General features: G+C 67.2%; 73 protein-coding genes and 3 pseudogenes. 35 read left to right on the top strand and 41 right to left on the bottom strand.

The genetic code is table 11. The features are described 5' to 3' along the window. Positions 1-145: 145 nt before the first annotated feature. The gene (locus tag IU459_RS29090; protein ID WP_195132786.1) at positions 146-349 is read right to left on the bottom strand and encodes a hypothetical protein; all 204 of its coding nucleotides are present in this window, start codon (positions 347-349) and stop codon (positions 146-148) included. Between the two features lie 214 nt (positions 350-563). Between IU459_RS29090 and IU459_RS29085 the strand changes: the two genes are divergently transcribed. Then, the gene (locus IU459_RS29085) at positions 564-1,943 is read left to right on the top strand and encodes a hypothetical protein (RefSeq protein ID WP_195132777.1); all 1,380 of its coding nucleotides are present in this window, start codon (positions 564-566) and stop codon (positions 1,941-1,943) included. 272 nt (positions 1,944-2,215) lie between these two features. Next, on the top strand, positions 2,216-2,551 hold the full coding sequence (locus IU459_RS29080) for a hypothetical protein (RefSeq protein WP_195132776.1): 336 nt from the start codon (positions 2,216-2,218) through the stop codon (positions 2,549-2,551). A gap of 190 nt (positions 2,552-2,741) precedes the next feature. On the opposite strand, the gene IU459_RS29075 is transcribed toward IU459_RS29080, so the two are convergent. The 3 genes from IU459_RS29075 to IU459_RS29065 form a co-directional block, all read right to left on the bottom strand. Continuing rightward, positions 2,742-5,057: a heavy metal translocating P-type ATPase gene (locus IU459_RS29075; RefSeq protein WP_195132775.1), complete on the bottom strand. Its 2,316-nt coding sequence runs from the start codon at positions 5,055-5,057 to the stop codon at positions 2,742-2,744. Continuing rightward, complete coding sequence (locus IU459_RS29070; RefSeq protein WP_195132774.1) at positions 5,054-7,672, bottom strand: cation-translocating P-type ATPase; 2,619 nt, start codon at positions 7,670-7,672, stop codon at positions 5,054-5,056. The genes IU459_RS29075 and IU459_RS29070 overlap by 4 nt, the downstream gene beginning before the upstream one ends. 86 nt (positions 7,673-7,758) lie before the next feature. Continuing rightward, positions 7,759-7,908, bottom strand: a complete 150-nt coding sequence (locus IU459_RS29065; RefSeq protein WP_195132773.1) for a hypothetical protein — start codon at positions 7,906-7,908, stop codon at positions 7,759-7,761. 778 nt (positions 7,909-8,686) lie between these two features. Here IU459_RS29065 and IU459_RS29060 point away from each other — a divergent pair. Together IU459_RS29060 and IU459_RS29055 are read left to right on the top strand one after the other, a co-directional pair. Then, positions 8,687-9,343 carry a DUF2267 domain-containing protein gene (locus tag IU459_RS29060; protein ID WP_195132772.1) on the top strand — a complete coding sequence of 219 codons (657 nt, stop codon included), beginning with the start codon at positions 8,687-8,689 and terminating at the stop codon, positions 9,341-9,343. Between the two features lie 60 nt (positions 9,344-9,403). Beyond that, positions 9,404-10,930 (top strand): AAA family ATPase, encoded by a 1,527-nt coding sequence (locus IU459_RS29055; protein WP_195132771.1) that lies wholly within the window; start codon positions 9,404-9,406, stop codon positions 10,928-10,930. On the opposite strand, the gene IU459_RS29050 is transcribed toward IU459_RS29055, so the two are convergent. The 3 genes and pseudogenes from IU459_RS29050 to IU459_RS29040 form a co-directional block, all read right to left on the bottom strand. Further along, positions 10,917-11,846 (bottom strand): ribose-phosphate diphosphokinase, encoded by a 930-nt coding sequence (locus IU459_RS29050; protein ID WP_195132770.1) that lies wholly within the window; start codon positions 11,844-11,846, stop codon positions 10,917-10,919. The two genes, IU459_RS29055 and IU459_RS29050, sit on opposite strands and share 14 nt — an antisense overlap. A gap of 17 nt (positions 11,847-11,863) precedes the next feature. Beyond that, a pseudogene (locus tag IU459_RS29045) lies at positions 11,864-12,493 on the bottom strand (phosphoribosyltransferase); the annotation flags it as partial. Between the two features lie 176 nt (positions 12,494-12,669). Further along, complete coding sequence (locus tag IU459_RS29040; RefSeq protein ID WP_195132768.1) at positions 12,670-15,240, bottom strand: heavy metal translocating P-type ATPase; 2,571 nt, start codon at positions 15,238-15,240, stop codon at positions 12,670-12,672. A gap of 356 nt (positions 15,241-15,596) precedes the next feature. Between IU459_RS29040 and IU459_RS29035 the strand changes: the two genes are divergently transcribed. Continuing rightward, on the top strand, positions 15,597-15,854 hold the full coding sequence (locus IU459_RS29035) for an SHOCT domain-containing protein (RefSeq protein WP_228838686.1): 258 nt from the start codon (positions 15,597-15,599) through the stop codon (positions 15,852-15,854). A 47-nt stretch (positions 15,855-15,901) separates the two neighbouring features. After that, the gene (locus IU459_RS29030; RefSeq protein ID WP_195132766.1) at positions 15,902-17,305 is read left to right on the top strand and encodes a wax ester/triacylglycerol synthase domain-containing protein; all 1,404 of its coding nucleotides are present in this window, start codon (positions 15,902-15,904) and stop codon (positions 17,303-17,305) included. A 585-nt stretch (positions 17,306-17,890) separates the two neighbouring features. Here IU459_RS29030 and IU459_RS29025 read toward each other — a convergent pair. Further along, positions 17,891-18,925: a hypothetical protein gene (locus IU459_RS29025; protein ID WP_195132765.1), complete on the bottom strand. Its 1,035-nt coding sequence runs from the start codon at positions 18,923-18,925 to the stop codon at positions 17,891-17,893. A gap of 257 nt (positions 18,926-19,182) precedes the next feature. On the opposite strand from IU459_RS29025, the gene IU459_RS29020 reads away from it, so the two are divergent. Continuing rightward, a complete protein-coding gene (locus tag IU459_RS29020; RefSeq protein WP_195132764.1) occupies positions 19,183-19,761 on the top strand; it encodes a CBS domain-containing protein in 579 nt (192 codons plus the stop codon). A 367-nt stretch (positions 19,762-20,128) separates the two neighbouring features. On the opposite strand, the gene IU459_RS29015 is transcribed toward IU459_RS29020, so the two are convergent. Further along, positions 20,129-20,413, bottom strand: a complete 285-nt coding sequence (locus IU459_RS29015; protein WP_195132763.1) for a hypothetical protein — start codon at positions 20,411-20,413, stop codon at positions 20,129-20,131. A 270-nt stretch (positions 20,414-20,683) separates the two neighbouring features. Between IU459_RS29015 and IU459_RS29010 the strand changes: the two genes are divergently transcribed. The 3 genes from IU459_RS29010 to IU459_RS29000 all read left to right on the top strand — a co-directional run bounded on the left by IU459_RS29010 (position 20,684) and on the right by IU459_RS29000 (position 23,268). Further along, the gene (locus IU459_RS29010; RefSeq protein WP_195132762.1) at positions 20,684-21,238 is read left to right on the top strand and encodes a flavodoxin domain-containing protein; all 555 of its coding nucleotides are present in this window, start codon (positions 20,684-20,686) and stop codon (positions 21,236-21,238) included. A 10-nt stretch (positions 21,239-21,248) separates the two neighbouring features. Then, positions 21,249-21,932, top strand: a complete 684-nt coding sequence (locus IU459_RS29005) for a DUF2267 domain-containing protein (RefSeq protein ID WP_195132761.1) — start codon at positions 21,249-21,251, stop codon at positions 21,930-21,932. Between the two features lie 154 nt (positions 21,933-22,086). Then, on the top strand, positions 22,087-23,268 hold the full coding sequence (locus tag IU459_RS29000) for a site-2 protease family protein (RefSeq protein WP_195132760.1): 1,182 nt from the start codon (positions 22,087-22,089) through the stop codon (positions 23,266-23,268). 122 nt (positions 23,269-23,390) lie between these two features. Here IU459_RS29000 and IU459_RS28995 read toward each other — a convergent pair whose 3' ends face one another. The 5 genes from IU459_RS28995 to IU459_RS28975 form a co-directional block, all read right to left on the bottom strand. After that, positions 23,391-23,606 carry a hypothetical protein gene (locus IU459_RS28995; protein WP_195132759.1) on the bottom strand — a complete coding sequence of 72 codons (216 nt, stop codon included), beginning with the start codon at positions 23,604-23,606 and terminating at the stop codon, positions 23,391-23,393. Positions 23,607-23,697: 91 nt separating this feature from the next. Further along, a complete protein-coding gene (locus tag IU459_RS28990) occupies positions 23,698-24,111 on the bottom strand; it encodes a DUF302 domain-containing protein (RefSeq protein WP_195132758.1) in 414 nt (137 codons plus the stop codon). Positions 24,112-24,149: 38 nt separating this feature from the next. Continuing rightward, positions 24,150-24,395, bottom strand: coding sequence for a YgaP family membrane protein (locus IU459_RS28985; protein WP_195132757.1), 246 nt, complete (start codon positions 24,393-24,395; stop codon positions 24,150-24,152). 47 nt (positions 24,396-24,442) lie between these two features. Continuing rightward, positions 24,443-24,712: a metal-sensitive transcriptional regulator gene (locus tag IU459_RS28980; protein WP_195132756.1), complete on the bottom strand. Its 270-nt coding sequence runs from the start codon at positions 24,710-24,712 to the stop codon at positions 24,443-24,445. Between the two features lie 72 nt (positions 24,713-24,784). Beyond that, positions 24,785-26,932 (bottom strand): MMPL family transporter, encoded by a 2,148-nt coding sequence (locus IU459_RS28975; RefSeq protein WP_195132755.1) that lies wholly within the window; start codon positions 26,930-26,932, stop codon positions 24,785-24,787. A 191-nt stretch (positions 26,933-27,123) separates the two neighbouring features. On the opposite strand from IU459_RS28975, the gene IU459_RS28970 reads away from it, so the two are divergent. Continuing rightward, positions 27,124-27,741 (top strand): mycothiol-dependent nitroreductase Rv2466c family protein, encoded by a 618-nt coding sequence (locus IU459_RS28970; protein ID WP_195132754.1) that lies wholly within the window; start codon positions 27,124-27,126, stop codon positions 27,739-27,741. A 251-nt stretch (positions 27,742-27,992) separates the two neighbouring features. Here the strand turns inward: IU459_RS28970 and IU459_RS28965 are convergent, their stop codons facing one another. Continuing rightward, positions 27,993-29,387 (bottom strand): wax ester/triacylglycerol synthase family O-acyltransferase, encoded by a 1,395-nt coding sequence (locus IU459_RS28965; RefSeq protein WP_324199071.1) that lies wholly within the window; start codon positions 29,385-29,387, stop codon positions 27,993-27,995. A 301-nt stretch (positions 29,388-29,688) separates the two neighbouring features. On the opposite strand from IU459_RS28965, the gene ppsA reads away from it, so the two are divergent. Beyond that, positions 29,689-31,995: a phosphoenolpyruvate synthase gene (gene ppsA, locus IU459_RS28960; protein WP_195132752.1), complete on the top strand. Its 2,307-nt coding sequence runs from the start codon at positions 29,689-29,691 to the stop codon at positions 31,993-31,995. Positions 31,996-32,123: 128 nt separating this feature from the next. On the opposite strand, the gene IU459_RS28955 is transcribed toward ppsA, so the two are convergent. The 6 genes and pseudogenes from IU459_RS28955 to IU459_RS28930 form a co-directional block, all read right to left on the bottom strand. Next, positions 32,124-33,023 carry a universal stress protein gene (locus IU459_RS28955; RefSeq protein WP_195132751.1) on the bottom strand — a complete coding sequence of 300 codons (900 nt, stop codon included), beginning with the start codon at positions 33,021-33,023 and terminating at the stop codon, positions 32,124-32,126. A 141-nt stretch (positions 33,024-33,164) separates the two neighbouring features. Further along, positions 33,165-33,917: an SDR family NAD(P)-dependent oxidoreductase gene (locus IU459_RS28950; RefSeq protein ID WP_195132750.1), complete on the bottom strand. Its 753-nt coding sequence runs from the start codon at positions 33,915-33,917 to the stop codon at positions 33,165-33,167. Between the two features lie 194 nt (positions 33,918-34,111). After that, positions 34,112-35,020: a universal stress protein gene (locus tag IU459_RS28945; RefSeq protein WP_195132749.1), complete on the bottom strand. Its 909-nt coding sequence runs from the start codon at positions 35,018-35,020 to the stop codon at positions 34,112-34,114. Between the two features lie 245 nt (positions 35,021-35,265). Continuing rightward, a complete protein-coding gene (locus IU459_RS28940; protein ID WP_195132748.1) occupies positions 35,266-35,913 on the bottom strand; it encodes a response regulator transcription factor in 648 nt (215 codons plus the stop codon). 496 nt (positions 35,914-36,409) lie between these two features. Further along, positions 36,410-37,219: a hypothetical protein gene (locus IU459_RS28935; RefSeq protein WP_228838677.1), complete on the bottom strand. Its 810-nt coding sequence runs from the start codon at positions 37,217-37,219 to the stop codon at positions 36,410-36,412. Then, positions 37,216-37,881: pseudogene (locus IU459_RS28930) on the bottom strand (DUF4389 domain-containing protein); the annotation flags it as partial. The pseudogene IU459_RS28930 and the gene IU459_RS28935, both read right to left, overlap by 4 nt. A gap of 545 nt (positions 37,882-38,426) precedes the next feature. On the opposite strand from IU459_RS28930, the gene IU459_RS28925 reads away from it, so the two are divergent. Then, positions 38,427-38,909 carry a phosphatase PAP2 family protein gene (locus IU459_RS28925; RefSeq protein ID WP_228838676.1) on the top strand — a complete coding sequence of 161 codons (483 nt, stop codon included), beginning with the start codon at positions 38,427-38,429 and terminating at the stop codon, positions 38,907-38,909. 136 nt (positions 38,910-39,045) lie between these two features. Then, positions 39,046-41,448: a lysylphosphatidylglycerol synthase domain-containing protein gene (locus IU459_RS28920; protein WP_195132745.1), complete on the top strand. Its 2,403-nt coding sequence runs from the start codon at positions 39,046-39,048 to the stop codon at positions 41,446-41,448. 1,146 nt (positions 41,449-42,594) lie between these two features. Here IU459_RS28920 and IU459_RS39825 read toward each other — a convergent pair. Both IU459_RS39825 and IU459_RS28915 read right to left on the bottom strand, forming a co-directional pair. Then, entirely contained in the window at positions 42,595-42,774 is a 180-nt protein-coding gene (locus IU459_RS39825) for a hypothetical protein (RefSeq protein WP_324199072.1), read from the bottom strand. A 395-nt stretch (positions 42,775-43,169) separates the two neighbouring features. Further along, positions 43,170-43,772 carry an Rv1733c family protein gene (locus IU459_RS28915; RefSeq protein ID WP_195132744.1) on the bottom strand — a complete coding sequence of 201 codons (603 nt, stop codon included), beginning with the start codon at positions 43,770-43,772 and terminating at the stop codon, positions 43,170-43,172. A 237-nt stretch (positions 43,773-44,009) separates the two neighbouring features. On the opposite strand from IU459_RS28915, the pseudogene IU459_RS39820 reads away from it, so the two are divergent. The 6 genes and pseudogenes from IU459_RS39820 to IU459_RS28890 all read left to right on the top strand — a co-directional run. Further along, positions 44,010-44,093, top strand: a pseudogene (locus tag IU459_RS39820) (hypothetical protein); the annotation flags it as partial. A 340-nt stretch (positions 44,094-44,433) separates the two neighbouring features. After that, positions 44,434-45,258 carry a ribosome hibernation promotion factor gene (locus tag IU459_RS28910; protein ID WP_228838675.1) on the top strand — a complete coding sequence of 275 codons (825 nt, stop codon included), beginning with the start codon at positions 44,434-44,436 and terminating at the stop codon, positions 45,256-45,258. A gap of 24 nt (positions 45,259-45,282) precedes the next feature. Then, complete coding sequence (locus IU459_RS28905; protein ID WP_195132743.1) at positions 45,283-45,486, top strand: hypothetical protein; 204 nt, start codon at positions 45,283-45,285, stop codon at positions 45,484-45,486. A 369-nt stretch (positions 45,487-45,855) separates the two neighbouring features. Beyond that, on the top strand, positions 45,856-46,785 hold the full coding sequence (locus IU459_RS28900) for a universal stress protein (RefSeq protein WP_195132742.1): 930 nt from the start codon (positions 45,856-45,858) through the stop codon (positions 46,783-46,785). Positions 46,786-46,990: 205 nt separating this feature from the next. Continuing rightward, positions 46,991-47,962, top strand: a complete 972-nt coding sequence (locus IU459_RS28895; RefSeq protein ID WP_195132741.1) for an Acg family FMN-binding oxidoreductase — start codon at positions 46,991-46,993, stop codon at positions 47,960-47,962. Positions 47,963-48,021: 59 nt separating this feature from the next. Beyond that, positions 48,022-48,291: a hypothetical protein gene (locus IU459_RS28890; RefSeq protein WP_195132740.1), complete on the top strand. Its 270-nt coding sequence runs from the start codon at positions 48,022-48,024 to the stop codon at positions 48,289-48,291. 255 nt (positions 48,292-48,546) lie between these two features. On the opposite strand, the gene IU459_RS28885 is transcribed toward IU459_RS28890, so the two are convergent. Continuing rightward, complete coding sequence (locus tag IU459_RS28885) at positions 48,547-49,023, bottom strand: nitroreductase/quinone reductase family protein (protein ID WP_195132739.1); 477 nt, start codon at positions 49,021-49,023, stop codon at positions 48,547-48,549. Positions 49,024-49,397: 374 nt separating this feature from the next. Here IU459_RS28885 and IU459_RS28880 point away from each other — a divergent pair, with 374 nt between their 5' ends. The 3 genes from IU459_RS28880 to IU459_RS28870 all read left to right on the top strand — a co-directional run bounded on the left by IU459_RS28880 (position 49,398) and on the right by IU459_RS28870 (position 53,307). Beyond that, positions 49,398-49,730, top strand: a complete 333-nt coding sequence (locus IU459_RS28880; protein WP_195132738.1) for an ArsR/SmtB family transcription factor — start codon at positions 49,398-49,400, stop codon at positions 49,728-49,730. 122 nt (positions 49,731-49,852) lie between these two features. Then, a complete protein-coding gene (locus IU459_RS28875) occupies positions 49,853-51,655 on the top strand; it encodes a phosphoenolpyruvate carboxykinase (GTP) (RefSeq protein ID WP_440446539.1) in 1,803 nt (600 codons plus the stop codon). After that, positions 51,652-53,307: a SulP family inorganic anion transporter gene (locus IU459_RS28870; RefSeq protein WP_324199070.1), complete on the top strand. Its 1,656-nt coding sequence runs from the start codon at positions 51,652-51,654 to the stop codon at positions 53,305-53,307. The genes IU459_RS28875 and IU459_RS28870 overlap by 4 nt, the downstream gene beginning before the upstream one ends. 161 nt (positions 53,308-53,468) lie before the next feature. On the opposite strand, the gene IU459_RS28865 is transcribed toward IU459_RS28870, so the two are convergent. Beyond that, positions 53,469-55,238 (bottom strand): GAF domain-containing protein, encoded by a 1,770-nt coding sequence (locus IU459_RS28865; protein ID WP_440446537.1) that lies wholly within the window; start codon positions 55,236-55,238, stop codon positions 53,469-53,471. Positions 55,239-55,589: 351 nt separating this feature from the next. Here IU459_RS28865 and IU459_RS28855 point away from each other — a divergent pair, with 351 nt between their 5' ends. After that, positions 55,590-56,936 (top strand): Acg family FMN-binding oxidoreductase, encoded by a 1,347-nt coding sequence (locus tag IU459_RS28855; RefSeq protein WP_324199069.1) that lies wholly within the window; start codon positions 55,590-55,592, stop codon positions 56,934-56,936. Positions 56,937-57,342: 406 nt separating this feature from the next. Continuing rightward, positions 57,343-58,386, top strand: coding sequence for a nitroreductase/quinone reductase family protein (locus IU459_RS28850; protein ID WP_195132734.1), 1,044 nt, complete (start codon positions 57,343-57,345; stop codon positions 58,384-58,386). Between the two features lie 328 nt (positions 58,387-58,714). On the opposite strand, the gene IU459_RS28845 is transcribed toward IU459_RS28850, so the two are convergent. From IU459_RS28845 to IU459_RS28835, 3 genes are all read right to left on the bottom strand, one after another. Next, entirely contained in the window at positions 58,715-59,743 is a 1,029-nt protein-coding gene (locus tag IU459_RS28845) for an Acg family FMN-binding oxidoreductase (RefSeq protein ID WP_195132733.1), read from the bottom strand. Between the two features lie 130 nt (positions 59,744-59,873). Next, complete coding sequence (locus IU459_RS28840) at positions 59,874-60,122, bottom strand: hypothetical protein (protein ID WP_195132732.1); 249 nt, start codon at positions 60,120-60,122, stop codon at positions 59,874-59,876. A gap of 116 nt (positions 60,123-60,238) precedes the next feature. Beyond that, the gene (locus IU459_RS28835) at positions 60,239-60,682 is read right to left on the bottom strand and encodes a pyridoxamine 5'-phosphate oxidase family protein (RefSeq protein WP_324199068.1); all 444 of its coding nucleotides are present in this window, start codon (positions 60,680-60,682) and stop codon (positions 60,239-60,241) included. Positions 60,683-61,097: 415 nt separating this feature from the next. On the opposite strand from IU459_RS28835, the gene IU459_RS28830 reads away from it, so the two are divergent. Beyond that, a complete protein-coding gene (locus tag IU459_RS28830) occupies positions 61,098-61,379 on the top strand; it encodes a hypothetical protein (protein WP_228838680.1) in 282 nt (93 codons plus the stop codon). A gap of 593 nt (positions 61,380-61,972) precedes the next feature. Here the strand turns inward: IU459_RS28830 and IU459_RS28825 are convergent. After that, entirely contained in the window at positions 61,973-62,656 is a 684-nt protein-coding gene (locus tag IU459_RS28825) for a hypothetical protein (RefSeq protein WP_228838674.1), read from the bottom strand. Between the two features lie 144 nt (positions 62,657-62,800). Then, positions 62,801-63,136, bottom strand: a complete 336-nt coding sequence (locus IU459_RS28820) for a spore germination protein GerW family protein (protein ID WP_195132730.1) — start codon at positions 63,134-63,136, stop codon at positions 62,801-62,803. 278 nt (positions 63,137-63,414) lie between these two features. Between IU459_RS28820 and IU459_RS28815 the strand changes: the two genes are divergently transcribed. The 3 genes from IU459_RS28815 (at position 63,415) to IU459_RS28805 (ending at position 65,773) form a co-directional block, all read left to right on the top strand. Then, entirely contained in the window at positions 63,415-63,966 is a 552-nt protein-coding gene (locus IU459_RS28815; RefSeq protein WP_195132729.1) for a dihydrofolate reductase family protein, read from the top strand. 283 nt (positions 63,967-64,249) lie between these two features. Beyond that, positions 64,250-64,981, top strand: a complete 732-nt coding sequence (locus IU459_RS28810) for an alpha/beta hydrolase (RefSeq protein ID WP_195132728.1) — start codon at positions 64,250-64,252, stop codon at positions 64,979-64,981. 366 nt (positions 64,982-65,347) lie between these two features. Further along, on the top strand, positions 65,348-65,773 hold the full coding sequence (locus IU459_RS28805; protein ID WP_195132727.1) for a DoxX family protein: 426 nt from the start codon (positions 65,348-65,350) through the stop codon (positions 65,771-65,773). A 373-nt stretch (positions 65,774-66,146) separates the two neighbouring features. On the opposite strand, the gene IU459_RS28800 is transcribed toward IU459_RS28805, so the two are convergent. Together IU459_RS28800 and IU459_RS28795 are read right to left on the bottom strand one after the other, a co-directional pair. Beyond that, complete coding sequence (locus tag IU459_RS28800) at positions 66,147-66,977, bottom strand: alpha/beta hydrolase (RefSeq protein ID WP_195132726.1); 831 nt, start codon at positions 66,975-66,977, stop codon at positions 66,147-66,149. A gap of 342 nt (positions 66,978-67,319) precedes the next feature. Continuing rightward, positions 67,320-67,901: an HYD1 signature containing ADP-ribosyltransferase family protein gene (locus IU459_RS28795; RefSeq protein ID WP_195132725.1), complete on the bottom strand. Its 582-nt coding sequence runs from the start codon at positions 67,899-67,901 to the stop codon at positions 67,320-67,322. Between the two features lie 425 nt (positions 67,902-68,326). On the opposite strand from IU459_RS28795, the gene IU459_RS28790 reads away from it, so the two are divergent. Beyond that, positions 68,327-69,442, top strand: coding sequence for a hypothetical protein (locus tag IU459_RS28790; RefSeq protein ID WP_195132724.1), 1,116 nt, complete (start codon positions 68,327-68,329; stop codon positions 69,440-69,442). Positions 69,443-69,839: 397 nt separating this feature from the next. Here the strand turns inward: IU459_RS28790 and IU459_RS28785 are convergent, their stop codons facing one another. Together IU459_RS28785 and IU459_RS28780 are read right to left on the bottom strand one after the other, a co-directional pair. Next, positions 69,840-70,517, bottom strand: a complete 678-nt coding sequence (locus IU459_RS28785; protein ID WP_195132723.1) for a hypothetical protein — start codon at positions 70,515-70,517, stop codon at positions 69,840-69,842. Continuing rightward, positions 70,514-71,074: a hypothetical protein gene (locus IU459_RS28780; RefSeq protein ID WP_195132722.1), complete on the bottom strand. Its 561-nt coding sequence runs from the start codon at positions 71,072-71,074 to the stop codon at positions 70,514-70,516. The genes IU459_RS28785 and IU459_RS28780 overlap by 4 nt, the downstream gene beginning before the upstream one ends. Before the next feature lie 396 nt (positions 71,075-71,470). Between IU459_RS28780 and IU459_RS28775 the strand changes: the two genes are divergently transcribed. Next, the gene (locus tag IU459_RS28775; RefSeq protein WP_195132721.1) at positions 71,471-72,097 is read left to right on the top strand and encodes a hypothetical protein; all 627 of its coding nucleotides are present in this window, start codon (positions 71,471-71,473) and stop codon (positions 72,095-72,097) included. Between the two features lie 1,108 nt (positions 72,098-73,205). Continuing rightward, positions 73,206-74,102, top strand: a complete 897-nt coding sequence (locus tag IU459_RS28770; protein WP_195132720.1) for a TetR family transcriptional regulator — start codon at positions 73,206-73,208, stop codon at positions 74,100-74,102. Positions 74,103-74,446: 344 nt separating this feature from the next. Here the strand turns inward: IU459_RS28770 and IU459_RS28765 are convergent, their stop codons facing one another. The 4 genes from IU459_RS28765 to IU459_RS28750 all read right to left on the bottom strand — a co-directional run bounded on the left by IU459_RS28765 (position 74,447) and on the right by IU459_RS28750 (position 76,218). Next, on the bottom strand, positions 74,447-74,845 hold the full coding sequence (locus IU459_RS28765) for a hypothetical protein (protein ID WP_195132719.1): 399 nt from the start codon (positions 74,843-74,845) through the stop codon (positions 74,447-74,449). Between the two features lie 236 nt (positions 74,846-75,081). Beyond that, positions 75,082-75,285, bottom strand: a complete 204-nt coding sequence (locus tag IU459_RS28760; protein WP_195132785.1) for a hypothetical protein — start codon at positions 75,283-75,285, stop codon at positions 75,082-75,084. A gap of 75 nt (positions 75,286-75,360) precedes the next feature. Then, on the bottom strand, positions 75,361-75,723 hold the full coding sequence (locus tag IU459_RS28755) for a hypothetical protein (RefSeq protein WP_228838673.1): 363 nt from the start codon (positions 75,721-75,723) through the stop codon (positions 75,361-75,363). Between the two features lie 195 nt (positions 75,724-75,918). Then, positions 75,919-76,218, bottom strand: coding sequence for a hypothetical protein (locus IU459_RS28750; RefSeq protein ID WP_195132718.1), 300 nt, complete (start codon positions 76,216-76,218; stop codon positions 75,919-75,921). Positions 76,219-76,514: 296 nt separating this feature from the next. On the opposite strand from IU459_RS28750, the gene IU459_RS28745 reads away from it, so the two are divergent. Together IU459_RS28745 and IU459_RS28740 are read left to right on the top strand one after the other, a co-directional pair. Next, positions 76,515-77,375 (top strand): PaaX family transcriptional regulator C-terminal domain-containing protein, encoded by an 861-nt coding sequence (locus IU459_RS28745; protein ID WP_440446538.1) that lies wholly within the window; start codon positions 76,515-76,517, stop codon positions 77,373-77,375. Positions 77,376-77,438: 63 nt separating this feature from the next. Beyond that, positions 77,439-78,662 carry a saccharopine dehydrogenase family protein gene (locus IU459_RS28740; protein WP_440446536.1) on the top strand — a complete coding sequence of 408 codons (1,224 nt, stop codon included), beginning with the start codon at positions 77,439-77,441 and terminating at the stop codon, positions 78,660-78,662. Positions 78,663-78,688: 26 nt separating this feature from the next. Here the strand turns inward: IU459_RS28740 and IU459_RS39435 are convergent, their stop codons facing one another. From IU459_RS39435 to IU459_RS28730, 3 genes are all read right to left on the bottom strand, one after another. Continuing rightward, complete coding sequence (locus tag IU459_RS39435; protein WP_267469905.1) at positions 78,689-78,811, bottom strand: hypothetical protein; 123 nt, start codon at positions 78,809-78,811, stop codon at positions 78,689-78,691. 161 nt (positions 78,812-78,972) lie between these two features. Beyond that, on the bottom strand, positions 78,973-79,587 hold the full coding sequence (locus IU459_RS28735; protein WP_195132716.1) for a hypothetical protein: 615 nt from the start codon (positions 79,585-79,587) through the stop codon (positions 78,973-78,975). After that, on the bottom strand, positions 79,580-80,146 hold the full coding sequence (locus tag IU459_RS28730) for a TetR/AcrR family transcriptional regulator (RefSeq protein ID WP_228838672.1): 567 nt from the start codon (positions 80,144-80,146) through the stop codon (positions 79,580-79,582). The genes IU459_RS28735 and IU459_RS28730 overlap by 8 nt, the downstream gene beginning before the upstream one ends. 172 nt (positions 80,147-80,318) lie before the next feature. On the opposite strand from IU459_RS28730, the gene IU459_RS28725 reads away from it, so the two are divergent. Continuing rightward, on the top strand, positions 80,319-81,029 hold the full coding sequence (locus tag IU459_RS28725) for a maleylpyruvate isomerase N-terminal domain-containing protein (RefSeq protein WP_195132714.1): 711 nt from the start codon (positions 80,319-80,321) through the stop codon (positions 81,027-81,029). Positions 81,030-81,200: the final 171 nt, after the last annotated feature.

Below are 81,200 nucleotides of genomic sequence, written 5' to 3'. Positions count from 1 at the left end.
GTTCCACAAGGGCAAGCTGCTCGAACGACCCCGCGAGATCACCCCCGCATCCTCACCCGACCCGGCCGACACCACCCGAACGGAGGTCGCCTGAAACAGACCGAACCACAGGTTTTGACAATTCCTCCACACTAACCATGCCGAATCACTGCCCGAGTGAGTCCAGGTAGTGCTCCTGTTGGCCGAAGCTATAGGCCATGGCAGCGATATATTGCAGACATCGCGCACCGTGTCCGGCGTGCGTGGCGAGAATGAACCGGGCCTGCTCGATCGAGGTGATGTACGGCTCGGCAACGCCGCAGTCTGCGTGCTGGATCGCCCATCGATTCCGATCGGCCACCGTATCCATCGCGGCACCCCCTGTTTGAAGTCGACAATGTGGGTGAGCTCGGATCGCGCTCCAGAACCGCGGTCCGCCGATGACGAGCACACCGTGAAAGCCCTGGTAGCGGCAGTGGTGCGCTTGGTGCGTTCCGGTGAATCCCGGTGCGACGCAGCACCAATGCGGTCTACAGTCGCCGCATCGACGGCACTGATGACGGTGACAGGGTAGGCGAACTGACGTGAGCGGGTCACCGCTGGTCAAGCTGCTGGCCGAACTGGGATGGCGGCCGGAAACCCTGGCGCGCAAGCTCACCGAACAGGCGGCGCTGCACGGCCGCCGCGAACAGGTCCATCCAAAGACGCCCTACAAGTGGCTGGCCGGCGCCCGCCCCCGTGCGCCGTGGCCGGAACTTGCCGCGGCACTGCTCACTGCCGAGCTGGCCCGCCCTATCACTCCCGACATCCTCGGCTGGCAAGCTACGACCACACGTGGAGCCGAGCACGTGCTGCCCGCCGACAGCGGGCTCACCGGGCCATGGACGGCGGCAGGGGCCTTGCGCGCAATCCACGCCGTCACGGAGGCTGATCCCATGCAGCGACGGCTCTTTCTGACCCTGATGGGTACCGCGATGACCGGCCCCGCCCATCAGTGGTTGCTTGCCGCCCCCGTTGCCGACCTGACCGGCTCGACCGGGACCCGGGTCAAATTCGGCACCGTCGAGGAGATCGACACGATGTCCGCCAGCCTTCGCCGCATGGACGATCAAGTCGGCGGCGGCACGCTGCTGAAAATGGTCCGCGCCCACCTGCGGCATGTGCTGTACCTGCTCCAACACGGCAGCTACGACGACACGATCGGCCGACGGCTATACGCCAGCGCTGCTGAACTGCTGCGGCTTGCAGGCTGGCTGTGTTTCGACAACAGCCAGCACGCCCGCGCCCAACGTTACTGGGTGGCCGCACTGCGCACCGCGCACAGCGCTGGGGACCGCGCCTTGGCCGCCAACATTCTCGGATTCATGTCCTGCCAGGCCAAAGATCTCGGTCAACCCCGCGAGGCCGCGGTCCTGGCCGAATCCGCCCGCGTCGGCTACCCCGGCGCCAGCCCCCGAGTTTCAGCCATCCTGCATCTGCGGGCCGCCGAAGCCTACGCCACCCAAGGCGCCCCGACCGAGTGCAGCCGAGCACTCGACGCCGCGTTCACCGACCTCGACTCCACCGCGACGGCACCCGACTGGAGCTACTGGCTCGACCCAGCCCAAGCGCAGGCCCAAGCCGGGTACTGCTACCTGCGCCTGGGACAACATGGCTCCGCTCGCCATCACCTGCGCACCGCGCTGCGGCTGCAGGACTCGAACAACTCCCGCGAAGGCGCGTTGCGTTACACCCTGCTCGCCACCACCTACCTTCGACAACAGGACCCCGACCTCGAGCACGCCCTTACGCTCGCGGGCCGCGCTGTCGACATACTCGCCGAGCAAGTCACCTCCACGCGCTGTGTCGGCCACCTGAACTCCCTCGCCGGCGACCTTGTCGCCTACAGCCGCCGCCCCGCAGTCCGCGAACTCACCGACCGCATCCGCGCCCTCCAATCGCAGACCACCGCCAGAAGCACCTGACCCGACGTAGCGGCCACAACGCGGCTGGGCCGAGATCATAGACACCTGTCTTGCGCAACTTGCGCAGTTCTCATACCAAAGGCGCCCGCCGAGTGTCTACGCGGCGGGCGTGATCAGCCCGTAGTACCCAGCGGTAGGGCCGAAATCGCCCATTGTTCCGCGAGGACGGGCCATTGAGCCTCCGCCGGCCCGGACAGGGGACCAAAGAGTCTTCATCGGCGGGCGCGGGTCGCGATTGACTCGAATTCTCGAAGGGTTTCTAGAGGTATGCCATGGCCGAGAACAGGCTGCACATCCATGCGGGCAACAAACAGAAGGCCGCGGCTGGAACACCGTTCCCCGAATCGTGCGTCGTCCAAGTCACCGATTCGTCCGGCGCCGGAGTGGAAGGCGTCGAAGTGTGTTTCACTCTTCGGGGGTCGGCGGCGCCGGTCTTTCCGTCACCGCCCAGCCCCGACGGCATTCGTTGGCACGCCGTCACCAGCTCCGCTGGTCTCGCGGCCACGATCCCGGTCACGCCCTACTTCGCCGGGACCGTCGAGGTCCATGTGACCGCGGAAATGTTCCCGGGCCCGGACACCGTCGACTTCCACCTCGCTGCGATCTGATCCGAACCGCCCCGTTCTGTGGCCTACGGCGCCACACGCGCACCTCTTCGGCCAGGGCTGGCCTTCCCTGCTGACAATTCGGCGACGGGCAGCCGTCACGGGCGACCAGCTCGGTAGGGCGCATCGGACAGGCCAGGTCGGTAGCAACGCCTGGCCGAGGGAAAGGATGCTCATAGCGTGACTCCCGCCGTCATGGGGAACTCATCGCCGTCGTGTCGACCTGGTTGTGTGCCAAGGTGAACAGCGCTTCGTCCTCTTGGGCGAAGTGCAGGGTGAGGACCGCGTCAAGCCCGTAGAGGGTCGCGCGGAGATCGTCGATCTGGTCGGCACGGATTCCGTGTGCGGAGTCGTCGAGGTGGCGGCGGATCCGGTCTGTGAGTCGATCGATCTCGGTGTGCTCACGGCTCATCGTCACCATCGCTTCCGGGTCGCGCAGGTAATCGGCCAGAGCCGGATACAGCTGCGAGTCCTCGGCATGTTCGTGCGGCAGTATGTGCTGGACGAGAAGATCGAATGCGCGGCGGACCGCCGCATCCGCGCTCAGGCTTGGGCCACGGGACAGCGCGTCGGCCGCTTGCCGAACCGAGGCGCGCGCCGCCTGCAGCCGGTCGTGCTCCCGCACGAAGCGAGCGATCAAAGGGTCGATCGCGGCGGTGCGGCGTCCACGATCAATCCGTAGGGCCCGCAACGCATTGAGGATCACCACGACGTCGATACCCTCCTGCACCAGCGCGCCGGCAGCGGGAGCGAGCAGCCCGAAGGCGGCGGCGATCATCGCCGCCAGCGACAGGGTCATGCCCGCGATCGCGCTCTGCACGGCCAGCCGATGCGATCGTTGGGCGACCTCGACGGCGTCGGCGAGCCGATCGATGCGGTCGTCCACGATCACCGCGTCGGCGGCCTGAACCGCGGCCGTGGACCCGCGGGAACCGAGGGCGACGCCCACATCCGCTGCCGCGAGCGCTGGAGCGTCGTTCACACCATCACCGACCATGACGGTCACCCCGTCGTCGCGTGCCGCGCGGATGGCCGCGATCTTGTCGGCGGGGTCGGCGTCGGCGACGACTTCGCTGAGTCCCAGCAACTGAGCAACCTCGGCGGCGTTGTCGACCCGGTCGCCGGTGAGCAGCAGCAGCCGCCGCAGGCCTGCCGATCGCAGGCGGCGCATAGTGCGTGCCGCGTCGGCGCGGATGCGATCCCGCACCAGCAGGGCCGCCATGGGTGCATCATCGACACACACCCAGACGAGAACAGCCAGGTCCAGCCGGGCCCGCCGCTGGGCGGCTCGAGCCCAGGGCGCGGGCTCGGTCCGTGACGGCAGCCGCCCGACCCGAACGCTATGACCGGCTACGGTCCCCGTCGCACCCTGGCCGGGCTGCTCCGAAACATCCTGCGCGCCCTCGGGTTCCAGCCCACGAGCCGCGGCCGCCGCGGTGACGGCGTTGGCGAGCACATGCGGTGAGAACCGTTCGACCGCGGCGGCCTGTCGCAGCACCTGGTCGGCGTCGGCACCCGGAGCGGTGACGATGTCGATCACCGCCGGTCGGCCGACGGTGACGGTACCGGTCTTGTCCATCGCCAGACATCGTGCCCGTCCCAGAGTTTCGAGCGCGGCGCCGTCCTTCACCACCACACCCGCTCGCGCAGCCCGCGACATCCCGGCCGTGATCGCGACCGGTACCGCCAGCAGCAGCGGACAGGGCGTGGCGGTGACCACGACAGCGACTGCTCGCACCGGATCGCGCGTGAGGATCCAGGCCACACCGGCGATCACGAGCGCGAGCGGCAGGAACCATACCGCGACTCGATCGGCCAGCCGCGCCGTCGGGGCGGCCGTGGCGGCGGCCTGTCGCGCAAGCGTGACGATTCCGGCATAGGTGCTCTCCTCCACCGTTGCCGAGGCCCGGATATCCACGGCGGCACCGGCATTCACCACGCCGCTGCGTATCTCGGTGCTCGCGCGGCGCACCACTGGGACCGGCTCTCCCGTCAGTGCCGATTCGTCGAAGACTCCCGCCATGGTGAGCACTCCGTCGACGGGCACCGTCTCACCGGGCAGCACGACTACGGCATCGCCCGGTGAAATCTCGGTGGCCGCAACGGTTTCGATGCCGCCGGCACGCCGCCGGTGCGCCCGCACCGGCGCCCGGCCCAATAACGCGGATAGGTCGCGCCCGGCGCGGCGGCTCGCGTACGCCTCCAGTACGCGGCCGGTGGCCACCATCAACGCGATCAGCGCGCCCGCGAAGTACTCGCCGACCGCAGCGGCACCCACCAGTGCCACCAACGCGAGCAGATCGGCGCCATAGCGTCCGCGCCGGAGATCCTGGAAGACCCAGACTGCCGCGGGCCCGAGCGCGACCGCTATGGCCGCGAGCCACAGCATATCGGCGACCGCCCCGCTGAACGGACGTGCGATCAGCCCGGCCGCACCGCACACACCGATCACGGCGACGAGGATTGCCTCACGAAACACTCGCCGCGCCGGTGCCTCTGCTGTGGTCATGCAGCCTCCTCGATCTCGAATCGCGGCGCCGGAGCACCGACCCGGGCATCGCCCGGCCGCGAGAAGTGCTTCTGTAGAGCGTCGGCCGCCAGAACGGCGGGTATAGCGGACAGCGCGACCAGCGCGCCGGTTCCGGTCGGGCCGGCCTGGTCGAGCAGGTGGGCCAGCGGTGGGAAGTACAGGAATGCGGCGAGCATGCCGATCTCGGCGAGGACGGCCCACAGCAGCAGTCGATTGGTGCTCAGCGGCATCCGCCACACCGGGCGGATCGTGCTGCGGCAGGCGAAGGCGTTCGCCACCTGCCCGAAGACGATCGCGGTGAAGGCAGCGCCGGAGCTCGCCGCCAACACGGGCCCGGTGGGGAACGACTCGCCCGGTCGCCAGCCGACGGCAAGAAACGAGGCGACGAACACCGCCAGACTGATCGCCGCCTCCACCGGGCCCAGGACGCCGAACGCCCGGGCGAACAGCTTGCGGTCGAGCAGATGGCCGCGCGCCGGCGGCCGTTCGAGCACGTGCGGTGCCGGCGGTTCGGCGCCGAGCGCCAGTGCGGGCAGCACATCGGTGCCGATGTCGAGGGCCAGCACCTGCAGCACGCCGATGGCGAGCGGGAATGTCCCACCGGACAATGCCCAGACCACGAACGGGGCCAGTTCGGCGACGTTGTCGGTGAGATGGTAGGTGAGGAACCGGCGGATGTTGGCGAACGTGGCTCTTCCCTGTTCGACGGCGGCCACGATGGTGCCGAAATCGTCGTCGAGCAACACCAGATCCGACGCCTCACGCGCCACATCGGTTCCCGACTTGCCCATGGCGACGCCGATCGCGGCCTCGCGCAGCGCGGGTGCGTCGTTGACGCCGTCACCGGTCATCGCGACGACGTGACCGCGCGCCTGCAGGGCTCGCGCGATGCGGAGTTTGTCCTCCGGTGTCACCCGTGCGACGACGGCAGCGTCCCGGTCCAGCAACTCCCCCAACTCCTCTGGTGCACTGGGCAGCTCGTGACCGGTGAGCACCGGGGTTTCAGGACCACCCAGACCTACCTCACGGGCGATCGCCCGGGCGGTCTCCGGATGGTCGCCGGTGATCATGACGACCTGGATACCGGCGCGGCGGCATGCGGCCAACGCGGCGGCCGCTTCCCGGCGCGGCGGATCCTCCAGTGCGACCAGTCCCAGCAGAGTCAGTTCGGCTTCCGCCTCGTCCGCCGTCGTGGGCAGGGCGCTGGTGAGCTGCCGGGCCGCGACCGCGATCACCCGCAACCCGCGACCGGCCAGCCGGTGCAGGGCGTCGCTCGCCTGCGGTTGCGGCAGGCAGCGGGAAAAAATCGCATCGGGTGCGCCTTTGACCAGTACGCGGTCGTCGACGACGACCGACATTCGGCGCCGCCGCGCGTCGAACGGGAATCGGGCGCGTTCGGGATGCCTACCGGCGTCTTCCTCGACACCGGCTCGACGGGCGAGGACGTCCAACGCCGCCTCCATCGGATCGCCCTGCGCGACCCACTCCCCATTTCGGTGCGCCACTCGCCCCGAGGAGCAGCGGCGGGCCGCCCGAGCCAGCTCCCGGAGCGAAGCCAGACCCTCCGGCGGCGTGCAGGTCACCTCGCCGGTCGGTTGGTAGCCGTCGCCGGAGATCGTCGCCGCCCCGCCCGGCATCCAGACCTCGACCACCGACATCTCGTTCTGGGTGAGGGTTCCGGTCTTGTCGGTGCAGATGAGTGTGGTCGAGCCGAGTGTCTCCACGGCCTCGAGATGGCGCACCAGTGCATGCCGTTCGGCCATCCGCTGCGCGCCCATGGCCAGCGACAGCGTGACGGTCGGCAGCAGCCCGCAAGGCACAACGGCCACGGTGACGCCGACGGCGAACAGGAACCCGTCGGAGGCGGGGGTGCCGACCAGCAGCGCCAGCGAGAAGAACACGACACCCACGACGATCGCGACGGCGGCGATGATCCGCGAGATCCGATCCAGCTCGCGCCGCAGCGGGGTGAGTGCCGGTCGCTGCGCCTGGGTGAGTTTCGCGATACCGGCCAGCCGGGTCCGCTCCCCGGTCGCTACCACTGTTGCCTGGGCCTCGCCTTCGACGATGAAACAGCCCGCATGCACCCGGTCTGCCGTACTCGGATGTTCCGGCACACTTTCCCCGGTGAGCGCCGAGGTGTCCACGGCCAGCGCATGTACCCGATCCAGACGCAGGTCCGCCGAGACACGGTCGCCCTCGGCGAGTAAGACCACGTCGTCGGTGACGAGTTGATCGGCGGGCACTTCGACGACGGTCGCGTCGCGCACCACGGTGACTTTGCGAGGCAGCAGGTTATGTAACCGCTCGGCGGCGTGCTCGGCCCGCTGCTCCTGCACGAATGCGAAAAGCCCGTTCAGCACCACCACGACGAACACCGCGATGCCCAGCTGCGGCATCCCGGCCACGAACGCCAGCGCGCCGGCCACCCAGAACAGCAGAGCGAAGAAGTGCACCAGCTCGCCCGCGAACCGCCGCCACGCAGGAGTCGCGCGCCGCACGGGCAGTGCATTGAGACCCTCCAGCTCCTGCCGGCGGGCCACTTCGGCGGCGGTCAGGCCGTGCCGTCCGGTAACCAGATCGACGGCGCTCATGCCCGTGCCTTGCCGGCGCGCGGCTCCGACAAGGCCGCGATGGCGGCCGCGCCTGCCGTTCGCTCGCTCATGAGCCGGGCGATCATCTAGGCACCGATCCTGCGATGGGTCTTCCGGTGACGGTGATCGGGATGGCGGCGCGTCCACCAGACCGCGATCAGGAGAACCAACACACACAACGCCGCGGCGACAACGATGCCGACGACGACGACCGCGATCACTTCACCGGCAGCCATACCTGTCACATCCTTCGTGCCGCGACAGCGTCGACCACCAGCGCGGTGGTCCTCCGCCGAGTCTGCCCCGCCCCGCGTGCCGTCGCGCGGGGCAAAAGCAGGAGAACACCAGGACCTTTGCCCCTTTCTGCGGCTGGCGGAAGACAGCGTCTCGGCAGCGTCGAATCCGGCGCTCATGGTGCCGTCTTCGCATTTCCGCCCAGCCGACGACGTTCGCTCGCGCCCAGAATCCGCTGCTCTAACGATCGACCGTCCCGGCCAAGCGGCGGGCGGCAGCCTGGACCTCGGTGGTGAGCTGCCGCAGTCGCGGGGAGACCGCGCCATCGGAGCGACAGGAGAGCCCAGGTCACGGGCTTCGCGGGGCAGTTGGGCGAGGTCGGCTTCGAACCGGGCGCGCCCAGCCGTGACGGTGTCCACAGGACTGACGCGCCGTCCGGCCAGCATGACCGGTTCGAGCAGTGGATGGGTGGAAATCCCCGATTGACGGGCAGATTGCGGACGAACAAGCTGAAGGTTGCGGGCGCGATCATGCGCCTGCGCAGGTAGCTGGCCGCCATGTTCAGCTCATAGAGGTCGGTGAGCAATGCGCCGGGCATGTGTCGAGCATGTTCGGTCAGCAGTGCCGGTTGCAGAGGTGAAGGTCCTCACCCCTCGGCCGAGGCCGGAGGCGGCGGATGGCCAGGGCCGAAGATCCCCACCGAAAAGGGCCGATCGGCCGATCCGGTCCGAGGACGTCGGGCTCTAGGCATGGGGTGGCCACCAGGACGATGCTGATGGTATGTCCCCCAAGAGCGATCCTCTGGCAGCATCCGTGTACAACGCGCACGAATGGCTGAATGCGGTGGCCGAAAGAATCGGCACCGAGGACCCCGACTTCGTGCACCGGGTGGTGCGCGCCTGGCTGCATGGCGTACGAGACCGCATCGGTGTCGTCGGCTCAGCCCATCTGACCGCACAGCTGCCCGAAATTCTGCGCGGCATCTACTACGAAGGCTGGGTGCCGAGCCACACACCCGTAGGGCATCGTGTCGCACCGTTCCTGGACCAGTTCGCCAACGAAGCCGGGGTCACCCGCGACGACGTACCCCGCCTCGCCGGCGCGGTCACCGACACGCTGACCGACCGGTTCTCCCCCGGGCAGCTCGACGGTGTCTTCGCCGTACTGCCAGAGCGCCTGCGGGCGGTGTTGCACGGCGAGACCGGCGGCGAGACCGCTGATCGGATCGCCGTTGCCGAGACCGTCACCGACCGGATCGACGAGCTGGAGCATCGACTGCTGTTGCTCGGCGACGCCATCGCGGTGCTCACTCGCGGCCTCGAACAACTGCCGATCGGTGACACCGGCGACGACCGCCGGACCACGGCCGCGCAGCAGGCCCACCGCATCCTCATGGCCGAGCATCTCACCACGACATCCTCCGAGCAGCCGCAGTAGTCCCACGGTATCGGCGCCTCAGCCCGGAACCTCGCTACCTCGCCCCGAGAGGGTGTCATCATGCTCCATGCCTCGGCCACGCGAAACGACCACGGGATAACCGCCGCGCACGAACCGTTCGCGCAGCTGCGCGAGACCCATACCGGCCTGGTGCTGCTCTGCGGCGACCGCGCCTATAAGGCGAAGAAACCGGTCGTCACCGACTTCCTCGACTTCGGCACGCCGCAGAACCGCGAGCTGGCGTGCGCCCGGGAACTCGAGTTGAATCAGCGCCTCGCGCCCGACGTCTACCTCGGTCTCGCTCATCTCACAGATCCCGAAGGCGGCGCCGACGAACCGATCATCGTGATGCGCCGGATGCCGGACTCGCTGCGCCTGTCCACCATGCTCGCGGACCCGTCCCTGGAAACGGCCGAATTGTCCGCGCTGGCGGCAACTCTCGCGCGATTTCACGCCACAGCCCGGCGCGGCGCCGAGATCGACCGCGCCGGCGCACCGGCGCAGCTGCGGCGGCGCTGGCACGCTCTGCTGCGGCCATTGCGCGAACACCCGCACGAATCGATCGATCCGTGCGGCTTGGCGCACGCCGAAGCCCTCGCCATGCGCTATATCGACGGTCGCACACCGCTGCTGACGGAACGGATCGCGGATGGCCGCATCGTCGACGGACACGGGGATCTGCTCGCGGAGGACATCTTCGTGCTGCCCGACGGCTTCCGGATCCTGGACTGTCTCGACTTCGACGACGAATTGCGCTATGTCGACGGCCTCGATGACGCCGCATTCCTGGCAATGGACCTCGAATTCCTCGGTCACCCAGAGGAATCCGATTCATTCCTGAAGGACTACCTGCGCGCGGCGGGCGATTCACCACCGCCATCGCTACGCCACCACTACATCGCCTATCGCGCAATGGTCCGCGCGAAGACCGATCGTGTTCGCGCGGGACAGGGCGACCCGGATGCGCCACGGCATGCCGAGCAGCACCTCGAGCTCGCGATACGCCATCTGGGACAGGGCGCCGTCCGTCTCGTGCTCGTCGGTGGTCTTCCCGGCACGGGAAAATCGACGGTCGCCGCCCGGTTGGCGGCCGCGACGGGAGCCGAGGTGATGTCCAGCGACAGCGTGCGCGCCGCGCTGCGTGCCACCGGAGCAATTGCCGGAGCGGCGGGCACCTTCGGCGGAGGAGCCTATCGACCCGCCGCGAAGGCCCTGGTGTATTCGCATCTGCTGGACCTGGCTCGGGACCGGCTCGAACACGGTGTTTCGGTGATTCTCGACGCCAGCTGGACCGACGCGGACGAACGCGCCCTGGCCACCACCCTGGCGGATCGGACGCGCACCGAGCTCGTGTCGTTGCGGTGTGTCTGTTCCCGGCCCCTCGCGGCGGAGCGGATAGGGGCCAGGCCCCAGGGCGATTCGGAGGCGACGCCTGCGATCGCGGATTCCTTGGCGGCCGCGGCATCGCCATGGCCAGAGGCCACCGTGCTCGACACCACACGTCCGATCGACGACTCGGTCGCCACGGCGCTGCGTGCCTGGCATGACCGCGTTGGCCGGCCTCCTGCCGCTGTCAGGTGTGGGTGAGCGGCTCGCGCAGCGGCTGATCGCTATGGAGGCGGGCGATGGCATCCGCCAGCAGCGGAGCGATCGAGCAGACCTCGATCGGCGCGGCCGGGTCGTGATGTGCGACGGTATCGGTCACCACGACGCGACGTACGCCGATGTCACGCAGGCGCGTTGTCGCGTCGAGCGTGAGGGGCCCGTGCGTGGCGGCCACGACGATGTCGCTGGCGTGGTGGTGCAGCAGCCGGACCGCGGCCTCGATGGTGGCGCCGGTGGAGATCATGTCGTCGACGACCACCGCCTGGCGACCGTCGATGTCACCGAGGACCTCCACGGCGGTGACGGCCGTGCCACTCTCGCGGAACTTGCGCACCAGCGCAACCGAATCCGGTATAGCGGCCGCGTATTGCTCGGCTAGTTTCGCCGCACCGAGGTCGGGCGCGACGACAACGGTGAACTCGGACCGCGCTGGGGAGATCCTGCTCGACAACAGCGGAACCGCGGTCAGCGTCTCCACAGGCATCGAACAGACCGCTTCCATGGTGGGCGTGTGTGGATCGACTACCACAAGGCGCTCGGCGCCCGCGTTCGCGATCGCATCGGCGGCTACCCGCACCCCCAAAGCCTGCCCGGAGCGTGTGCGGCGATCCTGGCGGGCATACCCGAAATACGGCACGACCGCAGTGACCCGGGCGGCCCGGGCTCGCCGGCACGCATCGAGCAACAGCAACAACTCGACGAGATGGTCGCCGACCGGCGGCGGGGTCGGCTGCACCACATACACGTCGTTCCCGCAGACATGATCGACGATCGGCCGCACTTCACCGTCGGGAAAACGATCGATCAGGCAGTCGGCGGGTCCGACGTCGAGCAGCTCCGCGACGGTGGAGGCGAGCAGCGGATTCGCGCTGCCGGACAGAACGCGCATCGATGTCATGACCGCACCTCACCGGCGGCCCGGTGCAGCAGTTCGGTGATCTCAGCGTCGGAGACCTGGCCGAAACGGTGATACCAGGAACCGACAGCGCCGAACCAGGTCGGCACTTCCAGGCAGACCACTTCATCGGCCTGGTCCTTCAGGATCGCCAGCGTGTCACGGGGCGCCACCGGAACAGCCAGCACGACGCGCTGCGCGCCATGCGCCCACGCCACCTGACAGGCTGCGCGGGCGGTCGCGCCGGTGGCGATGCCGTCGTCGACGACGACAACCGTGCGACCCGCCAGTGGCACACGCGAGTGCGCGCGCCGCAGCCGCTCGACCCTGCACGCGAGTTCGTCACGTTCACGCCGTTCCACACCCGCCATGTCCTCGCGGGAAAGTTGCGTGTAGGCGACGACGACGTCGTTGGTCACCTTCACGTCGTTCTCGCCGATCGCGCCGAAAGCGAGCTCCGGCTGATACGGCACACCGAGTTTGCGTACCACGATCACGTCCAGCGGCGCGTCCAGTGCTCGCGCGACCTCGTAGGCGACGGGAACACCGCCGCGCGGCAGGCCGACCACGACGACATCCTCGTCCCGGAGATACTCCAGCCGCTCCGCCAACCGACGTCCGGCGTCACGGCGATCATCGAACAGCATCACGAACCTCCTCACGGATTTCTCCATCGTGGGCTGCGATACGGCGTGGCGGCAGGTCCGATCGTCGCCGAGTCGGGTGCCGTTGGTCCCGGATGCGCTGTCACGCCCCGGCAGGCCGCAGCGGCGGACGAGTCAGCTGACCGACGCTCTCAACGCACGGCTGGTGGTCTGACCGCAGTTCAGTGCCCAGCTGCTCTCGTTCGCGCGGTGACTGCGGGTTTGCTGCGGGTGTTTCGGTTCTGTCCGCCGGTTTCGACGAGGGGTTCGATGTCGGTCGCCGGTGCGTTGGGCAGCGGCGTGGGGTGGTACCGGCGAAGGCGATTGGCATTGCCGACGACGGAGAGTGAGCTCAGGGCCATCGCGGCGGCGGCAAGGATGGGGCTGAGGCGAATGCCGAGTAGTGGATAGAGCGCTCCGGCAGCGATGGGGACACCAATGGCGTTGTAGACGAGGGCGAAGAACAAGTTCTGCCGAATATTCCGCATTGTGGCGCGGGAGAGCCGGATCGCGGTGACGACGCCGCTCAGCGAGCCGGAGATCAGGGTGATATCGGCGGCTTCGATGGCGATGTCGGTCCCGGTCCCGATAGCAAGGCCGGTGTCAGCCCGGGCGAGGGCGGGGGCGTCGTTGATGCCGTCGCCGACCATGCCGACCCGGCATCCTTCTGTTTGCAGCCGGTTGATTTCGTCGGCCTTGTGTTCAGGTAGTACTTCGGCGAGCACGCGGTGGATGCCGACCTGGCGCGCGATGGCGGCGGCGGTTCGCGCGTTGTCGCCGGTGATCATGACGACGTCCAGGCCGATCTGCCGCAGGGCGGCTATAGCGTCGACGGAATCGTCTTTGACCGTATCGGCGACGGCGAGGACACCGGCAGGTGTGTTGTCCACAGCAGCCAGGATCGGTGTCTTTCCCTGACCTGAGAACTCGGCGGCGACGGGATCGAGTGTGCTGGTATCTATTCCGGCGTCCCTCAGCAGTCGGCGGGTGCCGACGAGCACGGCGTGGTCGTCGACGGTGGCTCGCACGCCTTTGCCGGTGATCGAGTCGAAATCGGCAGCGGTGCGAGCCGGGAGATCTCGGGAGCGAGCCGCTGCGACGATCGCGGCGGCGAGTGGGTGTTCGCTGTCGGCTTCGGCGGCGGCCACGAGGGCGAGCAAATCCTCGTCGGACAGTCGCGTGGCGGTGTGGATGTCGGTGAGGGTCGGTTTTCCCGCGGTGATGGTGCCGGTCTTGTCGAGCACGATGGTGTCGAGTTTGTGCGCGATCTCGAGGGCTTCGGCCGAGCGGATCAGGATCCCGGCTCGAGCGCCTTTGCCGGTGCCGACCATGATGGACAGTGGGGTGGCCAGGCCGAGGGCGCAGGGGCAGGCGATGATCAGCACAGCGACGGCGGAAACCAGGCCGAGCGTGAATGCCGGTGGTGGCCCCGCGATGTACCAGACCGCGAAAGCGGTGACGGCGATCGCGATGACGGCGGGGACGAAGTATCCGGAGATGCCGTCGGCCAACCGCTGGATGGGAGCCTTGGACGCTTGGGCCTGCTGCACCATGCGAATGATCTGGGCGAGCATCGTGTCGGCGCCGACCTTGGCGGCACGCACACGCAAGGAGCCGGTGCCATTGATGGTGGCGCCGATGACAGCGTCGCCGGTGTGCTTGGTGACCGGAATGGACTCGCCGGTGACCATCGACTCGTCGACTGCGGATGATCCGGTGAGGACGGTGGCATCGACGGGGATCTTTTCGCCGGGCCGGATGATCAGCTCGTCACCGACAACGACCTCATCGACCGGGATCTCGGCTTCGGTGCCATCCCGGATGACGCGGGCGGTGCGGGCTCGGAGGCCGAGTAAGGCGCGGATGGCCTCACCGGTGCCTGCCTTCGCGCGTGCTTCGAGCAGCCGACCGAGCATGATCAGGGTGAGGATGACGCCGACAGCTTCGTAGTAGACCTCACGGACGTCCTCGGGTAGTAGCCCCGGGGCGAGGGTCACAAGCAGGCTGTAGCCGTAGGCGGCCAGGGTCCCGAGGGTGATGAGGCTGTTCATGTCGGCCCCGCGATGGGCCAAGGTCAGCCAACCTGTGCGGTGGATCGGCCAGCCGGTGTAAAGCATCACCGGGGTGATCAGTGCGAACTGGAACCAGTGATTCAGCAGCACAGTCGGCACCCACTCGGCACGAAAAACCTCATGCGCCATGACGGCGACCAAGACGGGCGAAGTGAGAATCGCGCCCACGCTCACTCGGCGAGTCAGGTCGCTGATCTCGGCGCGCCGCTCCTGCGCCTGCGCGGCTTCCTCGTCCGCGGCGGTGTGCCCAGCGAATTCGCTGGGTGCGGCCGCCATAGTGGTGGCTGGTGTGGTGTCCGTGTCGTCGGCGGGTTCGACGACCAGGGTGCCGTGGATCATGTTCATGCCGCAGGCGAACCCGAACCTGCCTGATCGTGTCGGCTGAATCCGGACCGTTGTGCGGGAGAAGGCAGGAAGCGCGGCGCTCACACCGATATCGGGGAACACCACGCGTGCGGTGCAGTCACCGGTTTCCCGGCGGTTGAAGACCAGTTCGAGGGGAACGTTCTGGCGTACCCGGATGACCTCGGGCTGATAGCCGCCGCGCACGGTCACCTCGATCCGCTGCACACCGTCGGCCACCTGCGCCGTTCGGGCGTGGCGGGGACCGAAGAAGTACCAGGCCAGTCCAACGACGAGCGCGACCGCGGCCGCCAGCACCACTATGTCGTCGGCCTTCACGACGGACTCCCTTCACCAGCTTGTGCGAACTATGTCCGATTCTGCTCACGGTGTACCCGGTGGGGGTAGGGCCGTATGCCTGTGGAACTCGGGTCTTTCGGAAGCCCGATGCGGTGACGGGCTCCGCTTCAGCGAGATGGACGGCATTTTCGTCACCTTCCATGCGTTCGATGCGTCAGGGCCGCGGCTCGCGCCGCTGCGCGGCATGTCGGCTCGACCAGGTCGCGCTCTCGGCCACGACTGGTGACAGATGACTCTCGTCCCGCCCACTAGTGCTGTTCGGCCGTATCCCGATCGGTGTACGGCGCGGACAGTGAAAGAACCGAACACTCCGAACTGAAGGAGAGACTGCGGTGATGTTCTGGTACAGCAACGGAATGACCGGATGGGGATACGGTCTGATGACCATCAGCATGGTGATCTTCTGGGCGCTGGTCATCGCCGGCATCGTGGCACTGGTCCGCTACACCGCGGCCCTCTCGCAGGGGCAGCGCACGGTGCCACATGGGCCCACTCCGCAGCAGGTGCTGGCCGACCGTTACGCCCGTGGCGAGATCGACGACGAGGAATACGCCCGTCGCTCGAAAATCCTCGGCAGCGCCACATCCACCTGAGGCATAACGGCATGGTTCGAAGGTCGATGGCCACTCGCGAATCCCACATGTCCCAATCGGACCTGTTCTCCTGGAACATGGAACGTGATCCGGCGCTGCGCTCGACGATCGTCTCGGTCCTGATTCTCGATACCGATCCGGACTGGGATCGTTTGGTGGAGACGATCGATCGCGGCACCCGCATCGTGCCGAGGTTGCGGCATCGGCTGGTCACCGTGCCGTTCGGTCTCGCCCCGCCGCGGTGGGTGCTCGATTCGGATTTCGACCTGTCCTGGCACCTGCGCCGTTCCGCGCTGCCGGCACCGGCGGACCTCTCCGCGGTGCTCGAGTTCGCCCGAACCGAAGCGATGACCGCGTTCGATCCGGCCCGGCCACTCTGGCGCTCGACCTTGCTCAGCGGCTTGAACGGCGCGGGATGCGCGCTGGTGATGACGGTGCATCACAGCCTCACCGATGGCATCGGCGGTATTCAGATCGCCACAGCGCTGCTCGATTTCGATCGGGCGGGCACCGATCGCGGCCATCCGCCCGAGCCGCCGCAGGACCGTGACGGCGCGTTCCGCGACATCGTGGCGTGGAACTGGTCGGTCGGCTCGGATCTTCTTCGCGGCGGTGTGCGGGTCACGCCGCGGACCGCGTGGCGGGCTGTCACTCATCCCGCCCGGGCGGCGCGCGATGGTGCCGCGCTGGCGACCTCGTTGGTTCGCTTGGCCCAGCCCGTCACCGCGACGCTGTCGCCGGTGATGACCGAGCGCAGTCTCCGTCGCCGGCTGGCAGTACTGGACGCTCCCGTCGAGCAGCTACGCTGTGCCGCGCGGGGGGTTGGCTGCACCATGAACGATGCGTTCCTGACCGCGTTGGTCATCGGGCTACGCATGTATCACGATCGGCACGGGGCGAGAGTCGACCAGCTGCGGGTGACCATGCCGATCAGCCTTCGCACGGCCGACGATCCGCTCGGCGGCAATCGGATCACTCTCGCTCGTTTCGCGTTGCCGGCCGACATCCCAGACACCGCAAACTTGATGCGCGCCGTGGACGCCGCGGTCGCCGGTTGGCGGCGCGAGCCGGCGATACCGCTGTCCGGCGCCGTCGCCGCGGCGTTCAACCGGCTGCCTGCCGGACTGCTCACCGAGATGCTCAAACATATCGACTTCCTCGCGTCCAACGTCCCGGGTTCCCCGGTGCCGCTCTATATCGCCGGGGCGCGGATCGACCGGATGTACGCTTTCGGTCCCACCATCGGCACGGCCGTCAACGTCACCCTGACCTCGCATGCCGGAACCTGCTACGTCGCGATCAACGCCGATACCGCCGCGATCCCCGACATCGCGATCTTGACCGACTGCCTCGCCGCCGGTTTCGCCACCGTGCTTCGTCTCGGCGCCGAGGGCGCATCAGAGGGCGGCGCCGACCTCCCCGCCGAAGCACCTCGCTCGACACCCGTGTGATCGGTTCCCCAGCGAGTGCGTCGGAGCCAGGGCGGCGAGCATCCGAGGTGCCGACGAAAGGCCTTGGCAGCGGCGGCAATCCGAAGCGGACATTGGAGCAATGAGAGAGTTCCTTGCCGACGGCGCAGCCGCGCTCACCGGGCTGTGGGGGGTATCGCCCATACGGTGCCGACCCGCCAGGTCGTCGCAGGGTTCGAACCGATCACCCTCGACAACCGTCGGGTGATCCTCCAGGAATGAGTCGCCGAGTGGGTCGCATTGTGGGGCATCGCCCCCACCGTGGTCGCGGCCACCGTCGCGGGAAACGGCAGCGATGTCACCGAGTGGGTGTACCGGATCGCGGCGGTCACACTCCACTGCCTGCCGTAATGACCAGTGTGACCGGGGCTGGGACCGGAGTGATCTGGTTCAAATCTGTCCGGTGCTGCTGGACTCCGTCCGCGGCCCTGTTGCTCGCCGCGAGCCTGACATGAGAGCAGACCCCATACGCCCGCGAATGGCGGCTCGACCAGACACATGACCGGCACCACGCGATGCCACGAGGCGGCCCCGCCGTATCCGCCGAGGTGAGTGTCCCGGACGCGGTCACGCGGAAACCCGTAGATGCCCGGGCACAAGGATGCGCACGAGGAACAGCCCGGTCGTCACCGCAACTACGGCGGCCATCACAAGGCCGCCCAGCGCCCCGATCACCGCCGTGGCCATCGTCGACTGCCCTGCCCGCCACAACGGGGTCGTGACCGTGGTGAAGGCGGCCAGCCCCGCGATCCAGCCGACCGCGTTGCCCCAGATCCACAGCACCGCACGATCCGACCAGCGCCGTAACACATACCACTGCGCGACGCCGATCGCGAACACCATCACAAGCGCCCCCGCGGCGACCGCCGGCACCTGGACAGCGGCGGGCCAATTGCCCAATCGGTCTCCGTAGAGTACCGGCACCAGCCCCACGGTCCACGCGACGAGCGCACCGGCCGCCGTGGCCATGATCCAGTCGCGGGTTGAGAATTCGTGCAACCACCAGCGCAGTACGCGACTCTGGAAAAAGGCGAGCACGCCGCCTTCGATCGCGGCCGCGATCAGCAGTGCGGCCGCGATCACGCCAGGCGCCGAGTCGACGGTCAGCGCACCCGCCGCGGCCGGTGCGGCGAAGCCGAGAGTTTCACCAGCGGTGACCGCGACGAACCAGCGACGACTCAGCTCCCGGCGCGACGGCGTCGTCTTCTCCGCACCTACATCGATCACCACGTACGGATCATCCACGTCGATCCGCTGCCGTGGATGCGCGTTCTGGTACACCGCGTCCGCCTTTTCGTGTTCCAGCGATCCCGGCGCCACAACGTGCCCTATACCTGTCAACCAGACACCGTTGATCCGGATCGACGCCGGATGCGGTGACCGGAAGTTCCGCCACCATGTCTTCGTGGCGGCGTTCGCCACTCGGACGACTACGCTGTCGCCCACCCGCACATACGACACCGGCAGGGCGATATGCCGCCCGGATGCTCGCCCTCGGTACCGCAACTCGCCGATCGTCTGCTGTAACCCGACCGGCAGCCGCAATGCCATCAACAGCGCCGATGCGCCCAGTCCTGGTCTCTCGTACCTGGTGGTCGTCACGAATACCTCCCCGGCGCACCGGATTCCAAATTCCCTACCTCGATTCTTTGCGCCGTACGCGCGCTCCCACAGAAGCGAAAGTCACCATCCGGCGGCCGTTTCGTGATCTCCGCAAGACCCTGGAAGAGGACGTTGGTCCCGCGTGCCGAAGGCAGGACGCCTCTCCCGGATCCGCGCGCACCCCGTCAGGCTGGGCACATGTCCTCGGGAAAGTCCGGTTCGCCGTCCAACATCCCCGCATCCGTGAGGTGATACCGATGTACGCACGCGACGTACTCAGCAGGCCCGTGGTGACGGTGCGGCCGGAGACACCGCTGCGCGAGGCGACCGCGCTGCTGACCGCACATGGTTTCGCCGCGCTGCCGGTCGTCGACGAGCAGGGCAGGGTGGTCGGCATGCTCTCCGAATCCGACGCGCTGGGAGTCGGCCCCAGCATGGCGAGCGCCACCGTCGAAGCGGTGATGTCGGTCCCGGTCGAGGTGATCACGCCCGGCACCGATACCTCGACGATCGCTTCCCGCCTGCTCGCGGGACATCTGCGGTCGATGCCGGTCGTCGAGGCCGGCCTGCTCGTCGGGATCGTGTCCCGTCGCGACCTGCTGCGCGCTCTGATCAGTGACGACGCCACCCTCGAGGCGAAGATCCGAGTGCTGCTGGACGAATACGCCGGCAGCCGTCGGCAGTGGTCCATCGACGTGGCTGAGGGAGCAGTCACCATTCGCGGCATCTTCGCCGACCCGAGCGAACAACACGTCATCGCCGCCCTCGCCGACACCGTCGACGGTGTACACGACGTCGAGGTGATAGACGACGCCAGGATCGCGCCCGACCGCTGAACGGCCGCCCTACCGCCAGGTCTTCCGGAAGGCGCGGCCCCGCCTCCGCTCATCCCCGCAGCGAGGTGGCCGACTGACAGAGAGGATGTGGGCGAGCACCTTCACCTTGCCCGGCGCCAGGGCTGCGGACAGACTTCGGCCAGCTGCTTCCTCAGGCGCTCAGCGCGACTCGATGAGGAAATCGACGCAAGATCGGATTGTGGCGAGCCGAGGGTATTCGCTCTCCTCGATCCGGCGGCTTGCGGTCGAGAGGCGATCCACGTGCCGAGCGCGGCGATCTACAGCTCGGGCGTCCGGCCCAGCAGAACGCACACTCGTTCGCCCGGACGCACACCCAGTCCATGCAGTACCCCTGCGAATCGGTTGCTCAGAACGGGAGATCGGCGTAGGTCACGGTGGAGCGCTCACCCAAAATGTGCAGCGCCCGCAGGGCGGTGGCGTCGGCCAGCGGGGTGCCGAGGTGACGATCGACCGCCTCATGGGCGATATTCACTCCCCCGCCGGGCAGCCCCGACAAGTCGGATCGTGCCGCTGTCCAGTCGAACACCTGGCAAGACATCCGATAGTCGGTCAGATTGGCACCGGCACGCTCGGACGCGGACTTCTCGATCGGTTCCCAGCGCGTCGGCACGTCATGGCTCACACTTCTCATTTCTGCCTCCGCAGTCCAGTCAACGACGGATACCCCGGCACCCGGGAGGGTGCAAAGACCATCCCCCAATAGTGACCTCCGTCGTCTCCCTCGCTATGACGGTCGGAAGTGCCCAGCATGGCGGAACCCGTCGCCCTGTGCAGCGCCACCTGCCCCCCACGACCAGTCCTACGCGTAACCGAGGCAGCGGAGCCGACGGTGACCATGGTCCCGTCAGCCCGGGCATGAGGCCTCTCACCGAGCGGGATGCGTGCGAGGAGGCTTCTCGATATGAACCAGGAAAAACCCCGCATCGCGATTGTCTACGCGACCGAACAGGGATCGACGCGCGATATCGCCGAGTTCATCAGCGACGAACTGACGGGACGCGACGCGACTGTCGAGCTCGCCGATATCGACCATGCCCCCGACTTGTCCCGATTCGACACACTCGTACTGGGCAGCGCCGTGCACAATATGGATTTCCTACCCGTCGCCACCGACTACGTGCGCACCCACCGTGACGAGCTCTCCAGCCGCGACATCTGGCTGTTCAGCGTGGGACTCGGCCCGGCCCTGCGCGGGCCGATCGGCCGCCGTGCCGGCCGGATCGTACCGAAGAAGATCGCCACACTGCGCGATTCCATCGCGGCACACGACTACCGCGCGTTCGCAGGACGTTACGAACGCACGGGCATCTCCCTGCGCACCCGTATCCTCTACCGGCTTCTGGGCGGCGGCCACTACGGGGACCTGCGCGACTGGGCGGCGATCCGCGCGTGGACGGACACCATCGCCCAGAGTCTGCGGCTGCCGCAGCCCCGCTCCACAACGATCCACCCGTGAAGGCTCACCCATGAGCTATCACCGCGACCCCCTCGCACCAGCGGTTCACACCGCACACGAGTGGCTGCGCGCAATCGCCGAAGGACTCGCCACCGAGGACCGGGCATTCGCACACCGCGCGCTGCGCGCCTGGCTGCACACGGTGCGTGACCGCATCAATGTCAACGCGGCCGCCCATCTGAGCGCCCAGCTTCCCGAACTGCTGCGCGGCATCTTCTTCGAGGGGTGGGTTCCCGCCCATGTCCCTGCCCCGCACGATGTGCCTTCGTTCCTCGCGCAATTCGCCCAGGAGGCGGGCGTTTCGCGTGACGAGGCGGCCGCGCTCGCCGGTGCGGTCACCGACACGCTCGCAGGCTTGTTCTCCGCCGGACAGCTCGACCATGTATTCGCGCTGCTGCCGGAGGATCTGCGGCGCATCCTGCTCGGCAGCGAACTCGCCGGCACGTTGCAGGCGAACCTTGTCACCCAGCAGGAACCGTCTCGCTTCGACGAATTCGACAACCGGCTGCGTGCACTGTCCGACGCTGTCGGGATACTCGTGCGGGGGCTGGAGAAGCAAGCCGGCGGCCAATCGCATGACGAGGCGCGGGTATCCGCCGCCCAGCAGGCACATCGGATCCTCCTCGCCGAAGGACTGACCGATTCAGGGCCACCAACCGCTGATCGGCCCGGTCACCGGAAAGGTGTCTCGTGACGATCCGAAACGCAGCGCGGTTCGTACCCGCCCTCGCTGTCACCACCAATGGGCTCGAGCCGGCGACGACGCGCATAAACGGCTCGACCCGGCCCACCCAGCAACATGGACCATCGAGAAGACCGGACGGCCTGGCCACGCGGAAGGGCATGGGATGATGCGCCAAACATTTTCGCTCGGCCGGCTCTCCGGAATCCACATCGGCGCCCACTGGTCGGCGCTGGTCACGGTCGGATTGTTCACCTGGATCCTCGGCTCTTACCTGACCGGCACGGCCGCCACGGCCGTCGTGTGGGCCACGGCGGTCATCGGGGCCATCGCGCTGTGTGCGGCGTTACTCGCGCACGAGCTCGCGCATTCGATCGTCGCCCGGCGCAATGGGATTCGGGTCGAACGGATCGTGCTGTGGCTGCTCGGTGGTGTTTCCGAATTGACCGACGAGCCGCGCGACGCGCGGGCCGATCTGCGCATCGCCGTGGCCGGACCGGTCACCAGCCTCGCGATCGCGGTCGTCGCGTTCGTCGGGGCCGCTGCCATCGCGGCGGCGGACCCGGACGGGCCGATCACCGCTGTGCTGGTATGGCTGGCCGTCATGAATGCGGTGCTGGGGTTGTTCAACCTGCTCCCCGGCGCCCCGCTCGACGGTGGCCGTGTATTGCGTGCCGCGATCTGGTCGCGCACCGGCGACCGGTTGCGGGCGGCGACCTGGGCCGCGCGCAGCGGACAGTTCCTCGGCACCTTCCTGCTCATGCTCGGTCTCGCCGAATTGATCCTGTTCGGACATCTCGGCGGGGTGTGGCTGATGTTGCTCGGCTGGTTCCTGCAGTCCGCGGCATATGCCGAACTCACCGTGGCCGGACTTCGACATCGGCTGGGCGACAGCACAGTTCGCGACGTGATGACTGCCCGTCCGATGGCGATCCCGGCAGCCTGGTCGATCACCGAACTGCTGCACTCGAACGCGGTGGCCAGTGGCCATCGGGTCTTCCCGGTCGTCGACGACGCTGGTCATCCGATCGCTGTCGTGGCCTGGTCCGATCTCGCCGCAGTCGCCGAACCCGCACGCACTACCAGCACGGTGGGCGGCGCCGCCCGCACGCTACCCGCCGGCGCGATCGCCCGGGAAGACGAGCCGCTGGGCGATGTCGCGTCACGGGTGGTGCTGCGGCCCAACTTGGATGCGATCGCCGTCATCGATGCCGATGGCAAGCTGACGGGGTTGATCACGTCGACCGACCTGGTCCTCGCCTGTGATCGCTCAGCCCTCGGCCTGCCGCTCCGAATCGGTGAGGGCCCGCGGCTTTCGTCGGCCACCGACGAGGGGTATACGCGATGACGTCGGCATCGGTCTTCCAGGACGAACCAGCCGGTGTCAGCCAGTGGATCTCCGGAGCCACGCCGGAAACCTCGCCCACGGGGCTGTGAAGGCCCGTGTCCGCCATCGGCGGGCGCGGACCTTCAGCTCAACCGGAACGCCTCGAACCGGGGTTCCGCCACGATCGAGCGGACCAGTTCCTCGGAGCCGCCGACGTAGGTCCAGTCCAGGTCGATGTCGGTCGCCACGCACCAGGCTCGGTCGTCCGGCCAGAAGATGTTCGGCGATTGCGGGAAGAAGAAGTACTCCTCACTTGCTCCGCCGAGATCCTGCGCCCCTTCCAGCGGACCGGTGAGCAAGAGGTACTCCCGGACATGTCCGGTCGTTTGTGTCCCAAGGGCACTTCCACTGGTGCCGCGCCACACCGCAGGGGTGCGGAGCGCCACTGGATCAGTGCGGCGTGGGGGCGTGGTCGAGCGAGTCGATGGCGGCTTGGAGTTTGACACCGGCTTGGGCGGCGATGGGTTGCAGCGCCGGGTCGTCGGTGACCTGAACCATGAGTTGGGGGTTCATCGCCTCGACGATGATGCTGGTGTCGGAGGTGGGGTCGCGGCGCACGATGACATTGCACGGCAACAGCAGCCCGATCTGGCGGTCGATGCTGACGGCTTGGTGGGCCAGGGGTGGGTTGCAGGCGCCGAGGATGAGGTAATCCTCCATGTCCTCGCCGAGTTTGGCTTTGAGGGTGGCGCGCATGTCGATTTCGGTGAGGACGCCGAAGCCCTGCTGCGCCAGCGCGTTTCGGGTGCGGGCGACGGCTTCGTCGAAGCTGGTGTGCAGTGTGGTGGACAAGCCCAGGTTCATGAAATTCGTGCCTTTCTGTGCGCGGGGTGGGTCGTCGGTCAGGACTGCGGATTGGCGCAGGCGATGGTGCCCGCCGGGATGCCCAGCCGTGCCATCAGCAGGCTCGCCGGGCACCAGCCGACTGCGCTGTAGAGCAGCAGGTTGGCGCCGACCAGCACGGCGAGGATCGACCACCACGGCGACAGGGTCACTGCGAGTGTGGTGCTGAGCAGCACCAGCGTCCCGGCCAGCAGTGGCACCAGTCGAGCGATGGTCCATGCGCGGTTTCGCACGTGGTGGGTCATTGGAGTCTCCGTTCGTGGGATGGCTCCCGCCGGCCGGGCGAAGTCGTTCAGGCCAGGGCGAGGAACAGTTTTTCCAGCTCGTCCACGGTCATCGGGCTCGTGCCGTCGGCGGTGTCGCCGGTGAGGCATTCGCGCAGTCCGGTGGCGACGATCTTGAATCCGGCGCGGTCGAGCGCGCGCGAGACCGCGGCCAGCTGGGTGACGACGTCTTTGCAGTCGCGTCCTTGTTCGATCATGGCGATGACGCCGGCGAGCTGGCCGTGAGCGCGGCGCAGCCTGTTGAGTACTTCGGTGATCGCGGTGTCGTCGCCGACCATGGTGTGCCTCCTCGTGTCGTGAACCCCTTCCCAAGATACCCCACGGGGTATATCGGGAAGGGGTGGGTTAGGTCAGTGGTGGGCGAAATTGATCGTCGGCAGGATCTTGCGCAGCCATGCCGGCGACCACCAGGCATAGTGCCCGGTCAGGCGCAGGGTGACCGGGAGCAGGACCAGTCGAACCACAGTCGCGTCGAGCAGGACTGCGACGCCGAGGATGACGCCCATCTCCTTCGGCGGTAGTGGCTGGGCCAGGGCGAAGGTGAAGAACACCGCGACCATGACCGCGGCGGCGGCGAAGATCACCCGTCCGGAGTGGGCCAGACCGTCGACGTGGGCGACCTTGGGGTCGCCGGAGTGTTCGTAGTGTTCCTTGGCGGTGGCCAGTAGGAACACCGTGTAGTCCATCGCGATGGCGAAGATCATCGCGAAGAAGAACACCGGGCCCCACCCGTCGAGGAAGCCCTGCGGGGTGAATCCGAGCAGGCCCGCGCCGTGGCCGTCCTGGAAGATCAGCTTCGCCATGCCGAACGCCGCCGCCGTCGACAGCAGACTGACCAGGGTGCCCAGCGCGGCGATGAGCGGTGCTTGCAGCGCGAGGAGCAGTAGCAGGAACCCCAGCACCAGGATGATGCCGACGATGAGCGGGAAGTAGTCGTCGAGAGCCTGCTGCAGATCGAGGTTCTCCGCGGGCGCGCCACCGACGAGAGCCTGTGCGGGCAGGCGATCGCGCAGCCGGTCCAGGATCGCCCCCATGCGTTCGTCGGAGGGATCGACCTGCGGCAGCGCCTGCATCATCACCAGGTCCGACCCGTCGCCCGCGGGCTGGGCGGGAGTGACCATCGCGATCCCGTCCGTGGCCGCGGCCAGGCGCGCCGCATCCTGCGCCACGGCGTCCGGGGCGATGATCTGCAGGGCCCCCGGGGCGCCCGGACCCAATTGCCGCTGGACGAGTTCGTAGCCGTGGCGGACCGGCGCGTCGGCCGGGACGACTTGGATCGAGGGCATCGCGACCTTCAATCCCAGCACCGGGATCGCCAGCGCGATCAGCAACGCCAGTCCGACGAGAGCGAAGGGCCAGGGATGTGTGTGCAGCAGTTCGCCCCACCGCGCGAACCGCGGGGACCGATGCTGCTGACGCTTGGCGTATGGCAGCGACCCGGCGTTGACTTTGGCGCCGAGCGCGCCGAGCGCCGCCGGGAGCAGTGTCAGTGTGGCGGTCAGCACGAAACCCACCGCGAGCATGATGCCGACGGTCATCGTGCGTACCGCCGGTGCGGGAACCAACAGCACCGCCGATAGGCTGACCAGCACCGTCAATCCCGACAGCACTACCGCCTTGCCCGCGGTGTCCATGGTCTCGGCCACCGCCGCGCGGGTATCGGCGGTCTTGGTCAGCGCGTCGCGAAACCTGGCGACCAGGAACAGCGCGTAGTCGATGCCGAGCGCGAGGGCGAACATCATCGCGAAGTTCATCGCCCACACCGAGATCGGGGTGATCTGGTTCAGCAACACCAGTCCGCCGGCCGAGGCCACCAGCCCGGCGACGGTCAGCAGTAGCGGCAGCCCGGCCGCGACCAGGGATCCGAACGCCAGCACCATGATCGCCAAAGTCACCGGCCAGGAGAACAACTCGGCTTTGATCATCGCGTCGTGGTTGGCGGCGTTGAAGTCGCTCCACAGTGCCGACGCGCCGGTCGGATAGACCTCGATCCCGTCGCCCGACAACGCGGTCAAGGCGTCCTTGTAGTCGTCGACGGCCTTGACCATGTCGTCGGTCGACGCGTTCGCACCGGCGATCACGATGCCGGTGTGTCCGTCGGGGCTGATCGTCATCCCCGGCTGCGGTGCGACGACCGCGCCGAACCGGTCGTCACCGGCGAATACCGCGTCGACTTTCCCGATCGCCGCCTGCATCGCGGGGCTGTCCACGGTCGCGGTATCGGAATGCACCACGACTTGGACTGCGGCCGAAGAGTTCCCGCCGAAGTGCTGCTGGGCAAGTTCCCGCGTCCGCACAGACTCCGACCCGTTGGCCTGCCACCCGGCCCCGGCCAGCGAGGTGAACACACTCGGCGCGGCCGCGCCGAGCGCGACCAGCACCACCAGCCACACGCCGAACACCCAGCGGGTGTGCCCGGCCATCGCCGCTCCCAGCCGCGCCAGCGGGCCACCCGCCACCGTCTCTGTGCTCTTTTGCCTGGTCATCGTCTCCGTCATTGCCGCACCTCCGCGTCCGCCAGGCTTGTCGTCGACTCCACGCCATCTCCTTCCATACCCCAGGGGGTATCATTTGTTGGTGACGATACCCCCTGGGGTATATGCAGCGCACGGTGGTGCGCCACACATACCCCCTTCCCCGAGCCCGGCGGATAGGCGCTGCGGACGAACGCTATGAAGGAGGAACACCGGTGGCCGAGATTGATCTGTACGTGGATCCGATATGTCCGTTCGCGTGGGTGAGCGCGCGATGGCTGCTCGACAGCGCGGGCGAACAACACACCGTCACTCTCAGGCAGATGAGCCTGGCAGTACTCAACGACGGCCAGACCGTCGACGCCGACCACCAACCGATGATCACGCGCTCACGACGCATCGGGCGTGTGTTCGCCGCCACTGGCAAGCGCCACGGGCGCGACGCGTTCACGCCGCTCTACCTGGCGCTGGGGACCCGACTGCACCCACGCGGGCCGCACACCGACGACGACGCGGCCGTCGCGGCCGCGCTCTCCGCGACCGGCCTCGACCCAGCCCTCACTGCCGCGCTCGACGACGCAGACTACGACGCCGCGGTCGCTATCGCCCACCGCGCCAGTCAGACCGCGCTCGGCGGGCGCGGAGGCAGCCCGATCATCGCCGTCGACGGCCGCGGCTTCTCCGGTCCCGTGCTCACCGCACCCCCACACCCGAGTCGCGCGGCCGACCTGCTGCACGCGCTGCTCACCGCCGCGGCCACCCCTGGATTCGCCGCCCTGCACCGCCCCTACCAGGGCCCACCCGCCTTCACGGCTCCCGAGGACGATCGCTGATGTGCTATCCCGTACCGTGCCGCGGCTGCGGCAAAACCACCTGGGCCGGCTGTGGCGCCCACATCGACGCCGTCCGCGCCGTTACCGCGCCACACCAATGGTGCCCCGGACACGACACCACCCGTACCGACCCGGCCAGCACAACGTCCCCCCGCCGGCGATGGCGAGCGTGATTCTGGGAGACGGCCACAGCCGGGCGCCGCTGGATCTCTGGAGCCACGCCGGAGATGTACCCCACGCGGCTGTAGGGCTTATTGTCCGGCGACATCCGGCCGCGGCAAGCGCCGAATCCTGGCGTGCTCCTGCAGGCGTTGGATCTCCTGCCTTATGCCGTCGGCGATCACGCCGATATCCGGTGCGGTGTCGTAGTCGCCGGTGATGCCGAACGTCAGGTGGTCGGTGTAGCTGAGGATCGCGATCGCGGTTCGCAACCGCATGGCGATCGGGACGGCCGGCAGCAGCTCGACGACCTTGCGGCCGCACACCCTCAATTCGTGGCGCGGTCCGGGCACGTTCGTGGCGAGTGCGCTGATGCTGCGCTGGGGAAATCGTGCGGCGAGCCGAAGGGTCCACGCCACGGGTGCGAAAGGCAGCCGTCCTGCCAGCGCGAGCACCGAGCTCTCCGCCCGCGCTTCACCTCTGGACTTGTGTTTCGTCATACGCTCGTGAATTGCGCTCAGCCGCTCGACCGGATCGGCCACGTCGATCGGCAGGAACGGCAGCATCGCCGAAACACGATTGTCGAGAGTGTATTTCGCCTCCGTGGTCCGCATCGAAACCGGAACGAGAATCCGCAGCTTGTCGGCGGTCAGCCGCTCCTGCCGACCGACCAGCAGGTCCCGGTAGGCGGCGGCGACAGCGCTCAGCACGACATCATTGACGGTGACCCCGAATGCCGCACAGATCTCACGGACATCCGACAGCGGGGCCCGAGCGACGACGTAGCGGCGCTGCTGTCCGATCGGGCCGTTGAGCGAGGAGCCCGCGGCCGGCATGATCGCGGCGACGGCTACCGGAGCCAGACCGCGCACCGCGCCGATCACGGACCGCGGCACAACGACGGGCATCCGCACTGCCCCGCGAGCCAACCTGAGGAACCGTGCCGGGGTCCAGCCTTCTGGCTCGGGTGTGGCACGGTGCTCCGCCTCACCCGGAACCGGATCACAGAGATGCTCGAACAGCGAGATCCCCGACACGCCGTCGACCAGGCTGTGATGCGCTTTGACGATCAGCGCCCAGCGGTCGCCTGCAAGATGTTCGACGACGATGCACTGCCACAGCGGGTGGTCGCGGTCGAGCCGCTCCCCCAGCTCGGTCGCGACCAGCTCGCACAAAGCCTGCTCATCGCCCGGCTCCGGTAGCGCGGTCCACCGTATGTGGTGGGCAAGGTCGAAATGCGGGTCGTTCTCCCAGACCGGCGTGGCCAGGTCGAGCGGTGCCCGCCGCACCTTCTGGCGGAGCCTTGCGTTGCGTAGCAATCCCCTGGTCAGCGCGTGGGCGATCTCATCTCGGCTCGGAGGCACACCGGAAAGGAGCGCCACCGCGGCGATACCGAGACTGATATGCCGATCGGCGTCCTCCAGTTCGATGAAGCCCGAATCAAGGGGCCGTAATTCCTCTGTCGGCTGGGGAGCTGACACTGCCACGGATCCCATCGTGCCCATCGCGGCCCGGCACCGTGAGATGCGAAGGTAATCGCTTCGCATGACTGTCGTCACACCGCGGTCGCCGAGACTGCCGCAGTGCTCGGCGACATGTCGGGCGGATTCCGCGCGAAGTCGCCGACATGGCGCCGCCGCTGGTGCGGTGGGGTCGGCCAGCTCGACCGCGAGCACTGCCAGGGGCCCTACGCGGCCAACGTTGGGACCTTCGGCCGTGGTGGACGCCATCCTCGCTGCGCGAGGCTGACAGCACGCGATGTTCGATGTGCGACGGATCGGAGCCGTTATGGGTGACTACGTGGCCGACCTCGGTGACCTGCGCTTGGCCGATTCCGACCGGGCCGGGGGTAAGGGAGCGAATCTCGGTGAATTGGTGGCGGCTCGCCTGCCGGTGCCGCCCGGGTACGTGATCCTCAAATCCTCCTATGAGGACGTGGTCATCCATGGCCCGCACGGCGCGGAACTCGACGCGCTGCACAGCGAGGCACTGAAGGTCGCCTCTGGCGGCGCTCGCTCGGACGAGCAGCGACTGGACGAACTGTGCGCACATATGCGCAAGCTCGTGCACCAGTCCCCGATCGCGGCAGGGGTGCGCGACGCTGCGGTGGCCGCTTATCACCGGCTGGGCGATATGGTTCCGGTCGCGGTCCGCTCCTCCGCGGTCGGCGAAGACAGCGCGACCGCCTCCTTTGCGGGAATGAACCTGACACGCACCAATATCCGTGGCGACGAGCGGCTGATCGACGCCGTCGTCGATTGCTGGGCGTCCCTGTTCACGCCCCGAGTACTCACCTACCGCGCCCGCCGCGGAATGCATGACCGGCCGGACATCGCGGTGGTCGTGCAGCGCATGGTGGCCGCCCGGAGATCAGGCGTGGCGTTCACCGCCGATCCGGCGAGCGGCCGCCGGGACCGGGTGGTGATCGAGGCGGCTCGCGGCCAGGGGGAGGTCGTGGTGTCCGGTGCCACCGAACCCGACACCTACATGCTCGACACCAAAGGCCCCGCACTGATCGCCGTCCGGCCCGGACAGCAGAGTTTCGCCATCGTGGCCGGGCCCGATGGCGATCAGCGGGTGGAGCTCACCGACGACGCGGCCGCCACAGAGGTGCTCAGCGAAGACGAAGCCGTGGCGGTAGCGCAGACGGCTCTGCAGGTTCAGCAGTTGCATGGCGGTCGGCCGCAGGATATCGAGTGGGCGTTCGACGACGAGCGCCTGTGGCTGGTGCAGGCCCGGCCGATCACCACGCTCGCCGGTCAGGCCGACGCGAAACATCCTGCGCCGGAGCCGGTTGCAGCGCAGGTGCTGCTGCGCGGGCTGGCGGCCGCCCCTGGCCAGGCCAGCGGCGCGGTGCGTATCCTGCACGCACCGGCAGAGGGCTCCGCATTGCGGGTCGGTGAGGTGCTGGTCGCCGCGATGACCAATCCCGACTGGCTGCCCACCCTCTCACGCGCGGCGGCCGTGGTCACCGACAGCGGCGGAATGACCTGTCATGCCGCGATCGTTGCCAGGGAACTCGGCATCCCCTGCGTGGTCGGCACGCGTACCGCGACCACCACGCTCACCGAGGGGGCGGTGGTCACCGTCGACGGCTCGGCCGGCCAGATCCGCGCAGGGCGATCGGAATCGGTGCAGGCCGCGCCACGGCCGGTGGCCTCGGTCGCCGCTCCGGAAACAACGGCGACACGCATCTACGTCAACCTGGCGTTGCCCGAGGTGGCCGAACGAGTCGCGGCCACCGATGTGGACGGAGTCGGATTGCTGCGGGCGGAGACACTGATCACGCAGGCGCTCGACGGCCGCCACCCCCGGGATCTGATCGCCCGCGGTGAACAAGACTTCTTCGTCGAGCGGATGACCAAGTCACTGCACCGGATCACTACCGCGTTCGCGCCGCGGCCGGTCGTCTACCGGGCAACCGACCTGCGCAGCAACGAATTCCGCGACCTCGTCGGCGGGACGCGCTACGAACCGGACGAACGAAACCCGATGATCGGTTACCGCGGCTGCTACCGCTACATCCGCGAACCCGAGGTGTTCGATTTGGAGCTCACCGCGCTGGCGCTCGTGCGGGAGCGAACCCCGAACCTGCACTTGATGATTCCGTTCGTGCGCACCCGGTGGGAACTGGAAACCTGCCTGGAGTTCGTCGACATGAGCCCGCTGGGCTCCCAGCGCGGACTGCATCGCTGGGTAATGGCCGAGGTGCCTTCGGTGGTGCACTGGCTACCCGAATATGTGGGATTGGGCATCGACGGTGTCTCCATCGGCAGCAACGACCTGACCCAGCTGATGCTCGGCGTCGATCGCGACTCCGAGAGCTGCGCGGAACTCTTCGACGAATCCGATGCCGCCGTACTGGATGCCATCGGACAGATCGTCGCGACAGCGCGCCGGCTCCGGATCACGTCGTCACTCTGCGGACAGGCACCCTCCACACGGCCTGAATTCGCCGAACACCTGGTGCGGATGGGGATCACATCGATATCCGTGACACCCGACGCCGTACCCGCCGCGCGCCGTGCGATAGCCGCGGCCGAGCGGCGAGTGCTGCTCGAGCAGGCGCTCGGCTCCGGAACCCGCGCCCCCTGAACCCGAAGCACCCACGCCGAGACGTGAGGGGCGGAGTCGGACGGGCAGCACGGTGCGGGAGCCGTGATCGGCGACACCGGCCGCCCGCGCGACGCCACTCCGGCCGGGTCGCGGCGCGCCGACAGCGCTCAACGCTCCCGCACGACGATCATCGGGCACTCCACCGCATGCAACAGCGCGGCGCTGGTGGAACCGAGCAGCATGCCGGTGAACCCGCCGCGCCCGTGGCTGCCCACCACGAGCATCTGGGCATCATCGGATTCATCGAGCAGCGAGCGAACGGGCCTGTCGCGCATCAGGACACGCCGTACCCGCACGTCGGGATATCGTTCTCCGAAGCCGGCCAGCCGCTCCGCGAGCAACTCGTCTTCCTGCTCCCGCACGGCATCCCAGTCGAGCCGAAGGTCGACACTGCTGGTATCGCTCCACGCATGCAGCGCGGTCAGTCCGACTTTGCGCCGCGAAGCCTCCTCGTAGGCGAGTTCGATGGCGGGCACACTGTTTGCCGTACCGTCGACCCCGACCAGGACCGGCTTGCCCGAAGAAAAGGCGTCGGTCGCCGAAGTCGAGTGCACGACCGCGACCGGGCAGTGCGCGTGCCGGGTGACCGCCGTGCTCACCGAGCCGAGCAGCTCGCGGCGAAACGCTCCGAGCCCCCGGCTGCCGACGACCAGCATCCTGGCCTGCCGTGAGCGGTCGATCAGATACGGAATGACCGGCTCGACGATCAATTCGGTGCTGATGGCCAACGCCTCGCCGGCCGCCGCCGTCCGGGCCACTCGGGCGGCCTCGGTGAGCACCCGCTCCCCTTCCGTGCGCATCCACGCCACATCGCGCTCAGTCAGCGCGGGACCGGGACCGACGCCGGTCGGGATCGCGACAGAGGTGACGATGTGCAGCCGGCAACGATGTACAGCCGCGTCCACGGCGGCCCACGCCACCGCGTGGTACGAGGTGGCCGAACCGTCGGCGGCGGCCAAGATGGGCGCATCCGCCTGCCCGCCCGATGCGGTCGTGTTCTCGGTCATAGTGCTCTCCTCGGTTCCAGATCCGTCACTCCGTGCCTTGCCGATCGGCCTGCTCATCCGCCGCCACTCGAGCTCCAGCCAGCGCTGCGAATCCAGCCGAGCACCCAGTCGGTGGGCAGCCCCAGAGACATCGCTCGCCTGTTATCGGGTTTCGCCCGGCAGGCCGACAACCTGACCGGCGGTGGCGCCGCCGTCGAGCACGAATTCCGAGCCTGTCGAGTAGGTCGCCTCGGTGACCAGGAACCGCACCATCGCCGCGACCTCTTCGGGTTCACCGAATCGGGCCAGCGGTTGGGCTGCGGCGACGGATTCGTCCATCTGCTCGGTCATTGGGGTGTGGATAGGGCCCGGATGTATCGAGCACACCCGCACGTTCGCGGGTCCGAGTTCCAGGGCGGCGGCCTTCGTCAAACCCCGCAGACCCCATTTGCTCGCCACGTAGCCACCGACACCCGCGTAGCCGATCAGTCCGGCGGTAGAGGAGATGTTGACGATCACCCCGCCGCCCGCGGCCCGCAACCGCGGCGCCGCCAGATGCATGCCGAGCCAGGCGCCGTAGAGGTTGACGTCGACGACATGCCGGAACATCGCCGGCGATTCTGACTCGATGCCACCGAAATCGACTATGCCCGCGTTGTTGATCAACACCGCCAGCGGCCCGAACTCCGCCTCGGCGTCGTCGAGTACCGCGCGCCATCCGGCCTCGTCGGTCACGTCGAGCCGGCGGAAGAGCGCGCCGGCTCCCAGCGAATCGGCCAGTGCGGTGCCCTCGGGCTCGAGCAGATCGCCGATCACAACGGATATGTGCTCCTTCGCCAAGGCGGCTACTACGGCGGCGCCGATACCGCGCGCCCCGCCGGTGACAACCGCGCTTCTTCCTTCGAGTTCGGTCATGATGATCACCTTTCAGCCGGCTCGGGCCGTCTATTTCGTGATTCAGCATGGCGCGATCCGGCGGCGTAGATGACGGCCGAAGGTCACCGAATGCGGGGCCCTCCGGCCACGATCAGCCCACGCGGGCGGGCATCACCGTGCACAGCAGCACCGAAATCGCGATCACGGGGCCACCACGTCAGGACCCGCGAGAACTAGTTCTCGTGGGCGACCATGACCGGGCAATGGGCGTGCTGGACAAGGAAATTGCTGGTGGAACCGAGCAGCAGGCCGCGGAATCCGCCGCGGCCGCGGCTGCCGACCACGAGCAGCTGCGCGGACTTCGACCACGCGGTGAGCAGATTACGCGGCGACGCCACAGCCACCTTGCGGGTCACCTGTACATCAGGGTACTTCTCCTGCCACCCGGCCAGTTGTTCGGCGAGCATCTGCTGTGCCGCGTTTTCGAACTCGCGGGCCGGGAGGAGGCTGGTGACCCCGGCATGTGGATGGAAGTCGGTGGCGGCGTGTACCGCGACAAGCGTTGTGTCGCGGACGCTTGCTTCGTTGAAAGCCGCGGCGACCGCGACCTCGCTGACTCGGCTGCCATCGACGCCGACCACGACGGGGCCGGTACTCCGGGTCCGCTGCTCACTGCCCGTGTCGTGGACGACCACGATGTCGCCGTGGCCGTGCGCGGTCACCGCGAGCAGTGTCGACCCGATGTGGGCGATTTCGCCGCCCCGCCCGGCGCCCAGCACGATCAGATGCGCGGACTGCGATCGCTCGATCAGCAGCCTGGCCGGATGGCACGGCGACAGCTCGGTTTCCACGCGCAGCTCAGGGTCGATCCGGCGGGCCAACCGGGCCGCGGTCGCCAGCTGGGCGGCGCCTTCTTCCCGCAACGTCTGGGCAACGGCGGGCACCATCAGGTCGTACATGCCGAAGACCGCCTGTGCCGCGGCGAGATCAAGTCCGTGCACGATGCGCAACGTGCGGCGTCGGCGCGCCGCGGTCTCGGCAGCCCAGTAGACGGCCAAATCGGAGCTTTCGGAACCATCGACACCGATCACGACAGGAGCCGAGGCCAGCTGGTGGGGGTTGACAGTGGGCTGGGCGGACATGAGCTGGTCCCTTCGGATCCGGTGATTTCGGCTATCCGTAGGTTAGGAATTCCGGCCTCGTGCACGCGCCGGTCGTTGGTCCCGAACCAGCGGGCCCAAAGCACCTTCGTCTCATGGTATTTCGCTTACAACCATGGCGCGGACCAGCGCAGTCGTGCGGGCCGCCCAGGCAGCACCCATGTCAGGTCATCGCCGGGACCGTACCCATCGGTGGGCGGGCCGCCCGGCACGCGCACGTCGCGGGCTCAATCTCTGTTCGTGGACGGGTTCAGTTTGGATGCCAGCACCGCGGCTTGGGTGCGCCGTTCCACACCGAGCTTGGTCAGCAGCCGGGACACGTAGTTCTTCACCGTCTTCTCCGCCAAGAACATCCGCTGTGCGATCTGCCGGTTCGTCAGCCCCTCACCGAGCAGCCCCAGCAGAACGCGTTCCTGGTCGGTGAGCGCGGCCAGCGGTCCCGTCTTGGCCTCGGCCTCGTCGCGCAACTTCGCCATCAAGGCCGCTGCGGCCCGATTGTCCAGCAGTGATTTGCCCGAGCCGACGTCACGGATAGCGTCGACGAGGTCGGTCGTCCCGATGTCCTTCACCACGTAGCCGCTGGCGCCGGCCAGAATCGCGTCGAGCATGGCCTGCTCGTCGGTGAACGAGGTGAGGATCAGGCAGCGCAATCCGAGCTGCTGGTTCAGCAGCTCCCGGCACAGTTCGATGCCGTTGCCGTCGGGCAGCCGCACGTCCAGCACCGCGACGTCGGGTCGCAGCGCGGGAATACGCGCCAGCGCCTGGGATACGCTGCCCGCTTCACCGATGACCTCCATGTCGGTCTCGGCGTCGATCAGGTCAGCCACGCCGCGCCGCACGATGTGGTGGTCGTCCACCAGGAACACCTTGGTCATGCCGATGCACCTCCGTCACACATGCCCTCAGCGTACGGGCGTATTCGCCGGGGCAGGCCGGAGTTGGACCCCTGACTGGTGACCAAAGTCCCTTGACCGCCCGGCGAATACGGCGTTGTCCAACTGACGGCATGCTGCGGCCAGGTGCCGACGAGCAACAGCATCCGCCCGGCCAGCTCCGGATGTCCGCCGCTGGCGCAGCGCACCGACGGTGCCCCTCGGCATCGAAGTCCGGTCCGCGACAGGTCGTGTCGCTGACGCCTGCCGTGCTCGCAGCAGCGCCGACGGGCATTCGGCGCATGACCAGGGCCGGTTCACCGGGACCGCCCTCGGGGTCACCGAGACACTTATTCGCCGCAGCTCCGGATTGCGGCCGAAAGAGGTTCCCGGACCAATCCGCTCTCGACTGGCCGACGATCGGCCTGCCGCTTCGGGCGACCACAACCGTTCGATGGGATTCGCCGAGGCTCAGGGACCCGCACGATGCGCAGGTGATCTAGCAATGCAAGCCGGTGATCGCGAAACGCTCCACCTCCGCGACGTGGCCACCCGTTGAAACCACGACAGTGAGCGTGCCGGGGCAGGCGGCGGTGAAGGGGATGGTCGCCGTCCAAGGAGTATCTGTGCCGCCCGCCGGAATGGGGGGCGCTTCGCCGACCGGCCGCGTCCGATCGATCTGCCGGACTTGTACACGCAGGCTTTCGTCGACTCCCGAGATCCGGCCGCCGGCCAGCAGCGGTGATCGCACTGCCGACCCGTAGCTCGGGGCGGTCAGTGTGAGCGTGCTGTCGTCGGTGCCGACCACCTCCCACGGCGCATCATCACCGACGCCGAACCGCACCAGATGCACCACCGCGGCGGTGGCCGGCGCGCCCTTTGGATGGTCGAAACCCACACTCACTCGGGCGTGCTCGCCTTGCGTGACGACGTCCACGACCTTGTCGACCCCCGCGAAGCCGAGGTAATCCCTGGTGAACATCTGCGCGACCGTGCCCGCGTCCAGCCGCCACGGCTGATGCCCTTCGCGCAGAGCCCGCTGGGCAGCCGCCGCGTCCGCCGCGCTGGCGTACGGCCACAGCGGCTGGTAATCGAACTGGTATGGCTCCGGCGAGGTGTGCTCCTGCCGTGAGTTCGTAACAGTCGGCACAGCCGATGCCGAAGACAGCATCGGCGGCGGAGACTGTTCATCATCGCCGCCGCGGGTGACCTTGAACAGCGACGCAGCCGCGGCGACCGACACGGTTACCGCGGCCAGCGCTACCGCGATCACCGAACGCCGCTGGACAGAGGTCGATCTCGTCGTCATGGCCGCGGCTCCGCGGCGGGCTCACGTGGGCCTTGGTCGAGGCGAAATGGCGGGTACTCGTCGCGCATCAGCGCCGCGTAGGCAAGGACGCGATAAATCCAGCGGTTGATGCCGAGAACGAAGTCGAACAGACGACGCGGGTAGCGAGCGGTGAACAGCAACGCGACCGCGGCGATGAGCACGAGCACGCCCAGCAGCGGCACCGAGGTGATGCCGCCACCGCTGTCGTTGTCGCCACCGAGGACGACAGCGCCGCTGGACATCGCGGAAACGACCAGGTAGTGCGGTATGGCCAGCAGCCACCATTTCACCAGCACCAGCCCACGGGACAGGCGGTCGGGGTAGTCGACCTGGAAATCGGCGGGATAGTCGGTCGGGCCCAGGGTGAACGGCGGATACCGGTCGGTGCCCAGCGCCGCGAACGAATAGAACTGCACCCGCCACGACCACCTGATCACCCCGACGTTGAAGTCGAAGATCGCTCGCGGATAGCGGCCGGTGAACAGGATCGCGAATCCAGCGGCCACGGTGAGAACCGCGAACGCGATCCACAGGAAAAACAGGACAACGTAGTGCGGTATCGCCAGTATCCATTTCACCAGCCACAACCAGCGCGACAGCGGTTCGTCCAGATCACCGCGCAGGCTCACCGGATAGACGGATGCGTTTTCGGGATTCATGATGGGTGCTCCTCTTGGACGGTATGCCTCCGATCGCCGCCTGATGCGACGAGATATGGTCACCGTCTTGGAATTCAGGATGAATCACCCGGGAGCCGGCGCGGAGGGCCGGAAGGTCCGCGCATCCAGGACCTTTGGCTGGTGTCCGACATCGGTGACCAGCCCGTCGTCGGAGCCGGGTGTCGCTGTGCCGGGCGCCGACCGAGGACCTCGGCATCGGAGCCCAATGCCCCTATCGCCGGTATCACGCGCACGGTGACGGTTGACACTTCGAGACAAGACCAGTCAGATGACAGCCGGAGTCGATCATGCGCTATTCATTCCGTGCCGGCCATCGGCGTGGTCGGACCGGATTGCGGTTCCCCTGCGGCAGACCTGACCACAGTGCGGCGACCACCGTGGCAAGCCCGGTGCGGCGACGCGTTGCGGACCTCCAGCTCGCGGTCTCCGGTGTGGCGGTGTCCGCGGCCGCCGCGTGGGCGTGCGGCTCAGGGGTCGTCGAGCGTGCCGATCACACACTGTTCCGAATGATCAACACACTGCCCGACGGACTCTTTCGGCCTCTGTGGCTGATCCAGCTGACCGGAGTACTCGGTGCTCCGGCCGTCGTCGCGGCAATCACGCTGTGGGCGGGCAGATTTCGTCTCGCGTCCGGGCTGCTGTTGTTGATACCGGCGAAATTGCTGGTCGAGCGCGACATCCTGAAGTCGATCGTCGTGCATGGACGGCCCGGAGCCATCATGCCGGACGCGGTCCTGCGCGATGTGCCGACCGCGGGCCTGGCGTTCCCGTCCGGTCACGCGCTGCTGCTGTTCGGGATGGCGACGCTGTTGATCCCATATTCGAGCGGCGGCCAGCGGGCTGTGGCACTGGCTATCGCGATCCTGGCCGCCGGCGCACGAATCTATCTCGGTGCGCATACCCCGCTGGACGTGGTGGGCGGTGCCGCCGCCGGTATCGCCGTCGGCGCACTGATCAATTTGATTGTGGGCGTGCGTAATCCGCAGTGAACGAGGCGGTGTCGGATCATCGCGGGCACTTCGTCCGCGAACTGGGGCCGATGTCCCCTCCCGCTCGGGCAAGGCTGCCTGGCACGGTTTTCGCACGGATCCTCCGCCATGGAGGCCACAGCGAAAGAAGAGGGCGATGACCACCGAGGCAGTCCGGGATTCGGCACCCGTAACCGGCACTGCCGGTGAACAGACGTATCCGCTCGTGCTCGGGCGGCACGCCGGTGATGTGGTCCGGCTCGTGCTGGGGCTCGCGGTTCTCGGCGTTTCGGCGCTGGTGGCCCGCCGCACCGAGGTTCCCCGGCTCGAGGTGGACCTGTTCCGGGTGATCAACGACCTGCCGTCCTGGGTGGCGCCGGTCGTGCTGGTGGTGATGCAGCTCGGCGCCATCGGCGCCGTCGCCGTCGTCGCCGGTCTGGCGCTGGTCACCAAGCGCTTCGGGCTGGCCCGCGACGTCGCGGCGGCGGGCGTACTCGCCTACCTGCTCGCCCTCGGGGTGAAATCCCTAGTGGGACGGGCACGCCCGGATGTACTGCTGAACGAGTTGATTCTGCGGACCTATCAGGGCGGACTCGGCTTCGTCTCGGGACACGCGGCGGTCGCCGCCGCAATGGCGGCTGCGGCCGCACCATGGTTGCCGCGTCCGTGGCGGCGAGTCGCCTGGACGACCGCAGGATCGGTGGCCGCGGCTCGGGTCTTCGTCGGTGCGCATCTGGTGCTCGATGTCGTCGGCGGCGCGGCTCTGGGCTGGACGATTGCCGCGGCGCTGCACCTGATCTGGGGTGCCCCGGTATATCGCGCCGACGCTTCCGCACTCCGCGCGGCGCTCGCCGGGGCCGGGTGGACCTCGATCCGGGTGGAGCCTGCTGTGCTGGACGCGCGTGGTTCGCGGCCTTTCCTGGTCACCGCGGATATTTCCGGAGCGTGCACCGAGCTGTTCGTGAAAGTGATCGGGTACCACGAACGCAATTCCGATCTATTGTTCAAGTTGTTCCGCCATCTCGTTTTTCGCGAAGTAGAAGACGAATCGCCGTTCGGGACGCCGAAACAAGAGGCCGAGCACGAGGCGTTCATTGCCCTGCTGGCCCAGCGGGCCGGTGTGCGCACACCGACGGTGGTCTCGGTCGGTGTAGCCGACAACGGTGACGCCTGGCTCGCCGAAACCCGCATTCCCGGGCGGGATCTCGCGCGCTGGCCGGAGCCCGTCTCCGACGAGGTGCTGTGCGAAGTCTGGACCCAGATCGCGCGGCTGCGGGCCGCTCGCATCGCACATCGCGATCTGCGTCTGGCCAACATCCTGCTCGACGAGCACGCAACGCCATGGATCGTCGACTTCGGTTTCGGCGAATCCGCCGCATCCGACCACCGGCTCGACGCCGATGTCGCCGAGATGCTGGTATCGATGAGCCTGAAGGTCGGCACCGAGCGTGCGGTAGCGACCGCGCACCGGATTCTCGGCCCGGACGCGTTGAAAGGTGCTGCGCCGTTGCTGCAACCGCTTGCGTTGGCATCGGCGACCCGCAGCGCCGCACGGCATCGCCGTGGCCTGCTCGACGAGCTGCGCGCTGCGGTCGGCGACGCCATCGACGCCGAACCCGCCCGGCCGGAGGTACTGCTGCGGTTTCGCTGGCGCACTCTGGGCTGGATCGCGGCCACCGTGTTCGCGACCTATGTGCTGCTGCCACAGATCGGTCAGCTCGGCCAACTGGTCACCACCTTGGACGACGCCCGGTGGCAGTGGCTCGCGGGCGCACTCGCGATGTCGGCGGCGACCTATGCCGCGGCGGCGCTGACGTTGATGGGTGCCAGCCCCCGCCCCCTCGCCTTCGGCCGCACCATGAACGTCCAGCTGGCGACCTCTTTCGCAAACCGTTTGGCGCCTTACGGCCTCGGCGGAACCGCCGTCAACGAACGCTACCTCGAGCGCTGCGGACTGCCGCGGACCACCGCAATCGCCGTCATCGCGCTGACGGTGACCTCGGGCGCGGCGCTGCATATCCTCGAACTGGCCGGTGTAGGAGTGTGGCTCGGCAGCTCTCGGTTGTTGCTGTCCTCGGCACTGCCCAGCCGTTGGAGCCTGCTCATAGGATTCGTCGCCGTGATGACCGCGGTCGGTATCGCCATCGCGGTACTGCTGCGCCGTCCGGACTGGCTCGCCGAGGTCCGCGGCACCGCCCACGCGATGACGGGAATCCTCCGCACGCCGAAACGCGCGGCTCTCCTTCTCGGCGGACAAGTCGGCGCCAACATCGCCTACATCGCGGCGCTGGGCTTTTCGGTACACGCCTTCGGCGGGATTCCATCAGCCGCCCTGGTCGCCGCGGTGTTTCTCGGTGGCCAAGCTCTCGGTGCGGCGAGCCCGACTCCCGCCGGCCTGGGCGTCGTCGAGGCATCCCTGGTCGCCGGGCTCATGGTCGGTGGCGTACCCGGTACACCCGCCGTCGCGGGGGTGCTGGCCTACCGGCTGGCGACGTTCTGGCTTCCAGCCGCTGTCGGCTTCTTCTCCTTCCACATCCTGCAGCGTCAGCACACTCTGTGACGTCGGCACACCGGCGGGGCATCACAGTGCTCGACACCATTGGCGTCATCAGGCAACACGTGCATCGCCACGACTGGACGAACGCACCTGGTTACACCGTCTTCGGCGTTGCTGTTGGGCGCTGCCCAGGTCGGTGACCTCGGCGTGAAGCTCGGCCGGCCGCACAGCACAGGTGCCGATGCATCCCCAGGCGCCGTGGATCGAGATTTTCGCCGGCATCCAGCGAACCGATCGGGACCTGCACTTGAACTCGGCACAAGCACCCCACACGTGCCGGCGAATCCGAAGGTCTTGTCGGCAGCACGTGAATACTGGATCAGGCACAATTCTCGTGATACTGGCGGTCGAATTTGCTCAGTCGCTCAACAGGATTCGCTTCCGCGAGTAGATTCGGCTTTGCTGGCCGAACATCTGGCGTTTGATCATCTTGATCCGTTGACGTGTCCCTCGACCGGCCCGCTGCTCCAGGGCAGCGTCAAACCCGCAGTGACAGCGTCTAAGTCGCGGCCCAGGCCGCGGCCATCAGCCGCTACCGAGACCAACTCCTGCCCACCTCCCGCGCACCCGACGTCGTCTGAGTCCGCGGATGCCTCCGTGCTCGCTTGCGCGCCGCCGTCCTCAAATCTCGAGACCCGGCCATCCTCGGCTGGTGGATAGCCTCCGTAGACGGCCGCGACGTGGGCGGCCTATCTTGCTTCGCTGGAACGAGATTCGTCGCTGTAGGCACAGGTGCGAGCCCAACTCGCCGTACTGGACCGGGATCTGACCGGTCGATGAGGAAGGGGCCGCGGTCGATGATCGTCGAGTCGCCCCTGGAATCGGCGGGTGTTGCCATGCTGCGTGCGCTGATAGAACGGTGTGAGATCCCGCAACGGAAGGAACCCAATGAGGCGAACAATTCCCGCGACTGCCGCGCCGGTACGCCGCACCCTGGTTGTAGCGCTGATTGCCGCGGCGATCGGGGCGCCGAGCGCGGTGACGGCGACTGCCGAGGCACCGCCGACTCGGGATGACGGCTTCTGCATCGACGAGAAGACGCGCGCGCGTGACGGGTTGCGCGTCAGTGACCCCAGTTGCATTCATGACCACGGCCGCTTCCACAATCACGAGCGCTTCCATATTCCGCCGACTCATTCTTGAACCCGGCTACCTCCCGAAGGTTGGGGCTTCATGACCACAGACACGCACGCGGTACAAGGTCAGGTGCCCGTGCGTCGCGGCCACCTCGGCAGTCACTTCGAAGCCGAGCCGCCGGTAGAACCGTAGGTTGCGCTCATCCGAGGTTTCCAGAAACGCAGGGACACCGGCCTGCTCGGCGGCTTGCATGCCGGGCAATACGATGGCTTTACCAAAACCCTTGCCTTGCGCCGATAGCCGCAGCCCCGTCCGTGTCGGGATGCGTCCACACCGCCACCGCGTCACCATCGTCGGCGACCCAGACCCGACCGTGTTTCAACCCGACGTGTCCCACCAACAGCCGCTGCATCGCGCTCACTCGTTCGGATGCCACCACATGACGTAACCAGGGATAGTCGGCAAAAGCCCCTCCCAAGGTCTCGGTAGCACGGGGTGTCAACATCACGCCAATTGGCGTGCCGTTGACAGGTCTGGTCACCACTGCGAAGCGCATACCTGGGCGCCGATTGTCACGACCTTCCCGGCCAGCTGCACGGCTCGGTGTGCGCAGCGATCGGTGCGGGCGGGCCAGGCCCCGTATGGAACTACCAGTCCTGCCCGAGCGGGCGACCGATTCGGCGCCATTCCCGATCCCAGGACGCGCCGCGGCGGGTGTCGAGCAGCCTGCCGACACCCCAGGCCAGGAGCAGTGCGCCTCCCCACGCACCGGCGAGCAGGGCAAGACCGGCGCTGACCCCCTCGCCGACCGCGGCACCGGAACGCTTCGGCGCGGTGGTTGGTTGCCCGTCTGGTCCGAGCCAGATCGGCACCTCCGCGCCGAGTGCCGATCCGCTCGGAACCTCGACGACCGCGGTTCCGGATCTCCCGTCGTGATTCCACCGGACCGCGGCTTCGTATCGCTCTTTGGTCAGCCCGTGCTGGCGGGTGGCGATCACCGTCCGCTCCGGCTTCGCCGTGACCGTCGCCATCGCCTCGGCCTTGGCCGCGTTCTCGACGCGGATGCGCGCCACGGCGTCGGTGTAACTCGCGGTACCCGCCGCTCCCGCGAGCGGCACCGCGAGCAGCACCACCGCGATCGCGAACATCCCGACCAGCGCCTGTATCCGGTCCGACGCACGGATCAGCGGGTTGGTGCGCCACGGACACATGCGCCACAATCGGACGGGCAATGATGGATATTCGGACACCTTGATCACCCTCTTCCGGACGGTGCCCACGCTTCGGCCGAAGTGTGTTCGATTCGTTGGGTCGAGGATCTCGTGTGTGCGAGTCGAACAGCAGAGACAAAGGTCTCCTGCCAACGAGCCAACCGGCCCCGTTCGGCCGGCCGAAACGCCTCCGAACCGCCGATGCCCTGTCGATGATCTCGAAGATCACGCTCGGCAGGCCCTCGCTCGGCTGCGCACTGAGCCGCCACCTACGACAAGGGGATCCTCACTGTGACGGTTCCGGCGGCCGAGGCTGCTTCGCCGCAGGAAAGGCGGATTGCGGTCAAGTCCGTGGAATGACGCGCCGAACGGGATCCATGCACGAGCCGCGGTCGAGGTCGAAGTCGCGATGATCTCGGCTTCGGGTGGCTGCACCTGTTTCTCGAATCGAGAAGTCCGCAGCAGTATTTCGAAACCAAGATGCCCAGCAAGCAGATGCCGTGCCAGTGAACGCACTCCCGAGGCTGTGTGCCGACGTCCTGGCATCTGTCTCGGTGCCGTCGCGGAAATGGCAGGTGACAGCGATATTGGTGTACGCGGACGGGCTTGTGAGTCGGACTCACCGCAGTGGTCCATTGCGGAGCGCGACAGGACCTTCGGCCCTCTCCGCACCGTCGCGAGCGGTGCGAGAGTCGATCGCATGAGCAAAGGCACCGCGACGGATTCGACACTACGGATGACGGATTCCGCACTACAGATATCGATCGGGCACCATGTCTCCGCCGCGGCGGCCGACTACGTGCGGCAGAAGGTCGGCCCCGCTTTGGATCACGCGTCAGAGCCGCTGCTCGGAGCGCGGGTCCGGGTCAGGGGGCACGCCGACCCGGCGGTGGCACGTCCTATCGTCGCGCAGGCGAACGTGAACGTGAACGGTCGTGCGGTGCGCGTCCAGGTCGCCGCGGCGACCACCAGGGAAGCGATCGACCTGCTCGCAGCCCGGTTGAAGACGCGCCTGGAGCGGTTGGCGCGGCACTGGCAAGCGGTGCGCGGCGGACGGCCCGGCCTGCGTCCACAGCACTGGCGCCACGGCGACCTTGCGCGTGCCTCGTTACCCCACGTTCTCGACGCGGCCGAGCAGCGGCGGATCGTCCGGCGCAAATCGTATGCGCTGGTCGGTGAAACCTGCGACGAGGCCGTCTTCGACATGGAGACCATGGACTACGACTTCCACCTGTTCACCGAATCCGGCACCGACGTCGACAGCGTGCTCTACCGTATCGGCGACGTCGGTTACCGTCTCGCGCAAGTGGCTCCGCGTCCCGAAGCCGTCACCCGCGGCGTCGTGTCGTTCACCATGAGTCCGACCCCGGCACCGGTTTTGGACATCCAGGACGCCATCACGCGACTCGAGCTGACCGGTCTGCCGTTCGTCTTCTTCCGTGACAAGGCGTCGAAACGGGGCAGCGTCCTCTACCGCCGCTACGACGGCGACTACGGCCTGATCACACCGCCGACGCGGCGGTGAGAATTCGACCCTCGAGGGAACATCGTGAATATCCGCCACGCACCCCTGTATGTGCTCGCGCTAGCCGTCCTCGTCACCGCACTCGTCTTGATCGGCCTGCCGGCCTTCACCCTCCTGTTGCTCCAGGTCGTCCTGGCCTGCCCGCTCCTGTTGCTGGTTCTGTTCGGTGGCGACACCGGACGCCGAGCCGCGGAGTGCATCACCCAACCCGACGCACAAGCCCGGTGACGCGCTCTGTCACTTGGTTTTCCACCTGTAGTGACGACCCCTCGGCGCGCCGCTACCGATACCACGGATACACCGCGTGCTCGGGCACCGTGGATCGGATCATGGCAGCCGGACCGGGGGGATCGTCTCGGTCGGCCCGCCGCCTGCACCGCTGTAGCAACCAGCCGCAGGCGGGCGGCTGACTCGGCGTGAAGTTCGGGGAATCCGGCAATACGGATCGCGCTGCGAGGTGCATGACGCCGCGGGAGACGGTGCAGCAAGTCGGCGGGTTTCCTGCGGTGGCTCAATCGAGGTCCGCCGCCTACCCATCGAGGGACTTTCGTCCCTGCCACGCACACGATGCGGCAGAGATGCTCGATGGAGAATCCGATGACAACGAAAGGCAAAGCCATGGCCGATTCGACTGCCTCGCAGTCCGTCCCGCAGATGATCGCGGCTGTCGACGGGTCGGCGATCTCCTATCACGCTGTGGCCTGGGCAGCGGTCGAGGCTGTCCTGCGCCGCCGGCAACTGCACATTCTCACCTCGATGGCGCTGCCCGGCGGTTTCGGTCCCGGCATGACACTGAGCGACGCGGACATGGAGTGGATGCGTCGCGATGGCGAACGGATCCTCACCGAAGCCAGCCGGATCGCGCGTGAGGCCGTGCCCGGTGCGGAACTCGTGCTCACCACCGAGGTGTCCTTCGACTTCCTCATTCCCACGCTGATCGACCGTTCGCACCAGGTGAAGATGCTGGTGGTCGGCAGCCGGGGCATCGGCGCGTTCCAGCGCGGGATGCTCGGCTCGGTCAGCACCGCGGTGACCCGGCATGCCCATTGTCCGGTCGCGGTCATCCACGACATCTCCGGCATCACCCCGGAATGGACCGACCAGCCCGTAGTTGTCGGTGTCGATGGCAGCGACAACAGTGTCCCCGCCATCGAACTCGCCTTCGAAGAGGCCTCGCTGCGCAAGGTCGGCCTGACCGCGGTGCATACCTGGAGCGATGTCACCGGACTCGATATACCGATGGCCGACTGGGATGCGATGTTGGAGTCCGAGCAGGTGTTGCTGGCCGAACAGCTGGCCGGCTATCAGGAGCGGTACCCGGATGTGCCGGTCCGGCGCGTCGTCAAGGTCGACCGCCCGGCTCGCGCGCTGCTCGACGAATCGGAGCACGCGCAGCTGCTGGTGGTCGGCAGCCACGGCCGCGGCGGGTTCGCCAGCATGCTGCTCGGCTCGACCAGCAACAAGCTGCTGCATTCGGCGCAGTGTCCGATGATCGTCGTGCGAGACCGCGAACGTCCTCCGGCATGAGGCCCCTCCGCATGTGACGCGCCCGCGCGCCGAGCCACCACGTCCACGTGGTAGCAGTCCGGTGGCTGGGAGGACACCGATCGGCATCCTGATCCGCCAAGGGGTCGCTGGGCCCTCGACTTGTGGCCATTGGCCTCTTCGTCGGCACTGTCACCGAATGCGACGCTGGCGACAAGACACAGTTGTCGAGAACGAGGTAGGAGCAATGGCCAAAAGGCACCCTGATGCCGACAGCGTGCGGGCCGCGTTGGCGCTGGCCGTGCGCGCGCCGTCGGTGCACAACACCCAGCCGTGGCAATGGCGGGTCGGCGACACCACCGTGCACCTGTACGCCGACGACAGTCGCCGGCTGCCGCACGCGGACCCGGACCGCCGCGATCTGCTGATCAGCTGCGGCGCCGCACTGCATCACTTCCGGGTGGCGGCGCGGTCGTTCGGGTGGGACACCGTGGTGCACAGGCTCCCGAATCCGGCCGACCCGGAGCATCTCGCGGCGATCGAGTTCTCCTCGACCACCCCGACCGCCGACTTCGTCGCCGCTGCGCGCGCCATCAGCCAGCGACGCACGGATCGCCGTCGCGTCACCTCATGGGAGATCCCAGAGGCTCTGCTCACCGAGATCACCGCTGCCGGCACTGCCGAGGGGGCGATGATCAGCGAGATCCCCGGTGGCCCCACACGGATCCGGCTCGTGCGGGCCTTCCAGGACGCCGCGCGGCAGCATCACGCAGATCCTGCGTATCAGGCCGAGCTCGCCGCCTGGAGCGGGCGTCATGCCGCCGAAGAAGGAGTACCCGCGCGCAGTACTGTCACCGCCGCCGATCCGCTGACCCGCGAGTTCCACAACCCCACCCTGACCGAGGCGGTGCTGCACGACCTCGACGTTCGTGGCGGCCTTTTGCTGGTACACACCAGCTCCGACGACCCGCTGTCGCGGCTGCGCGCCGGTGAGGCGACCAGTGCGGTGCTGTTGGCCGCCACCGAGATCGGATTGGCGACCTGCCCGCTGACCGAGCCTCTGGAGTTGCCGAGCACTCGCGAGCTCATCCGAGCCGATCTACTGTCCGGCAGTGGTTTTCCGCAGCTCATAGTCAGAATCGGCTGGGCGGCCACCAGCGCCGCGCAAGTTCCGATGACTCCGCGTCGCGCGCTGGACGATGTCGTGCAGCCCTTGTGACTTTGCGTCCGACGGGTCTGGCGCAGTTCCGCTGCTATTTCCCCTCGTGACTGCGCGACGTGACCGTCGCCGATCTGACCGCGGCGGACTACCAGATGCGGCAGTCCTGGCGTCCGCGCAGTAGCCGGTCTGCTACCGGTCACCGGACTGTGGGCGGCAGTCGGCCCGCTGTCGTTTGTGCGCTGCCCGGCGCCTCCCGGCAGCCGTCGGTAGGGCCGGAGTCGACGACGTTGACGACAGCGGTGGCCGTTGCACCGCTGTCGTCGGGCGATCGGCAGCGCCTTGCGACACTCGCCGCGGTGTTGGCGCCGCTGGTGGGACTGACCTGATTCGCGGGGCGCGACCCTGCCTCGTCCTGCTCGCGAATCCATTGTCCGACCTCGAGCATTGTCCGACCTCGAGCTGATCACCTCGCGGCAACCGTGATCGCCAGTCAGTTGGGACTGGTCACCGACGTGCCCAGTCGAAAGCCGAGCCGGACCAGGTTCTTCGGCACGATCGAAGGTAGTGCTGGATGACAAGTCCCATGCCGGATCGGCCATGCCCCAATGCCCGTTCCGGCTACCGGAAGCAGGTTTCCCCGTTCAGCCGACCGGCTCGGGTTCGATCCGGAATACCGGGTAGTCCGAGGCGATCCGCTCGTAGTCGGCGAGTGAGGCATTCGGGCCGACCGGGATGTGCGGGCGGCCTCCGGGTGCCACGCGCACGTACTGGCGCAGAATCGCCGCCCGCTGGCCGGGCGCGACCTCCGTGAGGTGGATCGCCTCGGTGTCGCCGTGGCGCAGCAGGGCGTGGCCCTCGGCGGCGGCCACGTTGCGCACCCAGTTCGTGTTCTTCCCCAGCATCGACACCACGTAGCGTCCGCCGCCGAGTTCCGTGATCACCACCGGGAACCAGATCACACGCCCGCTGCGCCGCCCGCGGACACCCAGCGCCGCGACCAACCGCGGCGCGATGCCCGCCGCGAAAAACCATGCTGAGAACCGATTTTGAATCCGGGCGAACAGATTCGGCCTACCGCTGCGATACAACCAGCGCAAGTAGTTGTCGTATGCCCGCATGATCACTCCTCGAAGAACGGGTGTATCCCTGACACACTCGATTTCACGGACTTCTCCGATCGCCGGGTAGGGCATCGGGCACTCCAGGTTGCCGACTCTCGTCCACACGAAAATGACGAAAGGCCCCGGGAAAGGCGGACAGGTGCACTCATCTGTCGACACCATCACGGTCATGGATGACGGCGCCAGGGCCGGAAGTCTATGACCGCGGCCCGTCCGGCATCCCGGCGCACCCGATACGGCTGGCGCCACGTATGAGTTGCCACGACTTCCGCGACGCAAGGACCCTCGTCCACTTACGCCTTTGCTGTTTGCTAAACTACGCAAACAGCAAGCTGCTGGTGTCGATGGTCAGCGGAAGGGAGCAGGCGCTGATGCCTGGACTGCAGAGGCCGCTGTACCAGATGAAGGCCGATTTCTTCAAGACACTCGGTCATCCGGTGCGGATCCGTGTGCTCGAGCTGCTCAGCGAGCGCGAGCACGCGGTGTCGGAGATGCTGAACGAGATCGAGGTGGAGGCGGCGAATCTGTCGCAGCAACTGGCCATCCTCCGCCGCGCCGGCTTGGTCACCGCCCGACGGGAGGGACTGTCGGTGACCTATGCCCTCACCTCGCCGGAGGTCGCGCAACTCCTCGCCACGGCGCGCGCCATCCTCACCGGGGTGGTTGCCGGACAGGTCGAAGCATTGGAGCAGCAAACCGGATAGACCCCCGTTCGAGGACCGCCGAGATGCGGACAGTAGTTGCAGAATTTCTAAACTAAACACCTAGTAGTTTTGTGAAGGAGAGACTGGTCGTGACCGAACACTCGACTACCGCCACCGGAACCGTGCAGGCGCCGACCGATAATGAGGCCATCCTGGCCTGGGTGGCCGAGGTCGCCGAGCTGACCGCCCCCGACCGGATCGTTTTCTGTGACGGTTCCCGCGCCGAGTGGGACCGGCTGACCGGTCTGCTGGTCGACAAAGGCACCTTCGTGCCGCTGACGGCCAAGCCGAACTCCTTCTGGTGCGTCTCCGATCCGGACGATGTGGCGCGGGTGGAAGATCGCACGTTCATCTGCTCAGAAAACCGAGATGACGCGGGCCCGACCAACAACTGGGTGGATCCGCTGGACATGCGAACGGTGATGACCGAGCACTATCGCGGCGCCATGGCCGGGCGCACAATGTATGTCATCGCGTTCTGCATGGGGCCGCTCGAAGCCGCGGACCCGAAGTTCGGTGTGCAGATCACCGATTCGGAGTATGTGGCGGTGTCGATGCAGATCATGACCCGCTCGGGGGCGCCGGTGTGGGCAAAGCTCACCGGCGAAACGGAGTTCGTGCGGTGCCTGCATTCGGTGGGATCCCCGCTCGCCGACGGGCAGCAGGACGTGCCGTGGCCGTGTGACCACACCAAGTACATCTCGCACTTTCCCGAAGCACGCACGATCTGGAGTTACGGTTCCGGGTACGGCGGCAATGCCCTGCTGGGCAAGAAATGTTTCGCGTTGCGCATCGCGTCGGTGCTCGGACGCGACGAGGGGTGGCTGGCCGAGCACATGCTGATCCTGAAACTCACCTCCCCCCAGGGCAAGACGCATTACATCGCGGCGGCGTTCCCGTCCTCGTGCGGCAAGACGAACCTCGCGATGCTCGAGCCGGTACTACCCGGTTGGACCGCGGAGACCATCGGTGACGACATCGCCTGGATGCGGTTCGGCGCCGACGGCCGGTTGTATGCGGTGAACCCCGAAGCCGGGTTCTTCGGTGTCGCGCCAGGGACCGGTGCGAAGACGAACCCGAACGCGATCGCGACCATCAATGTGGGCAACTCGGTCTTCACCAATACAGCCCGCACCGACGACGGCGACATCTGGTGGGAGGGGCTGACCGATCAGCCGCCGACCCAACTGATCGACTGGCGCGGCAACGATTGGACATCCGAGGCCGGAACACCTGCCGCGCATCCGAATTCGCGATATTGCACGCCGATCGAGCAGTGCCCGTCGGTCGCGCCGGAATGGAACGACCCGACCGGTGTGCCGATCTCGGCAATCTTTTTCGGCGGCCGCCGCGCCACCACCATTCCCCTGATCACCGAGTCCTTCGACTGGGCGCACGGCGTGTTCACCGCGTCGGTGCTGTCGTCGGAGACCACCGCGGCCGCGACCGGCGCGGTGGGCGTGGTGCGCCGCGATCCGATGGCAATGCTGCCGTTCCTGGGCTACCACGTCGGGGACTACTTCGCGCACTGGCTGAAGCTGGGCGCCGGCGCGGACTCCGCCAAGCTACCGAAGATTTTCCAGGTCAACTGGTTCCGCCGCAGTGCCGACGGCACGTTCCTCTGGCCCGGCTTCGGTGACAACGTCCGCGTGCTGAAATGGGCCCTCGAGCGATTGGACGGCGCCGCGGACGCGGTCGACACCCCGATCGGGTACGTGCCCACCACCGACGCGCTCGACCTCACCGGCTTCGATGAGGAAAAGCGTGCTCGGGCCGAAGCTGCCCTGGCCGTAGACCCCGACGAGTGGGTGGCCGAGGTCGCGTCGATCGACGAGTGGTACGCGACCATCGGCGGCAACCGACTGCCCGAACAGCTGCGAGAGCAGCTGGCGGCGTTGAAGACTCGTCTGGCAGCTACGCGGTGAGCGTGCGCGCATTGCTTCCGAACTGGTCGGACTGGAAGCCCGCCGTTCACGCGCCCGGTGCGGACCTGCTATCAGGATTGCTCGTCGCGCTCGTCGCGTTGCCGCTGGCACTCGGATTCGGGATCAGTTCCGGACTCGGCGCCGCGGCAGGCCTGGCGACGGCGGTCGTGGCCGGCGCGGTGGCGGCAGTGTTCGGCGGATCCCGGTTCCAGGTCTCGGGCCCGACCGGCGCCATGACGGTGGTGCTGGTACCGATCTTCCATCAGCACGGAGGCAGCGGGGTGCTGGCCGTGGGGCTGATGGCTGGTCTCGTGCTGGTGGTGCTCGCGGTCGCCGGGGTCGGGCGGGCCGTGCGATACATGCCGGCTCCGGTGATCGAGGGGTTCACCGCCGGGATCGCGGTCGTCATCGCGCTGCAACAGTTTCCAGCCGCCCTCGGCATCGCCGACACCGAAGGCGAAAAGGTATGGCAGACAGCCTTCCACGCGATACGCGAATTCGTTTCACACCCCCACTATGTGGCACTCGCGACCGCGCTGACGGTGGCCGCGGTCGTGCTGGTCGGAGGCCGGTACCTGCCGAAACTGCCGTTCGCGCTGATCGCCGTAGCCGCCGCCACCGCGGCGGCGCAGGTGTTCGACCTGACCCTGACCCCCATCGGGACGATCCCATCCGGATTGCAGGTCCCCAGTGCAGGATTCCTACACCCAGACCAGCTGGCCGCGCTGATCGTTCCCGCCCTGGCTGTCGCCGCGCTGGCGGCCTTGGAGTCACTGCTGTCGGCCACTGCCGCCGACGCCATGGCCGTGGGAACCCGCCACAATCCGGACCGTGAACTGCTGGGTCAGGGCCTGGCCAACATCGCCGCACCCCTGTTCGGCGGTGTCCCGGCCACCGGCGCGATCGCTCGAACGGCGGTCAATGTTCGCTCCGGCGCGCGCACCCGGCTCGCCGCTGTCACCCATGCCGTGGTGCTCGCCGCCCTCATCTATCTCGCCGCGCCACTGGTCGCCGGTATCCCCTTGGCGGCACTCGCCGGAGTCCTGCTGGCAACCACCGTGCGCATGGTGGAAACCGCGTCACTGGCCGCGATCGCCCGCGCATCCACAGCGGACGCGGCAACCATGGTCGCCACCTTCTTTGTGACGGTCGCCCTGGATCTGGTGACCGCAGTCGCAGTCGGCGTCGGCATCGCGATCGTTCTCGCTTTGCGATCGGTCGCCAAAGAAACGCGGCTGCACCAGATTCCGCTCGGCGTCCAGACCGACGACACCGATCATCTGGCAGAGGAACACGACCTACTGCACGACCACATCGTCGCCTACCGTATCGACGGCCCGCTGTTCTTCGCCGCACACCGCTTTCTCCTGGAACTGACCGAGGTGTCCGACGTGCATGTGGTCATCTTGCGCATGTCTCACATCACCGCGCTCGATACCACTGGCGCCCTCATGCTCAAAGACGCCATCGGCAAACTCGAACACAGAGGCATCACTGTGCTCATGTCCGGACTACGTGCCGACCACCACCGACGCCTGGCCGCGATCGGCGCCCTACCCGCGGGCGGGCAGGAGCACATCTTCGCCCACACCCCGGACGCGATCGCGCACGCCCGCGGATTCGTGCCGGTCGTCATCGACTCGCCAAGCTGATCAGCAATAGCTGCGACCGGTAGTTGCAAGGGATCCGGCGCAGCGAACGCTGCTGACCGCGAGGCAGATCAGGGTCGACCGCGTCGAAAGGCAGCACGCCACACCGGCGCAACGAGCGATGGTCGCGTCCGGTTTCGATTTCGCTCGAGGATGGCTTGGACTCAGCGCGCCGACCTCTGCGGCAGCGGAACCGACCAGCGGACAACCGTGCCCCCGGCGGGGCCTTTCCCGGCGCTGAAGCTGCCACCCGACTCTTCGGTTCGAGCGGCCATGTTGGCCAGCCCGCTGCGACGGGAGAGGTCCTCGGGTAGGCCGATACCGTTGTCGGCGATCTCGAGAACGACGTCGTCGCCGATAGTGAGCTTGACCGAGACCGTACTGGCATGCGCGTGCCGAACCACGTTGCTGAGTGATTCTCGCAGCACCGCTTCGACGTGGTCGAACATGGTGGAGGTCAGGACCGACACCGGCCCGGCCAGGCGGATCGAGGTGCGCAACTCGGTTTCCGCGGTCATCTCGGCCACCACGGCGTGCAAGCGTTTGCGCAGGACCGGGGCTTCCGCGGCGGTGCTGGAATGCAGATCGAAGATCGAGTGCCGGATGTCCTGCACGATGGTTTGCACGTCGTTGATCGTCTCGCTGAGCCGCGACTTGATCTCGGGGGCGCGGGCGCGCTGCGCCGTTCCCTGCAGCGACAGCCCAACGGCGAACAGCCGCTGGATGACGTGGTCGTGGAGGTCGCGGGCAATGCGGTCGCGTTCGGAAACGACGTCGAGTTCGCGCATTCTGCGCTGACTGTTCGCCAGCTGCAAGGCCAGCGCGGCCTGGTTGGCGAAGGCCGTCATCATCGTTCGGCCCGCGGCGTCCACGGCCGGCATCTCGGCCGAGCGCATGACGGTCAGGACGCCGATGATCGACTGGCCCGCCCGCAACGGCGCGGTCAGTGCTGGACCGTACTTCACGGGCGAATCCAGCCTCAGGCCGCCGCTCGGTTCATCGGCCGAGCTACCTTCCTGGTCGCGGAACGCCGCACCGGTATGTGAACCGTCGAGCGAAATACGCTGTCCGAGGATCTCCTCGGCGTCGGTTCCGGCCGCCGAGACGACTACGAGCTCGCTGACCTCCTCCGACGGCATCTCGGGGTCTTCCTGCAAGGCGAGATAGGCGCACACCGACTCGGTCAGCATCAGCGCGCGTTCGGTGATCAGTTCGAGCACTTCGGTCGGTTCCCCACCGGCCAGCACGACCGCCGCCACATCCTGTGTGGCTTCCAGCCACTGCTGCCGGATCCGGGATTCCTCGTAGAGGCGGGCATTGGCGATGGCGATGCCTGCCGCGGCCGCCAAGGCCTGCACGACGACTTCGTCGTCCTCGGTGAACTCCTGACCGCCGGCCTTCTCGGTCAAGTACAGATTGCCGAAGATCTCGTCGCGGACCTGAACAGGCACCCCGAGAAAGGTTTTCATCGGCGGATGATTGGCGGGGAAACCGACCGACGACGGATGCGCGGACATATCGGCCAGCCGGATCGGTTTCGGTTGCTCGAACAGCAGCCCGAGCACACCGTGCCCGCGCGGCAGATCACCGATCAGGACCCGGGTGCGGTCGTCGATGCCCTCGTACACGAACTCGGCCAGCTGCTTGGAGGTCTTGTCGGTTTCCCGGACGCCGAGCGCACCGTAGCGGGCATCGACCAGCTCGATCGCGGTATGGACGATCGCCCGCAGCGTGTTGTCCAGCTCCAAACCGGCCGTGACCACCAGCATCGCCTCGATGAGCCGATCCATCTGATCACGCACACCGACGATCTCCGCGATGCGATCCTGCACCTCGGCCAGCAACTCGCGCAGGCGGGACTGGGCCAGCGTCCCGATCACCGGCGACCTGCCGTCTAGGCCGAAGTCGGCCGATGGATCTTGCATACCCGACATTCTGGCATCCACGGACGGCCCCAGCAGCACGATACCGGCACTAAACAAGATCGCCACCGACCCCGGAGCCCATCCTCGAGCAAAGACCGCAGCTCCTGACTGCTGCAGGGTGGCCGGCGTGTCGTGGGTCCACCACACCGACCGGCGGCGATATCCCGGCGAACATCCGATCCGTCGCGCCGGGCCGCGACCTGGTCCCGGAGCAAGATGGCCCGCACTGGACCTCCTCGACCACGCCGAAACCACCGATCCAGTCGACCTCGCCGCCGACTACGTCGCCACCTTCGACCATCACAAGCGATTCAGCCCGTATCTGACGTACTTCAGCTACGGCGACACAGCAAGCGCGGCGTGGCATTGCTGCGGTTCAAACACATCTATCGTGCCGCCGGGCTGGTCCTGCGCGACGACGAACTGCCCGACCATCTGGCGGTGGTCCTGGAATTCGCGGCGACCGCCGACGCCAAGGCAGGAACGCAACTGCTCATCGAGCACCGCGCGGGAGTGGAACTGCTGCGCCTCGGCCTGCGGGAAGCCGGATCGGCGTGTGGGCGAGCATGCATCGCCGGTGATGGTCGAAAGTCCTCGCCGTACCGGGCCATCAGATCGCGGGTGCGCGCCAACGTCCCAGCCACGACGGCAACGGAAGTCCGCTCATCAGGGGTCCTCGTGCTCTGCCCAGCTACCCGGCGGCGAGGGATCGTGGAGGGAACCACTCGACCACGAAGGGCAACGACACCCATGGACCGCGCACTGCCGGACGACAGCATCGTCGAAACCGCGTTGGCACTGGCCCTGCGCGCGCCATCGAGACACAACGTTCAGCCGTGGCGCTGGCAGATCGACCGGGGCAGCGTGCACCTATATCTGGATCGGACGCGAACGCTGCCCAGGACCGAGATCCAACAGCGAGATCTGCTCCTCAGCTGCGGAGCCGCGTTGCACCATTTGTCGGTGGCCTTCGCCGCACTGGGATGGGCGACGATCGTACGCCGGATGCCGAATCCGGATGATCCGGACCATCTGGCGGCGGTGACGACAGTGGCACATCGTCCCACCAACCAGGACATCGCCATGAGCGCCGCGATCACCCAGCGGCGCAGCGACCGCAGAAACTACCGCAACTGGATCATCCCGCCCGGCTACCTCGGGCTACTCACCGAGCGTGCCGCGGCCCTGGGTGCACTGATTCGCCCGGTTCGCGAACGCGCCGATGACCGACTGTCCGTCGCGACGCGGTCCGCATCCGGAGCCCCAGCCAGCGATCCGGCAATCGGCATCCGAGGCTGCAGCGGCATCGAGGAAGCGGCAGCACGCCACATCAGGGCAGCCCGGGTGGGTGACGACATCCCCGAGGCCACGATGGCCGCGGTCCTTGCCGATGCGACAACAGAAGCCGACCATTCCGATCTTCTCCTCCTGGCCACCATCACCGATGACCGGCTCGCGCGGCTCCGCGCAGGAGAGGCGATGAGCGCGGTCCTGCTGACCGCCACCAATGTCGGACTGGCCACCTGCCCGGTCTCCGGCCCGCTCGAAAACGCCGAACTACGCACTCGGCTGCGACACGACGTCCTCGACGACACCGCTCACCCCCAAGTCATCCTGCGGGTCGGTCAGCCGCCCACCAGCGCTGACCCGCCGCCGATGACGCCCCGCCGATCACTCGCCGAAGTGCTCGCCTCCGTCAAGTCCTGATACCACCCCGTCAGGCTCGCCACTCCGGCTTCAACGTGCTCGCCATCGCCGCCGCGCAGGTGCGCCAGCTCGATCGCATCGTCATCCACAGCCCTTGCCGCAGAAGCGAATACAGGTGCACGCTACCGGCTTCGGCCCTGAGTGCTCCGCCGGACAGCGCACGGTGCGGCCTGCCGCCCTGGTGTGCCCCATTCACGCTGCCTCGGCCCGGAGCAGGGAAACCCAGCCGTAATGACCTTCGACCTCACCCTCCGGTCACCCACACACAACTGGCGCCGGGCGCGACGGCCGCTCCGCCCGGCCCAGCACCGCCGCCCGGGCGGATGGTCCGAGTCCGAAGGACCCATCGACGTGATGGCCTTCGGTTCTGTCGTGGACCAGGACCACAACGGGATCATCACCAACCATGGCAGAGATCACCGGTTATCGGACGTCGGGATGGGCAGCCTCGGCGATGCTGACGGCCTTGCATGCCCCGATCACGCGCAGGCTGGCACGCGGCCTGACAGAGCTGCGCTATGAGGCCCGCCGTACGCATCGACGGATCGCTTTGCCGGTCTCGTATGCCCGCCACGGTGAGCAGGTGGTCGTGCGAGTCGGTCGAGCCGAAACCAAGTCGTGGTGGCGCAATTTCGCTACACCCGGGCAGGTGTCGATATGGATCGACGGGTGCTGGCAAACGGGCACCGCACGGGTGGTCGAGCCGGGCACCGGCGAGTACGCCGATGCATGGGCGATCTACCGCCACCGTTTTCCCCGCATGCCCGCCTTGGGCACCGACCCGCTGGTGGTCACCGAGCTGGATCCTGCCCAGAATCGGGAACACACCGCCACGGCAGCAGGCAAACGGTTGTGGCGGCGCTGGTTCGCGACGGTCACCTTGGGCGAGCTGCTGGGTTTCGCGGTACCCGCCATGGCTGCTGTGCTGGTGCGCGAGGCCGTCGAGGCGGTGGCCGTCGCGGTGCTGCTGGCGGCGGGTGCCGTCGAGGGCACGGTACTGGGTTGGTTCCAGGCGCGCATACTGCACGCGGTGGTGCCTGGACTTTCGCGCCGCGACTGGATCATAGCCACGGCGGCAGGGGCGCTGGTGGCCTGGTTGTCCGGCGTTGGGCTGGTCGTCTCGGACGGCTTCAAAGGATGGCCGCCTCTGCTGGTGGTGCCCACGGCGGCGGCCGCTGGTGTGGTGATGGTGCTGTCGCTGGGTGTAGCCCAATGGTTCGTGCTGCGCCACCACCTGACCGGTGCGGGGAGCTGGGTCGCGGCGACCGCCCTGGGCTGGGTCGCCGCGTTGGCGGTCTTCACGCTCTTCACCACCCCGTTGTGGCAACCCGATCAACCCGGCGCCCTCACCGCGGCGATCGGCATCGGCGGCGGGTTACTCATGGCCTCCGTCATGGCCGCTGTCACCGGCACATACCTGGTGTGGCTGCTGCGCGCCCAGCTTTCCTGAGCGCTCTGTGCGACCGAGTGGCTATCGACGCTGGGCAAACTGACACCACGGCAGCGTTGTCTCGGAATCCTGCCCCTACCCCAATCGGGATTCGTCCGCACACCGGCATAGCGGCCATCGCTCTGGCGCCTGCTGGGTCGATCTTATCGGCTACTCCCGACTTGCTTCTCGCCGAAAGGATTCCCGGCCGGTGCGTCGGCGGTCTCGCCCCCAAGTGGGCCTGACCACCTCGAATCCGCGCACCGGCCACGCTGCGCTCGATGTCGCTGTTCCTCGCCGCTCGGGCAGCACGAGTGGCCAGCCGCTTGGGAAGCGGTTTCGGATCGGATCAGCCGTTCTGGGGCGGGCCGGGATCGCGGCGGACGGCGAGGATCTCGCTGACCGGGCGCCGTGGTGTCGGCGGGCCCGGTTCGGGCTCGGTGGGTGCGACGCCGACGCGGATGATGACCTGCGGCACACCAGCGCTGGTGAGCACGCTCTCGATCGCCTTGCGGGCGGCTGGCAGTTCGGTGATGTGGGTGAGCGCGCAGGTCGCCAACCCTTGGGCGGTGCATTCCAGCAGTACCGCCGAGAGCGCTTCGCCGGTGTGCAGCCAGTCCGCGACGGTATTGCCGGTCGAGCTGAGCACCAGCAGCCGCGCCTGGTCATCGAGTTCGCCGCGCCGCTGGGAATGCGGGGCGGATGGGAAGGTGCGGGCGATGGGTACCCTCGCAGCCTCGGCGTCGGATACCAGTGCTGTGCGGGGCACTCCTTCGGTGGTGAATGAATGCCCTGTCCACCAATGCAATTCGGTTTGGTAGTCCATGTCGTAGTGGCGGGCGGCGGCGGCTTGTTCGGAGGCCGCGGCCAGCAGAGGGCGGGCGCTGTCGTCGAGGACGTCGAGTTCGACATCGTGCGGACTGGTCAACATCCGTGCGGTGTGCACGAGATCACCGAACCGGTGTGGCGGGTTCATCGGCAGCCGGTCGGTGCGGCGGCGCTGGATGGCCGCCGCGCGAGTCAGCACACCCTCGGGCGGGTCGGGCCAAGCCCGGAACTTGATGCTGGCCAGCAGCTCGGGGCGGTGGGACAGGTCGGGGACGCGCTGGGTATCGGTGTGCCAGCCGCGGGCGGCCAGCACGGTGCGCAGATGATGCAGTACCGTTCCGCAGCTGATGACCAGTTGCCGGCCGTGCGGGTCGGCGGAGATCAGCAGCCGGTCGTTGTCGCGGTAGAGGTGAAGCTCGGCGTCGTCGAACTCCCAGCGCCACGGCTGGGTGTTGTGCACCGAGGGGGCGCGGCTTGCCATCTCCACCGCCGCCACCACCGTAGGCAGATCCGGCACGGACGGTGCAGGACGCGCGTTGCTGTCGGTCATGCTTCCAGTGTCGCGCCGCCTATCCCTGCTGAGGGTGGGCATTGTGTCGCTTCTCGAGGGCCGATCGTCACCTGCTTTCCCCAGTCGGATCCCACGCGGCGCGCGCTCTGCCGCTCGCAGACAACCGCGTTCATGTCTGTCGCCGTACACGGTCGCTGCCATCGAGCAGACGTTGACGCGCCAGCCGTTCACTGAGCTCGGGCAGGCCGCCGACCGGGCTTCCGGCCAAGTCCTGCACACACCGCCGCACCACCCAGCCGACCCAGGGCCGGGCAACCCGACCGCCGAACTCGAGGCAGAGCCGGTCGACGGTCACCTCGATCCAACGGTTTTCGGCGGCGTCGCTGCGATGGGTGGTGAGAATGGCTGCGTCGGTCACCGGCTCAGCATGCGTAACCCTCTCGTCCCGGCGCCAGGGTCGAAGGACCCCTGCTCGGTGATCTATGTGCCAGTTCGGCAGTTTCTCCGCGGGTCGAAGCGCGAGCCGATGGTTGGCTACCTTCTCTTCTCGACAAGTCTGATACCGGTGACGATGGTTGGTTCGATCGCGATCACGGTGTCCATGACCTTGTCGACCCAGGGATGCAGCAGCTGCTCATATCGGGCGATGCGGTCGGGATCGGTGATCGTGTGCGCCAACCCCGTCACCACGACCGACCAACCGACACGGCGTACCGGGTCGATGTCGTCGGCTTCATAGGCAACCACCACCGGAGAATTGCCGCGCACGGCCGAAGAAAGCCGAGAGATCAACTGCGTACGCACAATGATGACCCCACCGTCCTCCACCAGATGATTCACCGGACGGATCGCGGGCAACGCATCACGGGTGAACACCACCCGCCCCAGCGGCGCACTTTCCAGCAGCCACATCGCCTCGGCGCGATCGAGCTCGACGACATCGCGATCCCCAACACCGTTCAACGACTGCTCGATCACTCCACAGCACCCCCGCAACTTCTGAGTTCGACTCTGCCGCTGGAGTCTCCGAAATGTGGATTGACGGTCAGCGCGACCGGCGGTGGCAATAACTCCGACGAACTCACAAGACGACAACCTCTCTCCCGACAGTGATTCGCCACCGTCACCCTCCAATGTCAACAGCGCGATCCCCGCGGCAACCAGGGCCGAAAGTCCCACGATCCGATTGCCTTCGGGTACGTACCGTCCGAAACACCGCGCCGAGCCGCCAGCCGACGGCACCTCCCTCGACTCCGTCGACCTTGGTCCGACTTGCCGGGGACGAAGGACTCTGCTCACGGGTTTGCCCCGGCAGGCACGGTGATCACCGGGCCGCGGCATCCGTCCAGCCGCGGCCCGCTCGAACCGACATCGGAGGAAACACGTGAGCGACATGGCATCCGGCCAGCCCTACCACGCCAAGCCGGGCGACAGCCTCGCCGACCCGTACAACATCCCCGGCATCGTGCTGTTCCTCGCCGGAGTAGTGGGTCTGGCATCCACACTCACCGCGGCCGGATACGGATTCACCGACTGGATCGCCCTCGGCGCGACCGCCACCACCCTGTGCTTCGTCGCCAGCGTCACACTGCTCCGGCTCGAGCACCTCCGCCTGCGCCGACTCGCCCAACGCTGCTCCCCTACCCCGTCCGAGGAACCACAGCCGACCGACTGACGTTCACCCGGGGGCCGCGTTTCGCGGCCTCACTACCGATCGATCTTCGGGCGCTGCGAGACCGAGCATCCCTGTTCGCGGATCGGCTTGAAGTGGATGGTGCCAACAAGTGTGCAGCGAAACCCTCACTGGCATCGATCGGAACACAGTCGGATGGCCAGATCACGCGAGCGGCCTCGAACCCGTCGCCCGCACAGCGAACCACTGGGTAAATGTCCACCATCGCAAAAAGCTCTGTTCTGCAGGGGATGTCGTCGGTTTCGACGGCGGTCATCCATTTCTCGAGTTGGCGGCCGCGTACATGACACATGATCGCTGGCGAACCAACGTGGCCGGTCCGTGCGCTGCGCAGCCAGCTGGACAGGGTTCGGCGGCGCGATCGGTCACCATGTCGACCCGGCACCGGGTACGGACCTCGATCAGGGACGTGCCGTGGCGTGTCCGCGGCGCAGGGCGAAGTCGACGATGCCGAGCACGCGGACAGTGCATCCGGCCAGATAGCCGTTCTCATCGAAGTCACCGCGTGCCAGCCGTTCGGCCAGTACCTCTTTCGCGCTCGAGATGAACGGATGGGCTCTGGACAGCGGTCGGACTCACGGGGTGGAATCGGGTACAGAAGGATCGGTTCGAGCGTTCTCGTCGGCGCGGATGCGGCGGCGTAGATTGGCGAACTGCCGGGCCTGCATGATCAAGTGAGCGGGCTGGCCTAACAGAAAATCGGCGACCGACATCAAAGGGCGAGGCGCATCGCGTCCGATGGTGCGCACGACCAGGCGAGTGCGTCCGCCGGGCAGCTCGGTCAGGTGGAAACCCCATACGCCTTGGGTGAACATCCGCGGAAGGGGTCCGCGCGGGTCGAAGGGGCGGCCACTGGGCAGTGCGAGATCACTGCGCAGCACCAAGGTCGTCGGGCGATCGGCGATCGCCACCGTGAAATACATGCGCCCGTCGACGGTCGCGTTGACCCGGTCACCTTCACGCACCTCCTGCCATTCCGGTACGACCCGCGTCGAACTCGGCCGACCGCCGTTGTCCAGACGATCCCAGCTGTACCAGCCGGCGCGGTCGGCGCCCATCTGGACCAGCCAGCGCCAGACCTCCTCTGGGGGTGCCTCGAGCGTCGTGGCCATGGTCGAGCAGCCCGTAGGAGCAGGCACCAGCATGTCACCGGGATACTCGCCCGCCACCTCTGCCGGGGTGGCGCCCCAGTGCAACATCCGATGCCGCAGCGCCAAGGCCGCGACGCCCGTCGCCAACAGGGGAAGGGTCCATCCCATGTCGTGCCCTCCCGTCAGGTGTTTTTCTTCTGGATCCAGCTCAACAGGTGCGGTCCGGCGCCGACAGGGCCGATAGTCCCGAGACGCGGCCGGCCAGCAACCCGGCACTCCGGGAACTCCTGGCGAACAGGTCTCGCGAATGGACTACCTGACGACCCGCTTCGCAATACGCGCACCGACGAGGAGTGCCGTTACGGCAACGACGCCGACCACAGTGATCAGTCGATTGACGTCGATCGCCGGCTGCCAGCTCACTCGCCCGTCCCGCAGCACGTAGACCCCCACCGGCTTGGCGCCCAAGCCGAATCCGACGCCAGATCCTTCCTGTCCGTCTTTGTCGCTGCCTCCACCGCCGCCCCCACCGCCTGATACGGCGGCCGCCGCGATCAGCGTGGTGCCGTCCTGTTCGACCGGCTCGGCATACACCCGTTGCACCGTCATGGCATCCTTGGCCGACGCGAGAACGTCTTCGACCTTCATTGTGCTTCCTCTCGTCACGCGCCTGGACAGGCCTTCCATCCAGTCGTGCTTCAGTGTCCGACTTCAGCCAGCCGCGCAAGAGAGTCGATCGGCCCTTGATAGTGGGAGAAACGGCAACGGATCCGGGCGCGTAAAAGAATCGGCTCACCTCAGCGCGCGGGCGAGCAGACACGCTCGCACCGCGTTCCACCGATCGCTCTACCCACAAAGGTTTTGACACTCCTGAAGCTGCCTCTTTTGTCCGATGAGTTTCGAGCGCGTAGGAGGTCTACCCGGTTATGAGGAAACTGATCTACGGGTTCAGCGTGTCCCTGGACGGCTACATCAACGACCGCGACGGCAACATCGACTGGACCAACCCAGACGAGGAGCTGCACCAGTTCCACAACGACCGCTACCGCGAGATCGAGGTCTCGCTGCACGGCCGTCGCCTGTACGAGCTGATGGCCGAGTACTGGCCGCACGTGCCCGAGGACGCGCCGCGCATCGAACGTGAGTTCGGCAGGCTCTGGACGGAGAAGCCGAAGGTCGTCTTCTCCCGCACGCTCAGCGAGGTCCACTGGAACAGCACGCTGATCAGCGAGAACGCGGTCGAGGAGGTCCGCAGGCTCAAGGCTGGAGGCGATGGCGTCATGGAGGTCGGTGGCGCGAGCCTCGCGGCCGCGCTGATGCCACACGGGCTCATCGACGAGTTCCAGCTGTTCCTCTTGCCCGTGGTGCTCGGCGGCGGCACACCGCTGTTCCCATCGCTGGACACCCGCATCCGGCTCCGATTGGCCGAGACGAGGCACTTCAACACCGCGGTGATGCTGCGCTATCTCACCGACTGAGGTCCGTTCAACCGCAGCAGCACCCGCTACCAGACACCACCGCGTTGATCATTTTATTTGGACCAGCTAAGCGAGTGGTTCCGTGGCATCCGGCCCCGGAGCCTCAGCGAAAACCCGTTGGCAGACCACGGCGACCACTGCTACCGTTCCGGAGGCCGTGCGAGAGAACGAGGAGGTGGTACCCGTGAACGCAGTATCGACATGGGTGCTCCCCTCTGGGGTCACGGTCGGGCGATAGGTCGTCCGGGAGCGCCGCTCGAGAGCACTCCCGAAAGGCACGACCATGCACTTCACTTCTGAACAACGCCTCGACGACGGCGTCCTCGAACGCGAATTCACCCTCGGCGAGATCCCCGGCATCCTGTGGACGCCCGGATCCGCATCCGCACCGGCGCCGCTGATCCTGCTCGGCCACCCCGGCGGACTGCGTCAGATGTACCCCCGACTGGTGGCTCGGGCCCGGCACGCCGCGGCGGAGGGCTTCGCCGCGGCCACCATCGAGCTCCCCGGCAGCGGTGACCGGCCCCGTTCGGTCGCCGCCGAGCAGGCCCGCGCCGACCTGCGCCGGGCGCTGGAGGCCGGCGAGCGGGTCGACGACGAGATCGTCGACCGGCTCGTTCTCCCGCTGGTCGACAAGGCGGTCCCGGAATGGCGGGCCGCCCTGGACGCCCTGCTTTCGCTGCCCGAGATCGGCGGCCCGGTCGGTTACGCGGGAGGGGTGATCGCCATCGGCATCCGGCTGGCGGTGGTCGAGCCGCGCATCTCGGCCGCCCTTCTGTTCGCCGGGAGTTTCGTGCCCCGCACCATGTTCGAGGAGGCCCGGCAGGTCACTATTCCGCTGCAGGTCCTGCTGCAGTGGGACGACGAGGGAAACGACCGGCAGCTGGCCCTGGACCTGTTCGATGCCTTCGGCTCCGAGGAGAAGACCCTGCACGCCAATATGGGCGGGCACACCGGCGTCCCGCAGTTCGAGGGGGACGACGGGAACCGGTTCTTCGTCCGGCACCTGAAGTGAGGCAGGCCCGTCAGGCCGGCAGCAGACGATAGGAGCTGCCGGCCAGGACACCGCTCATCGAGGACAGGTCCCGGCCCTCCTCGATGGCGGTGGCCAGCAGATGCACAACCGGCCCCGATCGCGGTGGAACCGGTCGGTCGGGGCGGCGCTTCTCAGGATCGACGTCTGGCGGCCTGCACCGCCTCTACATCTGTACCGCACAGTCGGTGCACGTCGAACAGCCCAGGCGCCACGCCGACAGATGATGGCCGCACTCGGCGTTCCATTTCAAAAATCTTCGCGGACAGCGATGAGTCCTCGGACGGTGCTCCGTCCTATCCGTTGAACGCGCTACCAACCCGGCGCGACCAACCAGAAGGACCAGAAATGACCACCGCCAACTTCTCCAACGACGTCACCGACCGTCCCGGCAAGGTCCGCAACCGCGCCCTGTGGACCCTGCAGATCCTGCTCGGCCTGTTCTTCATCATCGCCTCCGGCGGGCCGAAGCTCGTTATGCCGAACGCCTTGGCGGACAACGCCCCCGAGAACCTCACCATCCCCATCGGGCTGCTCGTCTTCATCGGAGTTGTGGAGGTCGCAGGCGGTATCGGCCTGATGGTACCACGGCTGAGTGCGCTGGCTGCCGCGGGTCTGTCCGTTCTCACCGTGCTCGCCGCCGGGACGCAGGCTTTCATCGCCGACAAGCCCTTGATGGGGATCTTCCCACTGGTGCTTGCCGCGATCTTCGCGTGGATCGCCTACGAGCGCCGCGCCACAATCACCGATCTGCGAAACTCGCTCTCGCGATGAAAAATCCATAAGTACGACCGGCGATCGGTGGCCCACCCACCGATCGCCGGTCGTGCGTTCGCGGATCGATCGCCCGTTGGGTTGGCGGCGATCGATCCAGCGGCCATCTGGTTCGCGGCGGCCCGACCCGGCCGCCGCTTCAGGTGGCAGTCGTCGCGTCCGGGCGTAAAACGACACTGGGGCAGTACGCCGGGCGGACGTGCCGATGGTGCGTCGTGGGAAGCCATCGAGCCTGCGGCCGGGACGACCCGGCAATCCGCGCAGGAACATCGGCGACGAAAGCAGCGCTGGCGAGTCACCGCAGATATCTGCGCGCTATGCGCGGTAACTCCTCACCCGAACCTCCGCTCCGCCGAGTGTGAACCGGCCCGAGCTAGCGTGGCCGCGGCGCGCCCGCGGTCACGGTCGAGTCCCGCGCGTCCAACCACGCTGTCATCGCATCGAGTGCGAGCCGGAATGCTTTGAGATGTGCTCGATTCAGGTATCCGTGCCAGGAATGCGGCACCACGGTGTACGACACCGGGACCCCGGCGGCGGCGAGTTCGGCGGCGAAGGACTCCCCCGAGGCGCGAAGGGTGTCGTGGTCGGCGTCGAGCATCAGAGCCGGCGGCAGGCCGGTGAGGTCGCCACCGCCGGGGAAGGCGCCGCTGTTCAACAGGTCCTTGTTGCCGACGTAGTTGAGGTTCATCCGGTGGACGGCGGGCGGTGACAACTGCCGGTATCCGGCCAGTCCGCGCACGGCCGCGCGCACCGACTCTGACAGCGGCGGCAGCTCGGCGTGAAAAACGCCGTAGCAGAGCAACAATCCGGCCACACCGAGTAGCCGTTGTGTGGCGGTGACGGCGAGGCAGGCGCCCGCGCTGGCGCCGCCGACCACGATCGCGTCGCATTCGGCCGCCAGCGCGCGCCCCGCGTCGACCACGTCGTCCAGCCCGGCGGGATAGTGGTTGACCGTGGAGGAGCGGCTCCAGGGGAGGCGGGGCGCGAGCCGGTAGTCGACCGTGCGCACCCTGCGCCCGGATTCCGCCAGTCGCAGCGCGACGAGGTGGGATTCGGCCTGATCCAGGTTCCCCCACGCGAATCCGCCGCCGTGCAGCCACAGCACGGCCGCGGCGCCCGCACGCGGTTGTTCCGGGAAATAGTCTCGGACGGGTATCTCACCCTGCTTGCCTTGAATGGTCCGATCGTGGGTACGGACCCGCATCCCACCTCTGTCGGCCCCCAGGGGCAACGAATCGTGACGTTCCAACATGGCAGACCCTGACCTGGCGAGAACACTTCAGCCCGGCAGCTTACTCACCTCGATCCGCCGAGCGGGCCGTGAGTCCCGCCGAACTCGGGCGCGGCGCATGTAGACTCCACACCCCACCGCAGGCCGCCGGCCTTCCGGTGGCCCTGGTGTTCGGTGACGGATCTCGTGATCAGCGCTGCGGCCAGTCTGTCTCGGCCGCGAAGAAAGCGGATGCCGCCCACCGTGAGTTGGAATTGCCGGAGTCGGGAATTGATATCGCGACCGTTGCGTGGATGCCGGTGTCCCCGAAGGCCCTCATGGGAGAACCACGGGGTTCTCTCCCGCATCGATGAGGAGTCGGTTGACGCGCAATGATCGACGGTTACGGATCATGTAATTGCCGTCGCCCATATCGACGATCTTCTTCGCTCTCAGCCGGCTGACATCGAGGGCTATGTAGTGCGAGAGACGCGCCGACAGGCCGAGACGGTCTGCCAAGTCGATATCGGGCAGGGTTCCCGGTTCGATCGTTGTCAGGAACTGTCCGCGGCGGTTACCAGGTCCCCACGATGAGCGAAGCTTGCCACTGTCCAGGATGCCCGCCAAACCTTCGGAGGAAGTGTAGTGATACAAGACTCGTGCGGGGCGCTTGCCGGCATTGGGGATGGCCCATCTGATCGCATGCTGGTCGTAGACTGAACGCTCTCGTTCGGAGTCCCATTTTCCTCGAAAGCGCGAACTCATCTCCCGGTCCTCGGCGGGGAACATGTCAGCGGACCTGGACGCATGTTGCACAAAGCCGCCCAGCTTTTCCGCGATCGCTTTTCCTGCGGCATCGAAGGACCCGCTGATGTTTCTCGCGATTGTCGTCATCAGCTTTATGACCGGCTCTGCCATTGTGCACCTGCCCTCGAGCGTCCGACAACCTCTGGGTTGTCAGTCGAGATCGATGATTTCACCTTCCAGCACCGCCAGCCGTTCTTGCGTTCCCGACCCGCGACCACCCCCGACGCATACTCGCGCACCTGCTCGCGGCTCGGCATGGGTTTGGCCCGCGCTGTTCGACTACAGCCGTGAAGGCGAGCCCGAGCAAGCCGAACACTCGGCGTGAACCACCATACGGACCTGGTGCAGCCACCTCAGCCGGCCCTGGTGTGGCGCGACGGTAGCGCGTTCGCGATCAAACGCTGGGCACCGTTCAGCCCCGTCGCGTGAAGGGGAGACAGCGGGTATGCCGACGGCGAACAAATACGCACTGAGACCGATTCGCATCGATAATGAGCCGTGAAAACCGATGCTCGAAAGGCCGGAAGGTGAACCGGATGGACGATGTACTGCTGACCCCGCCAGACCTCGACGAGGTGCAGCTACTCGCGCGCGGTGTGGTCACGGCCGCGCAGGGGGAGGACGGTCTGACACCGTTGCAGCAGTTGCTGATTCCCGCGCTGTTCCTGTCCATGACCGGTCACCCGGTCGAGTTGGCAGCACTGGAGTCCATCACCGCGCCGGAATTCGCGGTCCGATTGGCTCGGCGCAACCGGATCTTCCGTGAACGGATCGTGCAGACCATGCTGCTGGCTGCGCTGGTGGTGCGGCCGCTGCCATCGGTGGTGGCGAACAGGTTGCGGGAGTTCGCCGACGCATTGGACATCGACGACGACATGATCGCGGTGGCGCACAAGTATGCCGAAGGCGCCATCGATCTCGCCGCGGTCGATTTCGCACGCAACGGATACCTCGGCGGCCTCGACCCGCGCAGGCTCACCGCGCTGCACACCCAGAGCCTGGACAGCTCCTGGGGCCAGGTCAGCGACGACCCGGTGCTGGCCGCACGCTGGGCGTCGCTGCGCGACCTGCCGGTGGGGACTCTCGGCCGCGGCGTCGCGGACTTCTACCGCGATCGCGGCTTCGTCACCCCAGGTCTGCCTGGTTCGGCGCCGCCACTGCTGGCCCAGCACGATTGGGTGCACGTGCTCGCCGGATACGGCACCACCTTGGAAAACGAGATCGAGGTCTTCGCTTTCATGGCGCGCGCCAACGACGACCCGCGCGCGTTCAGCCTGCTCGCCATGGTGGTCTCCCTCTTCGAAACCGGCTACCTTCACGCCGGCGCCGGCCTGTTCGAGGCAAACGAGGGCCACCTGCGGACCGCGGGCATGGCCACCCGCCTCGCCGACGCCATGCGCCGTGGCGCCCTCACCCAGGGCAGCCACGATTTCCTCGACCTGGACTGGTTTACCCTCGCGGACCGCCCGATCACCGTGGTGCGCAACGAGATCGACCTGACGCCCAAGTCGTCTGCCGCGGTCGCCGCCGGATCGGTCGGTCCGTGGGAAGGCGGTGGCATCACTCCGTTCCAGCTGCATTCAGCCGAGCAAGCAGCAGAAGCCGACGGGCGACCATATATCCCATGGCAACCCGACCCGTCGCGCGATTGATTGGTGGCCGATCATCGCGCTCCGCGCCGGCCCGGCCCGCGACGGGGTAGGCCATCATCATGTCGCGGGCCGGCTGGACGAAGGGGCGGTTCGGGCCGAAACGGCGGACGAACGCCAGCGTGGTCGCCAGAACCTCCGGCGAACGTTACCGCCAGAGTGGTTGGCCCCCAGCACAACCGGCCCCTCTGCGGTAACCCGCTCCAGCCCGCGCACCTCCGCCCGGAAATAGAGGCGGACCGATAATCAGCCGAGCCTCATGGTGTCGGCGATGAACTCCTGGTCGCGTTCGACGGGTCAGCGGTGGTACGCGAGCCTTCACCTGCTAGGCGACCAAGTTCGTCGCTCGGTCGCCGGTTCCTGTCGCCAGTCGAAAGACCTCCAGGGCAACGGTGTTCGTCTAGGCGCCGGTCGAGAGCAGCTGGTCGAAGAATCCTCGGTAACCGCGCAACGCCTGCCGGAGGCCTTCGGTGTCGGACGTGTCGCCGAGCCGCGCGTCCAGTTCGCGCTTGCGCTGCTGGTAGGTCGCGACCAGCTGGTCGATGGTGCCGCCGAGCAGTTCGTCGGCGCGGTCTACGGCGGCCCTCGGGTTGTCGACGAAGGTGACCTGGACCTCCCGCCACTGGGTGCGCAGACGATCGAGATCGGCTTCGGCGATCAATGGCGTGAGCTGGTCGTTCGCCGCGGGAGCGGTCCGCGCGGCGTCGGATCCGCGAGCGGCGTCCTGCGGAACACCCTGTGTGGAAGTGTCCACGCCGCTCCGGTCGGCGTCGTCGGCTAGCTCCGCGCGTCCGGCGCCGGTCGCGGACAGCTTGGCTGGGGCGGTCTCGCGCACCGAGCCCGAGTCGGGGGCCACCCGAGCGGGCGAGTCCGGCTCGGACGCGTCGCCGCTCGGCTTCGCGGTCTGTCCGGTATCGCGCTGGACTGCTTCGGTTTCGCCGACCGGCCCGGTGTTGGCTTCGTGCCGACGGTCCGTCGCCTCGTTGTACTGGCCAGCTCGCGACCCGGCGGGCTCTCCCGTCCTGGTCGAATCCTCTTCCGCCCTGGTGTGCAGCTGCCGTTCGGATTCGGTGCTCATGAGTTCACGTCCTTCTTCTCCTGGTCGGCCACGCCGAGCAGGTCCTTGAAAACTTCCCGGTAGTGCACGACAGCCGTGCGCCGATCCTCGGTGGACACCTCCGCACCCGCCGGTCGCGTCGCGATCTCGTGCGCGGCGCGATAGTGGCCCAGCGGCTCGGCGTGCTCCACGGACAGATCGGCGAGCTGCTGCTCGTAGTCTTCCGTGGGGTAGCCGCGCTCGGCCATGATCGTGGTGACGAGGCGGTCGGCCTCGGTCAGCGCACCGGCCGGGTCGTCGATGAATCGCTCCTGCACCTCGACCCAGCGCGTGGTGTAAACCCGCTTCTCGTCGTCCGAAAGATCGCGTAGCCGCAACTGTGCGTGCCTGCGCTCGCGTTCGGCGAGTTCTTGCTCTGCCGTCTTGCGGTCCTCGAGTTCCTGCACCGTCCGGTCGTATTCGGGGCCGAATCTGCGGCGTAGTCGCTGCCTACGCACCATCGGCCGGACCAGGAAAGCGAGAATGCCCGCGACGACGATGACGATGACGGCGATGATCACCCATGTTTCAGCCGACATCTTGACCTCCTTGCCGAGCTTGTTCGCAGCGGTAATGCCTCTTCTGGGTGGTTCCAAACCCTTGATCTTCGCCAGATCACTCAGTCACCGTCTTTCCGTTCTCGGGTGGTACGAGGTGTTCTCGGCCACGCCGTCGCTGGATCGCTCAACACCCGAATGGTCGTTGACCTCAGCGTCCACGCTCTGGCGAAGCCGGGTGAGCAGATCGTCGCGGACTTCCCTGCATCGACGCCCGAACTGAAAAGCGAGCCCCGCAGCGCTTTTCGGTTTCGGATGCGTTTGGACCGATCCGCTTGTACCGGCACTACGGATCAACAGCATTGCGATCGGCCGGGCCCGGATCGCCGTTGTCGCATAGGCTATTTCGAGTCGCAGTGTCAGCAAGGAGTTTGCGCAATGGGCCAACCGTTCCAGCCCGGACCGATGCCGCATAATCCATGGCTGCCAACAGATCACGGGTGGGGCGCGTCCCTGAGCCCACCCGTCGGGCAACCAGTTCCGGGCTACTGGCCCGGCGGCGGGCGCGGCGCGGCCGATGCTATAGCCGCGGCCGCATCGGCGCTGGCGGCGATCCTGTATCTCGTGCGCCGGATCTGGCTCTACACTCAGTACGGCAAGTTCTTCTGGTACGACGTCGTTCTGGTCATCACCGTCGTGTTCGCCCTGGTCGCCGCGATTCTGCTGCTCACAGCGAGTAAGCCCGCGACCGCCCGGATCGCCGGTGGTATCGCAGCCGGTATGGTGTTCGCCCCCAATGCCAGCTATGTCTTCGGCGCCTTCGATCGCAGTTTCCGGGCCGGCCACGGCGCGTGGCAAGACGGTGGTTGGCTCTCGATCCCGGCGACGCTCATCGCGCTCATCGCAATCGGCGCACTGCTCGCGGCGGCGTCCAGCGTGGGACCGCAGCAGGTCGCCGGGGCCGGCTTCCGGCCTCCAGGCCCCCAGCCACCGAATCAGTGGCCCTATCCACCGACCGGCCAACCGCCTACCGGCTACCCCAGCCAGTATCAGCCGCCGCAGTGAGTCTCCCCAAGCGAGCGCGCTTACCGCTACAACGCAGGACAGCTGGTCAGGTGGTGGCCATCGAACTTTTCCACACCCGGGATACACCTGCGCTGCGCTTCGCCTACTTCGGATATGCCCACAGGAATTCGACGTCGGAGCGGTGATTCGACCACCGGCTCCACGCGGAGACTTCGCCGCAGTCCGGTTTCGAGGTGGTATTTGCCCGTTGCTCGGCTCAGAGTGCGTTTGCCCCGCTGTTTCGCGGATTCGAGCCGTACTCCGCGCTGATCGCGGGGCTGCGGCAGGTGGTCAAGTCATCATGGTGTCCGTCCTTCTTGCTCCCTGGCCTCATGAAGTAGGACAGCTTCACGAGCTTCGCCTGGGCGCGGAAGCTCCTGAGTAAGGAAGGTTCGTTTCCCCCATTCATATGCGTAGAGCGCTCTCCGCATCCAATGTGAGGGACAATCTTGAAAATCATCACTGGGGTGAGGATCGTCCATCACCAGGGCTTCCATAGCCGCGTGAAAGCCGGCTCTGTTGATCTCGATTTCGGAAAAATACATGCTCAGTCCTTATTTGAAGTCAGTGTGAGGCACCTCCGGCAATGGCAGCGATAGCAAGTGTCGGCAACATACGGACGGCACTTGCCTGTCTGCTGAGAACGACGTCAGCAACCCGCTGCCCGCTGCCGCAAGCTCGAGGATTGGATCGACATGTTCGCCGTTCCGAAGCCGGTGGTGCGCGAACCGGCGAATGGTGGCGAAGGTCCCGTCGCGGCATTCCTGCTCGCAGGCTGCTGGGTCGCCAGTCGTGCGCATTAGGAGACACCACGGAAGCGGGTTCCGCGCCGGGCTCGGGCGGATACCGCGGCGGCACGCACATCGTGGGCTCCTCGGCAGTCGGGCGCCACTTTTCCCAGTTCGTCGGCGAATCGTCGAGCAAGTCGAGAAGGGTCGGCACCTCAGCCATCGCGCATCCTTCCGTACACCAGCGGCTGAACGTATACCGTACGTTCGCTAGATTACTGTTCAAGCAGTGACCATGCTCACAGCACCTCGGGAAACTGTCAAGATAACCTGGGAATTTATGCACCCGCATGAGTAAATCTGGATGTAGCATGTTCAGTATGGCTGAACCGTCTATCTTTGGTGAGGATGCCGGCGGTACCGGTGCGGGTCATCTGGTGCGCCGGAGTCGCACGGCGGCTGGAGTCTCGCTGCGGGAACTGGCGCGCAAGATCGACGTCAGCGCTGGAACCCTCAGCGCCATCGAGAACGGCAAGACACCGCTGACCGTCGACCGACTCGACCGAATCGCTGCCGAACTCGGTGTCTCCACCGTCGATATTCTCACCGCCCGCCCAACAGCTGCCGCCGACGCTCCCGACCACTCGCCTGCCCGTTCGGTTGGCGACGGGCAAACGTGGCGCAGCTTTGAGCCGCTGATACTCGATCCTGTTCTCGGCGCGGCGATCGCCGCATTCCTGCAAACCGGTTACCACGGCGCGACGATGAGGAGCATTGCGGCGAACGCCGGTATGAGCGTTGCCGGCGTCTACCACTATTACCGGAGTAAACAGGACCTGCTCGTCGCCATCTTCGACCTCGGAATGTCCGAACTGCACTGGCGAATTCCGGCAGCCCGCGACGACGGCGTCACCGTGGTCGAACGATTCGCCAACATGGTCGAAGCCCTCGCGCTGTTCCACACGCACCGTGGTGACCTCGCGTTCATCGGCGCCAGCGAAATGCGCAGCTTCGACGAACCCAACCGCTCCCGAATCGCCGCCCTGCGCAGCGACATTCAGCGAATGATCGACGATCAAGTCGCCGCCGGCATCCGGGCAGGCGAATTCACCACCCCCCACCCCCGCGAAGCCGCCCGCGCTGTCTCCACCATGTGCACTTCCCTACCACAGTGGTTCCGCCCCGGTGGCCCCATCTCTCGCCACCAAATCGCCGTCGAATACGCGCAATTCGCCGTCGACATCATGCGCGGACACACGCGACCCCAGCCGTCATAGCCCAAACTCCACCGGGACGGCTGTACGAAGGCGGGACGGCTGTACGAAGGGTCTGCGCACTGCTCGGTCCACATGACGTCCGCCGAACGGGCCATCCCCTTGCGATCTCGAAGCCCGCATCGTTCGTGGTCGGCAGCAGCGCGGCATCCCCGGCCACGACCACGGTGGCGCCAACCGCTGCTTCGTCGCCGACTACGACCGTTACGACGACAACGGCTACGCAGCAGGAGAGACCCATAAAGGCGAATTCGGCTGACGAGATCCCGACCCGGCAGTGCCTTCACCGCCGGCCGCGGCACTTGCGTGCCGAGCGGCGGCCAGCCGGAGAAACCTCAGGATCGCTGTCAGGGACTGCGCGACGGCCGCTCAGGGTCGGCTCCCTGCCGCTTCTCACCTGACTTCGAGTCCGGATCGACCTTGTCCGCGCGCTCCCACTCCTTGTCCAACTCGGTTCGCGAACCCGACGCCTCGCTGCGATGCGTGTGCGCTTGCTGGGCGAGTTGCTCGGCTTGCGCCGCCTTGGCCTCGGCTTCCGCCTTTGCCGCCCGGCTCCTGGCGGCAGTCTCGTCCGCCCGCGCCTCCCGTTGAGCGACCTCGACTTCCCGTTCCGCCGCGCGGTCACGGATACCCCGAGCCTCGACCCGCTGGTGTTCACGCCGTCTGCGCGTCAACACCAATACGCCAGCCAGCAAGATAACCACAGCGGCGACGACAATGATCACGATCAGAATGGTGGTGTTCATCTTTTCGACTCCTCGCACTCGCCCCCTTTGCCTAACGCCACTCGATTACCCCTGAACTGCGAAAATGAACGGGCCTGCTGCCACCGCCGGATAACGCGGGGCCACGCGGTGCCCATGACACGTTGTTTTTCTGGCTTGGGCGGGGCCGCGGACCTCGGTGATGTGGAGCCGGATGCTCGATGCACACCACGGCGTACCGCGGTAACGAAGCGCTGGGGTTCCTCATGCTGTGGACATCACGCGGCCTGCAGCGGTCCGGCGAGCGACTTGCGTAGCGAGGACGGGCCGACCAGCGGCAGCAGCACCGCTAGGAGCTTGCCCTCGAGCGCCTGCGGGGTCCGGGTCAGCTCGACATGAAAGACCTGGTGGCGCTCGTGGATGGCCCCGGTGAGCGGAGCGGCATCCTGGCGTCGAATTTGGAAATCGACAGCGCGCACCAATTGGTCAAGGTGATGTTGCGGCCGCCAGCCATCTTCAACGTCCCGGATTGAAAGCTGCGCCCGGCTCCGCAGAACCTAGCCGCGGTAGATCTCGACATAGGCGTTGGTGAGCACGGCGACGACGCCGGGACCCATTCCGGTGCAGCCTGCGGTGATGCGCTGGCCTGCCGGTGTGAAGGGGTAGCTGAGAACAGGATAGGGACCGACTCCGTACAGCGGAAACGGCCCGCTGGCGTAGAGGCCGAAGCAGTCGACGTGCAGGACGTAGTTGCTTCCGCCGTCTGGCTGGCACGTCGCAGACGCACCGAAGAGATCTCGTTCGACGGTGCAATCCTGCGGCGCCGCCTGGGCGGCGCCCGAACCGATGATCGCAACAGCGGCCAGACCACAAAGGCCGGCCGTCGCGACTCGTGTGGCGGCGACAAGCGTCTTGTTCATGGAACTCCCTCGGTGTCAGTTGATTTGGCGCCAGTTGATCTTCGGATGAGGGAGTCTCGACGTTACGGCGTTCGCTGCGTTGGGCAGGGATTCGCGGATCACCTCAGCGCAGGGATCGGCCACCGGAGACGCAGCCGGCGGAGGTGTCGGCGAGCAGGGCCTTCATGGCGAGGACAGAGCCGCTGTTCAGTCGGTTCAGTCGCCCAAGGTGTCCCGGTCCTGCTGAGCAAGGACGAAGGTGCCTTGTCCGTTGGGGTCCAGCCCGGTGTCGAGGATCTTGTCGTCCAGGAATGCGGCGGCCTGCTGGTCCAGGTAGATCCGTGAGCCTTCGGCATCCAGAACCTGGTCCTGCTCGGCCGGCCCTGCGGCAACCGCGAGCTGCAACGTCTCAGCGTCGTCCACCGTGGAGATGCGCAGCCCGGCATTCTCTGGTGTGCCCTCGGCGGAGGTGATACTGCGAACGGCCTCGATGGCCGCGGGGGTGATCATCAACATGTGTCTGTTTCCTTCCCGCTGTGATGACAGTCAGCCCGGTAAAACGGCGAGCTCAGGTCCCCAGGGCAGCGATCGTCATCGGTGTCGGCAGCCAGCCACCGGGCGTTCTCCCAGGAGTAGCCACGGGCTGCTTCGCGAAACCATGGTTTCGGCGGCAGTCTCGTATGTCCATTATATCGCTCGAATTCAGAACGATCGTTGTAGTATTGAACGAACGATGGTTGCCCAGCGGATGCGCGGCGGGAGTTTACGTGGACGACAAGGTCGAGATACCGACTCGAGTGCTCGTGGAAAGCATGGTGCGCGAGGACGCGACCATCGACGCGGCGGAACTCTATGCGGTCGCGAACACGCTGGGCATGACCGACCAGCAGGTCCGCCTGCACATCCGGCGCCTCGTCGCTGACGGCCAGCTCACCCAGGACGGCCGTGGCCGTCGGGCAACGCTGCGGGCCGGCGCCGCTCTCTGCAGCTCGATCGAGCCGAACATCGAGTTCATCCGCTATATGTACGACCAGGATCGCGGCGCCGAACCTTGGGACGGAACCTGGCACCTGGTCGCCTTCGCGATTCCAGAGGCCGAGCGGCGAGCCCGGGATGCCGTGCGCGACGGCATTGTTCACCTCGGCGGAGCGGCGATCCAGAGCGGCCTTTATGTATCGCCGAATCCATGGGAACCCTATGTCGAAGACCTGGCAACCGAGCTCGGCATCGGCGCATACCTGACCTACTTCACCACCGTGAATCTCCGTACGAGCGGCCTGGATTCGCCGCGGGAAGTCGCCGCCCGGCTGTGGCCGTTAGACCAGATCGCTGCGCGCCACGCCCGGCTACTCCGTATCGCACAGTCGCGGCTCGACCGCATAACCGGCCCGCGCGCCCTGACGCAACCCGAGATGCTCACCGTGCTGGTCGAACTCGGTGCCGAGTTCACCAGGGCCATGGATTCCGACCCGCTGCTGCCCCCGGAGTTGCTTCCCCAGCCGTGGCCCGGCACCCGCGCCCGTGCGCTGGTCGCGGAATGCTGGTCGCACCTGATGAATCAGGGAACGTCACCGACCCGGCCGCGGGTGTTCCGCCTCTATCGCGATGTTGTCCGGTACGTCACCGAGGATGTGCACCGAGGTTCGGCCGAGTTCGACACCGCACGGCGGTAACCACTGGGCATGGCCGGTGCTGCCGGCCACGAATGGTGTGTTGGCAATCCGAAGGAGGATGTTGTGCGGGTTCTTGCTCTGGGCGGTGCAGGGGCAATGGGACGGGCCGGCCTTCGGTTGGCCGCGACACTGCCCGGCGTGACCGAAGTCGTGGTTGCCGACCGCGACTTCAACGCCGCTCACGCAGTGTCCGAAGAGTTGACCGGGCTCGGCGCCATCGTCCGCCCCCGCCGCGTCGATGTGACCGAGTCCGACGATCTCGACGAGGCGCTGCGCGACGCCGATGTGGTGCTCAATACCGTTGGCCCCTACTACCATTTCGGTCCCACTGTGCTGCAGGCGGCGATCCGGGCCCGAACGGACTACCTCGACATCTGCGACGACTGGGAGCCGACGCTGCGGATGCTCGAACTCGACGCGCTTGCCCGCGAGGCCGGGGTGTGCGCGATTATCGGCATGGGGGCAAGTCCTGGCGTGAGCAATCTGCTTGCGGCACTCGCTGCTCGTGCAGTCGACCGCATCGAAAATGTCTACACGGCATGGCCTGTCGATGTTGCGGACGAGCTCGACACCACCGAGGCTGTCGGCGCGGCAGGCGAGCCATCGGCCGCCGCGGTGCATTGGATGCAGCAGATCAGCGGCACTATCACCGTTGTCCGCGGCGGCCGCATCACCCAGGAGGCGCCGCTGCGCCCGGTCCCGCTGGCGCTGCCCGGGGGACGCTGCGGCACCGCCTACACCGTCGGCCATCCGGAGCCGGTCACCTTCCAACGCACCCTCTCCCCGTCCGGCGAAGCCGCCACCCTGATGATCGTCACGCCGGGCACCGCGGCCTACCTCGATGTGCTGCGCACCGACATCGACAAGGGCGCGCTCACTAACGAGTCCGCGGCCAGGGATCTGGCTGAACCGACCCTGCGCCGGGCGCTTCGATCCGCGAAACGCGCCACCACGTTCCGATCCCACGGCACTCTGCCACTATTCTTCGCCGCGATCACCGGCGCCGTCGGACCCGAGCGCCACACCGTTCTCGCCCATCTCATCGAAACCGCCGAGACCGCCGCGCTCACCGGGGATATGGCCCGATTTACAGGAATTCCCCTGGCGCTGAGCTTGTCTCAGCTCGCCGACCGCACGGCGGTGCGGCCCGGCGTGCATCCTCCGGAAGCGATCATCGACCCCGAACGCTTCTTCACCGATCTCGGTGCCCACCTCGGTCTGGACGAGACAACCCATGTCGTCAGCATCGAGCAGGCGCCGAGCGCGACGCTTGCCGGGCACCGATAGCGCGAGGGATCGCGGCCCCGTGCCTACTAACGCGCTGAGCCGACGCGGTGCATGGCGTGGATATCGAGCGTGGCCAGGGACCAGTCGTCGGTCAGCGTGAAGCCGAAATGCTGATAGAGCGGGACGTTCCTCAGGTCTGCGGTGGTCAACCCAAGTCAGCTGCGTGGCCGCGTCGAGCGCGGAGCCGGGTGGGCTGAGCAAGGCGGCGGCGCCCGGCACAGTGCGGGTGACCAGATGTCGCAATCGTGCAGTGGCGGCGAACCAGTGACGTTTTCGGTCCCCTGCGACCCAGGACATGCCGGGTTCGGATTCAAACGCTGGGGCGAGGACGATATCCGGTTCCAACGGGGACCTCCGGAATCAGATGGCAGATCAGCAATTTGAGATAGAACAGCGGGATGAACCAGGCAAGCAGCGCCGGTACCGGGAACACGATCAGGTTGATCAGGAACACGGCCATGTAGGCCGCCATGGCAACCGGGCGGCGCAGTGCGACCGGCACGGCTTCGATCAGCAGCGCAGACCCGAGCAGCAGCAGAGTATTGGCCACGAACCATGCCGGATCGCCGAGAAGCAGAAAACCCACCACGGCGATGTGCAGGGTGTGAACCGCGACGAATGCCAAACGGCCGCGCGACGAGCGGGTCCGGTGGTACCAGCGTTTCGCCGAGTTCGTCGCGTTGGTGAGCACGCCGCCGACCAGATCGCAGGCAATCACGGCGAGCGCTACGACTTCCGCGATGCTGCGTCCGGAAAGTGCTGTCCCGCAGTACGTTACGAGAAGAAGTACACAGACGGCGCCGCCCGTGTATTCGACCGCCGACTCCGCTCGTGTTTTCCCCGGTCCCATGAACCGCTCCAGGCGCCCCGCCCATCCCTGCCGTGTCGTCGGGATCGCCCAATCGGCTTGCAGGTCGCTACGCATGACGCGGTCCCCACAGTCCGGCCAGCAGGCTGAAGATCTGATCGGGATCGCCGCCGCTCGTGAGCGCCCAGTGGTCACCGGCGCGCAGCACGGCCGCGGACGCCGCTGTCAGCAGCCCGCGGTCGACGTCCGCACGGATGATGCCCAGTTCGATGCCGTTGCCGATCACCGCAGCGAGCCACGACTGCTCGTCTCCGGCAGGTAGGCGGGCGATGGCGGCGTCGGCCAGCGCGAGGTCCAGTGGATTGTCCCGGAGGAAGCCGACCAGTGCGGCCGAGTTCTCGCGCAGGCGCGCCCAGAACACGTCGGCAGTGTGGGCCGCTACCCATGCCCCCAGCCGTTCTCGCAGTCGATCGGAGACATCCGACAGCACTAGCGCGAGTATGTCTTCTTTCCCGTCGAAATACTGGTAAGCAGAGCTTTTCGAGATGCGGGCGTTGGCGATGATCGTGTTGTACGACGCCCCCTCCGGTCCGTGGTGCGCGAACTCGGCCTTCGCGGCGTCGATGATGACGCGCTGTCGTTCCGGCGGGAGGCGGTGAAAGCGAGGAAGAGGCATGCACCAATAGTACACACTATTGGTGTGTACCACTAGTTCATGGCCCAGGCGGCAACAAGGCCGGCTGCCTGAGTGGCCGAGCCCACGACGACGATGAGGGCCTCGCGGGCGAAGATGAGAAGTGTGAACTGGCCAGTCGATAGTTGTGCAAGGACCAGGAGCATTGTCGATCGTGAACGCTGAACGGCCTTTCGCCGCCATGTCCCCCGCGACCGGTGAAGATGTTGTGCTGCAGGCTTTCCGCGCGGAGAGTACTCGATTGTGCGAGGTGCTCGGGGAGCTGACCGAGGCGCAATTCGCCCTTGCGACTCCGTGCCCGCCATGGAATGTCGCCGAATTGGCGGTACACATCAACTCCGCTGTCGCCCGCGTCCTCGCGGGACTCGCCGCGCCCGCGCCACCTCGAGCGGATATCGCTGCCGCCGACTACTACCGACCGGAAATCTTCGACGGCGCTGCCAATGCCGAGCGGGTACGCATGGCCCAACGCGACGCCGCCGTTTACCAGAACGCGACCGCGATCACCGCGGCATTCGGCGACACTTGGCGACAGGCCGACATAGCGATATCGGGGCAACCCGCCGATCGCATGATCACCACCCGATGGGGCGACGGCATCCTGTTGAGCGAATTCATGATCACCCGTGTGGTCGAGCTGGTTCTGCACGGCCTCGACATCGCCATCGCACTCGGCGCGTCGGCATGGACTACACCCGAAGCCGCTGCGGTCGTGGGCGACTTCTTGCGGATCGAGCCCGCCGCCACCCACCTGGGTTGGGACCGCCCGACTGCGTTGGCCAAAGCCAGCGGGCGCGCGGCGCTGTCCACCAGAGAGTCAGCCGAACTCGCGCGCCTGAACATCACCTGGAGACGGTTCGGCTAGCGCACACTATCAGTCAAGCGGTCGCTTGCCGCAAGGCGGTGCAGGTGGCCCGTCCCCACTGAATGAGACCGCTCGGTTTTAGAGTCCTGATGGCCCTGATGAGGGTCGGAAGGGACACTGAGGGATATGGCAGGACGCAAGCGGCATTCCGCGGAGGAGATCGTGCGGAAG

The sequence above is a fragment of the Nocardia amamiensis genome, assembly GCF_015477605.1.
Lineage (GTDB): Bacteria > Actinomycetota > Actinomycetes > Mycobacteriales > Mycobacteriaceae > Nocardia > Nocardia amamiensis_A.
This window is presented reverse-complemented; position numbering and strand designations above follow the sequence as displayed.

Coding starts and splice junctions, on each gene's coding strand:
- IU459_RS28955 (WP_195132751.1), bottom strand. CDS start 33,023: ATGACCGAGAACACGACCGCATCGGGCGGGCAGGCGGATGCGCCCATC.
- IU459_RS29015 (WP_195132763.1), bottom strand. CDS start 20,413: ATGAGAAGTGTGAGCCATGACGTGCCGACGCGCTGGGAACCGATCGAG.
- IU459_RS28750 (WP_195132718.1), bottom strand. CDS start 76,218: ATGTTGATGATCACCCCCGCGGCCATCGAGGCCGTTCGCAGTATCACC.
- IU459_RS29035 (WP_228838686.1), top strand. CDS start 15,597: ATGTTCTGGTACAGCAACGGAATGACCGGATGGGGATACGGTCTGATG.
- IU459_RS28935 (WP_228838677.1), bottom strand. CDS start 37,219: ATGACGACGAGATCGACCTCTGTCCAGCGGCGTTCGGTGATCGCGGTA.
- IU459_RS29090 (WP_195132786.1), bottom strand. CDS start 349: ATGGATACGGTGGCCGATCGGAATCGATGGGCGATCCAGCACGCAGAC.
- IU459_RS28900 (WP_195132742.1), top strand. CDS start 45,856: ATGACAACGAAAGGCAAAGCCATGGCCGATTCGACTGCCTCGCAGTCC.
- IU459_RS28785 (WP_195132723.1), bottom strand. CDS start 70,517: ATGAGCACCGAATCCGAACGGCAGCTGCACACCAGGGCGGAAGAGGAT.
- IU459_RS28745 (WP_440446538.1), top strand. CDS start 76,515: ATGGTGCGCGAGGACGCGACCATCGACGCGGCGGAACTCTATGCGGTC.
- IU459_RS28945 (WP_195132749.1), bottom strand. CDS start 35,020: ATGTCCGCCCAGCCCACTGTCAACCCCCACCAGCTGGCCTCGGCTCCT.
- IU459_RS29075 (WP_195132775.1), bottom strand. CDS start 5,057: ATGACCACAGCAGAGGCACCGGCGCGGCGAGTGTTTCGTGAGGCAATC.
- IU459_RS28805 (WP_195132727.1), top strand. CDS start 65,348: ATGACCACCGCCAACTTCTCCAACGACGTCACCGACCGTCCCGGCAAG.
- IU459_RS28940 (WP_195132748.1), bottom strand. CDS start 35,913: ATGACCAAGGTGTTCCTGGTGGACGACCACCACATCGTGCGGCGCGGC.
- IU459_RS28790 (WP_195132724.1), top strand. CDS start 68,327: ATGGACGATGTACTGCTGACCCCGCCAGACCTCGACGAGGTGCAGCTA.
- IU459_RS28825 (WP_228838674.1), bottom strand. CDS start 62,656: ATGGGATGGACCCTTCCCCTGTTGGCGACGGGCGTCGCGGCCTTGGCG.
- IU459_RS28735 (WP_195132716.1), bottom strand. CDS start 79,587: ATGCGTAGCGACCTGCAAGCCGATTGGGCGATCCCGACGACACGGCAG.
- IU459_RS29020 (WP_195132764.1), top strand. CDS start 19,183: ATGTACGCACGCGACGTACTCAGCAGGCCCGTGGTGACGGTGCGGCCG.
- IU459_RS28850 (WP_195132734.1), top strand. CDS start 57,343: ATGGCAGAGATCACCGGTTATCGGACGTCGGGATGGGCAGCCTCGGCG.
- IU459_RS28755 (WP_228838673.1), bottom strand. CDS start 75,723: ATGAACAAGACGCTTGTCGCCGCCACACGAGTCGCGACGGCCGGCCTT.
- IU459_RS29070 (WP_195132774.1), bottom strand. CDS start 7,672: ATGAGCGCCGTCGATCTGGTTACCGGACGGCACGGCCTGACCGCCGCC.
- IU459_RS28980 (WP_195132756.1), bottom strand. CDS start 24,712: ATGGTCGGCGACGACACCGCGATCACCGAAGTACTCAACAGGCTGCGC.
- IU459_RS28925 (WP_228838676.1), top strand. CDS start 38,427: ATGATCAACACACTGCCCGACGGACTCTTTCGGCCTCTGTGGCTGATC.
- IU459_RS29005 (WP_195132761.1), top strand. CDS start 21,249: ATGAGCTATCACCGCGACCCCCTCGCACCAGCGGTTCACACCGCACAC.
- ppsA (WP_195132752.1), top strand. CDS start 29,689: ATGGGTGACTACGTGGCCGACCTCGGTGACCTGCGCTTGGCCGATTCC.
- IU459_RS28950 (WP_195132750.1), bottom strand. CDS start 33,917: ATGACCGAACTCGAAGGAAGAAGCGCGGTTGTCACCGGCGGGGCGCGC.
- IU459_RS29000 (WP_195132760.1), top strand. CDS start 22,087: ATGATGCGCCAAACATTTTCGCTCGGCCGGCTCTCCGGAATCCACATC.
- IU459_RS28830 (WP_228838680.1), top strand. CDS start 61,098: ATGGCATCCGGCCAGCCCTACCACGCCAAGCCGGGCGACAGCCTCGCC.
- IU459_RS28880 (WP_195132738.1), top strand. CDS start 49,398: ATGCCTGGACTGCAGAGGCCGCTGTACCAGATGAAGGCCGATTTCTTC.
- IU459_RS28730 (WP_228838672.1), bottom strand. CDS start 80,146: ATGCCTCTTCCTCGCTTTCACCGCCTCCCGCCGGAACGACAGCGCGTC.
- IU459_RS39825 (WP_324199072.1), bottom strand. CDS start 42,774: ATGCAAGCCGCCGAGCAGGCCGGTGTCCCTGCGTTTCTGGAAACCTCG.
- IU459_RS28795 (WP_195132725.1), bottom strand. CDS start 67,901: ATGGCAGAGCCGGTCATAAAGCTGATGACGACAATCGCGAGAAACATC.
- IU459_RS29060 (WP_195132772.1), top strand. CDS start 8,687: ATGTCCCCCAAGAGCGATCCTCTGGCAGCATCCGTGTACAACGCGCAC.
- IU459_RS29065 (WP_195132773.1), bottom strand. CDS start 7,908: ATGGCTGCCGGTGAAGTGATCGCGGTCGTCGTCGTCGGCATCGTTGTC.
- IU459_RS28845 (WP_195132733.1), bottom strand. CDS start 59,743: ATGACCGACAGCAACGCGCGTCCTGCACCGTCCGTGCCGGATCTGCCT.
- IU459_RS28975 (WP_195132755.1), bottom strand. CDS start 26,932: ATGACGGAGACGATGACCAGGCAAAAGAGCACAGAGACGGTGGCGGGT.
- IU459_RS28800 (WP_195132726.1), bottom strand. CDS start 66,977: ATGCGGGTCCGTACCCACGATCGGACCATTCAAGGCAAGCAGGGTGAG.
- IU459_RS28765 (WP_195132719.1), bottom strand. CDS start 74,845: ATGAACACCACCATTCTGATCGTGATCATTGTCGTCGCCGCTGTGGTT.
- IU459_RS28910 (WP_228838675.1), top strand. CDS start 44,434: ATGAGCAAAGGCACCGCGACGGATTCGACACTACGGATGACGGATTCC.
- IU459_RS28775 (WP_195132721.1), top strand. CDS start 71,471: ATGGGCCAACCGTTCCAGCCCGGACCGATGCCGCATAATCCATGGCTG.
- IU459_RS28780 (WP_195132722.1), bottom strand. CDS start 71,074: ATGTCGGCTGAAACATGGGTGATCATCGCCGTCATCGTCATCGTCGTC.
- IU459_RS28770 (WP_195132720.1), top strand. CDS start 73,206: ATGGCTGAACCGTCTATCTTTGGTGAGGATGCCGGCGGTACCGGTGCG.
- IU459_RS29050 (WP_195132770.1), bottom strand. CDS start 11,846: ATGACATCGATGCGCGTTCTGTCCGGCAGCGCGAATCCGCTGCTCGCC.
- IU459_RS28820 (WP_195132730.1), bottom strand. CDS start 63,136: ATGAAGGTCGAAGACGTTCTCGCGTCGGCCAAGGATGCCATGACGGTG.
- IU459_RS28885 (WP_195132739.1), bottom strand. CDS start 49,023: ATGCGGGCATACGACAACTACTTGCGCTGGTTGTATCGCAGCGGTAGG.
- IU459_RS28895 (WP_195132741.1), top strand. CDS start 46,991: ATGGCCAAAAGGCACCCTGATGCCGACAGCGTGCGGGCCGCGTTGGCG.
- IU459_RS29055 (WP_195132771.1), top strand. CDS start 9,404: ATGCTCCATGCCTCGGCCACGCGAAACGACCACGGGATAACCGCCGCG.
- IU459_RS28865 (WP_440446537.1), bottom strand. CDS start 55,238: ATGTCGGGTATGCAAGATCCATCGGCCGACTTCGGCCTAGACGGCAGG.
- IU459_RS28920 (WP_195132745.1), top strand. CDS start 39,046: ATGACCACCGAGGCAGTCCGGGATTCGGCACCCGTAACCGGCACTGCC.
- IU459_RS28990 (WP_195132758.1), bottom strand. CDS start 24,111: ATGAACCTGGGCTTGTCCACCACACTGCACACCAGCTTCGACGAAGCC.
- IU459_RS28985 (WP_195132757.1), bottom strand. CDS start 24,395: ATGACCCACCACGTGCGAAACCGCGCATGGACCATCGCTCGACTGGTG.
- IU459_RS28810 (WP_195132728.1), top strand. CDS start 64,250: ATGCACTTCACTTCTGAACAACGCCTCGACGACGGCGTCCTCGAACGC.
- IU459_RS29030 (WP_195132766.1), top strand. CDS start 15,902: ATGTCCCAATCGGACCTGTTCTCCTGGAACATGGAACGTGATCCGGCG.
- IU459_RS29010 (WP_195132762.1), top strand. CDS start 20,684: ATGAACCAGGAAAAACCCCGCATCGCGATTGTCTACGCGACCGAACAG.
- IU459_RS29080 (WP_195132776.1), top strand. CDS start 2,216: ATGGCCGAGAACAGGCTGCACATCCATGCGGGCAACAAACAGAAGGCC.
- IU459_RS28815 (WP_195132729.1), top strand. CDS start 63,415: ATGAGGAAACTGATCTACGGGTTCAGCGTGTCCCTGGACGGCTACATC.